Consider the following 81,146-nt stretch of genomic DNA (forward strand, 5'->3'; position numbering starts at 1 on the left):
GCCGTCGATCTGGTCATAGGCGCGGAAGTCGCCGAAATACTTGGTGATCGCCGCGGTCAGCGTGGTCTTGCCGTGGTCAACGTGACCAATCGTGCCGATGTTGCAGTGCGGCTTCGAGCGGTCGAACTTTTCCTTTGCCATGATGGCCTCCTTGTCTCTGGCGGTGCGCGCGGGCGCGCGCCCTACGGGGGGTAGGGTGCGTGGTCTCCCACGCACCGCTGCTTATGCGTATTTCGACTGGATCTCTTCCGAGATGTTCTGCGGAACCGGATCGTAATGATCGAACTGCATCGTGAACTGCGCGCGGCCCGAGGACATCGAGCGCAGGTTGTTGATGTAGCCGAACATGTTGGCCAGCGGCACCTGGGCGTGGATCGCCACGGCGTTGCCGCGCGGCTCCTGGCCGGTCACCTGCCCCCGACGGGAGGTCAGGTCACCGATGATCGACCCGGTGTATTCCTCGGGACCAACCACCTCGACCTTCATCATCGGCTCGAGCAGCTGCGCGCCGGCCTTGCGGAGACCTTCACGCATGCACATCCGGCTGGCGATCTCGAAGGCGAGAACGCTGGAGTCCACGTCGTGGTACTTGCCGTCGACCAGCGCGACCTTGAAGTCGATCACCGGGAAGCCCGCGAGCGGACCGGAGTCCATCACCGACTTGATGCCCTTCTCGACGCCGGGGATGAATTCCTTCGGCACCGAGCCGCCGACGATGCGGGACTCGAAGGAGTAGCCTTCGCCCGGCTCGGTCGGGGTGATCTCGAGCTGCACCTCGCCGAACTGGCCGGAGCCGCCCGACTGCTTCTTGTGCGTGTAGGTATGGGTGATCTGCTGCGAGATGGTCTCGCGGTAGGCCACCTGAGGCGCACCGATGTTGGCCTCGACCTTGAACTCGCGCTTCAGCCGGTCGACCAGGATGTCGAGGTGGAGTTCCCCCATGCCCTTCATGATGGTCTGGCCGCTCTCGATGTCGGTCTCGACCTTGAAGGAGGGGTCCTCCGCCGCCAGGCGCTGCAGGCCCGCCGACATCTTTTCCTGGTCCGCCTTGGTCTTCGGCTCGACCGCGATCTCGATCACCGGGTCGGGGAAGGTCATGGTTTCCAGGACGACCTGCTTCTGCGCGTCGCAGAGCGTGTCACCGGTGGTGGTGTCCTTCAGACCCGCCAGCGCGATGATGTCGCCGGAACCGGCCCAATCGATCTCCTCGCGGGAGTTCGAGTGCATCATCATCATCCGGCCGATGCGCTCTTTCTTGCCCTTCGTGGAGTTCATCACGGTGCCGCCCTTTTCCAGGAGGCCCGAGTAGATCCGGGTGAAGGTCAGCGAGCCGACGAAGGGGTCGTTCATGATCTTGAACGCCAGGCCCGAGAACGGCTGGTCGTCACCGGGCTTGCGCTCGATGTTGCGGGTCTCGGTCTCGTCGTCCGGCGAGAAGCCCATGTAGGGCGGCACGTCGAGCGGACCGGGCAGGTAGTCGATGACCGCGTTCAGGAGCGGCTGCACACCCTTGTTCTTGAAGGCGGAGCCCGCGAGGACCGGCACGAAGGAGAGCGACAGCGTGCCCTTGCGGATCAGCGACCGCAGGGTCGGCAGATCGGGCTCTTCGCCTTCCAGGTACTTCTCCATCGCGTCGTCGTCCATCTCGACGGCGTTCTCGATGAGCTCGGCGCGCATTTCCTCGGCCTTGGAGCGCAGGTCGTCGCGGATGTCCTGGATCACCCAGCTCGCGCCGAGGTCCTCACCCTTCCAGACCCATTCCTTCATGGTCACGAGGTCGACGATGCCCTCGAGCTTGTCTTCCGCCCCGATCGGCATCTGGATCGGCACCGGGTTCGCACCGGTCCGGTCCTTGATCATCTTGACGCAGTTCCAGAAGTCCGCGCCGAGCTTGTCCATCTTGTTGACGAAGACGATGCGGGGAACGTGGTAGCGGTCGGCCTGGCGCCAGACGGTCTCGGTCTGGGGCTCGACGCCGGCGTTGGCGTCCAGCACGCAGATCGCGCCGTCGAGGACGGCGAGCGAGCGCTCGACCTCGATGGTGAAGTCGACGTGGCCGGGGGTGTCGATGATGTTGAAGCGGAACTTGGCTTCCTGCGGGGTGTCACCGTAGATGCCGGTCGGGTTCTCGCCATCTTCGGTGCGGAACCAGAAGGTGGTGGTCGCCGCCGAGGTGATGGTGATCCCGCGTTCCTGCTCCTGCTCCATCCAGTCCATGGTGGCGGCGCCGTCGTGGACTTCGCCGATCTTGTGGGACTTGCCGGTGTAGAACAGGACGCGCTCGGTGCAGGTGGTCTTGCCTGCATCGATATGCGCCATGATCCCGAAGTTCCGGTAGCGGTCGAGGGAGTATTCGCGTGCCATGAAGCGTGTCCTCAGGCTAAAGAGTAATTACCAGCGGTAATGGCTGAACGCCTTGTTGGCGTCGGCCATCTTGTGGGTGTCTTCGCGCTTCTTCACCGCGGCACCGCGCGACTGCACGGCATCCAGAAGCTCGCCGGCGAGGCGCTCTTCCATGGTGTTCTCGTTGCGCGAGCGCGAGGCGGTGATCAGCCAGCGGATCGCCAGGGCTTCACGGCGCTCGGGGCGCACCTCGACGGGCACCTGGTAGGTCGCGCCGCCAACCCGGCGGGAGCGGACCTCGACGGAGGGCTTGATGTTGTCCAGCGCCTCGTGGAAGACCTCGACGGGCGCCCGCTTGATCTTCGTCTCGACGCGGTCGAGCGCGTTGTAGACGATGCCCTCGGCGACGGACTTCTTGCCGTCGACCATCAGGTTGTTCATGAACTTGGTCAGCACCCGGTCGCCATACTTGGCGTCGGGCAGGATCTCGCGCTTCTCTGCAGAGTGACGACGGGACATGTTCTTCTCTTTCCTATTGTCATCCTCGGGCCGGACCCGAGGATCTCAATCCAGTGAGATCCCCGATATTCTCGGGGATGACGCCCGAGGGCGTTACTTCGGACGCTTGGCGCCGTACTTGGAGCGGCGCTGCTTGCGGTCCTTGACGCCCTGGGTGTCGAGCACGCCGCGCAGGATGTGGTAGCGGACACCGGGAAGGTCCTTCACACGGCCGCCACGGATCAGCACCACCGAGTGCTCCTGGAGGTTGTGGCTCTCGCCCGGAATGTAGCTGATCACCTCGTAGCCGTTGGTCAGGCGCACCTTGGCCACCTTCCGCATGGCCGAGTTCGGCTTCTTCGGCGTGGTGGTGTAGACGCGCGTGCACACGCCCCGCTTCTGCGGGCATTGCTCGAGATGCAGCGACTTCGAGCGCTTGACTTTGGGCTGCCGCGGCTTGCGGATCAGCTGCTGGATCGTTGGCATTCCGGTTTCCCCGTATAGCTCACATCATCTGCGACGGGCCGCGGCCCAACGCATCGGTTCCTAAGTCTGTTGGCGCCTCGCGCGTCCGCGAGATCACCGGTGTCTTCTCCGCTTGCGCCCCGCAGCGCCCCGGGTCGGGGCACCGCCATCTCCGGCCTTCTTTGCGCCCGGCCACGCCGACGCAAAAAGCCGCATCCGTTCCCCGTTCCGGGAACGACGCGGGAGACACCAGAGGATCGGGGCGCGTGGCCCGGATCATGACCGCTTCGGTTCTGTATGTCGGACCGGCCAGCAAGCTGGGTCCGGTCAGGATGGGCGGCGTATATGGGGAGTCGCCCGGCTTGTCAACAGCCTGCCCCGGGCGGCTTTGCGGCGGTTGCGGTCTGGCGCCGGGGGCCGGTTCGGGGCCTTTTCGCGCAGGGCTCTGCGGCGGGTCGGGTGTATCCGGTTCGGGGGCCGGGCCCAAGGGGGGAGTTGGCGGGGCGGTGCGCTCTGGAGCATGTCCCCTGTCGATGCCCGGTTGCGCACCGACTCAGCCCTCTGTGCGAGCGGCTCGGCTCTTTGACCTGAACGCTGCGGACTAGCCTCCCGGCTTGCACTCCTGGCTGGCGTTCCCAGCCATGTTCTCCGCAAGCTGTCACGCCCTTCTTTCTATGCTCACCCTCTCACGCGCCCCTCTTCTCTCTATGCACACCCATGCTACTGACCCGTGCCAACCAGCCACGCTTCTGCCTGCGCCCGCCGTGCGCCTCTTGTCCGCCCCACGCCCCGCTGGCACCGTCCGGCCTGCGGGCCCGCGTGACCCGCGCCAGGCGCGGCAAGGGAGCCCCGGGTGCCAATGCAAGTGATCGGCTTCTGCCGCTTCTCCTACCCCGCCGAGGGCGGCTTCCAGGTCGAGCACCAGAGCCTCGCCGAGCGCCGCGCCTATCTCTACGCGCCCGAGCGGCTCGAGGAACGGCTGCGGCTCTTCGAGGCCCTCTGCCTGCCCGGCCTCAAGGCCCAGAGCGATCCCGAGTTCACCTTCCTCATCCTGATCGGCGACAGCCTGCCCGATGCCGCCCGCGCCCGGCTCGAGGCGATGATCGCCGACATGCCCCAGGCGCGCATCGTCGCCCGGCCGCCCGGCCCGCATCGCCAGGTCTGCCAGGAGGTGATCAACGCCGAGCGCCGCCCCGGCGAAGCCTGCCTGCAGTTCCGCCATGACGACGACGACGCGGTCGCGGTGGATTTCGTCGCCCGCCTGCGCCGCGCCGCCGAGGATTGCGCGCCGCTTCTGGTCGCGCATCGGCTGGTGGGCTTCGACTGGAACCGCGGCTGGCTGGTGCGCGCCGATGGTGAGGGCCTCCGGGCCGAGCGCGTACAGCAGCCCTACTGGGGCGTCGCCCAGGCGGTCGCCGCCCAGCCCGGCGTGCGCCAGACGGTGATGAACTTCGGGCACCAGAGGCTGAACCTCTTCATGCCGACGCTGACCTTCTCCGAGCCCGCGATGTATCTGCGCGGGCATAACGGGTTCAACGACAGCCGCCAGAAGCGGCACGTGAAGCCGCACCCCCTGCCCCCGCTCGACGCCGAGGCTGCCGCGGAGCTGCGCTCGCGCTTCGCGGTGGACGAGCGCGCGGTGCGGGCGGTGTTTGGCGGGGGGTGAGGGGGCGGTCGGCGGGTGAGAGGGCGGTCGGCGAGTGGCTGGCCGGAGCGCCCGCCCATCGCCCCAACAGAGACACTGCGCCACTACCCTCCCTCACAACACATCCCAACACAGGGCGCGCGCCGGACCGGGGGCCGGCGCTGCCGCCCTTTGAGCGACGCGCTTAATCCCAACAAGGTCAGGGCTAGAGGTGAGCTATGCGCTTCGCCCACAAGAGCGCCGGCCCAAGGGGCCGGTCCGGCGCGCGCCCGGCATCTTCGATGCTGTTCGGGCGCAAGGGGGCGCAACGCTCTGCAAGGTCGGGGAAAAGACCACGCCCGGGTTGCACTTCACCTGGAAGATAAGGGCGAGCAGCTAGAAGCGGGCGGAACACCTGCACAGACACCCAGCCTCTCAAAGCAGACCATGCCCGCTCATAGCCCGCGCAACTGAGGGCGCGCGCCGGGCCGGGGGCCGGCGCTGCTGACCTCTGAGCGGGACGCTTTATCCCAACAAGGTCAGGACTAGAGGCGAGCTATGCGCTTCGCCCATAGGAGCGCCGGCCCATCGGGCCGGTCCGGCGCGCGCCCGGCACCTTCGGTGCTATTCGGTCGCAAAGGGGTGCGGCGGGACGGCTGGTGTGGGGCAAGGTGGTTTGGGTTGGAGAGGCGAGAGTGGTCACGGTTGGGCTCTCGGAGGTCTGCCGTGCCCGGCTCTGCCGTGTCTGGCGCCTGCCTCAAAGCGAGCCACCAACCCCAAGCAAAACGCCACCCTTAGGAAAAGCCACCTCTGCCCAGGAAAAGCCCCCTCTCCCCTCAGGAATAGCCCACCTACACCCGCCCCTTCACCTTCCGCTCGCGGCGCAGGGTGAAGACGCCGGCGCCGACGACCAGCGCGGCCCCGACGAGCGTCAGCGGCTCCGGCCAATCGCCGAAGACCAGGAAACCCAGTGCCAGCGCCCAGAGCAGCCCGGTGAAGCGGAAGGGCGCCACGGCGCTCACGTCGCCCACCCGCATCACCATGACCGACAGGAGATACCCCGCGCTCACGAAACCCGCCGAGCCGAGGATCATCCCCGCCGAGGCGGGCGTCAGCGGCGCCCAGCCCTGCACCAGGCTCAGCCCCGCGGCAAAGAGCGTCACCGCCCCCGCCGCCGCCAGCGTCACCAGGAGCGAGGGCACCTCCCGGCTCATGCGCCGGGTCACCAGGTCGCGCAGGGTCACGCAGGCCACGGCCACCAGCACGTAGACCGAGGCGGCGGTGAAATCCGCCGTGCCCGGCCGCACGATCAGGAGCATACCGAGAAAGCCCACGCCGATCGCCGCCCAGCGACGCCAGCCGACCTCCTCGCCGAGAAACAGCGCCGCGCCCAGGGTCACCGTCAGCGGCAGGGTCTGCAGGATCGCGGTCACATTGGCGAGCGGCAGCGCCAGAAGCGCGGTCAGGAAGAAGAAGGCCGCGCCGATCTCGGCGAGCGACCGCAGCGCCATCAGCCCCGCGTCGCGCGCCGGGATCCGCCGGAGCGCCTTGAACCGCCGCGCCAGCAGGTAGACCGCCACCAGCACCAGCAGCCCGCGCAGCATCAGGATTTGGCCCAGGGGCAGCGATGCCCCGGCGGCCTTCACGAAGGTGTCGTTGATGGTGAAAGCCGCCATGGAGGCCACCATCAAGCCCGCGCCGCGCGCGTTCTCCGCCGCATCCGTCCCGGGCCTGTCCGCTGCATTTGCCATGGCCAAGCGCTAGCACCGCCCGGGGCAAAGCGCCAGATATGGCGATGCTTGCCCTGCCCGGCCCCAGATGGTCTAATCCGAGGCCAACCCAACCCAGAGAATCCGGGACCGAGCAGAATGGCCGAAGACCTCCTCGACGGGCATGAGCCCTCCGATTACGACGCCGCTTCCATCGAGGTGCTCGAGGGCCTCGAGCCCGTGCGCAAGCGGCCGGGCATGTATATCGGCGGCACCGACGAGCGGGCGCTGCACCACATGGTCGCCGAGGTGCTCGACAACTCCATGGACGAGGCCGTCGCGGGCCACGCCAACCGCATCGAGGTCGAGCTTCTCGAGGACGGCGGCTGCCGGATCCGCGACAACGGCCGCGGCATCCCGATCGACCCGCACCCGAAGTTCCCCGGCAAATCCGCGCTCGAGGTGATCCTCTGCACGCTGCACGCCGGCGGCAAGTTCTCGGGCAAGGCCTATGAGACCTCGGGCGGGTTGCACGGCGTCGGCGCCTCGGTGGTCAACGCGCTCTCGGACAGCATGGTCGTCGAGGTCGCCCGCAACCGCGAGCTCTACGTCCAGCGCTTCTCGCGCGGCAAGCCGCTCGGCCCGGTCGAGAAGGCCGGCCAGGCGCCGAACCGCCGCGGCACCACGGTGACCTTCCACGCCGATGCCGAGATCTTCGGCCACCACCAGCTGAAGCCCGCGCGGCTCTTCAAGATGGTGCGCTCCAAGGCCTATCTCTTCTCGGGCGTCGAGATCCGCTGGAAAAGCGCCGTGGACGACGGCGAGACCCCGACCGAGGCCAGCTTCCACTTCCCCGGCGGCCTCTCGGACTACCTGATCGAGACCCTGGGCGGCGCCTCGACCTATGCCGCGCAGCCCTTCTCGGGCACGGTGGACTTCCGCGAGCGTTTCGACCGGCCCGGCAAGGTGGAATGGGCAATCAACTGGACGCCCTCGCGCGACGGCTTCCTGCAGAGCTACTGCAACACCGTGCCGACCCCCGAGGGCGGCACCCACGAGGCCGGCTTCTGGGCGGCGATCCTCAAGGGCATCCGCGCCTACGGCGATCTGGCGGGCAACAAGAAGGCCCAGCAGATCACCCGCGAGGACCTGACCACCGGCGGCTGCGCGCTGGTCTCCTGCTTCATCCGCGAGCCCGAGTTCGTCGGCCAGACCAAGGACCGGCTGGCCACCACCGAGGCCGCCAAGTTGGTCGAGGGCGCGGTGCGCGACCGTTTCGACAACTGGCTGGCCTCGGACACCAAGTCCGCCGGCGCGATCCTCGATTTCCTGGTGCTGCGCGCCGAAGAGCGGATGCGCCGCAAGAAGGAAAAGGAGACCCAGCGCAAGTCGGCCACCAAGAAGCTGCGCCTGCCGGGCAAGCTGACCGACTGCACCTCGAAGAACCGCGAGGGCACCGAGCTCTTCATCGTCGAGGGCGACTCGGCCGGCGGCTCGGCCAAGGGCGCGCGCTTCCGCGAGACCCAGGCGCTCCTGCCGCTCAAGGGCAAGATCCTGAACGTCCTGGGCGCGGCCTCGTCGAAGCTCGGCTCCAACGCCGAGATCAACGACCTCTGCGAGGCCCTGGGCGTCGGGCTCGGATCGAAGTTCCGGATCGACGATCTGCGCTACGACCGGATCATCATCATGACCGACGCCGATGTCGACGGGGCGCATATCGCCTCGCTCCTGATGACCTTCTTCTTCAGCCAGATGCGGCCGCTGATCGACCAGGGGCATCTCTACCTCGCCTGCCCGCCGCTCTACCGGCTGACCCAGGGGCCGAAGCGGCTTTACGTGGCCGATGACGCCGAGAAGGACCACTGGATGGAGAAGGGCCTCGGCGGCAAGGGCAAGATCGACGTGCAGCGCTTCAAGGGTCTGGGCGAGATGGACGCCAAGGACCTCAAGGAGACCACCATGGACCCCGCGACGCGCAAGCTGATCCGGGTGACCATCGACGAGGACGAACCCGGCGAGACCGGCGACCTGGTGGAGCGGCTGATGGGCAAGAAGCCCGAGCTGCGGTTCCAGTATATCCAGGAGAACGCGCGCTTCGTGGAAGAGCTGGACGTGTAAGGAAGAGGGGGCGGCTGCTTTGGTGGCTGCCTGTTCTCCAGCGCGGAGATGATGCGGGCCACCGGCGATGCGCGCGAGTGCAGGTCGCTTCCGCGCTCAACGCCTGTCCCGTTTCGGGTCGGGCTTCCCCTTCCGAGAGCCCGCACTCAGCTAACCACCCAGAGCCCGGGGCTGCACGCATAGCCTCGGCCCTCGCGCCCAATACCCCCCCCTCATTCTCCGAGGGCCAGCGCAGGACCGGCGGGCTGGCGCGGCCACGGACGGATGGCGCGCTTTATTCCGCAACCTCATCGCTCGGCCCGTGCCGCGCGTGGCAGAGCAAAGCGCCAGACCGATCGGGCCGGTCCGGCGCTGGCCCGGCACCTTCGGTGCTGTTCGGGCCCAGGGGCAGCCCGATGGTTTCTCCGCTCCAAGCGCGGTGCGTGGGGCACCCGGCCTCCAGAGGGAGGCGTCGGGATCGCGGATTGCGGCGCGACATTCCGGCGAAAGGCCGCGGGTTGCGCATGTGTCGAACCACGTTCCGAGCGCGGCGCTCCGCGCTCAGTGTTTCGGGCGGACGGCTTCGCACGAGTGCCGCCCAGCATCAGTACAAGGCCCAACCCGCCGAGCGACAGGCACACACCCCGCGCCCAACACACCCGCACCACCCGTCCTCAACCGCCCCCCACCAGCGCCCCCGCGCCACTCCCAGCTTCCCCCTCTTGCGGCGCCGCGCGCTTTGCGCTTCGCTCCTGGCATGCGCATCGTGCTCCTTGCCGCCCTGATCCTCACCGCCGCCTGCGGCCGCCCGCTGACCCCGCGCGAGACGGCGGTCGCCGCGGCGCTCTCGGGGGGCACCATCGACCCCGGCCCGGTGCGCTTCCACGAGGGCCACCCCTTCGCCTCCTACAGCTACACCCGCCCGATCCGGCCGCGGCTGACCTGCCAGGAGCGGCTCTTCCCCCCGTCCCGTGGCGAGACGGTGGAGCTCTCCCCCGGCGCCATCGCGCTGTTCCAGCGGGTGCTCTGGCGCGAGGATCTCTACCGCGAGGATTTCTTCGCCGAGATGCCCGAGGTCATCGACCTCTATTCCGTCATGCTCTTTGCCCATGAGATGACCCATGTCTGGCAATGGCAGCAGCGCAAGGTGACCGGCTACCACCCGTTCCGCGCCGCCGCCGAGCACCAGCGGAGCGAGGACCCCTATCTCTTCGATCCCGACAGCACCGGGGTCTTCGCGGACTACGGCTACGAGCAGCAGGGCTCGCTGGTCGAGGAATACGTCTGCTGCCAGGTGCTCGACCCCGAGGCGCCGCGCACCGCGCGGCTCAAGGCGACGATCGAAGGGGCGATGGATCTCTCGGGGCTCGAGGCGCTGCTGCAGGCGCGCAACGTCCGCATCCCCTGGTCGGGGGCGGAGGTGGAGAACATTTGCCGCTAAAGAGGGGCTGGGTCAGAGCAGGCCCGGAATAGACCGCGGCGGGCTTAACCAAGCCAAGCCGCTCCAGCCAGCCCGAAGGCTCAGCATCCCGGGAAACTCAGTCGTCCAGACTGCCGTGCACCGCGAAGGCCTCGAGCTCGGCCTCGGGCGCCTCGATCACCCGGTAGGCCTCGCGCACGCCCGCGTCCGAGAGCTCCCGCGCCACGGTCAGGATGGTGTTCGGCGCGAAGTCGTCGCACATTGACATCATCTCGGCGATCTCGCCCTCGGCGACCTCGCGCGCGGCGGCCTCGGAGGGGGCGCCGTAGATCTGCATGAAATGCCCCGCCAGCGCCTCGACCAGCCGGGCGCGTTCCTCGGGCTCGATCCGGGTCACGGCGACGAAGGTCACCCGCCCGAAGGTCTCGAGCCCGAGCCAGCCGTTGGCGAAAGCCTGCCGGGCCTTGCCCTCGAGGTCGGCCTCGCCCCAGTTGGAGAACTCGAAGCCGCCCGAGATGCACCATTCGCCCGTCCGGGCCGGGCTGTGGAAGACCCGTGTGTCGCTCTCGTCGAAATGGATCGCCCGCGCGAGGTTCATTCCCCGTCCTCCAGAAGCATGTGCAGGGCCAGGCCCTCGGTGGTGCCGCCGGTCTTCAGAAGCGCCCCGAGCCCCTCGTCGAGGCCGAGGAAATGCCCCCGCCGGCCGGCCAGTTCGGTCTCTTCACCAAGCTGCCAGACAAGGCCCGCGTAGTCGCGGTGCAGCGCCTTCAGCCCGTCGGTCTCCCAGTCGTGCAGCCAGTGCAGCAGGTGCCGCGTCCAGCTTTCGAGCAGCGGCAGCGGCGTCAGCTCGCCGCAGCCCTCGGCATAAAGCGCGGTCTCGCCGGGGCGGAGCCCGCCGTCATCCTCGGGCGCCTCGAAGCGCAGCTCGAGCCCGATGACCAGCCAGTCCGGCACCGCGTCCTCGGGACCCGGCGCCGCGGCGGCGCGGAGCCGCCCGGCCCGGCCGCCGTTGACCAAGACCGCACCGTCCCAGCCGAGATGCAGCGCCACCTCGGGCGGGGCGACCGAGCCCAGGGCGTTCTGCAGCGCCACGCCGGCCAGCGGCAGCATGACCGCGGCCTCGCGGCGCGGCACCTCGGGGGCGAAGACCAGGGCGGCCTGCAGATCCGCGCCCAGCGGATCATAAAGCACCAGCCCCGGCTCGGCCCCGGCCCGCGCAGCGTCACAGGCTTCCGCGTAGGGCCGCCCGCCGGGCAGCGCCTGCCCGCGCAGAAGCGGCGGGAAGCCCGGCGCGGCGCTCATGCCTGGCCGTCGGCCACGAGCCTCCGCGCCATGTCGCGGAAGGCCCGCGCCTCGGCGCTCTCGGGCTTGGAGACCACGATCGGCGCGCCGCCGTCCGAGGCGGTGCGGATGTCGAGATGCAGCGGGATCTCGCCCAGGAGCGGCGCGCCCAGGGCCTCGGCCTCCTGCACGACGCCGCCATGGCCGAAGATGTGCTCCTCGTGGCCGCAGTTCGAGCAGACATGGGTCGACATGTTCTCGATCATGCCGATCAGCGGCACCTTGAGTTGGCGGAACATGTCGATGCCCTTGCGCGCATCGAGCAGTGCCACGTCCTGCGGGGTCGAGACCACGATGGCCCCATCCACGGCGAACTTCTGCGCCAGGGTCATCTGCACGTCCCCGGTGCCCGGCGGCAGGTCGACGATCAGCACGTCGAGCGCCCCCCATTGCACCTGGTTCATCATCTGCTGCAGCGCGCCCATGAGCATCGGCCCGCGCCAGGCCACAGCCTGGCCCTCGTTGGTCATCAGCCCGATCGACATCATCGTCACGCCGAAGTTGCGCAAGGGCAGGATGGTCTTGCCGTCCGGGCTCGCCGGGCGACCCGAGACCCCCAGCATGCGCGGCTGCGAGGGCCCGTAGACATCGGCGTCCAGCAGCCCGACGCGGCGGCCTTCGGCGGCCAGCGCGCAGGCCAGGTTGGCCGAGACGGTGGATTTGCCGACGCCGCCCTTGCCCGAGGCCACGGCGACGATCCGGTCGATGCCCTCGACCCGCTGCGGCCCCTGCGGCTTGGGCTTGCCGGCGCCCTTGAGATCCGGCGGCGGCTTCGGCGCGCTATGCGCCGTCATCACTACCGAGACCTGTTCGGCCCCCTCGAGCGCCTTCACGGCGCCCTCGGCGGCCTCGCGCACCGGCTTATAGGCTTCGCCCTTGTCCGCCGGCACCTCGAGCACGAAGCGCACGGCTCCGCCCTCGACGTTCAGCGCCTTGATCCGGCCCTGGCCGACCAGGTCACCGCCGGCCGGGTCCTCGACATCTTTCAGTGCGGTCAATACCGCGTCGCGTGTAAGCGCCACTTCTGCGTCTACCCCTTGATGGTTCCGGTCACGACATGTTCGAGGTCAAGTCCCTCGACGGTCAGCACCACCTTCGCCTCGAAGCTCTGGCCCTCGACCCCGCCCTGCGCGGCAACCGCATCCTCGATCGCCTTTTGCGAGGTGACGCCCACCTGCTTGAGGAACTTCCGCATCGACATGTTCAGGTCTTCGTTCATCGGCTCGTCCTCCTCCTCAGGCCGTTGACCTCTGTAGGATAGGCCCACTAGCCTTGCAAGCCAGAGCCCGCGAAGAGGAGCGCGCGCGATGATCAGACCGGCCCTCGCCACGGCCTTCCTGCTGCTCGCGCTCGGCGCCCCGGGCCTCGGGCTCGCGCCCGCCCCGGCCCATGCTGAAGGCGCCGCCCCGGCGCCCGACAAGGCCTTCTCGCTCGCCCTGCCCGCGGAGCTGGCCGAGAGCGGCCTGCCCGACCACCTGTTGCCACGGTTCTCGCTGAAGACCGCGACGCGCATCACCCGCCAGCCCGGCACGGCCGAGGGTGCCGACGCGCGTTTCACCCGCGAGGGGCCCGCGCTTTTCACCGGGCCCGGCGGTCCCTGGGCGCTGGTTCTCGCCGCGCCCGAGGACCCCGACGCCCGGGCCTTCGCGGACTGGCTGGCCTCCGAGGCCGGCCGCGCCACGATCGCGGGTTATGCGCCCGAGGGCGGCGCCCCCTTCACCCCCGGCGCGCCGCAACGCCAGGCCAAGGCCGCGCCCGAGCTTGCGGGCGAGGCCAGGCGCGGCGCCAAGCGGGCGCTGGCGCTCTGCGGGCGCTGCCATGTCGTGGGCGAGGTCAACCGCATGAAGGCCATCGGCTCGACGCCCTCCTTCGCAATGCTGCGCACCCTGCCCGACTGGGCCCGCCGCTTCCGGAGCTTCTTCGCGCTGGCGCCGCATCCCGCCTTCACGCAGGTCGCCGAGGTCACCCCGCCTTTCGACCCCGCGCGCCCCTCGCCGATCGCCCCTCTGGAGATGACGCTCACCGACATCGAGGACATCCTGGCCTTCGTCGCCGCCTTGCCGCCTGCCGATCTCGGCGCCCCCGTGCAGTCGCGCTGAGCGGTCCGCCTGGCCGCGCGCCGCGCGCCGAGAACTCTCGGATCACCCGCACCCCGCGCAGCACATCAAGCCCCGCGCCACGCCGCCGCCTGTGCCAGTGCGGACACCGCCGAGCACGCCCCGCGCTCCCAGCGGCGCGTCCCCCTCAACCGACCTCACACCCCACGCAGATCACCGGGACCGAGGCGCACCCCCCCCAGCACACCTCACATCCCACGCGCAACACCGCCCGCGACGCGCCACCCCCCTTCCGGCCTGACCGGGCTGAAAATACTCCGAGAGCCCGAGAGCAGAGCTCTCGGAGGCGCCGACCGGGCTCGATGCCCGGGAGGCGCCTGCCCCCGGCAAAAAGGGACAGACCAACGAAAAAAAGAAACTCAGCCCGAAGCAGGCCCCGCCGGTGCGAGGCGGCCGCCCTGGCGCACCATCTCGATGCGGGTGGCCTTGCCGCTGCGGTCGTCGGTCTCGACGTAGACCCCCGAAAGCGTCGCCTCCCCGCGCGAGGGCTGGAAGCGGCCCTTGGACATGCCGGTCACGAAGCGGCGGAGCGGCTCGGATTTCTCCATGCCGATCACCGAATCGTAGTCCCCGCACATGCCCGCATCGGTCAGATAGGCGGTGCCGCCGGGCAGGATCTGCGCGTCGCCGGTGGGCACATGGGTGTGGGTGCCGACCACCAGGCTTGCCTTGCCGTCGCAGAAATGGCCCATGGCCATCTTCTCCGAGGTCGCCTCGCAATGCATGTCGACCAGCACCGCCTGGGCCTGGCCGCCCATGGGATGGGTCTTGAGCACCCGCTCCATGTGGCTGAAGGGATCGTCGAAGGGCCGCTTCATGAAGACCTGGCCCAGGACCTGCACCACCAGCACCTTGCGCCCGCGGCGGTCCTCGAAGATGCGGAACCCGCGGCCCGGCGCCGATTTGGCGTAGTTCACCGGCCGGATGATGCGGGTCTCCTCCTCGCAGTACTGCAGCATGTCCTTCTGGTCGAAGGCATGATCGCCCAGCGTCACGCAGTCCGCGCCCGCCTCGAAGAGGAGCTTGGCATGGGCCACGCTGAGGCCCGCCCCGTTGGAGGCGTTCTCGCCGTTGACCACGACGAAATCGAGTTTCCAGTCGGCCCGGAGGCGCGGCAGCTGTTCGGTCACGGCGGCGCGCCCGGCGCGGCCCATGACGTCGCCTAGAAAGAGAAGTCGCATCACCGAAGCACCTATACCCGGAAATCTGGCTTGAATAGGCCAAATGCGCGGAAGAGGCGCGCTTGCGCCGGGCGCGGGGCGGCTTACTTCTATAGAGTGCGGGGCGCGCCCGCGCCCTTGCCTTTCAGCGCCACTGAGAACACAAAGCCCCATGAGCAAGAGTTCCGACAACCCGGCCGATCCCTTCAAGAAGGCGCTTGCCGAAGCGACCAAGGTCATGGCGCATGACGCCGAGCTGCAGGTCAGCTACAGCGTCGATCCTTCGGGCGTCTCGGGCGACCAGATGCGGCTGCCGCAGGTCTCGCGCCGGATGAGCCGGGACGAGGTCATGCTGGCGCGCGGCACCGCCGACGCGCTGGCGCTGCACCGCCGCTACCACGATGCCGGAACCCATGCCCGCTACGCCCCCCAGGGCGACATGGCGCGCGAGATCTACGAGGCGATGGAAACCGCCCGCTGCGAGGCCATGGGCGCCCGCGACATGCCGGGCACCGCGGTCAACATCGACACCAAGATCGGCCATGACGCCGGCCGCAAGGGTTATGCCGAGGTCCGCGAGGCCGCCGATGTGCCCCTGCCCCAGGCGCTGAACTATCTGGTGCGGCACCTGGCCACCGGCCGCGACCTGCCGCCGGCGGCGCAGAACGTCATGGAGCTCTGGCGCGGCCATATCGAGGACAAGGCCGGCGACACCCTTGAGAACCTCGGCGAGAAGCTCGCCGACCAGTCCGAGTTCTCGCGTTTCACCCGGCGGATGATCACCGACCTGGGCTATGGCGACCAGCTCGGCGACGACCCCGACGATCAGGACGAGGACTCCGAGGACCAGGCCGAGGACAGCTCGGATGACAGCGAGGAAGAGCAGCAGGACGGCGACCAGGACGACGGCGAAGAGGACGACGAGGCCGCCCCCGAGCAAAGCCAGGAGCAGACCCAGGACGCCAGCCAGGCGCAGGTCTCGATGGACGACCAGGCCGACCAGGACCAGGCCGAAGAGATCGAGATGCCCGAGGGCGAGGCCCCGCTCGAGCCCCCGGCGCCGCCGCCGGCCTCCGAGGCCGATCCGCATTACCGCGTCTATTCCTCGACCCACGACGAGGAGATCCGCGCCGAGGAGCTGGCCGAACCGGCCGAGCTCGAGCGTCTGCGCGCCTATCTCGACCAGCAGCTCGACCCGCTCAAGGGCGCGGTCTCGCGGCTGGCCAACAAGCTGCAGCGCCGGCTCCAGGCCAAGCAGAACCGCTCCTGGGAGTTCGACCGCGAGGAAGGCATCCTCGACGCCGGTCGGCTCGCGCGCGTGGTCGCCAACCCGACGACGCCGCTGAGCTTCAAGGTCGAGAAGGACATGGAGTTCCGCGACACCGTGGTGACGCTGCTGCTCGACAACTCGGGCTCGATGCGCGGGCGGCCGATCTCCATCGCGGCGATCTGTGCCGACGTGCTGGCACGCACACTCGAGCGCTGCGACGTCAAGGTCGAGATCCTGGGCTTCACCACCCGCGCCTGGAAGGGCGGCCAGAGCCGCGAGGACTGGCTGAACTCGGGCCGCGAACAGCAGCCCGGACGCCTCAACGACCTGCGCCACATCATCTACAAGGGCGCCGATGCGCCTTGGCGGCGGGCGCGGGCGAACCTCGGGCTGATGATGAAAGAGGGCCTCCTGAAGGAGAACATCGACGGCGAGGCGCTGGAATGGTCGCACCGCCGGCTGGCCGGGCGGCCCGAGCAGCGCAAGATCCTCATGGTGATCTCCGACGGCGCGCCGGTGGACGATTCGACGCTTTCGGTGAACCCGGCGAACTACCTCGAGAAGCACCTGCGCGACGTCATCGCCATGGTCGAGCGCAAGCGCCAGGTGGAGCTTCTGGCGATCGGCATCGGCCATGACGTGACCCGCTACTACGACCGCGCGGTAACGATCACCGATGTCGAACAGCTCGCCGGCGCGATGACCGAGCAGCTCGCCTCGCTCTTCGACAGCGATCCGCGCGCGCGGGCCCGGGTGATGGGCATCCGCCGCGCCTCCTGATCCATTCCCATCCTGCGGGCGGTCCGGGCTCCGGGCCGCCCGCAGGCGTTCCAACCTCTCCCCGCAGACCGACGTTCCCCGAGGTTTCATGCCCGACACCAAGTTCCAGAGCTTTGCCGACAGCACCCGCCCCGACCAGGGGCCGCCGCGCCTCAAGGCCCTGCGCGCCGCCATGGGTGAGGCCGGGCTCGACGCCTTCCACGTCCCCCGCGCCGATGCCTACCAGGGCGAATACGTCGCCCCGCGCGACGACCGGCTGGCCTGGCTGACGGGCTTCACCGGCTCGGCGGGGCACTGCGTGGTGCTGGCCGAGAAGGCCGGGGTCTTCGTCGACGGGCGCTACCGGGTGCAGGTCCGCGACCAGGTCGCCGAGGTCTTCACCCCGGTCGACTGGCCCGAGACCACGCTCGCGGCCTGGATCGCCGCCGAGGCGCCCAAGGGCGCGCGGATCGGCATCGACCCCTGGCTTCTGACGCTCGACCAGGCGCGCGACCTCGAGGAGAAGCTGCCCGAGGCGGAGCTGGTGCGCAGCGCCAACCTGGTCGATGCGATCTGGGAGGATCAGCCCGCCCCGCCGCTTGGCCGGGTGACCCGGCAGCCCGAAGAGCTGGCCGGCGAGGCCGCCGCCGCCAAGATCGCGCGGCTGGCCAAGGGGCTCGCCCCCGCCGCCCATGCGGTGCTGACCCAGCCCGACAGCATCGCCTGGCTCCTGAACATCCGCGGCAGCGACATTCCCCGGAACCCGATCCCGCATGCCACGGCGATCCTCGAGGCCTCGGGGCGGCTGCGCCTCTTCATCGCGCCCGAGAAGCTCGAGGGGCTCGAGACCCCGCTCGAGGCCGATCTGGCCCGGCCCGAGGACTTCCTGCCCGCGCTCGCCGAACTGGCGGGCCCGGTGCTGATCGACCCGGCAAGCTGCCCGCTGGCGGTGGCCGATGCGCTTTCCGAGGCCGGGATCGAGATCACCGAAGGCAAGGACCCCTGCCTCCTGCCCAAGGCGCTGAAGAACGAGACCGAGATCGCCGGGGCCCGCGCCGCGCATCAGCGCGACGGGGTGGCCATGTGCCGCTTCCTCGCCTGGCTCGACGCCCAGGCGCCGGGCAGCCTGACCGAGATCGCCGCCGCGCAGAAGCTCGAGGGCTTCCGCCGCGAGACCGGCGCGCTTCGCGACATCTCCTTCGAGACCATCTCGGGCGCCGGCGCCCATGGCGCGGTGGTGCATTATCGGGTGACCGAAAGCACCGATGCGGCCCTGAACGAGGGCGAGCTTTACCTGGTCGACTCGGGCGGACAATACGCCGACGGCACCACCGACATCACCCGCACGCTTGCCATCGGCACGCCCGGCGAGGAGGAGCGACAGAACTTCACCCGCGTCCTCAAGGGGCTGATCGCGGTCTCGCGGCTGCGCTGGCCCAAGGGCATGGCCGGGCGCGACCTCGACCCCTTCGCGCGGCATGCGCTCTGGCAGGCGGGGCTCGACTTCGGCCATGGCACGGGCCACGGCGTCGGCTCTTATCTCTGCGTTCACGAGGGCCCGCAGCGGCTGTCGAAGACCGGCAATGTGCCGCTTGAGCCGGGCATGATTCTCTCCAACGAACCGGGCTTCTATCGTGAAGGGGCCTATGGTATCCGTCTGGAAAACCTCGTCGTGGTGCACAAGGCCGAGGCGCTGCCCGGCCAGACGGTCGAGACGATGCTCTCCTTCGAGACGCTGACCTATGTCCCGATCGACCGACGGCTTATCGTGGCCGAGATGCTGACCGCAGAAGAGCGCGACTGGCTGGATGCCTATCACGCCACCTGCCGCGCGCGCCTCGCGCCCGAGCTCGAGGGTGCGGCGGCGGACTGGCTGGAGGCGGCGACCGCGCCGCTCTGAGGCGGGGCCCGCGCGCGACGGCGGGGCTGTTACATCGCTGTTGTCCTGGTCTGTCAGGACAGGGCGCCAAAGGGAGATTGGCATGAGCAAGGATATCGCGATCCGCCCCGCCGAGGGCACCTGGGTTGTGCGCGCCGGCGGCGCGGTCTTGGGGGAAAGCGCCAATGCGCTGGAGCTGAGCGAAGAGGGCCATCCCTTCGTCATCTATTTCCCCCGCAAGGACATCGGCATGGCCTTCCTGGACCGCACCGATACCACGACGACCTGCCCCAAGAAGGGCACGGCGAACTACTATTCGATCATGTCGAAGTCGAAGACCTACGAAGACGCGGTCTGGACCTACGAGGACCCCAAGGAGGGCGTGGCCGAGATCAAGGACCACCTCGCCTTCCACGTCCAGGACGGGGTGACGGTCGAGCAGCTCTGAACGGGCTGGGCCGGACGGCCTTATGGAATTGAGAGAACCGCCGCGGGGGCCTCGCGGCGGTTTTTCTTTGGGGGGGTGCCGAGGGAGGCGCGGCAAAGGCTCTGGCACCGGGGCGGAGTTGGGCGCGCGGTTGTGGCGGGTCGCTGGGCCGGTTTCAGACCTGCGGTTGCGGCCGGGCCACGGGAACCCTGTCCACGCCCCCAACCGATCCAACCCGGCGGCCCCCCTGCCCCTCTAGCTGTGCTCCTCCGCCGCCGTCGCGGCCAGCGCCTTGTTGTAGGCCTTCAGCGCGTCGACGTGGAACAGCGCGCCCTGCAGGATCGGCGCGTCGCTCTCGGGGTCGCGGCGGATCACCGGCAGGAAGGCGACGCCGGACTTCTCGAAGAGCGGCATGGCCGTCTCCAGCGTCGAGCTGGCGTTCACGAAGAGCTCCTGCTCGATCATCGCGTGGCAGCTCTCCTCGTCGGCGGCGCTGAGGTCGGTGGGTTTGCGCATCACCCCCGAGACCCCGAACATCGCCAGCAAATAGGCCTGCGGCCCGGCGGCCAGGTGCACGTTGCGCCGCTCGAGCTGGCTGAGGAAGAAGGACCGGTCGACCAGCCGCGCCGCCACCGCCGTGGACATCGAGACCGAGACCATCACCGCCAGCCCGGTCTGCCAGTCACCCGTCAGCTCGAAGACGATCAGCGTGGTCGAGATCGGCGCGCCCAGCACCGCCGCGGCGACCGCCCCCATGCCCGCCAGCGCATACAGCGTCGAGGAGCCCGACTGGTTCGGGAACATCCCCGTGGCAATCAGCCCGAAGGCCAGCCCGGTCAGCGCCCCGATCATCAGCGAGGGCGAGAAGACCCCGCCGCCCATGCGCCCGGCCATGGTGATCGCCAGCGCCGCCACCTTGAGGACGGCGAAGACGATGGCCTCATGGGTCAGAAGGTTGCCGGTCAGCGCCAGCGAGGTCGTCTCGTAGCCGACCCCGATGATATGCGGATAGAAGATCGCGAGCCCGCCCAGAAGCACCCCCGCCACCGCGGGGCGCAGGAAATGCGGCAGCCCGAGCCGCCGCTGCAGCCCGGTGCCCAGGTCGTCGGCGGCGAAGATCGCCTTCATGGTGACCACCGCGATCAGCCCGCAGAGAAGCCCCAGGATCAGGAAGGCAGGCAGTTCGAGGTAGAACTCCACCGTGGTGGTGCCCGGCAGGCGGAACTCGGTCACATCGCCGAAGGCCAGCCGATTGATCACCGTGCCCGCGGCGCTCGCCACCACGATCGGCGCGAAGGCATGCAGCGCGAAGTGGCGCAGCACCACCTCCAGCGCGAAAAGCGCCCCGGCGATGGGCGCGTTGAAGCTGGCCGAGACGGCGGCGGCCACGGCGCAGCCCAAAAGGTCGCGCCCGGTGATCCCGTCGACCCGCAGCAGGTTCGAGACCCAGCTGGCGATCATCGCGGCGATATGCACCACCGGCCCCTCGCGGCCCGAGGAGCCGCCCGAGGAGAGCGTGATCCAGGAGCACAGCGCCGAGGCGATGCCGGCCTTCTTCTCGACCCGTCCGTCGTTCAGCGCGGCGCCCTCGATCACGTCGGCGACGCTGCGCACGCGCCCGTCGGGAGTGAAGAAATGCACGATCAGCCCGACGGTGACCCCGCCCAGGACCGGGATCGCCAGCACCCAGTACCAGGGCAGCGTCTCGGCGAAACTGGCCAGAAGGTTGGGGTCCTCGGTGCCGTAGAGCCGGGTCTGCAGCCATTCGATGCCGATGCGGAAGATCAGCGCCGCGAAGCCCGAGGCGATGCCGATGGCCAGCGCGATGAACCAGAACTGCACCTGGCCGGGGCCGCGATGCCGCAAGAGGTCCCAGCCCTCTCCGCACTTGGCGGTGAAAGCCTGGACGTTCATGCGCATGAGGCTGTTCTCGGCCATCTCCCTCCCCGAACTCGCCCGAGTTCTTAAGGAGTTACGCCCCGAGGGTAAAGTGCCGGCCCGGCCCCGGGCAAGAGTGGCCCCGCGGCTTGGTGGGCGGCTGTCACCGAAGCGCCGCGCCCCTAGCCCTGCAGAAGCGCCCGGGCCGCCGCGCGGGCCTCTTGCGTGACCGTGTCGCCGGCGAGCATCCGGGCGATCTCGTCCTCGCGGTCCTCGGCCCCGAGCGGCGCCACGGTCGAGGTGGTGACCTCGCCGTCGACCCGCTTGGCGACCTGCCAGTGATGCGCGCCAAGCGCCGCGACCTGCGGGCTGTGGGTCACGACCAGCACCTGCCCGCCCTCGGCCAGCGCCTTGAGGCGGCGGCCGACCGCATCGGCGGTGGCCCCGCCGACGCCGCGGTCGATCTCGTCGAAGATCATCGTTCGGGCGGCCTCGCCCTCGGCCAGGCAGACCTTCAGCGCCAGGAGGAAGCGCGACAGCTCGCCCCCCGAGGCGATCTTGTTCAGGGGGCCTGCCGGGGCGCCGGGGTTGGTCGCCACGGTGAAGGCCACGGCGTCGATGCCCTCGGGGCCGGGTTCGGCCTCGGTGATCTGGGTCTCGAAGACCGCGCGCTCCATTTTCAGGGGCGCGAGCTCGGCGCTGACCGCGGCGTCGAGCGCCTTGGCGCCCGTGCGGCGGATCTCCGAGAGGTCCTCGGCGGCGCGGGCATACTCCTTGAGCGCATCCTTCTGCGCGGCGCGCAGGCTCTCGACGTCCTCGGCGCCCCGGTCGAGCCGCGCCAGGCGGCTCCGCAGGTCCTCTCCGAGGTCGGGCAGCACGTCGGGGGCGACCTGGTGCTTGCGCGCCAGGGCCCGGATCGCGAAGAGCCGCTCCTCGGTGGCCTCCAACTCGTGGGGATCGAAGCTCAGCCCCTCAAGGCAGCTTTCCACGCCCGAAACCGCCTCGCCCAGCTCCACCATGGCGCGTTCCAGCGCGGCGACCGGGGCCTCGACCGCGCCTTCGGCCTTGTCGGCGGCGCCTTCGAGCCAGCGCAGCGCGTCGCTCATCGAGCCCTCGGCGCCCTCGGAGAGCACCTGGTAGGCGCGGGCGATGTCCTCGCGAATCTTCTCAGCGGCCTGCATGCGCCGCCGCTCGGTGTCGAGCCGGTCCTCTTCGCCCGGCTCGGGCGAGAGCCCGTCGATCTCCTCGACGGCGTGGCGCAGGAAGTCCTCCTCGGCGCGGACCTCGGCCAGTTCCGCCTCGGCGCGGGTCAGCGCCTTCTCGGCGGCGGCCTTGGCGCGCCAGGCGGCGCGGGTCGCGGCAAGCGCCGCCTCGGTGTCGGCATAGGCGTCGAGAAGCTGGCGGTGCCCGCGCGGGTTCAGAAGCCCGCGGTCGTCGTGCTGGCCGTGCAGTTCCACCAGCGTGTCCGAGAGCCGGCGCAGCACCTCGCCCGAGGCACGGCGGTCGTTGACCCAGGCGGTCTTGCGGCCGTCGCGGGTGTTCACCCGGCGCAGGATCAGCGCATCCTCGATCGGCAGGCCGGCCTCCTCCAGGATCTCGCGGGCGGCATGGCCCGGCGGCAGCGCGAACTCGGCCACCACCTCGCCCTGGTCGGCGCCCGAGCGCACCAGCTCGGCCCGGCCCCGCCAGCCCAGCACGAAGCCAAGCGCGTCGAGCAGGATCGACTTGCCCGCCCCGGTCTCGCCGGTCAGCACGTTCAGACCCGGCTGGAAGGCAAGATCCAGCCGGTCGATGATCAACATGTCCCTGATTTCAAGCGCGCGCAGCATGGGAACGCTTATCGGTCAGCCCCGCGTGTGTTACAACCACTCGCCCTTGACCGTCTGGCGATAGATGCGCGCAAGCCAGCTGTCGCCGCGGGGGCGCAGTTCGAGCCCCTGCCCGGTCAGCAGCGCGAAGCTGTCCTCATACCATTCGGTCGAGCGGTAGTTGTGCCCCAGGATCGCGCCGGCGGTCTGCGCCTCGTCGGTCAGACCGAGCGAGAGATAGGCCTCGACCAGGCGGTGCAGTGCCTCGGGCGTATGGGTGGTGGTCTGGAAATCCTCGACCACGACGCGGAAGCGGTTCACCGCGGCGGCGTAGTGCTGGCGCTTGAGGTAGTAGCGCCCGATCTCCATCTCCTTGGCCGCCAGGTGGTCGAAGGCCAGGTCGAACTTCAGGATCGAAGAGCGCGCGTATTCGCTCTCGGGGTAGCGCTCGATCACCGTGCGCAGGCTTTGCAGCGCCTGGAAGGTCAGCCCCTGGTCGCGGCCCACGTCCTCGATCTGGTCGTAATAGCTGAGCGCCAGGAGATACTGCGCGTAGGCCGCGTCGTCATCGAGCGGGTAGAAGTCGATGTAGCGCTGCGCGGCGGAGCGCGAGTTCTCGTAATCGCGGTCCTGGTGGAAGGCGAAGGCCTGCATGATCAGCGCCCGCTTGGCGAGATCGGAATAGGGGTAGAGCCGCTCGACCTCGGCAAAATAGGTCGCCGCGTCGTCGGGGCGGTTGCGGTCGAGCTCGAACTCGCCGCGCTCGAAGATCTGATCGGCCGAGAAGTTCTCGAGCGGCTGGCCGCCGGGGCCGAGCCCCGCTTCCGCGCCGCCGCCGCCGGTCAGGTTTCCAAGCGCGCCGCAGCCCGACAGCGCCAGCGCCAGACAACCTGCAGCGAATGCCGATTTCATGGATGCGCCCCTTGCCATGCCCGATGTCCCTCGCCGGTCCGACCGGGCAATCCGGCCCGGTTCACACCGGGTCGTAGCACAGAAAATTCCGGTGCAAAACGCCTTAGCGCGATTTCGCGGAGGGCCGTCGTCACGCCGGTTCACGCGACCGCGGGAACCTCGTCGAGGACCACGCCCGCGCCCGGCAGAGCCGCCCGGCGGCTGCTGTCGCAGGTGATCATGCGGAAGGCGCCATCGGTGGTGAAGAGCGCCTCGAGCAGCATGTTGGTCATCGAGTGACCGGCGCGCATGCCGGTGTAATGCCCCAGCACCGGGGCGCCCGCGAGCGCGAGGTCGCCGAGCGCGTCGAGCATCTTGTGGCGCACCGCCTCGTCGGCATGGCGCAGCCCGCCCGGCGACAGTACGCGGTCGCCCTCGACGACCACGGCGTTCTCGTAGGTGCCGCCAAGGGCGAGGCCCTGGGCCTGCATGGCCTCCACGTCGCGCTGGCGGCAGAAGGTGCGGCTGTCGCAAAGCTCGCGCACGAAGGCGCCGTTGGCCAGCGTCATGCGCTTGGACTGCACGCCGATCGCCGCATCGTCGAAGTCAATCGAGAAGGACATCGAGGGCAGCCGCGCGGGCTCGAGCCGGGCCCAGCCGGTGCCGGTGTCGACGCTGACGGGCTTCAGCACCTCGATGGCGCGGACCGGGGCGTTAAGCATCCGCAGGCCACGCTCGAGGATGCCCTTCACGAAGGGCGCGGCGCTGCCGTCGAGGATCGGCACTTCGGGGCCGTCGATCTCGATCAGGGCGTTGTGCACGCCGGTGCCGGCCAGCGCCGCCATGACATGCTCGATGGTCGAGACCGAGACGCCGGCGGCGTTCACGATCCGGGTGCAGAGCGGCGTCCGCTCGGCGGCGTTCCAGAGGGCCGGGATCAGGTTGTCGCCGATGGCGATGTCGACGCGCTTGAACCAGATGCCATGCTCGGCCACCGCGGGGCGCACGGTCATGCGGGCGGGCCGGCCGGAATGCAGGCCGTGACCTTCGAATGTGACCGGTGCCTTGAGCGTCGTCTGCACGGTGTGACCCCTTTCGTCGCGCCTCGACGGGCGCACTTCTTGCGTTGCCCCGGAGGTAAAGACCCGCGCCGGATGGCTCAAATCAAGTATTACGACCGAATGAAACATGACCCGTAACATTGCGGCGGCACCCCGCCCATCGGGGATAAATACCTGAAATACAAACAAAAACGCCCCCGGAAATCCGGGGGCGCCTGGGTCATTCGTGACCGGTTTTCAGTTCGCCTGGCGCCGCAGGAAGGCGGGAATCTCGATCCGATCCTCGTCTTCCTCCTCGTCGTGGCTGGTCATCGGGTCGGGCTGACGGGCATGCATCGGCGGCTGGGTGCGGCGCGCGGGCGCGGCCGATCCTTCGCCGTGATGGCCGGTCATCCGGTTGATCAGCGAGTTGATCCCGAAGCGCGATTTCTCGGCGTCGCCACCGGTGCCCCGCTCCTGTCCGCGCGGTGCGCCGCGGCCCGCGGGGGCCTCGTCTCGGGCGCGGTCGGCGGCGGCCTGAAGGCGCGCCAGCGTGTCCGGCGACGGCCGCCCGGCGGGCTGCTGCTGCTGGCCGCGCGGGGCGACGAAGGCCTCGGCGTTCTGGTCGACCGCGTCGGGCTGCGGCTGGAACTCGGCGACGCGCGGCTGGTAGGCCGGAGGCGGCAGGCCGTCGTCGCCCTGGGCCGCGTGCTGCTGGCCGTCATCGTAGGAGGGCGGCAGCTGGCCGTCGGCGGTGCGCTGGCCTTCGAGGTCGGTGAAGAGCGAGGGCTCCTCGTCCTCGTAGGTCTCGGCGCGGACCGCGCGGGCGGCGGGACGCTGGGCCGGCTGCTGCGCGGCCGGGGCCGGCGCGGCGGCGGGCGCCACTTCCTCGACCTCGTCGCCCTGGTTCAGGGGCTCGCGCAGGGTGCGGCGCGGGACCGGCACCTCGGCCTGTTCTTCGCTGACGTCGATGCCGGTGGCCACGACGCTCACGCGCATGCAGCCTTCCAGCGTGTCGTCGAGGGTCGAGCCGACGATGATGTTGGCGTCCGGGTCGACCTCTTCGCGGATGCGGTTGGCCGCCTCGTCCAGCTCGAAGAGCGTCAGGTCGTGGCCGCCGGTGATGTTGATCAGCACGCCGCGGGCGCCTTTGAGGCTGATCTCGTCGAGCAGCGGGTTCGCGATGGCCTTCTCGGCGGCCTGGATCGCGCGATCCTCGCCGTCGGCCTCGCCGGTGCCCATCATCGCCTTGCCCATCTCGTCCATGACCGCGCGCACGTCGGCGAAGTCGAGGTTGATGAGGCCCGGCCGGACCATCAGGTCGGTCACGCCCTTCACGCCCTGGTAGAGCACGTCATCGGCCATTGAGAAGGCCTCGGTGAAGGTGGTGCGCTCGTTCGCCAGCCGGAAGAGGTTCTGGTTGGGAATGATGATCAGCGTGTCGACGACCTTCTGCAGCGCCTCGACGCCGTCCTCGGCCTGGCGCATCCGCTTGCCGCCCTCGAACTGGAAGGGCTTGGTCACGACGCCGACGGTCAGCACGCCCAGCTCGCGGGCCGCCTGGGCGATGATCGGCGCCGCACCGGTGCCGGTGCCGCCGCCCATGCCGGCGGTGATGAAGCACATATGCGCGCCGGCCAGGTGATCGACGATCTGCTCGATGCTTTCCTCGGCGGCGGCGGCGCCGACGGTGGCCCGGGCGCCTGCACCGAGGCCCTCGGTCACCTTCACGCCCAGCTGGATCGTCGCCTGCGCGCGGCTTTGCTGCAGCGCCTGGGCGTCGGTGTTCGCCACAACGAAGTCGCAGCCGTCCAGCGACTTCTCGATCATGTTGTTCACGGCATTGCCGCCCGCACCGCCGACACCGAACACGGTGATACGCGGCTTCAGCTCTTCGTGCCCGGGCACAGAAAGGTTCAAAGTCATCGCAAATCCGCCTGCTTGTTCTGGACCGGTTGCCAGCCCTTTTTCGCCTATTTCCCCCAAGTATTACCGATGGCAGCGCATCTCGTCACGTGAAAAACACGTATTTTCTACCAAATCTGGGAAATCAGACCCCCAGATTCGCGGTATTTCGCCGATTGAGCGATATCTTGCGGTTACCAATTATCCCTGAACCATTTTACCGCCCGCTGAAACGACCGCGCGGGCAGCCGTTCGACCGGGATCTCGAAGTCCCACCATTCGTCCTGGGGATGCGCGGCAAAGAGGCAGAGCCCCACCGCGCTGGAGAAGCCGGGCCCGGTGGCGGCCTGCGGCAGACCGTGCACCCTCATCGGCCGGCCAAGCCGCACCTGCTGGCCGAGGATCTTCGAGGCCAGCCCGTCGAGCCCGGGGATCTGGCTGCCCGCCCCGGTCAGCACGATCTGCTGCGAGGGCAGATGGTCGAAGCCCGCCGCGTCGAGCCGGGCGCGCGCCTCCTCGAGGATCTCCTCGACGCGGGGGCGCATGATGCCGATCAGCTCGGCCCGGCTGGCGGTGCGGCGGTCGTGTTCCCAGTCGCCGGTCTCGCCGCCGATCTCGATCATCTCGCGGTCGTCCATGCCGGTGGCCACGACGCCGCCGTAGAAGGTCTTGATGCGCTCGGCGGTGGCCATGGGCACCTGCAGGCCCATGGAGATGTCCGAGGTGATGTGATCTCCGCCCATGCGCACCGCATCGGCGTAGATCATGTGTTTCTTCATGAAGATCGAGATGCCGGTGGAGCCGCCGCCCATGTCGATGCAGGCCGCGCCCAGCTCCTGCTCGTCCTCGACCAGCGCCGCGATGCCCGAGGCGTAGGAGGACGAGGCAAGCCCCGCCAGCTCCAGGTCGCAGCGCTTCACGCAATGGGCGAGGTTCTGGATCGCCATGCCGTCGACGGTGAGCATATGCATGTCGGTGGCCAGCTCCTGGCCGATCTGCCCGCGCGGGTCCGAGAGGCCCGAGCGGTGGTCCAGCGCGAAGTTCACCGGCTGGGCGTGCAGCACCTCGCGGGTGTCGCCGAAGTCCGGCACGTCGCAGGCCGAAAGCACCCGCGCCACGTCCTGTTCGCTGACCTGGGTGCCCTCGAGCTCGACCTGCCCCGCCAGCCCGTAGGAGCGCGGATCGGCGCCCGAGAAACAGGCGATCACGTGGTCGACCCGGATCTGCGCCATCTTCTGTGCCGCCTGCACCGCGGTGCGGATCGCGCGTTCGGTCTCGCCCATGGAGGCGACCTCGCCGAAGCGCACCCCGCGCGAGCGCGTGGTCGCCGCGCCGATCACCCGGAAGCCCGACTGCCCCGCGAGCGAGCCGACCCCGTCGCTGTCGAAGTCGCGCTCGGTCCCGTCGAAGCGCAGGATCAGGCAGGCGATCTTGGACGAGCCCACATCCAGGATGGCAACAACCCCGCGCTGCATGGCGGCCCGGCGCATGTTGCGCATCGCTCGCTGGGATTCGTACAGCTCGATCATGATGTTACCTGTCCCCTACCTCGATTTTTCTGATCCGCCGGAGTTCCTCCAGCGCGTATTCTGAGAGCCGGAGCGTCGGCCGTTCGGCCAGACGCAGGTCGACGGCGACGACATCCCGGCCCAGCATGTCGACCGCCTGATCCATGGCGATGGCCCGCTCCAGCGCGCGCACCGCGCCGGTCTCGGGCAGAAGGATGCGCTGGCCGCGGTCCAGCACCACGTCCCAGCGCCGCTCGCCGATCCGTTCGAGCCCGCGCAGCCGCGCCTGCAGCGGTGCTGCCGCCGAGAGAAGCCGCAGCGCCTCGCGCACCTGGCGGTCGGCGCCTGCGCCCGCGATGACCGGCAGATCGGGATGATCGGCGCGCTCGGCGACGGGGCCGGTCATGACCCCCTCGCGGTCCAGAAGCTCCAGCCCCTGCCGGGTCCGCCACAGGACCACCGGCGCGCGTTCGATCACGTCGATCTGCAGGATGCCGCCCTGGCGGATGAAGAGATTGGCGTTCTTCACCGCGTCGAGCCCGGTGATCGTCTGGCGCATGGCGTCCAGCTCGAGATCGAAAGAGCTGATCGGGAAGTCGAGCGGCACCACCTCGCGGATGTCCTCGGCCACGCCGTCGCTGGCCCCGTCGATGGCCATGAGCTTGACCATGAACTCCGGGCGCTGCTCGATCGCGGCGCGCATGTCGGCGAGCGTCAGCAGGAAAGCGTCGCGGTTCTCCTCGACCGAGAACCACCAGGTCGTCGCCCCGAAGGTCAGAAGGAAGGGCAGCCCGAAGCGCAGCATCAGCCGGTAGACCGGCGTGAGCATCATCCGCTCGAGCCGGTATTTCAGCCGCGAGGGCGCGGGATCGAAGCGGCTCACCTGGGGCACGAGGCATCCTCCACCATCCAGCGGCAGAAGGCGCCGAAGCTCATCCCGGCAAGCTGGGCATGCTCGGGCGAAAGCGAGGTCGGCGTCATGCCGGGCTGGGTGTTGGTCTCGAGCAGCACCAGCCCCTCGGGGCCGCGGCTCTCGTCCCAGCGGTAATCGGTGCGGCTGACCCCGCGCAGCCCGAGCGCCGCATGGGCGCGCAGCGCGTAGTCGAGGCAGGCCTCGGTGATCTCTTCGGGGATTTCGGCGGGGCAGATGTGGCGCGAGCCGCCGGGGGTGTATTTGGCGGCGTAGTCGTACCAGCCCTCGGTGACGATCTCGGTCACGCCGAGCGCCCGGTCGCCCATGACCGTGGTGGTCAGCTCGCGGCCGGGCAGGAAGGCTTCGACCATGACCAGATCGGGCATCTGCTCGTCGAGGACCGGCGGGCCGTTGGCGTCCTCGTGGACCAGGTAGACCCCGACCGAGGAGCCTTCGTTGTAGGGTTTCACCACATAGGGCGGCGGCAGCACATGGGCGGCCATGACCTCGGATTTGGTCGCCAGGCGGCTCTCGGCCACCGGCAGCCCGGCGGCGCGGTAGACTTCCTTGGTGCGCTCCTTGTCCATGGCCAGCGCCGAGGCCAGCACGCCCGAATGGGTATAGGGCCAGCCCTGCCATTCCAGGAGCCCCTGGACACAGCCGTCCTCGCCCCAGCGGCCATGCAGGGCGTTGAAGACGACATCGGGGGAAATCTCCGAGAGACGCGCAACGAGGTCGCGGCCGGCATCGACCTCGATCACCTCGAAACCCTCTGTCCGCAAAGCGGCGGCGCATTCCCTGCCGGAACTGAGTGAGACCTCGCGTTCTCGCGAGGGTCCGCCCATAATCACCGCCACTTTCGGGGTTGCCCTGCTCGACATCCCGAAACTGCCTCTCAAGTCGGGGCTTTGCCCCTATTCTTCTTTGCAACCTGCCTGCGATTGCACCTGGCGCCGGGGCTGTTCTGCCCTTCTGTCGCCTACGCGGGATCGCCCACGCGTCTGATTTCCCAGTCTAGCCGTATTCCGCTGTTTTGGAAAACCTTTTTTCGAACTTCCTCGCCCAATTCCTCGAGGTCGGCGGCGCTGGCACCGCCGGTGTTGATCAGGAAATTGGGGTGTTTCTCGCTCATCTGGGCGCCGCCGCGGCGCGCGCCGCGCAGGCCCGCCTCGTCGATCACCTTCCAGGCCTTGAGCTCCTGGCTGTCGTCCGCGCGTCCGGTCGAGGAAAAGCCCGCCGGGTTGCGGAAGGTTGAGCCCGCGGTGCGCTCCTTGGTGGGCTGGGAGGCGTCGCGGCGGGCGAGCTGATCTTCCATCTTGGCGTGCAGCGCGTCCGGGTCCCCCGCGGGCCCTTCGAGGAGCGCCTCGGTCAGCACCCAGCCCTCGGGCAGGTCGCTCTGGCGGTATTGCAGGTTCAGGTCTGCAGGCGTGAGGGTCACCACCTCGCCCCTCCGCGTCACCGCCGTCGCCTCGACCAGGCAATCGGCGAGATAGGTGCCGTAGCAGCCCGCGTTCATCCGCACCGCCCCGCCGATGGCGCCGGGGATGGTGCGCAGGAAGGTCAGGTCCACGCCCGCATCCGCCGCCTTGCGCGCCACATGGGCATCGAGCGCCGCAGCGCCCACCCGCAGCCGGTTCCCCGCCTCGACGGTGATGCTGTTGAAGCCCCGCCCGAGCCGGATCACCACCGCCCGGAGCCCGCCGTCGCGCACGATCAGGTTCGAGCCGACGCCCATGGGGAAGACCGGCAGGTCATCGGGCAGGGCTGCGAGGAACGCCGCGAGGTCCTCTCGGTCGGCGGGCTGGTAGAACCAGTCGGCCGGCCCGCCCACGCGCAGCCAGGTCAGATCCGCCAGCGCGCGGTCCTGGGTGAGTTTTCCTCGGGTCTGGGGCATGTCGGTCATGTGGCGCTTATCGGCGTGGCGGGGCGGAGGTGCAAGGGGTGTGGGGGGTGGGGTGGCAGGTGCCTGCCCCAGTCCGCGGCGCGCGGTGGCTTCGAGGATCTTCCGACGGAAGCGGGCGATTGTTGGCAAGGCCAACTCGAGAACGAACGGCTATGCAGAAAGACATGCCCTGAAGCCGCACCCCTGCCCTCTCAATCCATCCCACCAGAGGGCGCGCGCCGGGCCGGGGGCCGGCGCTGCTGCCCTCCGAGCGAGGCGCTTTATCCACGCAAGGTCGGGACTAGGGCTGATCTACGCACGCCGCCCCAAGGAGCGCCGGCCCATCGGGCCGGTCCGGCGCGCGCCCGGCATCTTCGATGCTATTCGGGCGCAAGAGGCGCTTGGGGTTGCCGGTAGGGTTAAGGTGGGAGCGGCGGGCGGATTGAGCGGGTTGCATCAGGTGTGCGCTTGACGCTTTCGGTGATGCATCGGGATCTGGATGCGGCGGCGCTTTAGCGGGCAATAAGCGCACGGTGTGTGACCCGAGGAAGGTTCGCCAGCGAACCACCTCCCCGCGCCATTTCCGCCAGCCCCCCTCTACACCCCACGCCCCAGCCGCCGCCGCAGCCAGGCGGCGAGGAAGCGCAGGGGCCAGCGCAGCATGCTGGCGCCGGCGGCGAAGGCGAGGAGGCCCACGAAAGGCCCGTTCTGATAGGTCACGAAGCCCAGAAGCGGAATGCCCAGCGCGATCAGCACATAGGCCCGCGTCCAGTGGTTGTCCCGCGAGGGCAGCATCGCCAGGAGGTTCGCCAGGAGCGCCCAGCAGAGGACCAGGATCAGCGAGGGGCTCATGCACCCGGCCCGCGAAACCGAACCAAACCGAAATCGGGGCACTCGTGCCCCAGCCCCGCGATGCGGCACCAACTGAAAACCACGGCCCTCACGCGCCCGCTCCCGGCAGCGCCATCGAACCGGTCATCAGGACCACCACCCCATCCCCTCAGCCCCCGAGCTGGGCCGGCAGGCCATGCGCCCAGGCGCTGATCGTGCCGGCGCCGAGGCAGACCACCATGTCGCCGGGGCGGGCCTCGGCGCGGACCAGGGCAGCGAGCTCCGCCTCGTCGCTGATCGCATGGGCGTTGCGGTGGCCGTGGCGGATCAGCCCGGCCACGAGATCGTCGCGCGAAGCGCCGGGGATCGGGTCCTCTCCGGCGGCATAGACATTGGCGATGGCCACCACGTCGGCCTCGTTGAAACAGCCGCAGAAGTCCTCGAAGAGGCTCGAGAGTCGCGAATAGCGGTGCGGCTGATGCACCGCGATGACCCGGCCGGTGGTGGCCTGGCGGGCGGCGCGCAGCACCGCCTGGATCTCGACCGGGTGATGGCCGTAATCGTCGATCACCGTGACGCCGCCGACCTCACCGACGCGGGTGAAGCGCCGGTTCACGCCGCCGAACTTGGCCAGCGCCGCGCGGATCTCCTCGGCCTTCATGCCGAGATGCCGCGCCACGGCCACCGCCGAGAGCGCGTTCGAGACGTTGTGGTCGCCGGGCATCGGCAGGGTGCAGCCCTCGATCACCTGGCCCTCGGCCTGCAGCGCCACGTCGAAATGCGCCACGCCCCCCTCGTAGCGCAGGTTCACCGCGCGCACGTCGGCCTGGCTGTTGAAGCCATAGGTCACCACCCGGCGGTCGGAGATCCGACCGACCAGGCGCTGCACCTCCTCGTGGTCGGTGCAGCAGACCGCCAGCCCGTAGAAGGGGATGTTCGAGACGAAATCGGTGAAGCCCTGCTTCAGCCGCTCGAAGTCGCCCCAGTGCTCCATGTGCTCGGGGTCGATGTTGGTCACGATGGCAATGGTCGCGGGCAGACGGTTGAAGGTGCCGTCGCTCTCGTCGGCCTCGACCACCATCCATTCGCCCTGCCCCATCCGGGCGTTGGAGCCATAGGCGTGGATGATGCCGCCGTTGATCACAGTGGGGTCGATCCCGCCCGAGACCAAGAGCTCGGCCACCAGCGTGGTGGTGGTGGTCTTGCCGTGGGTGCCGGCCACCGCGATGTTGGACTTCAGCCGCATCAGCTCGGCCAGCATCTCGGCGCGGCGCACCACCGGCAGGCCCTGCTGGCGCGCGGCATCAAGCTCGGGGTTGCCCGGCTTGATCGCCGAAGAGATCACCACGACCTCCGCGCCCTCGAGGTTCTCGCCGCTCTGGCCCTCGAAGATCCGCGCGCCGAGGCCCGCGAGCCGCTCGGTGATCTTGGAGGCCTTCAGGTCCGAGCCCTGCACCGCGTAGCCGTGGTTCAACAGCACCTCCGCGATGCCGGACATGCCGATGCCCCCGATGCCGACGAAATGGATCGGGCCGACATCGGTCGGCAGCTTGGTGGCGGCGGCGTTCATGGGCGGAAGGCTCCTTTCTGGGCGCAGGTAGGTGCGCAGCTCTGGGCGCGGGTCTGGGCGCGGGTCTGGGCGGGTCTGAGGGTCACGGCCGGGCGAGGTCTTCGACCAGTTCGGCCAGGGCCTCGGCGGCCTCGGGCTTGCCGGTGCTCAGGGCGGCGCGGGCCATCTGCATGGCGCCGTCGGGATGTTCGAGCACGCTCTGGATCGCCTCGGCACAGCTCTCGACCGAGAGCCGGCGCTCGGGGATGCGGATCGCGCCGCCGGCCTCGGTCAGCCCGCGGGCATTGGCGGTCTGGTGGTCGGCGGTGGCGGCGGCGAAGGGCACCAGGATCGCCGGCCGCCCGATCACCGAGAGATCGGCCACCGAGGAGGCGCCCGAGCGCGAGATCACCAGCTGCGCCTCGCTCATGCGGGCGGGAATGTCCTTGAAGAAGGGCGCGACCTCGGCGTCGATGCCGTGTTCGGCGTAGAAGCCGCGCACCCGCTCGAGGTCCTCCTCGCGGGCCTGGTGGCTGACGCGCAGGTGGCGCAGGTAGTCGACCGGCAGGCTGGCGATGGCCGGGGGCACCACGTCCGAGAGCACCCGCGCGCCCTGGCTGCCGCCGATCACCAGAAGCGACATCGGGTAGTCGCCGGGCGGGATGTAGCCCGCGCCGCGCCGCTCGTAGACCGCCATGCGCACGGGGTTGCCGGTGTGCATGGCCTCGACGCCCTCGGGCAGCTCGGTCGGCCAGGTGCCGCAGGCGATGCGGTCGACGCGGGTGGCGAAAAGCGCGTTCACCCGGCCCAGCACGCCGTTCTGTTCGTGGATCATCCGCGGCAGCCGCAGCAGCGTCGCGGCGCTGAGCGCCGGGATCGAGGGGTAACCGCCGAAGCCCACCACCACCGTCGGCCGGTCGCGCATCATCCGCCAGGTCATCGCCAGCGTGCCGCCGGCCACGGTGAAGGGCACCCGCGCTTTGGACAGGAGCCCGCCCCGGGCGAAGGTCCCCGAGGAGACCTGCTCGATCTCGACGGTATGCGGAAATCCGCCGGTGTAGCGCGCGCCGCGGGCGTCGGTGGAGAGTTTCACCCGCCAGCCGCGCCGCAGCATGACCTCGGCCAGGCTCTGGGCGGGGAACATGTGCCCGCCCGTGCCGCCGGCCGCGATGACCAGAAGCGGGGGAGTGCCCTCGGTCATATCTCATCCCTCCTATCCTGGCGCGCGTGCCGACCCGCGCGCGAGGCCCGGCCTTAGCGCAGCCGCCCGCGCAGGAGGTCGCCGATCTCGCCCTGCGGCCGCGTCCGGGTGAAGGCGAGCAGCATGCCCACCGTAATGCCCATGGCGATCAGCGACGAGCCGCCGTAGCTCACGAACGGCAGGGTCATGCCCTTGGCCGGAAGAAGCCGCACCGCGACGCCCATGTTGATCATCGCCTGCACGCCGAACATGCAGGCCAGCCCGGTCCCGGCAAGCCGAATGAAGGGATCGCGTTCCTTCATCAACCGCAGGAGCGACCGGACGACGACGAGCGCATAAAGACAGATGATCAGGAGGACAAGAACGAGCCCGTATTCCTCGGCGGCGACGGCGATGATGAAATCGGTATGGGCATCGGGCAGCGACCATTTCACCTGGCCCTCGCCGACGCCCACGCCGAGGAAGCCGCCCTCCTGGATGGCGTTGGTGGCATAGCCGATCTGGGTGGTCGGATCGATGTCGGGATCGAGGAAGCCGTCGATGCGGCGGGCGAAATGCTCGGAGTTGTTGTAGGCGACCATGCCGCCCAGCACCACGAGGCCCGCCATGCCGACCAGCAGCACCATGGGCGCGCCGCCGACGAAATACATCACCCCCCAGCCGAAGAGCACCAGGCAGGCCTGGCCGAAGTCGGGCTGCATGGCCAGCATCAGCACGATGGCGGTCACCAGGCAGAAGGACCAGAGCCGCCCCGGCGGGCCGCCGATGTCCTGCGCCGCGGCGATCATCCAGGCGGCGACCGCGAGGAAGGTGGGCTTCAGGAACTCCGAGGGCTGCAGGCTCGCGAAGCCCAGCGAATACCAGCGCACCGCCCCCTTGCCGAAGTCGGTGCCGAAGAACGGCAGGAGCGCCAGCGCCACGAAGGACACCAGGAACCCCAGGATCGCCAGCCGCCGCACCGTCGCGGGCGCCATCATCGAGGTGATGAACATCGCCCCCAGCGCCGCGAAGCCGAAGACCGCCTGGCGCTGCACGTAGTGGAAGGGATCGAAGCCGTTGCGCTCGGCCAGCGGCGGCGAGGCCGCGAGACCCAGCAGGATGCCGATCGCGAAGAGAATGAGGATGCAGGAGAGCGACCACTTGTCGATCGTCCGCCACCATTTCGGCAGGATCGGCTCGCTGTCGCGCACCGGTACCGTGCCATATACCATCTCGGTCATGGGAACCGCCCGAATTTTCTGCCTCGATACGCCCGGTTGTCCGGGTCTCGGGCGTCATAGTAGCGGGCTTGCCGCGCTCAGGCCAGCGAAACTCTCGCCCATGCGCGAGCGGCCGCGCCTGGGGCGATGCGGCGGGTAACGGCGGGTCCGGGGCGGCGCGTCTCAGGGGGCTCGGTCCCTGTCATTGGCTCAGGGACGGCGGGCCTCGGAGAACGGGGGGCGTATCGCCGGGTGCGGACGCTGCGCCCAGAGCGACGCGGCCCGGATCAGCGGACCGGGCACGGTGCGCCTCGTGCCGGAAGGCGGGTGTCCCGGGCGCACTCCCCTCCCCCAAACGCAAACGGCCGCGCCCTCGGGGGGACGCGGCCGCAGCATGGGGTCGGGCATAGGCGCCGATCAGGCCGCCTTGCTGGTGCCCCGGATCGGGTAGTCCTTCTCGCGGATGAAGGAGATGCCCTTCATCACCTTCTGCAGGTCGGGCCGCGAGAAGGGCGCGTTGGAGATGTCGACGATCTGCAGGTTGCCTTCGGCGTTGACCACGTAGAGGCCGGGCTCGGCGAAGGGCTGGTCGGTCTCCTGCGGGCCGCGCGGGTCCGAGATGTAGAGGCCGAGGCGGCTCATGTCCGAAAGGCTCAGGTCGTAGCCGACGGTCAGCGAGATGCCGGTCTCCTCGACGAAGGCGCAGGCCTTGTCCTCGGGGTCGCCCGAGATCGCCAGGAGGTCGATGCCCAGCTCGGAGAAGCGCGGCGCCAGCTCCTGCAGCTCCTTGAGGTAGGTCTTGCAGATCGGGCAGTGCAGCCCGCGGTAGACCACGATCATCTGCCAGTCGTGGTCGCCCTGCGGCTGGCCGAGCTTGGCGGCGCCGCCCGAGAGGGTCGGCAGTTCGATGGCGGGAAGCGGTTGGCCGGGGTCGATGCGGGACATGGGTCCTCCATGGATTTGCGATAACTTACAAGCCGAACGTGCCGCGCGCGACCGGGTTCCGCCGGGGGGCGCTGGCGCGGCGGGCAGCGGGAGCGGCGCGGCGGGTAGCGGGAGCGGCGCGGTGGGCAGCGGACGGCGGGGGCTACGCCGTGGGCAGCGGGTGGCGGGAGCGGCGTGCTGGGCTGCGGGCAGCGGAGGCGACGCCGTGGGCAGCGGGGGCGCGGTGGGCGCTGAGAACCAAGCGCCGAATGGCAGTCTGCGCGGCGCGGCCCGCGAGGACCAAGCCCGGACCGGCCGAGATTGCGAAGCGGCGGGCTGAAAGATCCCAAGCGCGGGGGCATCCAAGGCCCCTGCCCTTGCAAGACCGCCCCGACGCGCGCCGACGACCCGGCGCGCCCCGCCCTTCACGCAGCCGCGGCGGCGCCTCCCGCCAACACATCCTCGATCGCCACTTCGATCATCCGCAGGCAGGCGGGGTCCGAGAAGCGGTGGTCGGCGCCGCGCACCAGGCTCAACCGCACGTCATCGCCGGAGATGTGATCGAGCAGCCCCAGCGCGGTGGCGCGGGTGACAGCCTCGTCCTCGGTGCCCTGCAGGAGCCGCACCGGGTAGGGCATGACCAGCGGGCTGCGCATCACCAGGTTCGCGCGGCCGTCCTCGATCAGCCGGCGGGTGACGATATAGGGATCGCCGTAGTCCGAGGGCAGCTCGATCTGCCCGTCCTGCATGATCGTCTGGCGCTCGGCCTCCGAGAAGCCGGCCCAGAAGCCTTCTTCGGTGAAATCCGGCGCCGCGGCGATGCCGACGAAGCCCGCGACCGCCTCGCCCAGCCGCTTGGCCAGGAGCGTCGCGATCCAGCCGCCCATGGAAGAGCCCACCAGCAGCACCTTGCCCGGGGCCGCCGCGCGGATCACCGCCTCGGCATCCGCCGCCCAGTCGCCGATGGCGCCTTCCTCGAAGACGCCGCCCGATTGGCCGTGGCCGGAATAATCGAGCCGCAGGAAGGCGCGGCCCTCAGCCTTGGCCCAGGCCTCGAGGTGCACCGCCTTGGTGCCCTCCATGTCGGACTTGTAGCCCGAGAGGAAGACCACCGTCGGCCCCTCGCCCTCGGTCTTGGCATAGGCCAGCTCGCGCCCCTCGGGGCTCGTCAGTTTCTGGATCTCGCTCATCGTTCTGCCTCCGTCGCCTCGCGCGCGACCATGCCGGGCCGGGGCGGCGCTGGCCAGCCCCGGCGGATGCGTCAGGCGCTCAGGCTTGTTCGACTTCGTTCAGACGCAGCGCCAGGACGGCGCCCGCGATCGACAGGAGCGCGAAGCCCGCCAGGGCCGCCACGGGCCCCAGCGCGGCCAGCGCGCCGCCCAGCGCGCCCACGACCAGGAGCAGCACCCCGATCGCGGTATTGGCCAGCGCCGCGTAAGAGGCGCGCTGGTCCTCGGGCGCCATGTCCACCAGGTAGGTCGAGCGGCTGACCCGCACCCCGTGGTAGCCGGTCTGCAGCACGAACAGCACCAGCGGCGTGACCCAGACCGCCGAGGTCCAGCCCAGGAGCGCGGCCAGCACCGCGACGCCCATGGCGCCGCCGCCGACCAGCCCGCCCAGCGCCATGACCTGCCGCGCCGAACGGTCCGAGAGCCGCCCCCAGACGAAGGAGGACAAAAAGCCCGCCGCCGCCGAGGCCAGAAGCAGCGCGCCAAGCTGGCCGAGCGCCCCGCCGCCCTCGTCGAGAAGCACGAAATAGGGCGGCGCCAGCGCCGTCGCGGTAAGGAGCCCCCGCGTGGCGATGAAGCGGCGGAACTGCGCATCCTCGCGCAGCGGCGCGAAGTTCAGCGCCGCGCGGTCCTGCGGCTCCGAGGGCTGTTCCTCGATCCGGGTGAAGAGAAGCGCCGCCAGAAGCCAGAGCAGCGCCGCGAGGCCCACCGCCACGGCCAGCGGCGTGACCTCCTGCAGGAGCCCCGACATCAGGAGCAGCGCAAACAGCAGAACCGCCGCCGAGGCGGCCGAGCCGGCCACGCCCTTGACCGCGCCGCGGCGGGTCTTCTTCACGGTCTTGCCGAGAATGTCCTTGTAGCTCACCGAACAGGCCGCGCGGGAGACCGCCAGAAGCGCCAGGAGCCCGCAGATCACGAGCCCGCCGGCCCAGCCTTCCAGCGTCAGCGCGGCGCCCGCGATGCCGAGCGCGGCGAGGCCCTGCCCCGCCGAGCCCGCGACCCAGAACCACTTCCGCCGCTCCGCGCCCTCGACCGGGCCGGCCATCAGCACCTGCGGCAGGAGCGCCCCGGCCTCGCGGATCGGCACCAGAAGGCCCACCAGCACCGCCGGCGCGCCGATCGCCTGCATCATGTAGGCCAGCACCAGCTTCGGCGAGATCAGCCCGTCGGCCACCTTGGTCATCGACAGCGACAGCATGTGGCGCAGCCCGTTGCGGGCCTCGCGCGCATCCGCGGCGCCCGCGTCGTCGGTCAGCGCGCCGTAGATGTCCTTGGCGTCGGTCTCGGTGATCTCGTTCATGCCGGTCCCCTCGGTAAAGATGGCCCAAACGCCGGCGCTTGACAGCCGGTTCCGCGCCGCGCAGAAGGCGGGGCATCACATATAACCCGCAACCGGGCGTTCCGTGGGCGCCAAACCGACGAGGAGACAAGGCTTTATGCCCCAGATTTCCCTGACATTTCCCGATGGCAATGCGCGCGCTTTCGACGCAGGGGTGACCCCTGCCGAGGTCGCCGCCTCGATCTCGAAGTCGCTGGAGAAGAAGGCCATCTCGGCCTCGGTCGACGGCACGCATTGGGACCTGCAATGGCCGATCGAGCAGGACGCGCAGATCGCCATCCACACGCTGCAGGACGACGACCAGGCGCTCGAGCTGATCCGCCACGACCTCGCCCATATCATGGCGCGCGCGGTGCAGGAGATCTGGCCCGACGTGAAGGTCACCATCGGCCCGGTGATCGACAACGGCTGGTATTACGACTTCGATCGCCAGGAGCCCTTCACCCCCGAGGACCTCGGGCGGATCGAGAAGCGCATGAAGGAGATCATCGCCTCCCGTGACCCGGTGACCACCGAGGTCTGGGAGCGCGACCGCGCCATGGCCCACTACGAAGAGCGCGGCGAGCCCTTCAAGGTCGAGCTGATCGAGGCGATCCCCGGCACCGATCCGATCCGCATGTATTGGCACGGCGACTGGCAGGACCTCTGCCGCGGCCCGCACCTGCAGCACACCGGCCAGGTGCCCGCCGATGCCTTCAAGCTGATGTCGGTGGCCGGCGCCTATTGGCGCGGCGACTCGAGCCGCGCGATGCTGCAGCGCATCTACGGCGTCGCCTTCAAGAACAAGGAGGCGCTCAAGGCGCATCTGACCATGCTCGAGGAGGCCGCCAAGCGCGACCACCGCAAGCTCGGCCGCGAGATGGACCTCTTCCACATGCAGGAAGAGGCCCCGGGCCAGGTCTTCTGGCACCCCAACGGCTGGACCATCTACACCGAGCTGCAGGACTACATGCGCCGCAAGCAGCGCGCCGGCGGCTACCGCGAGATCAACACCCCGCAGGTGGTCGACCGCCGCCTCTGGGAAGCCTCGGGCCACTGGGACAAGTACCAGCACCACATGTTTGTGGTCGAGGTCGACGAAAGCCGCGACGGCGAGACCGACGACGCCAGCGCCAAGAACAAGGACCAGACCCGGATCAACGCGCTGAAGCCGATGAACTGCCCCTGCCACGTGCAGGTCTTCAACCAGGGCCTGAAGTCCTACCGTGACCTGCCGCTGCGCCTGGCCGAGTTCGGCTCCTGCGCGCGCTTCGAACCCTCGGGCGCGCTGCACGGAATCATGCGGGTGCGCGGCTTCACCCAGGACGACGCGCATATCTTCTGCACCGAGGACCAGATCCAGGAGGAATGCGCGCGCTTCATCGACTTCCTCGCCGGGGTCTACCGCGAGCTGGGCTTCCCGGAGTTCGAGATCCGCTTCGCCACCCGCCCCGAGAAGCGCGTGGGCTCCGAGGAAAGCTGGGACCACGTCGAGGGCGCGCTCGAGAACGCCATCAAGGCGGTCGGCCGCGACTACGTGCTGGAGCCCGGCGACGGCGCCTTCTACGGCCCGAAGCTCGACTTCTACCTGACCGACGCCATCGGCCGGGTCTGGCAGTGCGGCACGTTCCAGGTCGACCCCAACCTGCCCGAGCGGCTGGGCGCGAGCTATATCGCCGCCGACGGCGCCAAGCACCGGCCCTACATGCTGCACCGCGCCTGCCTGGGCTCCTTCGAGCGCTTCATCGGCATCCTGATCGAGGAACACGCCGGCAAGCTGCCCTTCTGGCTGGCCCCGCGCCAGGTGGTCGTGGCCTCGATCACCTCGGAGGCCGACGACTACTGCCAGGAGGTCGCCGAGGCGCTCTCGGCCGCCGGCGTCCGCGCCGAGACCGACCTGCGCAACGAGAAGATCAACTACAAGGTCCGCGAGCATTCGGTCGGCAAGGTGCCGATGATCCTGGCCATCGGGCACCGCGAGGTCGAGGAGCGCACCGTCACCCTGCGGCGCCTCGGCGAGAAGAAGACCGAGGTCATGGCGCTCGACGAGGTGATCACCGCGCTCGGCGCGGAGGCGACGCCCCCGGACATGGGGTGATCTTGCGTGCGGCCCGGCCGGCTGGTCGGGCCGGGCTTGCGTGACGGAGGTTTTGTGGCCGTTGCGCTGAGGCGCGGGCTGGGCCGCTGTGAGGGCACGGCGCGGTTTGTTCGGCTGCTGCGCCCGGGGCGCGCGGGGGCGCTTTGGGCGGCAAAGCCGGCGAGGGCTCTGCCCTCGCGCTCCCGAGGTATTTTCGCCAAGATGAAGGGGCTTTTGGGGGGCGCGGGCTTTTGCGTCTGTCTCCGGGCCCGGCGGCGGGATTGTAACAATTCGCGCGGGGCGCGTGATCGGGCGGGCGGGCCCGGGTCCGGGGTTGCAACATTCCAGCATGGGAAGCGCGAAATGTTACAAGGGGCGCGCTGCGGCGCGCCTTGTGCGGCAGGCATATTATTCAATCAGGGCAGGTGGTTACGGGGCATTTCGCGGCGCGGGCGCGGCTGACGCGCGATAAGAGCGGCGTGATTGACACCCCTGTGAGTGGCGCGACAGCCCGTCGCAGGCGAGGCTGAAGAGGACCCGCACGGTGCGTCCGGCGGGCCTTTGACCTGTTCGATTGAAGGGAGGACGCGATGTCCACGACCATGAAGACCGCCGCCATCGTCGGCGCCGTCGCCGCAAGTTTCGCCGCCACCGGCGTCTCCGCCCAGTCCCAGGAGAAGTGCTACGGCATCTCGCTGGCGGGTGAGAACGACTGCGCCGCGGGCCCCGGCACCACCTGCGCGGGCACCTCGACCGTCGACTACCAGGGCAACGCCTGGACCCTTGTCGCCGAGGGCACCTGCGCCGAGATCGACCTGCCGGAGATGGCCGACGGCACCGCGCGCGAGGGCTCGCTCGAGCCGCTCGACCGCGACCTGCCGGCCTGAGGCATCGGCAGCGGCGCGGGGGGGCCGCGCGCGGGCGCCAAGGCACCGCCCGCGCGATGTCGCCCCCCCGCGCCACCGCTTAGGGGGAGGGCAGCGCAGATGTTCGATCTGACCCGCGAGGGCCTGCCGAACAGACCCGGCGTCGGCTTCAAGGCGCGCCATCTCGAGCCAGCCGACCCCGGCCCGGTCGGCTGGCTCGAGATCCACGCCGAGAACTACATGGGCGCCGGCGGCCGCCCGCAGGCCCAGCTTGCCGCCCTGGCCGAACGCTTCCCGATCTCGGTGCATGGCGTCGGCCTGTCGATCGGCGGGGCCGAGCCGCTCGACGCCGACCACCTGGCGCGGCTGAAGGCGCTGGTCGACCGGATCGCGCCCGCGCGCTTTTCCGAGCACCTGGCCTGGTCGACCCATGACACCAGCTATCTCAACGACCTCCTGCCCCTGCCCTATACCGAGGAAACGCTCGCGCGGGTGGCGGGGCATGTCTCCGAGGTGCAGGAGCGGCTCGACCGGCAGATGCTGCTGGAGAACCCCTCGTCCTACCTGGCCTTCACCGAGTCCGAGATGACCGAGACCGAGTTCCTCTCGGAACTGGTGCGGCGCACCGGCTGCGGGCTCCTGCTCGATGTGAACAACGTCTTCGTCTCGGCCACCAACCTCGGCTACGCGCCCGAGAGCTACATCGAGGCCTTCCCGCTGGCCGCCGTGGGCGAGATCCACCTGGGCGGCCACGACAGCGACGAGGACGACCGCGGCGCGCCGCTTCTGATCGACAGCCATGGCCGCGCGGTGGCCGACCCGGTCTGGGCGCTGCTCGACATGGTGCTGCGGCGCACCGGGCCGCTGCCGCTTCTGGTGGAATGGGACACCGATGTGCCGGACTGGCCGGTCCTCGCCGCCGAGGCCGAACGCGCGGGCCGGGCGCTCGACCGGCTCGGGGCGGGACAATGAGCGCCGAGGAAGCCTTTCGCGCCGCGCTTCTCGATCCCGCGGCGCCGGTGCCCGAGGGGCTGACCGATGGCGCGGGCCGCCCCGCCGGGCGGCGCTACGCGGTCTATCGCAACAATATCGCCGCCTCGCTGACCGAGGCGCTGGAGACCGGCTTTCCCGCCATCACCCGGCTGATCGGGGCGCAGGCCATGCGCGGGCTCGCGGGCAGCTTCCTGCGCGCGCACCCGCCGAGGACGCCGCTGATCGCCACTTACGGCCGCGACCTGCCGGAGTTCATCGCGGGCCTGCCGGCGCTGTCGCATCTGCCCTATCTGCCCGACGTGGCGCGGATCGACCTGATGATGCGCCAGAGCTACCACGCCGGGGACCATGTGCCCCTCGCGCCCGAGGCGCTGGCCGCGCTGGATGAAGAGGCGCTGGAGGCGCAGGTGCTGGAACTGGCGCCCTCGGTGCGGCTTCTGTCCTCGCGCTGGCCGGTCCTGCAGGTCTGGCGCTACACCATGGGCCGGACCTCCGAGAAACCCAAGGGCGGGGCCGAGACGCTGGCGATCCTGCGCACAGAGTTTGACCCCGAGCCCGTCGCACTGCCGCCCGGCGCCTATGCCTTCCTGACCGCCTGCGGCAGCGGCGCGCCCCTGGGCCGCGCCGTCGCGGCGGCGGGCCCGGGCTTCGACCTTGGCGCCACGCTGTCGCTACTTTTCACCCATCGCGCGCTGGTGCGCGCCCCGAAAGGACCTGCCCTATGCTGAACCGGCTTCTCTTCACGCCCGCCGACCGGACCGACATGGTCCTGCCGCTGCTCGCGCGGTTCGTCTTTGCCGCGACGCTGCTGGTCTATTTCTGGAATGCGGGCCTCACCAAGCTCGAGGGCGGGCCCTTCAGCCTGTCGATGGGGGCCTATGCGCAGATCTTCCCCAAGGCCTTCGCGGCGGTGGGCTATGACGCGAGCCAGCTTGGCGTCTTCCACTACCTGGTGGCGCTGGCGGGCACCTACGCGGAGTTCATCCTGCCCGCGCTGATCGTGCTGGGGCTGCTGGCGCGGCTCGCGGCGCTGGGAATGATCGGCTTCGTGGTGATCCAGAGCCTCACCGATCTCTACGGCCACGGCGGCATCGAGCACGCTGAGACGCTCGGCGCCTGGTTCGATCGCTTTCCCGACGGGGTGATCCTGGACCAGCGCGCCTTCTGGACGCTCGCGCTGGTCCTGATCGTGGTGAAGGGCGCGGGCGCGCTCTCGCTCGATCGCCTGCTCGAGGCGCGGCTCGCGGCCCCGGAGCGCGGGGCCGCGCGGATCTGAGGCTCAGGCGCCCAGCGCCTCGCGGGTGGTCGCGTCGAAGCCCAGGTGCATCTCCTCGCCCTTCACGATGAGCGGACGCTTCATCAGAGTCGGATGCGCGGCAATGAGCCAGACCGGCTGCTTCTTGCGCTCTTCCTCGGAAAGCTCGCGCCAGGTGGTCGAGCGGGTGTTCAGGAGCCGATCCCCGAAGCGGTCGAGCGCGGCGGTCAGAACATCGCTCGGAAGCCCGTCCTCGCGCACGTCGACGAACTCCGCGTCGGGCAGCGCCTTCTGGGCCTTTTTGCAGCTGTCGCAGGTCTTGATACCGTAGATTTTCATGATGGCTTGCCTCGCGTCGTGGTCTTGCGTGGTGGTCAGGCGGGAAACCGCGCCGCCCCGCGAGAGGTTCCACGGCTCCCCCCGCGTCAGGCGGCCTGCAGCTTCTCGGCCTCCTGCCGGGCGAGCGAGATCAGTTCCTGCACGAAACCCTTGTCCTGGTCGGCGGTGCGCGTGGCGGCATAGAGCCTGCGGGTCACGCCCTCGGCGGTGAGCGGGCGGGTCACGTAGTCGGAGTTGTATTTCACCTCGCGCACCACCCAGTCGGGCAGCACCGAGATGCCCCGGTTCGAGGCCACGAGCAGCAGGATCACCGCCGTCAGCTCGACCTGGCGCACCGAGGCGGGCTCGACCTTGGCGGGCGTCAGGAGCTGCGAGAAGATGTCGAGCCGCGAGCGCTCCACCGGGTAGGTGATCAGCGTCTGGCCACGGAAGTCCTCGGCCTCGACATAGGGTTTCTGCGCAAGCGGATGCGCCGAGGCGGCGACGAAGACCGGGTTGTAGTCGAAAAGCTCGGTGAAGGTGACGCCGGGCAGATCCTCGGGGTCCGAGGAGACCACCAGGTCGACCTCCTCCTTCATCAGCGCGGGCAGTGCGTCGAAAGCTAGGCCGGGGCGGATGTCGACATCCACGTCGGGCCAGGACTTGCGGAAGGCCTCGAGCACCGGGAAGAGCCATTCGAAACAGGCGTGGCACTCGATGGCGATATGCATCCGCCCCGTCACACCCTTGCGCAGCCCCTCGAATTCGGCGGTCAGCGCCTCGACCTGGGGCAGCACCTGTTCGGCCAGCCGCAACAGCCGGAGCCCCGCGGGCGACAGCCGCATCGGCTTCGACCGGCGCACGAAAAGCTCGACCCCGGCCTGGTCCTCGAGCCCCTTGATCTGGTGCGAGAGCGCGCTTTGTGTGATATTCAACTGGTCTGCCGCCCGCGCCAGACCTCCCGCTTCGTGGATCGCCTTGATGGTCCTGAGATGACGGAACTCGATATGCATTCCTAAGCCGGGCTCATGTTGTTCTTGAGATTTATGAGTTTGTCTCACAATCGCCGGCATGCGACAAGCGAGTCTCAATCAGAAGGAATTGCCCCGATGACCCGTCCCGAGATCTCGTTCGAGTTCTTCCCGCCGAAAAACCTCGAGGCCAGCTTCCGGCTCTGGGACACGGTGCAGACGCTGGCACCGCTGGGGCCGCGCTTCGTCTCGGTGACCTATGGCGCCGGGGGCACCACGCGCGAGCTGACCCGCGAGGCGGTCTCGGCGATCCACAAGCATTCCGGCCTGCGCACCGCGGCGCATCTGACCTGCGTGAACGCCACCCGCGAGGAAACCCTGGCCATCGCCAAGGGCTTCGAGGAGGCCGGCGTGACCGACATCGTGGCGCTGCGCGGCGACCCGCCCAAGGGCGAGGCGCGCTTCACCCCGACCGACGGCGGCTTCCGCGACAGCTGCGAGCTGATCACCGCGCTGAAGGAGGCCGGCGATTTCACCGTGCGCGTCGGCGCCTATCCCGACAAGCACCCCGAGGCCCCGACCGAGACGGCGGACGTGGACTACCTCAAGCGCAAGTTCGACGCCGGCGCCGACGAGGCGATCACCCAGTTCTTCTTCGAGGCCGAGACCTTCTTCCGCTTCCGCGACGCCTGCGACAAGGCCGGCATCGACAAGCCGATCGTGCCGGGCATCTTCCCGATCGAGAACTGGAAGGGCGCGCGCCGTTTCGCCGAGGCCTGCGGCACCAAGATCCCGCAGTGGGTCATCGACGCCTTCGAGACCGCGACCCGCGACGGACGGCAGGACCTGCTGGCGACCGCGCTCTGCACCGAGCTCTGCACCGACCTGATCGAGGGCGGCGTCGACAAGCTGCACTTCTACACGCTGAACCGCCCCGAGCTGACCCGCGACGTCTGCTTCGCGCTTGGCGTCACCCCCGAGGTGCGGCTCGAGAACGTGGCCTGACCCGGCGCGCCTTTGTGCGCATACAATTCCCTGCTTGAACTCCACCGCCGCGCGCGCCTTTTTCAAAGGAGCGCGCGGTTTTCACTTGGTGCGGGAGGTTCCTCATGCGGATAGCGATCAACGGCTTCGGGCGGATCGGGCGGACGATCCTGCGCCAGATCCTGAGCGACCCGGCGCATGCCGACATCGAGGTGGTGCTGCTGAACGATATCGCCCCGCGCGCGGACTGCGCCTATCTGTTCCAATACGACAGCGTCTACGGCCCCTACCCCGCCCCGGTGCGCGCCACCGAAAACGCGCTGGAGGTGGGCGGGCGCAGCATCGCCTTCACCAGCGAGGCGGCGCCCGCGCGGCTGGCGCTCGACAAGGTCGACGTGCTTCTGGACTGCACCGGCATGGAGGGCACCCGCGCCGCCGCCGAGGCGGGCCGCGCGGCGGGCGCGCGCGACGTGCTGATCTCGGGCCCCTGCCTCGAGGCCGAATGCACCGTGGTCCTGGGCGCGAACGACGCGACGCTGGGCGATGCGCGCATCGTGTCGAACGCCTCCTGCACGACCAATGCGCTGGCGCCGCTTCTGAAGGCGCTCGACGACGCCCATGGGGTGGTCAGCGGGCATATGACGACGGTGCATTGCTACACCGGCAGCCAGCCCAGCGTCGACAAGCCGCGCGGGCCGTTTGAGCGCTCGCGGGCGGCGGCGGTCTCCATGGTGCCGACCACGACCTCGGCGGCGAAGCTGATCGACCACGTGCTGCCCGGGCTCGCCGGGCGGGTCACCGGCGCGGCGGTGCGGGTGCCCTCGCTCTCGGTCTCGGCGGTGGACCTGGTGGTCCAGCTCGACCGGCCCTTCGACGGCGATGCCGGCGACGCGGTGCGGGCCCTGGCCGAGGCGAGCCCGGTGCTGGGCGTCTCCGAGGATCCCTGCGTCTCGGTCGACATGCGCGCCCGGCCGGAAAGCCTGGTGCTGGTCCCGCGCGAGGCCATGGCCGTGGGCGCGCGGCAACTGCGGGTCTTCGGCTGGTATGACAACGAATGGGGCTTCTCGGCGCGGATGCTCGACATGGCCCGGCGCATGGCGGCGCGGCACGAGAGCGCCTAGACCGCGCCCCGCCCCTAGCGCTCCGCGCGCCGGGGGCCCAGGCGCTGGCCCGCCTCGCGCAGGCGCTTGCGGTGATGCCGCGCGGCGCGCTTGAAGCCGGTGGCCAGCGGCTGGGTCAGCGCCGATTGCCCGGCGGCATGGGCGCCCACTTCCGACAGCCGCGCGGCGGTCTCCGCCTCCGCCCCCGAGGCCCCGCGCCCGGCGCGCTGCGCCGCGCTTTCGAGGAACCGCAGCCGCGCCGCGGCCTGCACCACCAGGTGCAACGCCAGGTGATCGAGGAAATCCGCGTCTTCCCAGGCCACCAGCCCCGCCACCATGGCAAACAGCCGGTCCGGCGGCAGCCGCCAGGCGGGATCGCTCAGCAGGCTCGCGTAATCCGCCGCCGCCTGCCCGATCACCGCGGTCTCGAAGTCGAACCAGCGCAGCCGCCCGTCGGGGCCAAGCGTGGCGCTCACCGGGCGGCAGTCGCCCTTGACCAGCGCGTGACCCGGTTCGGCCAGGACCGCGGTCGCCGCCTCCATGTCGAAGCGCCCGGTGCCGCCGTGGGCGGCCAGCACCTCGACCGCGCGCAGCCGGCGGGCGGCAAGCTCGGGCCCTGTCTCGGGCGGCGGCAGGATCTCGTCGAGCGCGATCTCGCCCGCGGCGGCATGCAGTTCGGAAAGCGCCCGCACCGCCTCTTCGGCCAGGAGCGCCTCGCGCCCCGGGGGCACGCTGCCGATGATCCCGTCGAGCCGGTCGGGGCCGAGGTCGCTTTGGAACAGCACCCCGTCGGTCACCCCCAGCGAGCGCGGCGCGCGGTCGGTGACCTCGGCGAGCGCCTCCAGAAGGCGCGATTCGATGTCGGCGTGTTCGCCCGCGGGCCGCGCGGTGGCGATCACCCGGCGGTCGTCGAAGATCAGCAGAAGCCGGCTCGGCAGCGGGCCCGGCGGGGCCTCGACCTCGCGCACGGGGGTGCCGAAATGCCGTTCCGCCGCGCTCAGGATGCGCAGCATCCGGGCGTCGTCGCCGTTTTGCGGGTCGCCGATGAAGCTCACGTCTTTCAAGCTCTGACCTTTCGGCGGCGCGTGGTGGCCGCCCGCCTCGGGCTTAGGTCACAGGCATGGCGGAAAGCGCGCGGCTTCGTGTCGATTTCTGGGCGGGAGCGTGGCGCGGGCGTGGCGGGCGGTGTTTCGCCGAGGGTGGTAGGGGGCTGTGAGGTCTAAGCGGGGATTGATTGGCGCGTGGCCCGAGCCCTTCCCCAGCACGGCCCGCCCAATTTCCAGCCGTTGCGCAGGGGGAGCAGCCTCTGACCGACGCTTTGGCTCGACGCAAAACGCCCGGCACCCGGCGCGCGTCCGCACTTAAAGCAACGCGCCAGCCCCCCGCCCCTAGCGCAGCCCGTCCAGCACCCAGCCCGCGAAGTCGGCCATGAGCTGGTCCGAAGCCGCATCAAAAGCCGCCACGATGTCGCCGTTGGACAGCGAGGCCGAGACCGCGCCCGCCGTGAAGGTGCGGCTCGCCAGGATCGCCACGTCGCGCTCGCGCACGAGCTGCACCGAGACCCTCAGCGTGACCTCCGCCGCATCGCCCAGGTCACGGGCCTGGAAATCGATCACGTCGCTGACCACCGCCACGTCGCCCGACAGCCCCAGCGGCTCGCGCCCGACATAGGCGAAGCCGCCCGTCGCCTGCAGGCTGCGCACCATGAGCGACTGCACCATGACCGGCACCTCCTCGCCCCAGCGCGCGCCGGGCAGGTATTGCGCCTCGAGCTCGGAGGGACGGATCATGATCCGGTCGGTCAGCAGCGCGCCGGTGGTGCTGGGCTCCTCGACGATCACGTCGAGCCGCCGCGCCTGCGCCGCCTCGGGCAGCCCCGAAGGCGCGCGCAGCTCGAAGACCGCCAGCTCCTGCGTCGCATCCGACAGGGCCGAAAGCGCCGAACAGGCCGACAGGAGGAGCGGCGCGGCAAGGGGGAGCAGGCGGAAAGACGGCATGGGCGCACCTATCGGCGGAATTCGGGCGTGTCGCGGTCCAGCAGGAGCCGCGCCGGGTCGCGGCTGAGCTGGCGCGTCAGCGTGTCGAGGTTGCGGATCAGCTTGCGGGTCTCGGAGGCCAGCGCCGAGAACTGCGGCAGCCCTTCGCTGGCGAAGGCGGCGACCGGCGTGCCGGTGCGGCGCACCACGGCCTGCACCTCGCGGAAGGTCTCCTCGGCGACGGCGGCGGCGTCGCGCAGGTCCTGACTGAGCGCGGGGATGTCCTCGGAGACCTCGGCGATGGCCGCGTCGAAGCTGGCGATGGCGCCGCGCAGGTCCTCGGTGATCGCCGCGACCTCGGTGTTGATCACCCGGTCGGCGCCGCTGAAGGCCCGTTCGGCGGCGCTGAGCGTGCGGTTGCCGGTGACCAGCGCCTCGTTGACCGCATCAAGCGTGCCGTTGGCCTTGGCGAAGGTCTCGGTGGCGGTGACGATGGCGGTCTGCGCCTCGTCGGTCAGCCCGGCCACGTTCTCCGAGGTGCGGGTCACATCGGCGCCGACCTCCTCGATCACCCGGCGGGCGGTGGCGGTGGCGCCGCGCACGTCCTCGATGACCACGGGCAGATCGTCCTGCGCCACGCCCGAGACGATCTCGATCACCTCGGCGGTATCGGCGACCACGGCGCGCATCTCGTCGATCAGCCACTGGCCGTCGGTCTCGAACAGCAGGTCGAGGTCCTCGGAGGTCTCGTAGATCGACTCCGAGGCCACCTCGAGGCTGTCGATCAGGGTGCGTGTCTCCTCGATCAGCGGGGCGGCCTCTTCGAAGCGCTGCTGCGCGACCGAGCCTGCCGCGTCGATGGTCGCCAGCGTGTTCGAGGCCTCGCCGGTCAGCGCCAGAAGCTCGCGGCGGAGGTCCGCGATGCCGCCCTGCAGCTCGATGGTCAGCGCCGGCAGGTCGTTCGAGAGATAGCCCCGGGCGCTGTCGATGGTCCGCGTCGTGGCCTCCAGCGTGCCCTGCCCCCGCTCCAGCAGCTCCTGCCCGTCGCGGGCCAGCGCATCGACGGTCAGCAGCGTCGTGTCGGCGGTGGCCAGCACCGTCGAGAGGTCGTCCGAGAGGGTCTCGAGCGTGGTGTTGAAACGGTCGATCTGCTCGGAGAAATCCGACACTTCCTCGGTCACGCTGGAGAAGCTTTCCAGCACCTCGGAGAAACTGTCCGAGGCATCGGCGACATTGCCGAGGATGCGGTCGATGCGCTCGCGGTTCTGATTGCTCATCATCGCGTTGAGGTCCTGCACGACCTCCAGCGCCTCGGAGAGCAGCTCGGGCGCATCCTCGGAGAGCGACTGCAGCACGGAGGTGCCCGCCGGGATCTGAGGGATCGCGGTCTCGGCGACGGCGGAGAGCCGCGGCGCCTCGGGCGTGCCGGGGCTGATGCCCACGTAGGAGACCCCGGTGACGCCCTGCGCCTCGACCGTGGCCTCGCTGTCAGTGCGCACCGGCGTCTCGGCGCCGACCTCGAGCCGGACCCGGACCGTGCCGTCACCCTCGGGCGAGAGCCCGATGTCGACCACCCGGCCCACCGGCAGCCCCGCGAAGCGCACGTCGGCGGCGTTCGACAGCCCCGAGACCGAGGTGAAATCCACGTCGTAATAGGCATATTGCTCGTCAAGCTCGACGCCCGCGAACCACAAAACGAAGCCCAGAAGCCCCAGGAAGCCCAGGAGCGTGAAGGCCCCGATCAGGATGAAATTCGCGCGCGTCTCCATGGCCCCGCCCTAGCCTTCGTGCCGCGCCGCGCGGGCGCGCGGGCCGTGGAAGTAATCATGCACCCAAGGATGATCCACGCGGGCCATCTCCTCTATCGTGCCGGTGACAAGAACGCGCCTTTCGGCCAGGACGGCGACACGGTCGCAGACCGCGTAAAGCGTGTCGAGATCATGTGTGACCAGGAACACCGTTAGCCCCAGCGCCCGGCTAAGTCCATGGATCAGCTGGTCGAACTGGGCCGCGCCGATCGGGTCGAGCCCCGCCGTCGGCTCGTCGAGAAAGACGATCTCGGGGTCAAGCGCCAGGGCCCGGGCGAGGCCCGCGCGCTTGCGCATGCCGCCCGAGAGCTCGGAGGGATACTTGTCGCCCGCCGAGGCCGGCAGGCCCACCATCTCGACCTTGAGCTGCGCCAGCGCACGCCGCGTCGCGGGCGCGAGGTCGGGCACATGGCCAAGCGGCACCTCGACGTTCTCGCGCACCGTCAGCGAGGAGAAGAGCGCCCCGTCCTGGAACATCACCCCCCAGCGGTCCTCGACCGCGGCGCGGGCGGCGGGATCGCCCGAGGTCAGGTCGCGGCCCAGGACCTCGATCTGCCCGGCGTTGGGCGGCTTCAGCCCGACGATGGTCTTCAGCAGCACCGACTTGCCGGTGCCCGAGCCACCGACGACGCCCAGGATCTCGCCGCGCGAGACCTCGAGGTCGAGCCCCTCGTGCACCACCTGCGTGCCGAAGCGGTTGTCGATGCCTCTCAGGCGGATGACCGGATCTGCCGCCATGCTCAGACCCCCAGCTCGGCGAAGAAGATCGAGAAGATCGCATCGGCCACGATCACCGCGAAGATCGCCTGGACCACCGCCTTGGAGGTCTGCCGCCCGAGGCTCTCGGCGTTGGAGCCGACGCGCATCCCGGCGTTGCAGCCCACGACCCCGATGATCACCGCGAAGACCGGTGCCTTCGACAGGCCGATCAGCACATTGGCGATGTCAGTGCCCTCGGAGAGCCGGGTGAGGAACATCGCCGGCGAGATGTCGAGCACCAGGAGCGACATGATCCCGCCGCCCAGAAGCCCCATGACATTGGCCACCAGCCCCAGGATCGGCAGCATCAGGATCAGCGCCAGGATGCGCGGCACGAAAAGCGCCATGGCCGGGTCGATGCCGAGCGTGCGCATGGCGTCGATCTCCTCGCGCATCTTCATCGAGCCGATCGCCGCGGTGAAGGCCGAGGCGGTGCGGCCCGCCACGATGATCGAGGTCAGCAGGATGCCCAGCTCGCGCAGGATCGAGATCGAGATCAGGTCGACCACGAAGACCTCGGCACCGAACTGGCGCAGCTGCGTAGCGCCCTGGAAGGCCAGCACCACGCCGATCAGGAAGGACAGGAGGCTGACGATCGGCACCGCGCGCAGGCCCACGTCCTCGCAATGCGAGACCAGCGCGGTCAGGCGGAACTCGTCGGGATGGCGGAGCGCGCGGCCGAGCCGGGCGAGGAACAGCCCGAAGACGCCGAGGAAGACCCCCGCGCCCTGGCCCGCGCGGTAGACGCCCTCGCCGAGGTCGGCGAGCCGATCCACCGGCCCGCGCCGGGGGGCCGGCGCGGCGGGCTCGGCGGACGCGGCCAGCCCCGAGACCCGGGCGATCAGCGCCTCGAAATCCGCGGGTGCGGCGGCGATGCGGAAGCTCTGCCCCGCCGCCTCGATACGCTGGCGCAGCCGGGCGATCAGCCAGGCCCCCGCCGTGTCGACGCGCGTCAGCCCGGACAGATCGGCGGCGATGTCGCGGTCGGCGGGCAGCGCGGCCAGCCGGCCCTCGGCCTCGGCGACCTCGAAGACGGTCAGCCGCCCGGCGATCTCGAGCGCGCGGGTCGCGCCGGTCTCGGCGCTGGTGATGCGCAGGGGCGCGGCGCTTTCATCCGGCTCAGCCATGGTCGCTCATCCCCGCCAGAACCGCGGCGTGAAGAGCACCAGCACCGCCATCAGCTCGAGCCGCCCCATGAGCATCGCGAAACAGAGCACCCATTTCGCCGTGTCGTTCAGCGGCGCGAAGCTGCCCGCGGGCCCGATCGTCGGCCCGAGCCCCGGCCCGATGTTCGCCAGCGCCGTCGCCGCCCCCGAGACCGAGGTGATGAAATCGAGCCCGGTCATGCTGAGCGCCAGCGCCAGCACGCCCAGGGTCACGATGAAGAACATGAAGAAGGTCACCACCGAGGACAGCACGTCCTCGCCGATGGGCCGCCCCTCGAAGCGCGGCGTGAAGATCCCGTGCGGCGCCCGGATGCGGCGCATCTGGCTGCGCACCGAGGCCATCATCAGCTGCCAGCGGAAGACCTTGATCGAACAGGCGGTGGAGCCCGCGCAGCCGCCGATCAGCCCGATGAAGAAGAACATCGCCACCAGGAAGGCGCCCCATTGCATGTAATCCGCCGAGGCATAGCCGGTGCCGGTCATGATCGAGACGATGTTGAAAAGCGCCTGGCGCAGCGCGCGTTCAGGTGGATGCTGCGAGCCCATGACCAGGATCGCCGCCGCCAGCGCCACCAAGAGCGCGATGATCGTCAGGAAGGCGCGGATCTGGCTGTCGCGCAGGATCGCCCCCTCCTGCCCGTTCATTAGCTGCACGTAGCGCACGAAGGGCAGCGCCGCGAGCACCATGAAGATGGTCGACACGTATTCCGCCGAGCCCGAGAAGGTGCTGAAGGAGGCGTCGTAGTTGGAAAAGCCCCCGGTCGAGACGGTGCTGAGCGCATGCACCGTGGCGTCGAAGACCGACATGCCGGTGGCGATGTAGCTCAGCGCGCAGATCAGCGTGATGGTGATGTAGATCGACGAGATCGAGGAGGAGATCTCCGCCGCGCGCGGCAGCACCTTGCCCATGGTGTCGAAAGCCTCGGAGCGGAAGATCTGCATGCCGCCGACGCGCAGCTCGGGCAGGAAGACCATGGCGACCACGATGATGCCGATGCCGCCCAGCCATTGCAGGAGCCCGCGCCACAGCAGGATGCCCTTGGGCAGTTCGTCGAGCCCGGTGAAGACGGTGGAGCCGGTGGTGGTCAGCCCCGACATGGCCTCGAAGAAGGCGTCGACGAAGCGCGCCTCGGTGGCGCCCAGCACGAAGGGGATGGCGCCGAAGACCGGCAGCACCACCCAGACGCCGGTGGTCAGCAGGAAGATCTGCTGGAGCGACAGCCGGTCCTTCACGGCGTTCTGCGAGGCAAGCGAGATGAACCCGCCCGAGAGCGTCGTGATGATGGCGCTCTCGGCAAAGACCGGCCAGGCCCCGCGCCCCTCCGCGATGTCGACCAGCATCGGCACCAGCATCGTGAGGCCGAGGCAGGTCACGAGAAGGCCGATCACATAGGCCACGGGACGCAGGTCGAACATGACGGCGAGCGTTGGCGTGCCCCGGAAGCCAAGTCAAGCACGCGGGCGCGGGCGCAGGCGCGCGCGTGGCCTCAGGGCCAGAATCGAGGGCCGGAATTTAGGGTTGGCCGTGCCCTGCCCCGGGGTGGGCCCGGGGCAGGCCCTTTAGGGCTCAGCCGACGTGGAAGAGCGTCGAGAAGAGCCGCGGGTCGAGGCTGTCCTGGTCGAAGAGCGGCCCCTCGGTCAGGACCGAGACGGCGTCATGGCTGTGCAGGCTCTCCTGGTGGCTCGCCACCACCCGGAAATCGCCGATGCGCGGGTCTTCCTGGAGCTGCTCGGCGAAAAGCCTCGCGGCGTCCTCCACGAAGATCGGGTTGGCGGCGTTCAGCTCCGCGAAGGCCTGTTCGTCCTCGCGCTTGACCATGACCTGGGTCTCGGTCGGCACCGCCGCGCGGCAAAGCTCGATCAGGTCCTCGAACCAGAGGCACTCCGCGCCGGTCATCTCGACCGAGACGCGCGCCACCGAGCGCTGCGAATGCGGCGTCGCCAGCACGCCGCGCTCGCGGCGGGCATGTTCGGACAGTTCCAGCGAGCACGGGCAGGTCGAGGAATAGACGTAGTCGAGATGCATGATCTTGCGGCGCACCCCGTCGGTCTCGACCAGCTCCAGCGCGATGTCGTAATACTGGTAGCCCTCGAGCCCCGAGCGCAGGCTCTCCACCGTCACCGGGAAGCGCAGGCGCATGTTGATGCGCGCGTCGAAGCTTTCGAGGTCGGTCTTGTAGTCGTCGAGCGCCGCTTCCATCACCTCGAAGGAAAAGGTCTTCTCGGCGTGCCTGTAGAAGGAGCGGATGATCCGCGACATGTTGATGCCCTTCTTGTCGGCCTCGAGGCTGACCGATCCGGTCACGCTGGTCTCGAGCGTCAGGGGGCCGTTGTCGCGGGTGCGGAAGCTCACCGGCAGGCGGAAGTTGGAGATGCCGACGTGCTGGATCGCGCGGCGCGCGCCGCGGATCAGCGAGGAGGGGCCGTTCTGCAGGTCCGGCAGCCCGGCCTTGTAGTCGGCATCCACGTCGAAGCCGTGGTCGTAGGTCCGCGCCAGGGCGGGATAGCTGTCGGGATCGGGCAGCAGCTTGGAGATCGCCGGGTCGAGCGCCTCGACCTCCGCCGAGCCAGCGGTCTCGGCCCAATGGCGCAGAAGCGCCAGGGCCTCCTCGGCGGCCTCGCGGCTGGGGGAGCGGTCGATTTCCGGCGTGTGAACGTTCATGAGGGGCACTCCGTCTCTGGGACGCGCTTTATCTAGGGCGGCATCGGGCAATGCCCGCATGTCCCCCTGTCTACGTATCACAAACTCGGCCGGATCAGCAGCGTTTCAAGGATTTAGCGCCCCTCAGCGCGTCCTTTCACATTGCCGAGAGCGCCGCCTCGATGTCGGAAATCAGGTCCGATGCGTCCTCCAGCCCCACCGAGAGGCGAATGAGCCCCTCGGAGATGCCCAGATGGGCCTTCATCTCGTCGGAAAGCCGCTGGTGGGTGGTTGTCGCCGGATGCGTCGCAATGGATTTCGCGTCGCCCAGATTGTTCGAGATCAGGATCACCTCAAGCGCGTTGAGGAATCGGAAGGCGGCCTCCTTGCCGCCATCGATCTCGAAGGCGATCATCGTGCCGCCGGCGCCGATTTGCCGCAGCGCCAGCGCGTGCTGGGGGTGGCTCTCGGCGCCCGGGTAGATCACCCGCGAGAGCCGCGCGTGCCCCTCGAGCGCCGCGGCGATGCGTGCCGCGCTTTCGGTCTGGGCGCGGACCCTGAGGTCGAGCGTCTCGAGCCCCTTCAGAAGCACCCAGGCGGTGAAGGGGCTCATCGAGCCCCCGGTGTGCTTGAGGTAGGGCTCGACGGTCTTGCGGATGAACTCCTTGGTGCCGAGGATCACGCCGCCCAGCGTGCGCCCTTGCCCGTCCATGTGCTTGGTGGCGGAATAGATCACCACGTCGGCGCCCTGGGCGATGGCGTCGGAATAGACCGGGGTCGAGAAGACGTTGTCGACCACGACACTCGCGCCCACGCCGCGCGCGATCTCGGCGACCGCGGCGATGTCGACGAGCTCCAGCGTCGGGTTGGACATCGATTCGAAGAAGACCGCGCGGGTGTCGGGGCGGACAGCGGCCCGCCACTGCTCGAGGTCGGCGCCGTCGACCAGCGTCACCTCGACGCCGAAGCGCGGCAGGATCTCCTCGACGATATAGAGGCAGGAGCCGAAGAGCGCCCGGGCCGAGACGATGTGATCCCCGGCCTTCAGCATTGCCATCAGCGCGCCGTTGACCGCGGCCATGCCCGAGGCGGTGGCGAAGGCGTCCTCGGCCCCTTCCAGAAGCGCCGCGCGCTCCTCGAACATACGCACGGTGGGATTGCCGTAGCGGGCATAGATGAACTCGTCCTCACCGGCCTGGAGGAAGCGCTGCTCGGCCGCCTCGGCGCTGGGATAGACAAAGCCCTGGGTGAGATAGATCGCCTCGCTCAGCTCGCCGTATTGCGAGCGGCGGGTCCCGCCATGCACGAGGTTGGTGCGGGTCTTGCGCGTCGTCATCGTCTTTCTCCGGTTCCCGCCGCGCCCGAAGGCGCGGGACATGAAAAAACCCCCGTCGCGGCCAAGCGAAAGGGGTTCCGGCGTGGAACGCTCTCGTCTGACCTCTTTAGCGGTGTGTTTAACGTGGCCCGCAATCCGGTGCACAAATCGCCACGCGCCGTCGCTAGCCCGAAGCGCCCCGCCGGTCAAGCCGCCTCAGGCGCGCTCCAGGGCGGCTGACCAAGCGCCCGGCGCCGCGCCCAACGCCTCCGAGGCGCGCACCGCCCCCGACGCATGCGCCAAGCCCGCACATCCCCAGCCGCAAACACCCACCACCCAAAAAATCCACCCCATCACCCCCGCACAGCCCCAGCCACTCCGGGCGCTCCCGCCCCTGGCATGACCGGGCCTCAAATACTCCCCAGAGCGCGAGACCGGAGGTCTCGCAGCGCCGGGGCCGACAGGGCCCGGCGCTCCCCACCCCCTCGGCCCGCACAACCTCACCCCAAAGCGCACCCCAGCCGAAACCGAAGCACCCCGCCCCCGGCATGGCCGGGCCAAAAATACTCCCCAGAGCGCGAGACCGGAGGTCTCGCAGCGCCGGGACCGACAGGACCCGGCGCTCCCCCCCCCTCTCAGTGATCGCGGCGCTTCGAGGGGCTCTCGCCCATGTAGTCCGCCGTGGTCCGCACCGGGCGGCGCTCGCCGCCGGCGAAGGGGTTGTTGGTGCTGTGGAACTGCGCCTTCACCCGGCAGTCGTCGCACATCTGGATCATCCGCGCGGCGTCGGGATTGGCGAACATCGCGTGGTTGCCGGCGAGCTTCTCGGTGATCCGGTCGATGGTCGATTTCACCCCGAAGAGCGCGCCGCATTCGACGCAGGCGAAGGGCTCCTCCTCGTGCAGCACGCGCTGGGACAGCGCCGCCTCGCTGAGGTCCATGCGCGGCTCGAGCGCGATGGCGTCCTCGGGGCAGATGTTGGCGCAGAGGCCGCATTGCAGGCAGGCGTCCTCCTGGAAAAGGAGCTGCGGCTTGTCGGGATTGTCGCCGAGCGCCCCCGAGGGGCAGAGCGACACGCAGGAGAGGCAGAGCGTGCAGGCGTCGGGATCGACCAGCACCGCGCCGTAGGGGCTGCCCTCGGGCAGGGCCAGGACGCCGCCCTCGGGGTTCAGCGCGCGGGCGGCGACGCGGGCCACCTGGCGGCGGGTGCCGATCGGCAGGGCGGGCTCTGAGAGCGCCTCGGCGGCACCGCCGTAAAGCGCCTCGGGCAGGGCGTCGGGCTCGGCGGGCTCAAGGAGGCGCACCGCCTCCTGCCCGGTCAGGGCATTGGCCAGCGCGGTCTCGCGGGTCGGGGTCTCGCGCTCGGTCCGGGGCGAGAGCAGCAGGTCCACGCGGGAGAAGCCCGCCGCCAGCGCCGCGACCATCTCGGCGTGGCCGAAGCCCGCCAGCGCCTCGGTCTCGAAGGGGATCACATCGGCGGGCAGCCCGCGGCCGAAGCGTGCGGCGAGCCCGATCATCTCGCTACCGTGGTCCCCGTCATGCACCAGAAGCCGGGGCGCGCCGCCGCCGGCTTCGCGGTAGCTGCGCGCCAGGGTGTGGAGCCGCCGGAAGATCGCCGCGGGCGGCGGCGCGTCATAGGCGATGGCCCCCGAGGGGCAAAGCGCCGAACAGGCGCCGCAGCCCGCGCAGACCATCGGGTCGACGGTGACGTGATCGCCCGAGGGGCTGATCGCGCCGGTCGGGCAGATGTCGAGGCAGCGGGTGCAGCCGGTCTGGCTGGCGCGGGAATGGGCGCAGAGCGCGGGCTCGGTGCGCACGTAGAGCGGCTTCTCGAAGGTGCCGACCAGCCCCGCGGCCTCGGCCACCCGCATCCAGAGGTCCGCCGGGCGTCCGGGATCGGCGCGCAGGTAGCCCTCGCGCTTCTCGTGGGCGGGGAAGAGCGGCGTGGCGCCGCGCAGGTCGAGGATCACGTCGCAGGCCGAGCCCGCGCCGTCGCGGGGCTCGGAGAAGGCGAATGCCCCGCGCCCGCCGGGCAGAAGCTCCTGGAAGGCGTCGATCCTGAGCTGGAAGCCCCCGAGCGCGCCCTGGGCCGAGCGCAGCCGCCCGCGCACCACGTCGAAGCGGCGATCAGTGGGGGGATCGGTGGCATCCTCCTGCAGGACCGTGACCGCCAGCGTCTCGCAGAGCCGCGCGGCGACCTCGAAGACCAGCTCGCCCGCGCCAAGCAGCAGGCAGGTGCCCTCGGAGGTGACGTCGCGGGTGCGCGGCACCGGCATCTCCAGCAGCGCCTCGGCGGCAAGCGCGGCCTGTTTCGGGCCCGCCTCGGCGCTTTCCTCGGACCAGCCGGCGCGGTCGCGCAGGTCGACGAAGGCCGGGGTCTCGACGCCCAGCTCCTCGGCCAGCATCTCGAAGAAGGCGGTCTCCTGGGCGCAGGCCACCAGCGTGTCGCCGCCCGCCAGCGCCTTGGCGGCGGCCTCGGTCTCGCCCTGGCATAGCGCGTGGTGCACGCGGCCGGTCTCGCAGCCGGTGGCCGCGCCGATGCGGGCGGCGTCGACGGGCTGCGAGCCCAGGCAATCGCAGAGCAGAAGACGTTTTGTCATGGATCCCCCTTCATTCCCGGCGGGCCGCGGGCCTGGCTCGGACCTGCGGCGAACCCCTTGTTCTTCGGGAATTTGTGATTTTGGATAGCGCCCGCTGCCGGGTTAGACAAGGTAGAGCCTCGCAGAGACGGACGGCCGGCACCAGAGGGAGAGCACAGGTGACAACCGCAAGTGATCTGGCGGACCGCAAGACGGTCAGCCGCCGCGTCGGCGTCCTGGTGGAGCGCCGCCCGGGGGTAACCCGCTGGCAACGCGAGGTCTGGCAGCCGAAGGCGCTGCTGGCCGATGCGCCCGATGCCGACTGGCGCGAGCTGCGCCGCGAGGGCGCGCGGGTCGACTACCACGCCGCGACCGTGCCGCTGACGCTCTACCGCGGCGAGGCCGAAGCCTACCGCGTGGCGCTCTCGGAAAAGGTGCCCGCGGGCTTCGTGATTCTCCGCCCTTCGGGGCAGGAGGACTTCCCCTGGAAGGTGCATCTCGTGACCCTCTCGCCGCATGAGGCGGCGTTGTTCGAGCAGTCGGGCGAGGAGCTCGTGGAGAAGCTCGCCCTGCCCGACGCGCTGATCGGCTGGGCCGGCCAGTGGATCGAGGCGCATTACCGCGAGGAAGCCTTCGTCAAGCGCAAGCGCCGCCGCGCGCCGGGCCCCGAGGACGGCGAGGAGCGGCTGGGCGATCCGCGCATCGCCAAGCCCACCGACATCTTCCGCGCCCCCACCGCGGGCCGCCACGGAGACCGGACATGAGCCGGGGCGACTTCTGGTCGCGGCGCAAGGCCCGCGTCGCCGAGGAGGCCCAGGACGCCGCCCGCAGCGCCGCCGAGGCCGAGGAGACCGCCCGCGCCGGCGCCCTGGCCGAGAAGAGCGACGCCGAGATCTGCGCCGAGCTGGGCCTGCCCGATCCCGACAGCCTGGAGCCCGGCGAGGGCATCGCCGCCTTCATGCGCCGCGAGATCCCCGAGCGGCTGCGCCGCCGGGCGCTGCGCAAGCTCTGGGGCTCGAACCCGGTGCTGGCCTGCGTCGACGGGCTGAACGACTACGACGACGATTACACCAACGCCGCGACCGACATGCCCGGGGTGAAGACCGCCTATGAGATCGGCCGAGGCATGCGCGCCCATGTCGAGACCCTGGCCGCCGAGGCGGAGGCCAAGGCGGCGGACGAGGCGCCCGAGGCGCTGGCGGCGGGTGCGGGCGAGACGGCGGAGAGCACCCCCGCCGTGGCCCCCGAGGGGCGCGGAGATGAGACGCCCGGCGAGGGCCGTGAAGACTCGGTCGAGCCCTGTGCCCTGGCCTCGGATCCTGCACGCGAAACGGGGACTGAAACCGGGGCCGAGAGCGCGCCCGAGACACCTTCAACAGCTGGAACCCTGGCGGGTTCGGGAAAAAATGCAGGGTCCCGCGCAGATATGCAGGATCGGGCATGGGTGGAGAGCCCCTCTACGACCAAAGTCGCAATGGAGGCTCCCGCCCCGGAAGGAACACCATTGCATACAGATCCCGAGGCGTTTCACCGGCCCCGCCGGATGCGCTTCGATTTCGAGGAGAGGGAATGACCACCGCTGCTTCGGCGAGCCCCCATGTGGGCGAGGAGGACCGGCTTCGCGCCGATCTCTACAACTTTCTCGGCCTGCTGCTGGCAGGGCCGCCGGACGAGATGTTGCTGGCGCAGGTCGCCGGTCTCTCGGGCGATGACAGCGACCTGGGCCAGGCCATCACCCGGCTGGCCGATTGCGCCAAAAGCTCCTCGGTCCGGGACCTCGAACGCGAGTTCAACCGGCTCTTCATCGGCCTCGGCCGGGGCGAGCTTCTGCCCTATGCCTCGTATTACCTGACCGGGTTCCTGAACGAGAAGCCGCTCGCCACGCTGCGCCAGGACCTGCGCGCGCGGGGGCTGACGCGCTCGCCCAATGCCTTCGAGCCCGAGGACAACATCGCCTCGCTGATGGAGGTCATGGGCGCGCTGATCGTCGGCCGCTTCGGCCAGCCGGCGCCGCTCGAGGATCAGAAGACCTTCTTCAATCGCCACGTCGGGCCCTGGGCCGGGCATTTCTTCGCGGACCTCGAGACCGCGAAATCGGCGATGCTTTACGCCGCGGTCGGCTCGGTCGGCCGCGCTTTCGTGGAGATCGAACGCGAGGGCTTCCGATTGACCTCGGAGTGATCCACCCCAGGTTGCCGCGGCACGCGCCGCGTCGGCCCTGAAAAATTGCAGGTTTCCCGTGGCTTGCGGGGAGGGCTGCCAAAAAGGTCGGACCGGCCTTCACCCGCGGTCCACGACAAGGAAGGGAGAGACCCAGAATGTCCGAGAGCAAGAAGGCGGATGCGAGCCGCCGCAACTTCCTGAAACTCGCCGGCACCGCGGCGCCCGCCGCCTTCGCCGCCGTCGCGACCTCCGGCACCGAGGCCGAGGCCGCCGCCTCCGACCAGGGATCGGAGAGCGGCCTGCGCGACACCGCGCATACCCGCGCCTATTTCGACAGCGCCCGGTTCTGACGGACGCCAGCTTCTACGCATAACCGGCCACAGGGTGTCACGTCCCCGAAAGCCGGATACAGGATCCCGCACCGGCCCTCCGGGCTGCCAGCGGGGACGCTAACGGAGGGAACCATGCTCAGGAAAAAGACAAGCGGGGTGGCGCGCCGCCCCCAGAGAACCGGGCTTCTGTCCGAGATCGGCGGGGCTTCCGTCGATCGCCGCGCCTTCCTGCGCGGCTCGGGCCTGGCCATCGGCGGTCTGGCCGCGATCAGCGCCACCGCGGGCTCGGTCACGCAGGCCTCGGCCCAGCAGGCCGTCAACGACGCCGTGCAGACGGTGAAATCGGTCTGCACCCACTGCTCGGTCGGCTGCACCGTCATCGCCGAGGTGCGCGACGGCGTCTGGACCGGCCAGGAGCCGGGCTGGGACAGCCCGTTCAACCTCGGCGCCCATTGCGCCAAGGGCGCCTCGGTGCGCGAACACACCCACGGCGAGCGCCGTCTCAAGTATCCCATGAAGAAGGTCGACGGCGAGTGGACCCGCATTTCCTGGGAGCAGGCGATCAACGAGATCGGCGACGAGATGCTGCGCATCCGCGAGGAAAGCGGCCCGGACTCGGTCTACTGGCTGGGCTCGGCCAAGCATAACAACGAACAGGCCTATCTCTTCCGCAAGTTCGCCGCCTACTGGGGCACCAACAACGTCGACCACCAGGCGCGGATCTGCCACTCCACCACGGTCGCGGGCGTTGCGAACACATGGGGCTACGGCGCCATGACCAACTCCTACAACGACATCCACAACAGCCAGGCGATCTTCGTGATCGGCGGCAACCCCGCCGAGGCGCATCCGGTCTCGCTCCTGCACCTTCTCAAGGCCAAGGAGCAGAACAACGCGCCGCTGATCGTCTGCGACCCCCGCTTCACGCGGACCGCGGCCCATGCGGACGAATACGTCCGCTTCCGGCCCGGCACCGACGTGGCGCTGGTCTGGGGCATCCTCTGGCACATCCTCGAGAACAAGTGGGAGGACGAGGAGTTCATCCGCACCCGGGTCTGGGGCATGGACCAGATCCGCGAGGAGGTCGCCAAGTACAACCCCGAGGAGGTCGAGCGCATCACCGGCACGCCGGGCTCGCAGCTCGAGCGGGTGGCGCGCACGCTGGCCAACAACCGTCCCGGCACCGTGATCTGGTGCATGGGCGGCACCCAGCACACCAACGGCAACAACAACACCCGCGCCTACTGCATCCTGCAGCTGGCCCTGGGCAACATGGGCAAGGCCGGCGGCGGCACCAACATCTTCCGCGGCCATGACAACGTGCAGGGCGCGACCGACCTCGGCGTGCTCGCCGACACGCTGCCCGGCTACTACGGCCTCTCCGCCGGCGCCTACGCCCACTGGGCGCGCGTCTGGGAAGAGGACCTGGACTGGCTCAAGGGCCGCTTCAGCCAGGAGACCGCCAGCGACAAGGGCAACGAAGACGTTCCGATGATGAACGTCACCGGCATCCCGGTCTCGCGCTGGATCGACGGTGTGCTCGAGGACGCCGAGAACCTGGCCCAGCCCAACAGCACCAAGGCCATGGTCTTCTGGGGCCACGCGCCGAACTCGCAGACCCGCCTGCCGGAAATGAAGACGGCGATGGAAAAGCTCGATCTCCTGGTGGTGGTCGATCCCTATCCGACCGTCTCGGCGGTGATGAACGACCGCACCGACGGGGTCTACCTGCTGCCCGCGGCCACGCAGTTCGAGACCTACGGCTCGGTCACCGCGTCCAACCGCTCGCTGCAGTGGCGTGAAAAGGTCGTCGACCCGATCTTCGAGTCGAAGCCCGACCACACGATCATGAAGCTCTTCGCCGACAAGTTCGGCTTCTCGGACCGGATCTTCCGGAACATCGAGGTGAACGGCGACGAGCCGCTGATCGAGGACATCACCCGCGAGTTCAACCGCGGCATGTGGACCATCGGCTACACCGGCCAGTCGCCGGAGCGGATGCGCACCCACATGCAGAACCAGCACACCTTCGACCGCACCACGCTCAAGGCGCTCGGCGGTCCGGCTGACGGCGACTACTACGGTCTGCCCTGGCCGAGCTGGGGCACGGCCGAGATGAACCATCCCGGCTCGCCGAACCTCTACGACATCTCCAAGCCCGTCTCGGATGGCGGCATGGGCTTCCGCGCCCGCTTCGGCGTGGAGCGCGACGGCGACAACCTCCTGGCCGAGGGTGTCGCGCCGGTCGGCTCGGAGATCCCCGACGGCTACCCCGAATTCACCATGCAGATGCTCATCGACCTCGGCTGGGACGGCGATCTCACCGACGAGGAGCGCAGCGTGATCGAACGGGTCGCCGGCTACAGCGGCGAGCGCCCGCAGGCCCAGGCCGGCGGCGCCTCGGACGCCGAGACGGAGGTCGGAGAGCAAAGCCAGACCGGCCCGCTCCAGTCCGACTACGCCAAGGCCGTCGGCGGGGTGAACTGGAAGACCGACCTTTCGGGCGGCATCCAGCGCGTCGCGATCAAGCATGGCTGCGCGCCCTACGGCAACGCCAAGGCCCGCGCCGTGGTCTGGACCTTCCCGGACCCGGTGCCGATCCACCGCGAGCCGCTCTACACGCCGCGCTACGACCTGGTGGCGGATTACCCGACCTACGAGGACAAGAAGTTCTGGCGGGTGCCGACGCTCTACAAGTCGATCCAGGCGACGGATTTCTCGTCCGACTACCCGATCACCCTCACCTCCGGCCGCCTGGTCGAATACGAGGGCGGCGGCGACGAGACCCGCTCCAACCCCTGGCTCGCCGAGCTCCAGCAGGACATGTTCATCGAGGTCAACCCGCGCGACGCCAACAACCTCGGCGTCCGGGACGGGGCGATGGTCTGGGTGCATGGCCCCGAGGGCGGCAAGATCCGCGTCATGGCCATGGTGACCGAGCGCGTCGCGCCCGGCGTCGCCTTCATGCCCTTCCACTTCGGGGGCTTCTGGCAGGGCGAGGATCGCCGCGACCACTACCCCGAGGGCGCGGATCCCTACGTCCTCGGCGAAAGCTGCAACACTGCGCAGACCTATGGCTACGACTCGGTCACGCAGATGCAGGAAACCAAGGCAACCCTTTGCCGCATCGAAGCCGCGTAAGGAGGAGAGAGACTTATGGCACGCGCAAAATTCCTCTGTGACGCCGAACGCTGCATCGAATGCAACGCCTGCGTGACCGCCTGCAAGAACGAGCACGAGGTGCCCTGGGGCATCAACCGGCGCCGGGTGGTGACGATCCAGGACGGCAGCCCGGGCGAACGCTCGATCTCGGTGGCCTGCATGCATTGCTCCGACGCGCCCTGCATGGCGGTCTGCCCGGTGGATTGCTTCTACCAGACCGCCGACGGCGTGGTCCTGCACTCCAAGGACCTCTGCATCGGCTGCGGCTACTGTTTCTACGCCTGCCCCTTCGGCGCGCCGCAGTATCCGCAGGCCGGCAACTTCGGCAGCCGCGGCAAGATGGACAAATGCACCTTCTGCGCCGGCGGCCCCGAAGAGGACAACAGCCAGGCGGAGTTCCAGAAGTACGGCCGCAACCGGATCGCGGAAGGCAAGCTGCCGATCTGCGCCGAGATGTGCTCGACCAAGGCGCTCCTGGCCGGTGACGGGGACGTGGTCTCCGGCATCTACCGCGAGCGCGTCGTCGCCCGCGGCTTCGGCTCGGGCGCCTGGGGCTGGGGAACGGCCTACGACCAGAAGGGCCAGTAAGGCCCCGGGCCGACGGCCCGACACCTCCGGGGCCGGCCTGCCGAGGCCGGCCCTTTCCGTCCGGTCCCCGTGCCGCCGCGCGGCGCTTCCCGGCAAGGGGGCGCGCGGCAGCGCGGGGCCCCGGACGCCGCAGCTTCACCCGGACGCAGCCCCGTGACTGTTTTGACCGCATTTCCGATGTCCCGCGCCGCGCCGAGCCGCCCGCGCCGGATCCGACCTCTGGGAGGCAGACCCATGCACCTTCTCCGCTCGCTCCTGATCGTCCTCGCGGCCCTCATGGCGCTGCCCCAGATGGGCGCGGCCCAGGCGGTCGACCCCGAGGTGCAGCGCGCCGAACCCGACGCCGCGACCACCACGCTCGAGGACATCCTGCGCCGCCAGGAGGGTCTCTCCTCGGACGACACCGCCGCCCGCCGCGCCCTGACGGGCGTGCGCGAACCCACCGAGAGCGCTTCGGACGGGCCCCTCGGCACGCTCGGCGGCGCCTCCGACGCCGACCTCTGGCGCGCCTTCCGCTTCGACGAGGGCGAGATCACTACCCAGGCGCGCGGCCCGGCCTCCAATGTCATCATGCAGGGCGGCGGCCAGTGGTGGCTCGAGCTGCGCGAGGGTCCGGTGCTGCACTGGGGCGGTTACCTGCTTCTCGGCACCATGGGGCTTCTGGCGCTCTTCTACCTCATCAAGGGCCGGATCCGCATCGAGGGCGAGAAGACCGGCCGCCGCATCCAGCGTTTCACCGGAATCGAGCGTTTCGGACACTGGCTGATCGCGGGCTCCTTCGTGATCCTGGCGCTGACCGGGCTGATCACGCTCATGGGCCGCGAGTTCCTGATCCCGGTCTTCGGGCTCGAGCTTTTCTCGGACATCGCCATCGGCTCAAAGTGGCTGCACAACAACGTCTCCTGGGCGTTCATGCTGGGGCTGATCATGGTCTTCGTGATGTGGGTGGCGCATAACATCCCCGATCTCACCGACCTGAAGTGGATCGCCAAGGGCGGCGGCATCTTCACCAAGGGCCACCCGCCCGCGAAGAAGTTCAACGCCGGCCAGAAGATGATCTTCTGGGTCGTCGTGATCTTCGGGGTCTCGGTCTCGGCCTCGGGCGTGGCGCTGCTGTTTCCGTTCCAGATCACGCTTTTCGAGCCGACCTTCGCGCATCTGAACTCCTGGGGCGTGCCCAGCCTGATCGGCATGGAGAGCTTCCCCACCGATCTCGAACCGCAGGAAGAGATGCAGTTCGCCCAGCTCTGGCACGCCATCGTGGCCTTCGTGATGATGGCGGTGATCATCGCCCATATCTACATCGGCACGATCGGCATGGAGGGTGCCTTCGACGCCATGGGCCAGGGCGACGTCGAGGAGCAATGGGCGCGCGAGCACCATTCGCTCTGGGCCGAGAAGAAGCTCTCCGAGGGCGCGGGCCCGGCGCGCGGGGCCTCAGGGGCCACCCCGGCAGAGTGACGGCCTTGCGCGCCCCGGCCCTCGCGCTGGCAGCGCTTGCCGCGCTTCAGGCGCCGCTCGGCCCCGCCCCGGCGGCGGCCGAGCTGCCCTATCTGCGGCTCGAGGGCCACGGCGGGCCGGTCATGGACGTCGCCGTCAGCCCCGAGGGCCGCGTCGCCACGGCGAGCTTCGACAACGCCGTGGGGCTCTGGGAGGGCGGCACGCCGCACTGGCACGACGGCCATGCCGCCGCGGTCAACGCGGTGATCTTCCTCTCCGAGCGCGAGGCCGTCTCGGCCGCCGACGACTTCGACCTGATCCGCTGGGACCTCGCAACCGGGGCGGCGACCCGGCTCACGGGGCACCGGGGCAAGGTGGTGGCGCTGGCGGCCTCCGAGCGGCTGATCGCCTCGGCGGGCTGGGACGGGGTGATCGGGCTCTGGCCGCGCGACGGCGGGCCGGGGCGGTTCCTCTCGGGCCATGACGGGCCGGTCAACGACCTGGCCTTCGCCGAGGGTGGCGCGGTGCTTTATTCCGCCTCCGCCGACGGCAGCCTGCGGATCTGGGACCTGCCCGCGGGCACCGAGCGCGCCCGCCTAGTCGAACATGGCTTCGGGCTGAACGAGCTGGTGATCGACGAGGCCGCCGGCTGGCTCGCCTATGGCGCGGTCGACGGGGTGACCCGGGTGGTCGACCTCGCGACCGGCGCGGCGCGGGCCGATCTGACGCTTGACCGCCGCCCGATCCTGGCGCTGGCGCGCACGCCCGATGGCGCGCGCCTCGCCATCGGCGACGGCGAGGGCTTCATCTCGGTCGTTTCCACCGACCGCTGGAGCATCGAGGGCGATTTCCGCGCCGCCACCCGGGGCCCGATCTGGGCCCTGGCCTTCGACCCCACGGGCCAGGCGCTTTACGCCGCCGGGCTCGATTCCGCCGTGCACCGCTGGCCGGTCGAGAGCCTCTCGGACCAGCCGCAGATGCAGACCGGCGACATGGCCTTCCTCGGCGATCCCGAGGCGATGCCCAACGGCGAGCGGCAGTTCAAGCGCAAGTGCTCGATCTGCCACACGCTGACCCCGGGCTCGGCGCGCCGCGCCGGCCCGTCGCTTTATGCGCTCTTCGGGCGCCCCGCCGGCAGCCTTTCGGACTACAGCTATTCCGAGGCGCTGACGGGCTCCGATCTGGTCTGGGAGGCGGCGACGATCGACGCCCTCTTCGATCAGGGCCCGGCGCATTATATACCCGGAACCAAGATGCCGATGCAGCGGATCACCGGCGCGGGCGACAGGGCGGACCTGATCGCCTACCTGCGCCGCGAGACCGCACCCAAGAAGGAGCAGCCATGAAAGCCATGATCCTGGGCTTTGCCGCCGTGATCGCAATCGCCGTCGTCGCCTGGGCCGGGCTGACCGCCTGGGACTTCTCGGCCGCCGACCGCACCGCCTCCAACGGCGCCGTGCGCCTGGGCGAGGCCGGCCCGGAGAACGCCGGCAGCCCGACGGAGACGGAGGCGGCGGAGTAAGCGGGGCGCAGGTGGCGTGGGACTGGGCGCTGGCGGGGCTTGGTGCGGCGCGGCTATGGGGCCGTGTGGCGCCGGGGGTCTTGGTGGCGCAAGGCTTTGAGACCGAGCGGCCTGGTGGTTCTTGGGGCTGCAAGGCTATCAGCGCGCGCGGTCCCGGGGACTTGGTGCCGCAAGCCTTTGAGACCGGGCGGCCCCGGGGCCTCTTGGTGCCGCTCGCCCTTAAAGCCGCGCGGCTATGAGGCCGTGCGGCGCCCGGGGTACTGGAACCGCGCGCCTTTGAGCCCGCGCGGCCTCTCTCCTTTGAGATCCTCAGCGGCCCTCCCCCCTCTCCAACCAATGGACCCCGCTCCACCCTGTCGCGCAACGCCCTGCCCCCTATCAGCTCTCCCACCAGAGGGCGCGCGCCGGACCGGGGGCCGGCGCTTCTGACCTCTGGGCTGCGCACTTTATGGCAGCAAGGTCAGGGCGCACTGTGAGCTAGGCACGCCATCCCAAGGAGCGCCGGCCCAAGGGGCCGGTCCGGCGCGCGCCCGGCACCTTCGGTGCTATTCGGGCGCAAGGGGGTGCTTCGTCCCAGCGGTGTGTTCGGTGGTGAGCGCGGTGCGTGTCGGGTGTGTCAGGTGGCGGGCATCGTGCGTGTCGGGTGGCAGGCGTGGTGTGTATCGGGTGGTAAGTGTGGTGCGTCTCTGAAGGTGGGTTGAGGCGGTCTGATGCGCGGCGACATTGGGCCCGATGACCCATCGATAGCGGCACAAGCCCCAATCCGCCCGCACGCTCCCCTTCCAGCTCACCTGCCCCAGCCGCTCCCAACCCCAACGACCAGTCCTCGAACCCCAACGGCCAGCTCTCCAGCCCCACCTTCCAACCACCCCCCCATTTTCCCGCCCTCCCGCGGCGCACCCCGTGTTACCCTCGCGCCGAACCACCCCGGGGAGGCGCTGCCATGGCATTCCATCTTCTCGTCGGCACCACCAAGGGCGCCTTCATCCTCACCTCCGAGGACCGCGCCACCTGGTCCGTGAGCGGGCCGCATTGCGACGGCTGGCCGATCAACCACATGGCGGGCGACGCCGAGGGCGGGACGCTCTGGGCCGGAGGCGGCAACGACTTCCACGGCGCGGGCGTCTTCCGCTCCGAGGACGGCGGCACGACATGGACCCTGACCAAGCTCTCGCGCGGCGAAATCGACACCTGGCTCGCCAATGACCCCGAGATGCGCGCCTTCTTCGGCCAGGAGCCCGCCGAGGACGCGCCCTTCGGCGACAGCCTCGATGCGATCTGGTCGCTGCACTACAGCCAGGGCACGCTCTACGCCGGGGCCAAGCCCGCGACGCTGGCCAAAAGCACCGACGGCGGCATGAGCTGGACCGCGCTCGAGGCGCTGACCGAGCATCCGACCGCCAAGGACTGGGCCCCGGGGGCCGCCGGGCTGACCCTGCACACGATCCTCAGCGACCCGCGCGCGCCCGAGAAGCTCTGGGTCGGCATTTCCGCCGCGGGCGTCTTCGCCAGCGAGGACGGCGGCGCCTCCTGGGACCGGCGGGTGCGGCGCGCCAATACGCCCGCGGCGACCTCGGGCCACCCGGCGGCGGGCAGCCCCGAGGAGATCGGCCTCTGCGTGCACAACATGGTCCGGGCGCCCTCGGCGGCGGGCGACGTGATCTGGCAGCAGAACCACCACGGCACCTTCCGCTCCGCCGACGGCGGACGCTCCTGGGAGGAGGCGGGCGCGGGCCTGCCCTCGACCTTCGGCTTTCCCATCGCGGTGCATCCCGCCGACCCCGAGACCGCCTGGGTGCTGCCGCTCAACGGCGACATGGAGGGGCGCTTCCCGCCCGGCGCCTCGGCCAAGGTCTGGAAGACCTCGGACGGCGGCGCGAGCTGGAGCCCGCGCCAGGCCGGCCTGCCCGAACGCGACTGCTTCTTCACCGTCCTGCGGCAGGCCATGGCCACCGACCGCGAGGCCGACCCCGGGGTCTATTTCGGCACCAACTCGGGCTCGGTCTTCGGCAGCCGCGACGGCGGCGAGAGCTGGGACGAGATCGCCCGCCACCTGCCGACGGTGCTCTGCGTCGAGGCCTTCAGTCCCGGCCCGTCAGCCGCGGCAGCACCAGGGGCGTGAGATACATCGGCACCTGGTAGCAGCCGATGAAGACCATGAAGGGCGCGGCCATCTCGGGCGGGATCGCCGCGAGGAAGAGCGCGAGGTTGCGGTTGCCCGCCGAGATCGCGAAGGCCCGGGCCTCGCTTCTCGCGGTCATCCGCCGGCCGATGCGCCAGGCCCCGAGGCTCTGGGCGAGGTAGAGCGCCCAGGCAAACAGGAAGGTCAGCGCCAGGGCCCCCGGCGCGTCGCGCGCGGCCGGGGCCAGCGCCGACATCAGGCCCACGACGACCAGCGCCATGGCCAGCGCCATGGCCCCGTCGATCGCCGGGCGCGCCTCGGGCCGGGTCAGCGCCGGGACCACGCGGCGCAGGAGCCCCGCAAGCCCCACCGCCAGCGCGATCAGCAAAAGGAGCCGCAGCGCCCCGCCGAAGACCGCCATCGGGTCGGGAAAGACCGGCAGCAGCGCGAAGACCGGCAGCGCCGTCAGCGGCAGAAGCGCCGTGCCCAGCGTCAGCTGGCGCAGCGCCGCGCCCGCATCCGCCCCGGACATGACCGCGAGCCCCGGCGCCCCGGTGATCGGCGCGGCCGCGAAGACCAGAAGCGCGGCCAGCGCGAGCGGCGCCTCCAGAAGCCCCCCGGCCCAAAGCGCGGCCCCCGCCAGAAGCGGCAGCGCGAACTGCAGGCCCAGCGTGGCCGTCAGCCCGGAGCGCAGCCCCGCCCTTGCGGGCAGCGCGGCGCGCGGGCCCTCGCGCAGGGCGGCAAGGCAAAGGAGCACCGCCAGAAGCGGCACGATCGCCGGGGCGAAGGCCCGCGCCAGCCCGGGCAGAAGCGTGCCGACCACAAGCCCCGCGATCAGGAGCCAGCGCCCCCAGCCCGCCAGCGCGGCCAGCGCCCTCAAAGCGTGGTCGCCGCCCGGGCGGCGTGGTCGTAACTGCCCGAGAGCGCCCGCAGGAGGGCGGCCAGCCGCGACATCTCCTCGGGGCGGAAGCCGTTCTCCCGGGCGAGATCGACCAGCAGCGCCTCGCGCACCTCGGCGTAGCGGGCGCAGAGGGCGGCGCCCTCCTCGGTGATCTCCACGGCCTTTTCCTTGCCCTGCCGGGCGGTGACCACCAGCTTGCGCTCGGACAGCTTGCGCACCGCGTAGCTGACCAGATGCGCGTCCTCGACATGCAGGACCAGCCGGATGTCGCCCAGGGTCTTGGCCCGGTCGCGGTGGTTCACAAGATGCAGGATCAGCACCTCGAGCGGCGCCATGCCCGGCGCCCCGGCGGCATCCATGCAGCGCACGATCCAGCGCTGGAAGGCGTGGTTGGCCATGGTCAGCGCATATTCGACCTCGGACAGCTCGGGCATGCCCGAGGCCGCCAGATGGGCCGAGCTCACGACCGGGCCGATGCCCGTCTTCTTGCCCTCGGCGCTCATCGTGACAGCATCGTCCCGGGCAGCCAGAGCGCGATCCCCGGGAAGGCCGAAAGGATCGCCACCGCCAGCACCAGAAGCAGGAAGAAGGGCGCGGCGTAGCGCGCGACCGTGAAGATGTCGCGCCCGGTGATGGTCTGGATCACGAAGAGGTTGAAGCCCACCGGCGGGGTGATCTGGCTCATCTCCACGACCAGCACCAGGAAGATCCCGAACCAGATCGGGTCGATGCCCGCGCCCACCACCATCGGCAGGATGATCGAGACGGTCAGCACCACGATGGAGATCCCGTCGAGGAACATCCCCATGACGATGAAGAAGACCGTCAGCATCGCCAGGAGCGCATAGGGCGACAGCCCCATGTCGCCGATCAGCCGCGCCAGCTCGCGCGGGATGCCGGTGTAGCCCATGGCGACCGTCAGGAAGGAGGCCCCGGCCAGGATGAAGGCGATCATGCAGGTGGTGATCGTCGCGGCCCGGAGCGAGTCGAAGAAACCGCGAAAGCTCATCGCGCCGGTCACGGCGGCGAGGATCAGCGCGCCGGTGACGCCGATGACGGCGGCCTCGGTCGGGCTCGCGATGCCGAGGTAGATCGAGCCGATCACCGCCACGATCAGCCCCAGGACCGGTAGAAGCCGGGCGGCGGCGCCCAGCGCCTCGCGCCGGTCGACGGCGGGTTCGGCCTCGGGCATGCGGCTGCGGTTCAAGAGCGACCAGAGCATGATGTAGCCGCCGAAGAGCGCGGCCAGCATGAAGCCGGGCACCACGCCCGCGAGGAACAGCCGGGCGATGGATTGCTCGGTGGCGGCGCCGTAGACGATCAGGATGATCGAGGGCGGGATCAGGAAGCCGAAGGTGCCCGAGCCCGCCAGCGTGCCGATCGCCATGGCGTCATCGTAGCCGCGGGATTTCAGCTCGGGCAGCGACATCCGCCCGATGGTCGCCGTGGTCGCCGCCGAGGAGCCCGAGACCGCCGCGAAGAGCGCGCAGCCCATGACGTTCACATGCAGAAGCCGCCCCGGCAGCTTCGCGGTGAAGGGCGCAAGCCCCGAGAACATGTCCGAGGAGAGCCGGGATCGCACCAGGATCTCGCCCATCCAGATGAACATCGGCAGCGCGGTCAGGTCCCAGACGGTCAGCCCGCCCCAGACCTTGGTGGCGAAGACCAGGCTTGGCGGTGCCGAGGCGGCGGCCAGCATGGCCACCAGCCCCACCGCGATCAGCGCGAAGCCGACCCAGAGGCCCAGCGCCAGCGCGCCGAAAAGAACCACCACCAGGAGCGGCGCGAGCGTTGCGATTTCCATCAGGACTTGCCCCCGTCCTTGACCTCGGCCGCGTCATGGGCGGGCGTGCCGCCGCGGATCTGGGTGACCATCGCGTCGAGGATCGCCAGCGTGAAGAGCGCGAGCCCCAGCGTCATCACCCCCTGCGGGATCACCAGCGGGATCGGCACGACGCCGTAGCTGACCGAGTTGAATTTCAGACTGTCGAGCGCCTGCAGGAGGCTCGACCAGGTGGCGAAACCGGCCAGCGCCGCCGCCCCGCCCGCGACCGCGGCCCCGAGCCAGCGCGCCGCGGTCTCGGGCAGCGCGGTGATCAGCAGCTTCACCCGGACATGGCCGCCGGCCTGCAGCGTGCCCGCGAGGCCCAGGAAGACCGCGCCGGCGAAAAGGAAGGCCCCGAACTCGGCCAGCGAGGGCACCGTCAGCCCCGGCGGCGGCAGCGCCAGCGCGCGGGCCGCCCGGTCGGTCAGCCGTCCGAGGATCTGCGCGAGCACCAGCACGGCGATCAGCGCGAAGGTCAGCGCCGCCAGCCACAGCGCGAGGTCGTAGATGCGGTCGAGCAATCGGCGCATGTCGTGCCCCTTCGGTTGGGAATGGACGGATGCGGCGGGACGCCCGGCCCCGCCGCGCCCGAAGGTCCGTCACATGCTGGACTGATAGGCGTCGATGACCTCCTGGCCTTCCGCACCGGCGTCCTCGAGCCATTCCTGGGTCATGGTCTCGCCGATCTCGGCCAGCTCGCCCGAGAGCGTCTCGGAGGGCGCCGAGATGGTCATGCCGTTCTCCTCGAGCTCGGCCATCTTCGATTCCGTCTCGGCCTCGGACATCTCCCAGCCGCGGGTCTCGGCTTCTTCGGCGGCGGACAGGATCGCCTCCTGCTCGGCCTCGGAGAGCCCGTCGAAGGCCGAGGAATTCACGATCACCATGTTCTTCGGCAGCCAGGCCTGGGTGTCGGTGTAGTTCGAGGTGAAGTCCCAGGCCTGCGAGGAGACACCCGTCGAGGGCGAGGTGATCATCGCGTCGACCCGGCCCGTGGCGAAGGCCGTGGGGATGTCGCCGGTCTCGATCTGGGTCGGCACCGCGCCCATGAGCTGCGCCAGCCGCTCGGTCGCGGCGTTATAGGCCCGGAACGAGGCGCCTTCGAGGTCGGCGGCGCTTTCCACCGGCTCCTGGGTGTAGATCGACTGGCCCGGCCAGGGCACCGCGAAAAGCAGCGTCAGCCCCTGGGCGGCGAGCTTTTCCTCGACCAGCGGGCGCGAGGCCTCCCAGAGCGCGCGGCCCTCGTCGTAGCTCGAGGCCAGGAAGGGAATCGAGTCGACCGCGAAGATCGGGTCCTCGTTGGCCAGCCGCGACATCAGCACCTCGCCGATCGGCGCGAGCCCGCGCCGCACGCTGTCCTTGATCTCGGGATGGGCAAAAAGCGAGCCCGCCGAATGCACGGTGATGGTCATCGACCCGTCGGTCGCCGCGGAGACATCCTCGGCGAATTGCTGGATATTCTGGGTGTGGAAGACGCTGTCGCCATAGGGCGTCGGCATGTCCCATTCCGCCGCCGCAGCAGGCAGCGCGAGCGATGCGGCGATCAGCGCCGCGGGCAGAGTGCGAAAGGTACTCATGGTCATTGCGGATTTCCCTGTTGTTGTGCGGGCGGCTTTTGGCAGCCCCGGACCTGCCGCCCTTGGCCCGGATGCGGGAAGCTTGACCAGACACCTATATTTTGTCAACGATTTGTCGGTGAATACTCATTGAGGAGCTAGGCATGGCGCAGCAGACGACGGGAAAATGGGATTTCTGGATCGACCGCGGCGGCACCTTCACCGATGTCATCGGCCGCGATCCCTCGGGCGCGCTCTCGGCGCTGAAGCTCCTGTCCGAGAACCCCGGCGCCTATGACGACGCCGCGATCGAGGGCATCCGCCGCTTCCTCGACGTCGACCCCGGCGCCATCCCGCCCGAGCGCGTCGGCACCGTCCGCATGGGCACCACCGTGGCGACCAACGCGCTGCTGGAACGCAAGGGCGACCGCACGCTTCTCCTGATCACCAAGGGGTTCCGCGACGCGCTGCGCATCGGCTACCAGGACCGCCCCGACATCTTCGCCAAGGAGATCGTGCTGCCGGAGATGCTCTACGACCGCGTGGTCGAGGTCGAAGAGCGCGTGCGCGTCGACGGCACCGTCGAGCAGGCGCTCGACCTCGAGGCCGCGACCGAGGCGCTCCGCCAAGCCAAATCCGACGGCATCGACGCGGTGGCCATCGTGCTCATGCACGCCTGGACCGCCCCCGAGCACGAGCGCCAACTGGCCGAGGCCGCCCGCGCCGCCGGGCTCTCGCAGGTCTCGGTCAGCCACGAGGTCTCACCCCTGATCAAGCTTGTCGGCCGGGGCGACACCACCGTCGTCGACGCCTATCTCACGCCGATCCTGTCGCGCTACGTCGAGAAGGTGGCCGGCGCCCTGGGTGCCACGCCCCCCGATCAGGACGGCCCGACGCTGCAGTTCATGATGTCCTCGGGCGGGCTCACCGCCGCGGACCGCTTCAAGGGCCGCGACGCCATCCTCTCGGGCCCTGCAGGCGGCGTCGTCGGCATGGCGCGCACCGGCCAGATCGCCGGCGAGGACCGGGTGATCGGCTTCGACATGGGCGGCACCTCCACCGATGTGGCGCATTTCGACGGCAGCTTCGAACGCGCCTTCGAGACCCAGGTGGCGGGCGTGCGGATGCGCGCGCCGATGCTGCGCGTCCATACCGTCGCCGCGGGCGGCGGCTCGATCCTGCACGCCGAGCCCGGCCGCTTCCGCGTCGGCCCCGACAGCGCCGGCGCCGATCCCGGGCCCGCCTGCTACCGCCGGGGCGGCCCGCTGACCGTGACCGACGCCAATGTCATGCTCGGCAAGCTCAACGCCGATTACTTCCCGGCGATCTTCGGCAAGGGCCAGGACCAGCCGCTCGACCGCGCCGCCGTGGCCGAGAAATTCGCCGAGATCGCCAAGGCCGAGGGCAAATCCCCCGAGGAGGTGGCCGAGGGCTTCCTGCGCATCGCCGTCGAGAACATGGCCAATGCGATCAAGAAGATCAGCGTGCAGCGCGGCTACGACGTGACGCGCTACCTGCTCAACGCCTTCGGCGGCGCGGGCGGGCAGCACGCCTGCCTGGTGGCCGATGCGCTGGGGATGACCAAGGTGCTGGTGCACCCGCTTTCGGGCCTCTTGTCGGCCTATGGCATCGGGCTCGCCCGGGTGACCGAGGCGCGCCAGCGCGCGCTCGAGACCGAGCTCTCCGAAGAGAACCGCGCCGGGATCGAGACCGCGCTCGAGGAGCTCTCCTCCGAGGTCGCGACCGAGCTCGCCGCCCAGGGCGTGGCCGAGGAAGGCCGCAGCCTGACCCCGCGCCTGCACCTGCGCTACGCCGGCACCGACACCGCCATCCCGGTCGCCTGGGACGGCGACATCGCCAAGGCCCGCGCCGCCTTCGAGACCGCCCATGAGGCCGAGTTCGGCTTCACCGCCCCCGACAGCACGCTGGTCATCGAGGCCGCCGAGATCGAGGGCCAGGCCGCCGAACCCGCCGCCGACCCCGAGCCCAGCGGGCATCTCTCCGAAGGCGAAGCCGAAGTGGCCGACACCGTGCCGGTCTTCTCGGGCGGAGAACAGCACGACGCCCGCGTCGTCCGCCGCGCGGCGCTGACCCCGGGCCGCCACGTCGAGGGCCCGGCCCTGATCATCGAGCCGAACCAGACCATCGTGGTCGAACCGGGCTGGCGCGCCGAGGTCACCGCCCGCGACCACGTGATGATGAGCCGCGTCACCGCCGCCAACCGCGCCGGCGCCATCGGCACCAAGGCCGACCCGGTGCTGCTCGAGGTCTTCAACAACCTCTTCATGAATATCGCCGAACAGATGGGCGTCGCGCTGCAGAAGACCTCGCGCTCGGTCAACATCAAGGAACGGCTCGACTTTTCCTGCGCGGTCTTCGACGCCTCCGGGGCGCTCGTGGCCAATGCGCCGCATATGCCGGTGCACCTGGGCTCCATGGACCGCTCGGTCGAGACGGTGATCCGCCTGAACGAAGGCGCGGTGCGCCCGGGCGATGTCTTCGCGCTGAACGCGCCTTACAACGGCGGCACCCATCTGCCCGACATCACCGTGGTCACCCCGGTCTTCGACGAGGCCGGCGCCAAGATCCTCTTCTGGGTGGCCTCGCGCGGGCATCACGCCGATGTCGGCGGGGTCGCGCCGGGCTCGATGACGCCGCTCGCCACCAGCGTCGAGGAAGAGGGCGTGCTGATCGACAACTTCCGCCTGGTCGAGGGCGGGCGCTTCCGCGACGCCGCGATCCGCGAGGTGCTGACCGACCACGCCTATCCCGCGCGCAACCCCGACCAGAACATCGCCGACCTCAAGGCCCAGGTCGCCGCCAATGCCCGCGGCGCCGCCGAGCTGCGCGCCATGATCGGCCAGTTCGGCCTCGAGGTGGTCGAAGCCTACATGGGCCACGTCCAGGACAATGCCGCCGCCGAGGTGGCCCGGGTGATCGGCCGGCTCTCGGACGGCGAATACGCCTATGAGACCGACACCGGCCAGGAGATCCGCGTGAAGGTCACGGTCGACCGCGAGAAGTGCGAGGCCACGGTGGATTTCACCGGCACCTCCGAGGCGCGGAAGAACAACTTCAACGCCCCCGAGCCGGTGACCCGCGCGGCGGTGCTTTACGTCTTCCGGGTCATGGTCGAGGCGCCGATCCCGATGAACGCGGGCTGCCTGCGGCCGGTGCGCATCGTGATCCCCGAGGGCTCCATGCTGGCGCCCCGCCATCCCGCCGCGGTGGTCGCGGGCAACGTCGAGACCTCGCAGCATGTGACCAACGCGCTCTTCGGGGCGCTCGGGGCCATGGCCAACAGCCAGGGCACGATGAACAACCTGACCTTCGGCAACGCCCGGCACCAGTATTACGAGACGCTCTGCTCGGGCAGCCCCGCCGGCGCGCGGAACGACGGGACGGGCTTTGCCGGGACCGACGCGGTGCACGTGCATATGACCAACTCGCGGCTGACCGACCCCGAGGTGCTGGAGCTGCGCTATCCGGTGCTGCTCGAGGATTTCCGCATCGACGCGGGCTCGGGCGGTTCGGGCCGGTTTGTGGCGGGCGACGGCACCACCCGGCGCATCCGTTTCCTCGAGGAGATGGAGATGGCGATCCTCTCCTCCCACCGGAGCCGCCCACCCCAGGGCGTCGCCGGCGGAGGCGCGGGCCGGGTCGGCCGCACCGAGATCCACCGCGCCGACGGCACCACCGAAGAGCTGCGCGCCGCCGACCAGTCCCAGGTCGCCCCCGGCGACGCGGTGGTCGTGGTGACGCCCACCTCGGGGGGCTACGGGGAGCGCTGAGGGGGGGTGGTCCCGGCCCCTGCCCGAGAGGGGTGGGGGTCGGGCCGCCGCTTTGCTGATCAAGTCAGGCGACGCTATTTTCGCTGCTGCATTTTACTGCGCTTGAATTCGTATCACACCATGATACATTTTGAGCATGATCCAGAGCACGAAGGGCAAGCTCGCCGCAGGCGCCATGAGCGGAACCTACGGCAAGCGCTTTCCGGCGGATCTGGTGAAGCGGGCCCGCGCGATCTTAGCGGCGCTCGATGCGGCGGTGGTCCTAGAGGATTTGCGCTTCCCTCCTGGCAACCACCTTGAAGAGCTGAAGGGGGATCGTGCGGGTCAGCACTCCGTGCGGATCAACCGACAATGGCGCGTGTGTTTTCGTTGGACGGACAAAGGTCCGGCCGAGGTCGAGATCGTGGACTACCACTGAGAGGCGATGAGATGACACGGATGCAGGTCGCAGTTCACCCGGGCGAGGTGCTGCGCGAACTCTACCTGGCCCCCCTCGAAATGAGCACCGGGACGCTCGCTCGGCGCACCGGCGTGCCGCGTACCCGGATGGAGCGGCTTTGCCGCGAAGAGGTCGGCCTTTCGGTCGACACGGCCTTTCGCCTTGCCCGCTTTTTTGGCACCACGCCCGACTATTGGGCCAACCTTCAGAAGAATTACGAACTGATCAAAGGCGCGGAAGAGATCGACGTTTCGGACATCACACCCCTTGAAATCGCGTGACTTTGGCCTGCCGGGTGACAGCCGCGCGAACGGCTGCTGCTTACCTCTAGCCAGCCGGTCGAAGAGCGTTTGCTCGATCAAGATCATGCCAACGGGGGCTAAGAATGCACGCCCGACCGATTCGGTCAATTCGAATCAGATTTATGTATCTGGTTTTATTTTGTAATTTTGGGGAGCCACGCAACGGAGGGTCATAAGCGTGCGCACTGGGACAAAAAACGTGCGCATGGGAGTTGGCATACGGCAAAAGAAAAGGCCCGCCGGCGGCGGGCCCTATCAGTCGTAGCCTTATTGATCATTGTGATCGATTGAGTGCTTTTGACAGAAATTTCTGGTCAAAGCTATCCCGATAATCCGGCAATGAGAAGGGCGAATAGCCCATTGCTGTTGAGTATTTCTGAGAAAAGGCCTCGGAAAATCTATCCTTTGAACAGACAACCTCTCCAGCGAGGTGGCACAGGGTGAAGGTCTCAATCAAGAGTTCAATGACCAAGCCCCACCTATAGCAACCGGCAAAGGCCAACCGTTCCAGGAAATCTTGCGTCGCAAGCGAAGCCACATCCAATCCCGCCTTGTTGGCATAGCAGAACATTAGCTGGAGCAGCTCTTCCATGTCGCTCTTGCATTCAAGGTTGATACACTCGAAACGGACCGTCCGCAGCAGATACGCGAGTTGCTGTTCCTTCGCGACTTGCGCCGCAAGACTTGGTATGCCGGAGAGGATCAACATCAGTGGCCATCGGGTCTCCTTCAAAAGGGTTTTGAAGCTATCCAGGACTTGCTGGTTTGTCCGGTGCCCTTCATCGGTGAACACGTGCTGGCATTCATCGAAGTGAATTCCGACGACACCCTGCATCTTGGCGTATTTAATGACCATGTCCCAGATCTCAGCCTTGACCTGCTCCCCGTAGAGTCCGCGTTCTTTAGTTCGCTCTGTTCAGGTTTTGGTCCCCTTTCGACCGTTGGTGATATTCCCACGGGGTGAGCCCGTCGAGGCTCGTGTGGGGGCGGTGGTGATTATAGTCGGTGCGCCA

Annotated in this window: 71 protein-coding genes and 1 riboswitch; of the genes, 27 read left to right on the forward strand and 44 right to left on the reverse strand. The window is 69.7% G+C overall.

What is annotated here, in order from left to right; all coding sequences use genetic code 11:
• The 4 genes from ACX938_RS15270 to rpsL form a co-directional block, all read right to left on the reverse strand.
• On the reverse strand, positions 1-141 hold a 141-nt coding region (locus ACX938_RS15270), incomplete at its 3' end, for a GTP-binding protein (RefSeq protein WP_459431743.1).
• A gap of 81 nt (positions 142-222) precedes the next feature.
• Positions 223-2,364 carry an elongation factor G gene (fusA, locus tag ACX938_RS15275; RefSeq protein WP_459431697.1) on the reverse strand — a complete coding sequence of 714 codons (2,142 nt, stop codon included), beginning with the start codon at positions 2,362-2,364 and terminating at the stop codon, positions 223-225.
• A 27-nt stretch (positions 2,365-2,391) separates the two neighbouring features.
• Positions 2,392-2,862, reverse strand: coding sequence for a 30S ribosomal protein S7 (gene rpsG / locus ACX938_RS15280; RefSeq protein ID WP_459431698.1), 471 nt, complete (start codon positions 2,860-2,862; stop codon positions 2,392-2,394).
• A 93-nt stretch (positions 2,863-2,955) separates the two neighbouring features.
• Positions 2,956-3,327 carry a 30S ribosomal protein S12 gene (rpsL, locus tag ACX938_RS15285; protein ID WP_085855220.1) on the reverse strand — a complete coding sequence of 124 codons (372 nt, stop codon included), beginning with the start codon at positions 3,325-3,327 and terminating at the stop codon, positions 2,956-2,958.
• 838 nt (positions 3,328-4,165) lie between these two features.
• Here rpsL and ACX938_RS15290 point away from each other — a divergent pair.
• Positions 4,166-4,972, forward strand: a complete 807-nt coding sequence (locus ACX938_RS15290) for a glycosyltransferase (RefSeq protein WP_459431699.1) — start codon at positions 4,166-4,168, stop codon at positions 4,970-4,972.
• A gap of 809 nt (positions 4,973-5,781) precedes the next feature.
• Here ACX938_RS15290 and ACX938_RS15295 read toward each other — a convergent pair.
• Positions 5,782-6,681, reverse strand: a complete 900-nt coding sequence (locus tag ACX938_RS15295) for a DMT family transporter (RefSeq protein ID WP_459431700.1) — start codon at positions 6,679-6,681, stop codon at positions 5,782-5,784.
• A gap of 117 nt (positions 6,682-6,798) precedes the next feature.
• Between ACX938_RS15295 and parE the strand changes: the two genes are divergently transcribed.
• Positions 6,799-8,757 (forward strand): DNA topoisomerase IV subunit B, encoded by a 1,959-nt coding sequence (parE, locus tag ACX938_RS15300; RefSeq protein WP_232753556.1) that lies wholly within the window; start codon positions 6,799-6,801, stop codon positions 8,755-8,757.
• 736 nt (positions 8,758-9,493) lie between these two features.
• Positions 9,494-10,177: a hypothetical protein gene (locus ACX938_RS15305; protein ID WP_459431701.1), complete on the forward strand. Its 684-nt coding sequence runs from the start codon at positions 9,494-9,496 to the stop codon at positions 10,175-10,177.
• 97 nt (positions 10,178-10,274) lie between these two features.
• Here the strand turns inward: ACX938_RS15305 and ACX938_RS15310 are convergent, their stop codons facing one another.
• From ACX938_RS15310 to ACX938_RS15325, 4 genes are read right to left on the reverse strand one after another with little or no spacing between them, the layout of a single operon-like run.
• A complete protein-coding gene (locus ACX938_RS15310) occupies positions 10,275-10,754 on the reverse strand; it encodes a DUF6505 family protein (protein WP_232753554.1) in 480 nt (159 codons plus the stop codon).
• Positions 10,751-11,458 carry a biotin/lipoate--protein ligase family protein gene (locus ACX938_RS15315; RefSeq protein WP_459431702.1) on the reverse strand — a complete coding sequence of 236 codons (708 nt, stop codon included), beginning with the start codon at positions 11,456-11,458 and terminating at the stop codon, positions 10,751-10,753. The genes ACX938_RS15310 and ACX938_RS15315 overlap by 4 nt, the downstream gene beginning before the upstream one ends.
• Positions 11,455-12,519, reverse strand: a complete 1,065-nt coding sequence (locus ACX938_RS15320; RefSeq protein WP_232753552.1) for an Mrp/NBP35 family ATP-binding protein — start codon at positions 12,517-12,519, stop codon at positions 11,455-11,457. Before ACX938_RS15320 ends, ACX938_RS15315 begins: the two co-directional genes overlap by 4 nt.
• Positions 12,520-12,527: 8 nt before the next feature.
• The gene (locus ACX938_RS15325; RefSeq protein ID WP_232753551.1) at positions 12,528-12,716 is read right to left on the reverse strand and encodes a DUF6494 family protein; all 189 of its coding nucleotides are present in this window, start codon (positions 12,714-12,716) and stop codon (positions 12,528-12,530) included.
• 88 nt (positions 12,717-12,804) lie between these two features.
• On the opposite strand from ACX938_RS15325, the gene ACX938_RS15330 reads away from it, so the two are divergent.
• Positions 12,805-13,596, forward strand: coding sequence for a hypothetical protein (locus tag ACX938_RS15330; protein ID WP_459431703.1), 792 nt, complete (start codon positions 12,805-12,807; stop codon positions 13,594-13,596).
• Positions 13,597-13,973: 377 nt separating this feature from the next.
• Here ACX938_RS15330 and ACX938_RS15335 read toward each other — a convergent pair whose 3' ends face one another.
• Positions 13,974-14,795 (reverse strand): TIGR00282 family metallophosphoesterase, encoded by an 822-nt coding sequence (locus tag ACX938_RS15335; protein WP_459431704.1) that lies wholly within the window; start codon positions 14,793-14,795, stop codon positions 13,974-13,976.
• A 151-nt stretch (positions 14,796-14,946) separates the two neighbouring features.
• Here ACX938_RS15335 and cobT point away from each other — a divergent pair, with 151 nt between their 5' ends.
• The 3 genes from cobT (at position 14,947) to ACX938_RS15350 (ending at position 19,130) form a co-directional block, all read left to right on the forward strand.
• Positions 14,947-16,824 (forward strand): cobaltochelatase subunit CobT, encoded by a 1,878-nt coding sequence (gene cobT, locus ACX938_RS15340; protein WP_232753548.1) that lies wholly within the window; start codon positions 14,947-14,949, stop codon positions 16,822-16,824.
• Between the two features lie 88 nt (positions 16,825-16,912).
• Positions 16,913-18,703 carry an aminopeptidase P family protein gene (locus tag ACX938_RS15345; protein WP_459431705.1) on the forward strand — a complete coding sequence of 597 codons (1,791 nt, stop codon included), beginning with the start codon at positions 16,913-16,915 and terminating at the stop codon, positions 18,701-18,703.
• Positions 18,704-18,785: 82 nt separating this feature from the next.
• Positions 18,786-19,130: a DUF427 domain-containing protein gene (locus ACX938_RS15350; protein ID WP_232753546.1), complete on the forward strand. Its 345-nt coding sequence runs from the start codon at positions 18,786-18,788 to the stop codon at positions 19,128-19,130.
• A 234-nt stretch (positions 19,131-19,364) separates the two neighbouring features.
• On the opposite strand, the gene ACX938_RS15355 is transcribed toward ACX938_RS15350, so the two are convergent.
• From ACX938_RS15355 to ACX938_RS15430, 16 genes are all read right to left on the reverse strand, one after another.
• Entirely contained in the window at positions 19,365-21,047 is a 1,683-nt protein-coding gene (locus ACX938_RS15355; RefSeq protein ID WP_370634917.1) for a chloride channel protein, read from the reverse strand.
• A gap of 122 nt (positions 21,048-21,169) precedes the next feature.
• Entirely contained in the window at positions 21,170-22,816 is a 1,647-nt protein-coding gene (gene recN / locus ACX938_RS15360) for a DNA repair protein RecN (protein WP_459431706.1), read from the reverse strand.
• 30 nt (positions 22,817-22,846) lie between these two features.
• Positions 22,847-23,725: an outer membrane protein assembly factor BamD gene (locus ACX938_RS15365; protein WP_370634916.1), complete on the reverse strand. Its 879-nt coding sequence runs from the start codon at positions 23,723-23,725 to the stop codon at positions 22,847-22,849.
• Between the two features lie 122 nt (positions 23,726-23,847).
• Positions 23,848-24,768, reverse strand: a complete 921-nt coding sequence (gene lpxC / locus ACX938_RS15370; RefSeq protein ID WP_459431707.1) for a UDP-3-O-acyl-N-acetylglucosamine deacetylase — start codon at positions 24,766-24,768, stop codon at positions 23,848-23,850.
• Positions 24,769-24,984: 216 nt separating this feature from the next.
• Complete coding sequence (gene ftsZ / locus ACX938_RS15375; protein WP_459431708.1) at positions 24,985-26,652, reverse strand: cell division protein FtsZ; 1,668 nt, start codon at positions 26,650-26,652, stop codon at positions 24,985-24,987.
• 173 nt (positions 26,653-26,825) lie between these two features.
• Positions 26,826-28,160, reverse strand: coding sequence for a cell division protein FtsA (gene ftsA, locus ACX938_RS15380; protein WP_232753541.1), 1,335 nt, complete (start codon positions 28,158-28,160; stop codon positions 26,826-26,828).
• 4 nt (positions 28,161-28,164) lie between these two features.
• The gene (locus ACX938_RS15385) at positions 28,165-28,971 is read right to left on the reverse strand and encodes a cell division protein FtsQ/DivIB (protein WP_232753571.1); all 807 of its coding nucleotides are present in this window, start codon (positions 28,969-28,971) and stop codon (positions 28,165-28,167) included.
• Between the two features lie 47 nt (positions 28,972-29,018).
• Complete coding sequence (locus ACX938_RS15390; RefSeq protein ID WP_459431709.1) at positions 29,019-29,933, reverse strand: D-alanine--D-alanine ligase; 915 nt, start codon at positions 29,931-29,933, stop codon at positions 29,019-29,021.
• A 98-nt stretch (positions 29,934-30,031) separates the two neighbouring features.
• The gene (murB, locus tag ACX938_RS15395; RefSeq protein WP_459431710.1) at positions 30,032-30,955 is read right to left on the reverse strand and encodes a UDP-N-acetylmuramate dehydrogenase; all 924 of its coding nucleotides are present in this window, start codon (positions 30,953-30,955) and stop codon (positions 30,032-30,034) included.
• Between the two features lie 576 nt (positions 30,956-31,531).
• Entirely contained in the window at positions 31,532-31,786 is a 255-nt protein-coding gene (locus tag ACX938_RS15400; protein WP_232753538.1) for a DUF2484 family protein, read from the reverse strand.
• A 148-nt stretch (positions 31,787-31,934) separates the two neighbouring features.
• Complete coding sequence (gene murC / locus ACX938_RS15405) at positions 31,935-33,335, reverse strand: UDP-N-acetylmuramate--L-alanine ligase (RefSeq protein ID WP_459431711.1); 1,401 nt, start codon at positions 33,333-33,335, stop codon at positions 31,935-31,937.
• Between the two features lie 82 nt (positions 33,336-33,417).
• Positions 33,418-34,515, reverse strand: a complete 1,098-nt coding sequence (locus ACX938_RS15410) for a UDP-N-acetylglucosamine--N-acetylmuramyl-(pentapeptide) pyrophosphoryl-undecaprenol N-acetylglucosamine transferase (RefSeq protein WP_232753536.1) — start codon at positions 34,513-34,515, stop codon at positions 33,418-33,420.
• Between the two features lie 53 nt (positions 34,516-34,568).
• Complete coding sequence (gene ftsW, locus ACX938_RS15415) at positions 34,569-35,735, reverse strand: putative lipid II flippase FtsW (protein WP_459431712.1); 1,167 nt, start codon at positions 35,733-35,735, stop codon at positions 34,569-34,571.
• A 396-nt stretch (positions 35,736-36,131) separates the two neighbouring features.
• Positions 36,132-36,659, reverse strand: coding sequence for a peroxiredoxin-like family protein (locus ACX938_RS15420; protein ID WP_459431713.1), 528 nt, complete (start codon positions 36,657-36,659; stop codon positions 36,132-36,134).
• A gap of 404 nt (positions 36,660-37,063) precedes the next feature.
• The gene (locus tag ACX938_RS15425; RefSeq protein ID WP_459431714.1) at positions 37,064-37,828 is read right to left on the reverse strand and encodes an alpha/beta fold hydrolase; all 765 of its coding nucleotides are present in this window, start codon (positions 37,826-37,828) and stop codon (positions 37,064-37,066) included.
• Positions 37,829-37,907: 79 nt separating this feature from the next.
• Positions 37,908-39,167, reverse strand: a complete 1,260-nt coding sequence (locus tag ACX938_RS15430) for an MFS transporter (protein ID WP_459431715.1) — start codon at positions 39,165-39,167, stop codon at positions 37,908-37,910.
• Between the two features lie 136 nt (positions 39,168-39,303).
• On the opposite strand from ACX938_RS15430, the gene thrS reads away from it, so the two are divergent.
• The 5 genes from thrS (at position 39,304) to ACX938_RS15455 (ending at position 44,397) form a co-directional block, all read left to right on the forward strand.
• Positions 39,304-41,283 (forward strand): threonine--tRNA ligase, encoded by a 1,980-nt coding sequence (gene thrS, locus ACX938_RS15435; RefSeq protein WP_459431716.1) that lies wholly within the window; start codon positions 39,304-39,306, stop codon positions 41,281-41,283.
• A gap of 569 nt (positions 41,284-41,852) precedes the next feature.
• Positions 41,853-42,149 carry a BufA1 family periplasmic bufferin-type metallophore gene (locus ACX938_RS15440; RefSeq protein ID WP_232753530.1) on the forward strand — a complete coding sequence of 99 codons (297 nt, stop codon included), beginning with the start codon at positions 41,853-41,855 and terminating at the stop codon, positions 42,147-42,149.
• 99 nt (positions 42,150-42,248) lie between these two features.
• Complete coding sequence (bufB, locus tag ACX938_RS15445; protein ID WP_459431717.1) at positions 42,249-43,100, forward strand: MNIO family bufferin maturase; 852 nt, start codon at positions 42,249-42,251, stop codon at positions 43,098-43,100.
• Complete coding sequence (locus ACX938_RS15450; RefSeq protein WP_459431718.1) at positions 43,097-43,849, forward strand: HvfC/BufC family peptide modification chaperone; 753 nt, start codon at positions 43,097-43,099, stop codon at positions 43,847-43,849. The genes bufB and ACX938_RS15450 overlap by 4 nt, the downstream gene beginning before the upstream one ends.
• Positions 43,843-44,397: a DoxX family membrane protein gene (locus ACX938_RS15455; protein WP_459431719.1), complete on the forward strand. Its 555-nt coding sequence runs from the start codon at positions 43,843-43,845 to the stop codon at positions 44,395-44,397. Before ACX938_RS15450 ends, ACX938_RS15455 begins: the two co-directional genes overlap by 7 nt.
• A gap of 3 nt (positions 44,398-44,400) precedes the next feature.
• On the opposite strand, the gene ACX938_RS15460 is transcribed toward ACX938_RS15455, so the two are convergent.
• Entirely contained in the window at positions 44,401-44,715 is a 315-nt protein-coding gene (locus ACX938_RS15460) for an ArsC/Spx/MgsR family protein (RefSeq protein WP_232753526.1), read from the reverse strand.
• 86 nt (positions 44,716-44,801) lie between these two features.
• Positions 44,802-45,707, reverse strand: coding sequence for a LysR family transcriptional regulator (locus tag ACX938_RS15465; protein ID WP_232753525.1), 906 nt, complete (start codon positions 45,705-45,707; stop codon positions 44,802-44,804).
• Positions 45,708-45,803: 96 nt separating this feature from the next.
• On the opposite strand from ACX938_RS15465, the gene metF reads away from it, so the two are divergent.
• Entirely contained in the window at positions 45,804-46,670 is an 867-nt protein-coding gene (gene metF, locus ACX938_RS15470) for a methylenetetrahydrofolate reductase [NAD(P)H] (RefSeq protein WP_459431720.1), read from the forward strand.
• Positions 46,671-46,774: 104 nt separating this feature from the next.
• Positions 46,775-47,770: a type I glyceraldehyde-3-phosphate dehydrogenase gene (locus tag ACX938_RS15475; RefSeq protein WP_459431721.1), complete on the forward strand. Its 996-nt coding sequence runs from the start codon at positions 46,775-46,777 to the stop codon at positions 47,768-47,770.
• A 14-nt stretch (positions 47,771-47,784) separates the two neighbouring features.
• Here ACX938_RS15475 and ACX938_RS15480 read toward each other — a convergent pair whose 3' ends face one another.
• The 9 genes from ACX938_RS15480 to ACX938_RS15520 form a co-directional block, all read right to left on the reverse strand.
• Positions 47,785-48,813, reverse strand: coding sequence for a protein kinase family protein (locus ACX938_RS15480; RefSeq protein WP_459431722.1), 1,029 nt, complete (start codon positions 48,811-48,813; stop codon positions 47,785-47,787).
• Positions 48,814-49,137: 324 nt separating this feature from the next.
• The gene (locus tag ACX938_RS15485; RefSeq protein ID WP_459431723.1) at positions 49,138-49,746 is read right to left on the reverse strand and encodes an ABC-type transport auxiliary lipoprotein family protein; all 609 of its coding nucleotides are present in this window, start codon (positions 49,744-49,746) and stop codon (positions 49,138-49,140) included.
• 8 nt (positions 49,747-49,754) lie between these two features.
• Complete coding sequence (locus ACX938_RS15490) at positions 49,755-51,494, reverse strand: MlaD family protein (protein WP_459431724.1); 1,740 nt, start codon at positions 51,492-51,494, stop codon at positions 49,755-49,757.
• Positions 51,495-51,503: 9 nt separating this feature from the next.
• The gene (locus ACX938_RS15495; RefSeq protein ID WP_459431725.1) at positions 51,504-52,271 is read right to left on the reverse strand and encodes an ABC transporter ATP-binding protein; all 768 of its coding nucleotides are present in this window, start codon (positions 52,269-52,271) and stop codon (positions 51,504-51,506) included.
• Positions 52,272-52,273: 2 nt separating this feature from the next.
• Positions 52,274-53,419 carry an MlaE family lipid ABC transporter permease subunit gene (locus tag ACX938_RS15500; protein ID WP_459431726.1) on the reverse strand — a complete coding sequence of 382 codons (1,146 nt, stop codon included), beginning with the start codon at positions 53,417-53,419 and terminating at the stop codon, positions 52,274-52,276.
• Between the two features lie 6 nt (positions 53,420-53,425).
• Complete coding sequence (locus ACX938_RS15505; protein WP_459431727.1) at positions 53,426-54,874, reverse strand: TrkH family potassium uptake protein; 1,449 nt, start codon at positions 54,872-54,874, stop codon at positions 53,426-53,428.
• A gap of 151 nt (positions 54,875-55,025) precedes the next feature.
• On the reverse strand, positions 55,026-56,120 hold the full coding sequence (gene folE2, locus ACX938_RS15510) for a GTP cyclohydrolase FolE2 (protein WP_459431728.1): 1,095 nt from the start codon (positions 56,118-56,120) through the stop codon (positions 55,026-55,028).
• 136 nt (positions 56,121-56,256) lie between these two features.
• Positions 56,257-57,435, reverse strand: coding sequence for an O-succinylhomoserine sulfhydrylase (gene metZ, locus ACX938_RS15515; RefSeq protein ID WP_459431729.1), 1,179 nt, complete (start codon positions 57,433-57,435; stop codon positions 56,257-56,259).
• Between the two features lie 85 nt (positions 57,436-57,520).
• A riboswitch (SAM riboswitch) is annotated at positions 57,521-57,599 on the reverse strand.
• Positions 57,600-58,049: 450 nt separating this feature from the next.
• Positions 58,050-60,014 carry a 4Fe-4S binding protein gene (locus ACX938_RS15520; protein WP_459431730.1) on the reverse strand — a complete coding sequence of 655 codons (1,965 nt, stop codon included), beginning with the start codon at positions 60,012-60,014 and terminating at the stop codon, positions 58,050-58,052.
• Positions 60,015-60,172: 158 nt separating this feature from the next.
• On the opposite strand from ACX938_RS15520, the gene ACX938_RS15525 reads away from it, so the two are divergent.
• From ACX938_RS15525 to ACX938_RS15570, 10 genes are all read left to right on the forward strand, one after another.
• Entirely contained in the window at positions 60,173-60,757 is a 585-nt protein-coding gene (locus tag ACX938_RS15525; RefSeq protein ID WP_459431731.1) for a DUF3305 domain-containing protein, read from the forward strand.
• On the forward strand, positions 60,754-61,566 hold the full coding sequence (locus ACX938_RS15530) for a DUF3306 domain-containing protein (RefSeq protein WP_459431732.1): 813 nt from the start codon (positions 60,754-60,756) through the stop codon (positions 61,564-61,566). Before ACX938_RS15525 ends, ACX938_RS15530 begins: the two co-directional genes overlap by 4 nt.
• Complete coding sequence (locus tag ACX938_RS15535; RefSeq protein WP_459431733.1) at positions 61,563-62,174, forward strand: TorD/DmsD family molecular chaperone; 612 nt, start codon at positions 61,563-61,565, stop codon at positions 62,172-62,174. Before ACX938_RS15530 ends, ACX938_RS15535 begins: the two co-directional genes overlap by 4 nt.
• Before the next feature lie 137 nt (positions 62,175-62,311).
• Positions 62,312-62,506, forward strand: a complete 195-nt coding sequence (locus tag ACX938_RS15540) for a twin-arginine translocation signal domain-containing protein (protein WP_232753510.1) — start codon at positions 62,312-62,314, stop codon at positions 62,504-62,506.
• A gap of 114 nt (positions 62,507-62,620) precedes the next feature.
• Positions 62,621-65,629: a formate dehydrogenase subunit alpha gene (locus ACX938_RS15545; RefSeq protein WP_459431734.1), complete on the forward strand. Its 3,009-nt coding sequence runs from the start codon at positions 62,621-62,623 to the stop codon at positions 65,627-65,629.
• Between the two features lie 15 nt (positions 65,630-65,644).
• Positions 65,645-66,238 (forward strand): formate dehydrogenase FDH3 subunit beta, encoded by a 594-nt coding sequence (fdh3B, locus tag ACX938_RS15550; RefSeq protein WP_232753508.1) that lies wholly within the window; start codon positions 65,645-65,647, stop codon positions 66,236-66,238.
• 234 nt (positions 66,239-66,472) lie between these two features.
• Positions 66,473-67,699: a formate dehydrogenase subunit gamma gene (locus ACX938_RS15555; protein WP_459431735.1), complete on the forward strand. Its 1,227-nt coding sequence runs from the start codon at positions 66,473-66,475 to the stop codon at positions 67,697-67,699.
• On the forward strand, positions 67,696-69,024 hold the full coding sequence (locus ACX938_RS15560) for a c-type cytochrome (protein ID WP_459431736.1): 1,329 nt from the start codon (positions 67,696-67,698) through the stop codon (positions 69,022-69,024). The genes ACX938_RS15555 and ACX938_RS15560 overlap by 4 nt, the downstream gene beginning before the upstream one ends.
• Positions 69,021-69,200, forward strand: coding sequence for a hypothetical protein (locus ACX938_RS15565; protein ID WP_232753505.1), 180 nt, complete (start codon positions 69,021-69,023; stop codon positions 69,198-69,200). The genes ACX938_RS15560 and ACX938_RS15565 overlap by 4 nt, the downstream gene beginning before the upstream one ends.
• Before the next feature lie 943 nt (positions 69,201-70,143).
• A complete protein-coding gene (locus ACX938_RS15570; protein WP_459431737.1) occupies positions 70,144-71,322 on the forward strand; it encodes a WD40/YVTN/BNR-like repeat-containing protein in 1,179 nt (392 codons plus the stop codon).
• On the opposite strand, the gene ACX938_RS15575 is transcribed toward ACX938_RS15570, so the two are convergent.
• From ACX938_RS15575 to ACX938_RS15595, 5 genes are all read right to left on the reverse strand, one after another.
• Entirely contained in the window at positions 71,282-72,202 is a 921-nt protein-coding gene (locus tag ACX938_RS15575) for a hypothetical protein (protein WP_459431738.1), read from the reverse strand. The two genes, ACX938_RS15570 and ACX938_RS15575, sit on opposite strands and share 41 nt — an antisense overlap.
• Positions 72,199-72,726: a winged helix DNA-binding protein gene (locus ACX938_RS15580; protein WP_232753502.1), complete on the reverse strand. Its 528-nt coding sequence runs from the start codon at positions 72,724-72,726 to the stop codon at positions 72,199-72,201. The genes ACX938_RS15575 and ACX938_RS15580 overlap by 4 nt, the downstream gene beginning before the upstream one ends.
• On the reverse strand, positions 72,723-74,027 hold the full coding sequence (locus ACX938_RS15585) for a TRAP transporter large permease (protein ID WP_459431739.1): 1,305 nt from the start codon (positions 74,025-74,027) through the stop codon (positions 72,723-72,725). The genes ACX938_RS15580 and ACX938_RS15585 overlap by 4 nt, the downstream gene beginning before the upstream one ends.
• The gene (locus ACX938_RS15590; protein ID WP_232753500.1) at positions 74,027-74,578 is read right to left on the reverse strand and encodes a TRAP transporter small permease; all 552 of its coding nucleotides are present in this window, start codon (positions 74,576-74,578) and stop codon (positions 74,027-74,029) included. Before ACX938_RS15590 ends, ACX938_RS15585 begins: the two co-directional genes overlap by 1 nt.
• Positions 74,579-74,647: 69 nt before the next feature.
• The gene (locus tag ACX938_RS15595) at positions 74,648-75,628 is read right to left on the reverse strand and encodes a TRAP transporter substrate-binding protein (RefSeq protein ID WP_370634913.1); all 981 of its coding nucleotides are present in this window, start codon (positions 75,626-75,628) and stop codon (positions 74,648-74,650) included.
• 137 nt (positions 75,629-75,765) lie between these two features.
• Here ACX938_RS15595 and ACX938_RS15600 point away from each other — a divergent pair, with 137 nt between their 5' ends.
• The 3 genes from ACX938_RS15600 to ACX938_RS15610 all read left to right on the forward strand — a co-directional run bounded on the left by ACX938_RS15600 (position 75,766) and on the right by ACX938_RS15610 (position 80,112).
• Positions 75,766-79,392 carry a hydantoinase B/oxoprolinase family protein gene (locus ACX938_RS15600; RefSeq protein WP_459431740.1) on the forward strand — a complete coding sequence of 1,209 codons (3,627 nt, stop codon included), beginning with the start codon at positions 75,766-75,768 and terminating at the stop codon, positions 79,390-79,392.
• Positions 79,393-79,528: 136 nt separating this feature from the next.
• Positions 79,529-79,810: a type II toxin-antitoxin system RelE/ParE family toxin gene (locus ACX938_RS15605; protein WP_459431741.1), complete on the forward strand. Its 282-nt coding sequence runs from the start codon at positions 79,529-79,531 to the stop codon at positions 79,808-79,810.
• 11 nt (positions 79,811-79,821) lie between these two features.
• A complete protein-coding gene (locus ACX938_RS15610) occupies positions 79,822-80,112 on the forward strand; it encodes a HigA family addiction module antitoxin (protein WP_232753497.1) in 291 nt (96 codons plus the stop codon).
• Between the two features lie 295 nt (positions 80,113-80,407).
• On the opposite strand, the gene ACX938_RS15615 is transcribed toward ACX938_RS15610, so the two are convergent.
• The gene (locus ACX938_RS15615) at positions 80,408-80,989 is read right to left on the reverse strand and encodes a hypothetical protein (RefSeq protein ID WP_459431742.1); all 582 of its coding nucleotides are present in this window, start codon (positions 80,987-80,989) and stop codon (positions 80,408-80,410) included.
• 46 nt (positions 80,990-81,035) lie between these two features.
• Positions 81,036-81,146 (reverse strand): integrase core domain-containing protein (locus ACX938_RS15620; protein WP_459430238.1); only part of this gene is annotated, 111 nt, incomplete at its 5' end.

Source organism: Roseivivax sp., from assembly GCF_054552075.1.

Coding starts and splice junctions, on each gene's coding strand:
- ACX938_RS15490 (WP_459431724.1), bottom strand. CDS start 51,494: ATGGAGACGCGCGCGAATTTCATCCTGATCGGGGCCTTCACGCTCCTG.
- ftsZ (WP_459431708.1), bottom strand. CDS start 26,652: ATGACTTTGAACCTTTCTGTGCCCGGGCACGAAGAGCTGAAGCCGCGT.
- thrS (WP_459431716.1), top strand. CDS start 39,304: ATGCCCCAGATTTCCCTGACATTTCCCGATGGCAATGCGCGCGCTTTC.
- ACX938_RS15365 (WP_370634916.1), bottom strand. CDS start 23,725: ATGGCAAGGGGCGCATCCATGAAATCGGCATTCGCTGCAGGTTGTCTG.
- folE2 (WP_459431728.1), bottom strand. CDS start 56,120: ATGAACGTTCACACGCCGGAAATCGACCGCTCCCCCAGCCGCGAGGCC.
- ACX938_RS15465 (WP_232753525.1), bottom strand. CDS start 45,707: ATGCATATCGAGTTCCGTCATCTCAGGACCATCAAGGCGATCCACGAA.
- ACX938_RS15585 (WP_459431739.1), bottom strand. CDS start 74,027: ATGGAAATCGCAACGCTCGCGCCGCTCCTGGTGGTGGTTCTTTTCGGC.
- ACX938_RS15595 (WP_370634913.1), bottom strand. CDS start 75,628: ATGACCATGAGTACCTTTCGCACTCTGCCCGCGGCGCTGATCGCCGCA.
- ACX938_RS15450 (WP_459431718.1), top strand. CDS start 43,097: ATGAGCGCCGAGGAAGCCTTTCGCGCCGCGCTTCTCGATCCCGCGGCG.
- ACX938_RS15325 (WP_232753551.1), bottom strand. CDS start 12,716: ATGAACGAAGACCTGAACATGTCGATGCGGAAGTTCCTCAAGCAGGTG.
- ACX938_RS15335 (WP_459431704.1), bottom strand. CDS start 14,795: ATGCGACTTCTCTTTCTAGGCGACGTCATGGGCCGCGCCGGGCGCGCC.
- fusA (WP_459431697.1), bottom strand. CDS start 2,364: ATGGCACGCGAATACTCCCTCGACCGCTACCGGAACTTCGGGATCATG.
- rpsL (WP_085855220.1), bottom strand. CDS start 3,327: ATGCCAACGATCCAGCAGCTGATCCGCAAGCCGCGGCAGCCCAAAGTC.
- ACX938_RS15295 (WP_459431700.1), bottom strand. CDS start 6,681: ATGGCAAATGCAGCGGACAGGCCCGGGACGGATGCGGCGGAGAACGCG.
- ACX938_RS15495 (WP_459431725.1), bottom strand. CDS start 52,271: ATGGCGGCAGATCCGGTCATCCGCCTGAGAGGCATCGACAACCGCTTC.
- ACX938_RS15485 (WP_459431723.1), bottom strand. CDS start 49,746: ATGCCGTCTTTCCGCCTGCTCCCCCTTGCCGCGCCGCTCCTCCTGTCG.
- metZ (WP_459431729.1), bottom strand. CDS start 57,435: ATGACGACGCGCAAGACCCGCACCAACCTCGTGCATGGCGGGACCCGC.
- ACX938_RS15310 (WP_232753554.1), bottom strand. CDS start 10,754: ATGAACCTCGCGCGGGCGATCCATTTCGACGAGAGCGACACACGGGTC.
- bufB (WP_459431717.1), top strand. CDS start 42,249: ATGTTCGATCTGACCCGCGAGGGCCTGCCGAACAGACCCGGCGTCGGC.
- ACX938_RS15555 (WP_459431735.1), top strand. CDS start 66,473: ATGCACCTTCTCCGCTCGCTCCTGATCGTCCTCGCGGCCCTCATGGCG.
- ACX938_RS15605 (WP_459431741.1), top strand. CDS start 79,529: ATGATCCAGAGCACGAAGGGCAAGCTCGCCGCAGGCGCCATGAGCGGA.
- fdh3B (WP_232753508.1), top strand. CDS start 65,645: ATGGCACGCGCAAAATTCCTCTGTGACGCCGAACGCTGCATCGAATGC.
- murB (WP_459431710.1), bottom strand. CDS start 30,955: ATGACCGACATGCCCCAGACCCGAGGAAAACTCACCCAGGACCGCGCG.
- metF (WP_459431720.1), top strand. CDS start 45,804: ATGACCCGTCCCGAGATCTCGTTCGAGTTCTTCCCGCCGAAAAACCTC.
- parE (WP_232753556.1), top strand. CDS start 6,799: ATGGCCGAAGACCTCCTCGACGGGCATGAGCCCTCCGATTACGACGCC.
- ACX938_RS15315 (WP_459431702.1), bottom strand. CDS start 11,458: ATGAGCGCCGCGCCGGGCTTCCCGCCGCTTCTGCGCGGGCAGGCGCTG.
- ACX938_RS15615 (WP_459431742.1), bottom strand. CDS start 80,989: ATGGTCATTAAATACGCCAAGATGCAGGGTGTCGTCGGAATTCACTTC.
- murC (WP_459431711.1), bottom strand. CDS start 33,335: ATGAACGCCGCCGCCACCAAGCTGCCGACCGATGTCGGCCCGATCCAT.
- ACX938_RS15535 (WP_459431733.1), top strand. CDS start 61,563: ATGACCACCGCTGCTTCGGCGAGCCCCCATGTGGGCGAGGAGGACCGG.
- ACX938_RS15455 (WP_459431719.1), top strand. CDS start 43,843: ATGCTGAACCGGCTTCTCTTCACGCCCGCCGACCGGACCGACATGGTC.
- ACX938_RS15290 (WP_459431699.1), top strand. CDS start 4,166: ATGCAAGTGATCGGCTTCTGCCGCTTCTCCTACCCCGCCGAGGGCGGC.
- ACX938_RS15610 (WP_232753497.1), top strand. CDS start 79,822: ATGACACGGATGCAGGTCGCAGTTCACCCGGGCGAGGTGCTGCGCGAA.
- recN (WP_459431706.1), bottom strand. CDS start 22,816: ATGCTGCGCGCGCTTGAAATCAGGGACATGTTGATCATCGACCGGCTG.
- ACX938_RS15400 (WP_232753538.1), bottom strand. CDS start 31,786: ATGAGCCCCTCGCTGATCCTGGTCCTCTGCTGGGCGCTCCTGGCGAAC.
- ACX938_RS15345 (WP_459431705.1), top strand. CDS start 16,913: ATGCCCGACACCAAGTTCCAGAGCTTTGCCGACAGCACCCGCCCCGAC.
- cobT (WP_232753548.1), top strand. CDS start 14,947: ATGAGCAAGAGTTCCGACAACCCGGCCGATCCCTTCAAGAAGGCGCTT.
- ftsW (WP_459431712.1), bottom strand. CDS start 35,735: ATGACCGAGATGGTATATGGCACGGTACCGGTGCGCGACAGCGAGCCG.
- ACX938_RS15505 (WP_459431727.1), bottom strand. CDS start 54,874: ATGTTCGACCTGCGTCCCGTGGCCTATGTGATCGGCCTTCTCGTGACC.
- ACX938_RS15410 (WP_232753536.1), bottom strand. CDS start 34,515: ATGACCGAGGGCACTCCCCCGCTTCTGGTCATCGCGGCCGGCGGCACG.
- ACX938_RS15545 (WP_459431734.1), top strand. CDS start 62,621: ATGCTCAGGAAAAAGACAAGCGGGGTGGCGCGCCGCCCCCAGAGAACC.
- ACX938_RS15385 (WP_232753571.1), bottom strand. CDS start 28,971: ATGATGCTCACGCCGGTCTACCGGCTGATGCTGCGCTTCGGGCTGCCC.
- ACX938_RS15475 (WP_459431721.1), top strand. CDS start 46,775: ATGCGGATAGCGATCAACGGCTTCGGGCGGATCGGGCGGACGATCCTG.
- ACX938_RS15350 (WP_232753546.1), top strand. CDS start 18,786: ATGAGCAAGGATATCGCGATCCGCCCCGCCGAGGGCACCTGGGTTGTG.
- ACX938_RS15330 (WP_459431703.1), top strand. CDS start 12,805: ATGATCAGACCGGCCCTCGCCACGGCCTTCCTGCTGCTCGCGCTCGGC.
- ACX938_RS15355 (WP_370634917.1), bottom strand. CDS start 21,047: ATGGCCGAGAACAGCCTCATGCGCATGAACGTCCAGGCTTTCACCGCC.
- ACX938_RS15565 (WP_232753505.1), top strand. CDS start 69,021: ATGAAAGCCATGATCCTGGGCTTTGCCGCCGTGATCGCAATCGCCGTC.
- ACX938_RS15440 (WP_232753530.1), top strand. CDS start 41,853: ATGTCCACGACCATGAAGACCGCCGCCATCGTCGGCGCCGTCGCCGCA.
- ACX938_RS15600 (WP_459431740.1), top strand. CDS start 75,766: ATGGCGCAGCAGACGACGGGAAAATGGGATTTCTGGATCGACCGCGGC.
- ACX938_RS15580 (WP_232753502.1), bottom strand. CDS start 72,726: ATGAGCGCCGAGGGCAAGAAGACGGGCATCGGCCCGGTCGTGAGCTCG.
- ACX938_RS15420 (WP_459431713.1), bottom strand. CDS start 36,659: ATGTCCCGCATCGACCCCGGCCAACCGCTTCCCGCCATCGAACTGCCG.
- ACX938_RS15425 (WP_459431714.1), bottom strand. CDS start 37,828: ATGAGCGAGATCCAGAAACTGACGAGCCCCGAGGGGCGCGAGCTGGCC.
- ftsA (WP_232753541.1), bottom strand. CDS start 28,160: ATGATCGAGCTGTACGAATCCCAGCGAGCGATGCGCAACATGCGCCGG.
- ACX938_RS15530 (WP_459431732.1), top strand. CDS start 60,754: ATGAGCCGGGGCGACTTCTGGTCGCGGCGCAAGGCCCGCGTCGCCGAG.
- ACX938_RS15305 (WP_459431701.1), top strand. CDS start 9,494: ATGCGCATCGTGCTCCTTGCCGCCCTGATCCTCACCGCCGCCTGCGGC.
- ACX938_RS15500 (WP_459431726.1), bottom strand. CDS start 53,419: ATGGCTGAGCCGGATGAAAGCGCCGCGCCCCTGCGCATCACCAGCGCC.
- ACX938_RS15570 (WP_459431737.1), top strand. CDS start 70,144: ATGGCATTCCATCTTCTCGTCGGCACCACCAAGGGCGCCTTCATCCTC.
- ACX938_RS15390 (WP_459431709.1), bottom strand. CDS start 29,933: ATGTCGAGCAGGGCAACCCCGAAAGTGGCGGTGATTATGGGCGGACCC.
- ACX938_RS15540 (WP_232753510.1), top strand. CDS start 62,312: ATGTCCGAGAGCAAGAAGGCGGATGCGAGCCGCCGCAACTTCCTGAAA.
- ACX938_RS15590 (WP_232753500.1), bottom strand. CDS start 74,578: ATGCGCCGATTGCTCGACCGCATCTACGACCTCGCGCTGTGGCTGGCG.
- rpsG (WP_459431698.1), bottom strand. CDS start 2,862: ATGTCCCGTCGTCACTCTGCAGAGAAGCGCGAGATCCTGCCCGACGCC.
- ACX938_RS15520 (WP_459431730.1), bottom strand. CDS start 60,014: ATGACAAAACGTCTTCTGCTCTGCGATTGCCTGGGCTCGCAGCCCGTC.
- ACX938_RS15460 (WP_232753526.1), bottom strand. CDS start 44,715: ATGAAAATCTACGGTATCAAGACCTGCGACAGCTGCAAAAAGGCCCAG.
- ACX938_RS15430 (WP_459431715.1), bottom strand. CDS start 39,167: ATGAACGAGATCACCGAGACCGACGCCAAGGACATCTACGGCGCGCTG.